Origin of the sequence: Devosia sp. 67-54 (assembly GCF_001899075.1) — a bacterium.
In the GTDB taxonomy this organism is placed as follows: Bacteria; Pseudomonadota; Alphaproteobacteria; order Rhizobiales; family Devosiaceae; genus Devosia_A.
Genome location: NZ_MKVA01000011.1, coordinates 555,412 through 669,422, shown reverse-complemented (window position 1 = coordinate 669,422; position 114,011 = coordinate 555,412). Strand labels below are relative to the sequence as shown.

Genomic DNA, 114,011 nt, shown 5'->3' with positions numbered 1-114,011 from the left:
TCGGTGCCCAGGATCAGCCCGTCGCCATCGGTGTCGGCGGCGCCGCCGAGCGCATCGACGACGGCGGCGGCGAACGGGTTGTCGACATCGGGCACGGTCTGGCTGGCGTTGCCGGCGGTGAGCACCAGGCGGGCATTGTGGGCGAGGAGGTCGCGCGTCCAGGCCGCGGTCTCCGGGCTCAGCGCCAGCACCGGCTTGGACGCCAGCATGGTGTCGTTGGCGCGGGTCGGCTCGGGCAGCATGGCGCCCGAAAAGCACGAATCGAAGAACAGGAACACGTGCTGGGCGGCGATGGAGGTGAGCGCGGCGCTGAGCTCGTGCACCGAATAGCCGTTGGGCAGCGTGCCGTTGCTGGGCACGCCGGCGTCGGAGGCGACGAGGAAGCCGTCGGCGTCGGGGCGCGACGGATCGGAATAGCCGTGCGTTGCGACATAGACCACGAGCCGGTCCTCGGCGCGCCGGCCGTAGGTCGAAAAGAAGCGCTCGATCGCCGCCTTGAGCGTGGCGTGGTCCATGCGGCCGCTGTGGCTTTCGGGGACGATGGTGAAGCCCTGCGCGGTGAGCGCGGCGCCCACCTTCTCGATCTCGGGGCCGACGCCGCTCAGATCGTGCCAGCCGGCATTGTCGAACTCGGAGATGCCGATGAGCAGCGCGTAGGAATGGCTGGGGCCGAGCTGCTGCACGATCTGCTGGCGCACGGCGGCGCGCGCGGCGTCGGCGGCGACCGGGGTGATGGCGGCGGCGGAGCCGGCGGCGAGCAGCGCCGCGGCGAGCACCAGGGCAGCCAGAAGATCACGCAGACGCACCGATCGCTCCCTTGTCGTTGGCGGCCTCGGACGCGCGCGCGGCGAGCGCAGCGGCAGCGGGGCCGGAGGCCACATGGATGCGCCAGGCGCGCCGCAGCACCGCGGCGAGACCCGGCACGGCATAGTCGGCGCCGGCGCCCAGCACCGCCTCGATGGCGATGCCGTCGGCCAGCAGCGCGGCCGCCATCTCCACCATGGCGGCCGTGTCGAGCGGTAGGACGGCGACCGGCACCTGATCCTTGGGCGTGGCGCGCAGATGGGCGGCGAGGGTTGCGAGGGCGGCGGGCGCGAGCGGCCGCGGAACGGCCACGCGGCGTTCGCGGCGCAGCGCCTCGCCGGCGAGCTGGGCGAGGCGCGGCAGGCTCGCCACCTCGTCGCGGTCCTTCTGCTTCACCGGCTCGCCGAGCCGGTCGTAGGGCTGCATGTCGGGATGGAGCTGGGCGCGATCGTCGCGCTTCGGACCATAGCGCCAGCCGCCCAGCGCCTTCGATGCCCACCAGCGGGCGTGGGCGATGCGGGCGAGCCGCTCGGTTTCGTCCGGCGTCGGCGCCACGCCGCCGGCGCCGGGCGCGGCGAGCATGAAGATGCTGGCGAGCTTGAAATCCATCTGGTCGGCGACGTTGCGGTTGTCGTCGCGGAACGGCTCGGGCAGGTGCGCCCAGTCGGCCTCGGCCGGGGCGCTGCCGAATTTGTCGCCGCGGGCCTCGCGCTGGGCGCGCAGGAATTCGGCATGCACGGCGACGGCACGCGCATCCATCAGCCGGGCCAGGGCGCGGGCCTCGGCGAGATCGGGGGCCACGGCGACGCGGATCATGCCGGTTGCGCCGAGCGGCCGGTCGGAAGCGCCGTAGGCGATGATCGGCGGCACCGGCTGGTGCAGCGCCAGCAGCACGCTCTCCCATTCGAGGGCGATGGCCTCGGCTTCCTCCGGCGTGGCGCCGAGGCAGTGGATGGCGAGCAGCGGCGGCGCGTCGAGCACGAGGCCGGTGATGGCGCGGTCGAGGCTGCCGGCCGAGGCGGCGATGGCGGTGGTGACCTGCACCTCGGCAGCTTCGCTCGACTGCAGGCGGTCGAGGGCGCCGGCGGCGAAATCGGCCATGCCGGTGCGCAGGATCGAGACCAGCGGCCGGTCGGTATCGAGCCCGAACCCCTGGCGCACCACTTCGAGCGTCGCCGCCTGCAAGCCCTCGCCGGTGCCGCAGAGCGCGATGTGGGGACGCGGCGCGCCGTCGAGCGTGTAGCGGCCGGACATGGCGGCGGCCATGCCGCGGCGGGTCTGCAGCGCGGTGCGCGAGACGATGGCGAGATCGCGCCCCTGCCGCTCGGCGCGCTGGCGCAGGCGGTGCGACGACAGCGCCCGCACCGAGGCCTGCTCCAGGCGCAGCAGGATTTCGGCGCGGCCCGGCCGGTCGAGCGCGGATTCGGCCAAAGCGACATTGGCGAGATCGTTGTGGGTGACGGCGGCGACCAGCCGCGCCGCCGGCGCGCCGAAGCGGGCGAGCTGGCGCGGCACGGCGCGGGCGGCGAGCGGCGCCGCTTCGGCGAAGGGATGGCGGCGGGCGAAGTCGGCCAGCGCGGTACGGTCGGGCGCGAGATAGACGGAGGCGGCGCGGTGGGCGTGGGCAAGGCCGGCCACGTCGTCGGCGGCGCCGGCGAGCAGCAGATGGCCGCCGCGGGCGCGGAACCAGGCGCGGCGCAGCTCGCGGCCGACCAGTTCCCACAGCACCATCAGCGCCAGAGCGACGAGCAGGATGCCGGCGATGCGGGCGCCGATCCACAAAGCGGCGCTGCCCGCCGGATCGGCGGTGAAGCAAGCGGCGGTGCCGAAGCGGGTCACGAGGCCGAACGCGGCGCCCAGTTGCTGCCGCCAGGTCCACAGCTCGTCGCCCGGCAGCGGCGGCGGCGCGCAGGCGACGAGGCCCCAGAGCGCAAGGCCGAGGCCGAGCAGCGCCAGCAGCACCAGCACGGCGATGTAGAGCGCGAGGCGGCGAGCGTTCACTGAATTTCCCCAATCCCGCAACAGCATGCCATGGTGCGCGCGCGGTTGTAAGGGAGCGACGGGTGGCACGGTTTACGGGCGGCGTGAGGGCGATGCTGTGGCTGCTCGTGGGGCTTTGCGGCAGCGCGGTGGCGGCGGGCGCGGACAATCCGTTCCTGCCGGCGCAGGACCCGGCGCCGATCCTCAGGGCGATCGCCAGAGAGCGGCCGGACTTCGTGCCGCCGGCGGGGGTGAGCGGCATCACCGTGCCGCACCATCTGCTGGCGGCGGAGCTGATCGCGCGCGGCTTCTGGGCGGCCTCGGCGGGGCACTATCGCCGCATCATCCTGATCTCGCCCGACCATTTCCGGAAGGTGCAGGCGCCGTTCGGCACAACGCGCGAGGCGCTGCGCTCGGTGCTGGGCGTCGTGCCCTCGGACGCGGCGGGGGTGGCGGCGCTGGCGGCCGACACCAGGCTGGTGCAGGTGCTGCCGGCGGTGGACTACGAGCACGGGCTGATGGCGGAGGCGCCGTTCATCGCGCTTTTCTTCCCCGGCGCCGAGGTGATTCCGGTGCTGGCCTCGATCAACGCCACGCCGGCCGACTGGCGGGCGATGGCGGCCCTGCTCAAGCCGCTGGCGACGGCCGATACGCTGATCGTGCAATCGACGGATTTTTCGCACTACCGGCCGCTGCCGGAAGCGATCGCACGCGACCAGGAATCGATCGCGGTGCTCGATGCCGGCGACCCCGAGGCGGTCGTGCCGCTGCTGCAGCCGGCGCACATGGACAGCAAGGCCGCGACCTATCTGCAGATGGCGCTGCAGCGCGACGTGTTCGGCGCCGCGCCGGTGGTGCTGGCCAACGGCAATTCGGCGACTTACGGCACCGGGCCGGACTCGACCACGAGCTATGTGGTGGCGGCGTGGCTCAAGGACGCGGCGGCTGGAACGGTGTTTTCCTACGCCGACACGACGCGGCTGTTCTTTGCCGGCGACGTGCTGCTGGGGCGGTATTTCCTGCCGCTGCTGCAGCAGCCGAAGTCGTGGACGGCGATCCGCGATGCGGTGCTGGCGGTGACGCGCGGGGCGCCGCTGGCGATCAATCTCGAGGGCGTACTGCTGGACGGGCCGGTGACCGGCGTCGGGCGCGACGCACATCTGATGACCACCGAGGACGCAGCGCCGATGCTGGCAGCGCTCAACGTCGTCGCCGCCGATCTCGCCAACAACCACGCCAACGACCTGGGGCCGGAGGGGCGGGCCGAAACGGTGGCGCAGCTCGGCCGGCTGGGAATCCGGCCGCTCGAGCACGGCACGGTGACCGACATGGGCGCGTTCCGCCTGCTGGCGCTGAATTTCGTCGGCGGCAGGCTGGTGGGCGACGCCATCGCCGATGCTCGCGACCTCGACTGGGTGTGCCGGCTCAGCGCGGCGCCGCCGCTGGTCGCGATGGTGCATTGGGGCGAGGAATACACCGCCGCCGCGACGGCCCGCGAGCGGGACATCGCGCAAAAGCTCATGCGCTGCGGCGTGTCGCTGGTGGTGGGCGGGCATTCGCACCAGGCCGCGCAAGCGGTGCAGCCGGTGGCGGGCGGCGCCGGGCAGATGGTGTTCTCGCTCGGCAATTTCCTGTTCGACCAGAGCTCGCCGCGCGGCTCGAGCGCGCTGCTGGAGGTGCGGGTGTTCAAGCAGGGCACGGTGGCGGCGCGGCTGCTGCCGATGCCCAATCTGTTCGAGCTGGGACGGGAGTAGGGCGTGCGGTATGCCGGCCGTCGGCAATCGGCAGTCGGGGAACGCAAAGCTAGTGGTTATGGCCCCCACCCCCGTCCCCTCCCCGCAAGGGGGAGGGGAGCCTGACTGAAACCTTTGAGAATGCGGTTCCAGCGCCTCCCTCCCCCTTGCGGGGAGGGACCGAGGGTGGGGGCCACAACCACCGGCGATACGGCCTTGGCTGATACCTACTTCGGAACGTCGTGCTTTGGCGGCATGAAGTAGGTGAGGTGGATGGGGCGGGAGGCGAGCTGGCGGCCGTCGCTCAGGAGCAGCACGATCTGGAAATCGTGGAGCGACGTTTCAGCAGCGCTGAGCTCGATGCGCCAGCGCGAGGTGAAGCCGGGCGCGACGTCGCCGGCGAAGGGCAGCGACATGCGGTAGTTCTGCTGGTCGAGGTGGAACTGGAACGGATCGTGGCGCACCGGGATGATCTCGCCGCCCTCGCCGCATTCGGCATCGTTGGCCACCGAGGCGATGGGGATGGTGACCGAGAATGGCGAGCTCTTGTGGCTGACGGCGCCGTCGGAGGTGGTCCAGTCATAGTCGATGCTGCCGAGGACGGCGGTGACCACGGTGCTGTAGTCGAGCGAGATGTAGTCGGCGAGCTTGCCGAAGCGGCCCGACTGCCTGAGCTCGGCGAGGCAGAGACGCTCGTCGTTGGGGTCGGTGCAGCGCAGCTTGTTGGCCGACAGGAAGCCGGTGTCGAGGCCCAGCGCCGTCATCTGCGCGGCGACGTTGGCCTCGGCGGTGGTGGTGATGGCGGGCAGCGGCACGCTGAGCGGCGTGCCCTCACTGCGGCCGTCGATGGAGCCGGCGGTGATCTCGAGCGAGGCGTTCTCCATCGCCGACCAGCCGAAATTGTCGATGAAGAATTTGGGCAGGAAATCGACGGCGCCCGAGCACGGATCGCGCGGGAACGGCCGCACCTGCACCGCCGGCTCGCCGTCGCGACGGCTGTTGCCGACATCGAGGAAGCCGCCGACCACCGAGACGGTCTCGGTGGAGCTGTTTTCGAGCTCGAACACCAGCGACAGCGGATCGAAGCGCTCATAGGCGCCGAGGAAGCTCGGGGTGGTGGAGGGATCGTCGAAGGCGGCGATCTCGGCGTCGGTCATGGTGATGGGCACGGCGCCGTGCCAGACGTCGAGCAGGCGCTGGTCGTCGGGCAGGATGTCGAGCGCGTCGCCATCTGCCTTGCTGGTGTAGCTCATCGGATCGAAGCCGAGGTCGTAATTGTGCGGGCGGCGCTCGGTGACGACGCCGATGCGCAGGTCGGCATAGACGGGATAGGTGCCGGCGGTGCGCTGCAGGGTGACGCCGTCGGCCTCGGCGCCGTTGACGAAGCGGCCGGTGAAGATCTGGCCGGTGGCGTCGGTGAACACGCCCTTGCCGTCGCGGCGGCCGGCCTTGAAGGCGCCGACATATTCGTCGCCATTGGCGGCGACGAGGCGGCCCTCGCCCTCCATCAGGCCCAGATGCCAGCCGCCGGCATAGGAGAAGCCGGAGCGGTCGAGGAATTCGCCGAAGCCTTCGGCGCGGCCGTCGCGCAGGGTGCCGCGATATTGCGCCAGGGTGGCGGCGGCATCGTAGGAGGCGGCGCCGGGCTTCCGGAAGCTGAGCGTGCCGCGGCCGTCGAGTGGGCCGGCGCGGTTGCCGGCGGGATCGTCGGGGAGCCATTGCAGCTCGAGGCCGAGCGAGGGGATGGGGTCCCAGGCGGTGAAGCTCAACCGCTCGAGGCGGCGGGTGGCGGGATTCCAGACGAGCTGCACCCAGGTGCGGAAGGCGCCCGCTTCGGCGCCGGGCACGGCGAGGGGGGCGGCAGGCGCCGTCGGCAGCGCCTCGACGGTGGCGGCGAAAGCCGGCGCGAGAGGCGCACAAAGGCTGGTCGACAGCGCCAGGGCCAGCAGCCATGCCGAATATGGTCGTCGTCGATGCACCGTCCCCTCCCCCAGGGTTTGTAACGACACTATTGAGTGACGCTCAGGGTGTCCACACGGGCACGCCACGCCGCGGGGTCGAGGTTGACGGCGTTCACCGTGCCGGCGGTGGTGGCGACCAGCAGCGTGTGCTCGTCCTGCCAGGCGAGCCACGAGGTGGTGCGGGCGGTGCCGGCGGCGATCGCCTCGGGCGAGTTGTCGGGCACCGCCGGAGCGCCGAGGATGGTGGCGGTGTCGGGGTGCGCCAGGTCGAAGACGTAGAGCCGGTCGGTGGCGCTGAGGATGGCAAGCTGCGTGCCGGCGGGCGATAAGGCCACGGTCTTACTGTCGGGGGCGGCGAGCGCCAGGCAGAGCGGCTGCGCCGGATCGGCGAGATTGTGGACGATGACGCGGTCGTCGCTGCGGGTCGCCACCAGCCATTTGCCGTCGGCGCTGACGTCGAGGCTCTTGGCGCCGTTGTTGTCGGTGGTCGGGGGCGCGCCGCAGAGCGAGGTCTTGGCATCGAAGATGGTGGTGCCGGCGCCGCCGGCGCCGAGGTCGCGGCGGCGGATGCTGCCGTCGGAATAGGAGACGAAGGCGGCATTGGCGGCGGGCGCCGCAGTAAGCCCCCATTGGTCGAGGCCGATATCGTCGGCGGGGATGCGGGCGTCGCGCAGATCGGGGCCGGAGAGGACGAGGATGGTCTTGTCGCTGAGCGGCACGGCGGCGCGGATGTCGCCGCTGAGCGCGGCGACACGCGAGAAGCTGAGATTGTCGAGCGTCAGCAGCTTGTCGGGCGCCGGCTTGCCGGGAGTCCAGACGGCGACGGCGCGGTTCTCGTAGACGGCGGCGAGGCGGCCGTCGCCGAGCCAGGCCACGGACGTGACCTTGCGCTGCAGGTCGGGGACAACGAGCTTGCCCGGTGTCGGCCCGTCGCCGGTCCACAGCCAGAGCGCGCCGGTTTCGTCGCCGGCAGCGACGCGGCCGCCGGCCCGCTCGACGGCGAGCGCGGTGAGCGCCGTCCAGGCTTCGGTGGTGCGGGGGGCGGTGATTTGCGGATCGGCATCGAGCGACCACAGGCGCACCGGATCGCCGGGGGCGACCGAGACCAGCTCGCTGCCGTCGGCGCTCCAGCGCAAGGCGCCGATCTTGCCGGTGTGGCCGGCGAAGGTCGCGACGCGCGCGCCGCTGGGGCGGTAGAGGCAGACGGAGATGTTGTCGCAGACCAGCGCCAGCAGCGGCGCGGCAGGCGACCAGGCGAGCGCCGGGGTCAGCGTGCCGCCTTCGATGACGACGGGCGCGGCGGCGCCGGCCGGATCGAGCAGCACCACCTTGCCGGCATCGGTGTTGAGGGCGATGCGGTCGCCGCCCCAATCCATGCCGGTGGCGACGCCGTTGGTCGACACGCCCTGGGGCAGCGGCAGCAAATCGGGCGGCGCCTGGGCGTCGGCATAGAGGGCGATAAAGCCCGGCCACCAATTGACGGCGAAGCCGGCACCGTCGGGGCGCACGGCCAGGGCGCCGGCCAGCGCCGCGGCGCCGCCGGCCGCGTCGGGCGCGGCCAGCCGGGCATCGACGCAGGGCAATGAGCGGCAGTCGCGGACGAGCACGTCGCCGGCAAGCCCGATCATGGCGACGAGCTTGCCGTCGGCGCTGGTCCGGGCGGTGCCGGCGCGCGCCGCGAAGGCATCGTCGGCGGCCGGCGCGACGTTACGGATTTCGCCGTCGCGGTCGGTGCCGAAGCGCGGCGCGGCGGCGATCACCGTGCCGTCGAGCGCGCCGATGCTGCCGTCGGCGTAGATGATTTCGGCCTCGCCGGCGCCGCGCGGCGCCAGCGCGATGGGCATCGGCCCCGTGGGCAGGCTGGCCGGCGCAGCGAGCTTGCGCATGCCGAGATCGACGGCGGTGACGGTGCCGGCGGCATTGAGCAGCAGCAGATGATCGGGATCGAGCCAGAGCGTGTCGGCGACGCGGCCGGCGACCGGCACGGTGGCGATGGTGTTGGGCGACACCGCCATGGCGGCGGTGAGCGCGGCGGTGCGGGTGGCGGTCGAGGGCGCGATGTCGAGCGCGGTGAGCGCCGCCTTGGCCGCATCCTCGGGGCGGCCGGCGCGGAGGGCGGCTTCGGCCTGCGCGGTGGCGAAGCTCGCGGCGGCGTCGCGCCTGGCCGCCTCGCCGGCGGTGTAGATGAAATATCCGGCGGTGAGGCCGGCGACGAGCACCACGCCGGCGATGGCGGCGGCGACGGTCAGCCGGGTGCGGAGCGCGCGGGCCCGGCGCTTCGCGGCATCCTCGGCGGCGCGGGCGGCGTCGAGATAGGCGCGGTCGACGGAGGTGAGATAGGCGGCGAATGTGTCGCCGGACGCCGCCTCGCCGGCAGCAGCGAGGCGGGCGCCGGTGTGGACCAGATATTCGGGACCGCGGGCGTTGGCGTCCCAGTCGGTGGCGGCGCGGCGCAGCGCCTCGATGGTGGCGAGAGCGGCGGAATCCTCGACCAGCCAGCCGTCGAGCGCGCCCCATTGGCGCAGCAGCGCCTCGTGCGCCGGCTCGATGGTGCGCTCGCCGGTGGGCTTGTCGATGTCGGTTGCGAGCAGGCGCTGGCTGACCATCAGCTCGATCAGCGGGCGCGCCTCGGCGGGCACCTCGCTGAGGCGGGCGACGCGGCGGCGCGGCGTGCCGGTTTCGGGATCGATGCCGGCGAGCCAGGGGATGAGCCCGCGGCGCAGCAGCGCGAGGCGCGCGGCGCGGTCGCGCGGGATGGCGGGATTGCCGTCGGCGGCAGCCAGCGCCTGCTCGACCGCCGCCTCGATGGCGCCGCGGATGCGGCCGAGTTTTTCGTATTCGCCGAGCTGGAGATCGCCATCGGCACCGTAGTCGGTGTAAAGCCGTTCCAGCGTGAAGGCGAGGAGCGGCAGCGCGTCCTTGGTGCCGCCCTGCTCGATGTCGGCGAGCAGCGCATCGACCAGCGTTTCCTCGACCAGCAGCTTGCGGCCGGCGGCGCTCATGCGGCGGGCGGGACCGCGGATGATGTCGCCATAGGAGCCGGCGGGCACCGGCGGCAGGTCGACGAGGTGATGCGGCTGCGTGCCGGCGAGCTCGGGCCGCGACTGCAAGGACTCGAAACTGTCGGAGCGCACGGTGAAGATGACGAGCACGGCCGGATCGTCGGAGCGCGCGAGATCGGCGAGCAGCGTGAGGAACGGGCCGGCCTCGGCGGTGTCGGCGCCAAGCAGCTCCTCGGCCTGGTCGACGGCGATGACGAGGGTGGGCGGGGTGGCGGGCGCGGCGCCGTCGCCGCTGTCGAGCGGGACGGCGAGCGTGGCCAGCAGCGGGCGCACCGCAGCGGCGCCGGCGGTGACGGCGGCGCGGATGTCGGCGCGGTTGCGGGTGATGCCGCGCGCCTTGAGCGCGGCCTCGAACATGGCGGCAAAGCCATGCTCGCCGCTGAGCGCGGCGCGCTCGGGGCGGATGATCGGCAGCACGGCGAAATGCCGGCTGTCGCGCTGGAGGCGCGGCAGCAGGCCGGCGCGCAGGAACGACGATTTACCGGCGCCCGAGGCGCCCAGAATGGTCAGCATGCGCGGCGGCGCCGCGGCCTCGAGCCCGCGCAGCGCATCGAGGGTGAGGACGATAGCGCCGTCGCGGCCGAAGAAGATGCCGGCATCGTCGGCATCGAGCGGCTTGAGGCCGCGATACGGGGCGCGCTGCGGGTCGCTGTCGGGCGGCCAGTTGAAATTGGTGGCGTCGAGGCCGGCCTTTTCGAGCCCGGCGGCGAGGCGCGCAAGGCCGGTGCCGGAGAATTTGACCGTGGTTTCGGGCTCGTAGCGCGGCGGCGAGATGGTGGTGGACCAGCCCGGATCGGGGGCGCTCAGATCGACGAGCTGCCATTCGGCGGTGAGCTCGACCGGCAGTTCGGCGATGGGGGTCGGCTTCGCCACCACGCCGAGGATCTGCTTGTTCATCTGCTTGGCGAGCAGGAATTCGGCGAGGCACCATTTCGAGCGGGCCCATTCCGGGCTGACGACGATGAGGATCAGCTCGCATTGTTCGGCGGCGGCCTTGAGGGCGGCCTGCCAGCGGTCGCCGGCGACGAGGCCGCGGCGCGGATCGAGATCGAGGAAGACGTCGCCCCAGCCGTTCTCGGCCAGCCAGTCGTGGATGGCCAGCGCCTCGGCATTGTTGGCCGACGAATGCGAAATGAAGATCTTGCCCAACGACCGCGTAGCCCCAAACCGCCGCGGACCATAAGCTGAAAAGCGCGGCGCAAAAAGGGCTTAGGGGTGACGGAGTCGGTGCGCCGCGCCGGCGGCGACGTGGCGGCGGCAAGGCGTCGGCTGCACCGGCCGGCGCCGGGCGGCGACGTTGAATTGGCCGGCGTCCTGTGAAAGAGATGCCGCCGATGAGCGAGCCACCGAGCGAGAAATCCGGCAAAGCGGGTCCCGCGCGCGCCACGCTGCGGACGATTTCCGAATTGACCGGGCTCAGCCCGTCGACGGTGTCGCTGGCGCTGCGCGGCGGCGAGCGGCTGAAGCCCGAGACCTACCGGCGGGTGACGGAAGCGGCGGCACAGCTCGGCTACGTGCCGGACCGCGCCGGGGTGCGGCTGAGGACCGGCAAGACCAACGTCATCGCCCTGGTGCTGGAGCGCACCGACGAGACCATCGATTTCGCGCGCTACCTGATCCAGGGAATCGGCCATGCCATCCAGGGCACGCGCTACCACCTCAACGTGACGCCCGAATTCGGGCCCGAGGCGACGCTCGAGGCCATCCGCACCATCGTCGCCAACCGCACCGCCGACGGCGTGATCATCACCCACACCATGGCCCGCGACGCGCGGGTGCAATTGCTGATGGATGCGGGCTTTCCGTTCGTCACGCACGGGCGAACCGAGTTCCACGCGCCGCATCCCTACAACGACTACCATTCGGAGGAGTTCATCCGGCTGGCGGTCGCGCGGCTGGCGCAGATGGGGCGGCGCCGGCTGCTGCTGGTGGTGGCCCGCGAGCAGACCTACAACCACCACACGATCGTCACCACTTACCGCGAGGCGGCGGCGCGGCACGGCCTGCAGGCGCAGGTGCTGAGCCCGGCGATCGCCGAGCCGGCCTCGGCGGAGACGCGCGCCTTCGGGCGCGAGATCGCCCGCATGGCGCCGCGGCCGGACGGCATCATCTGCGACAGCGAGCTGCGCTCGCTGTTCATCATCGCCGGACTGCAGGACGAGAGCGTGGCGCTGGGGCGCGACGTGCACTTCATCTGCAAGCAGACCTCGGAGCTGCTGCCGACGCTCTATCCCGAGCTCGACACGATCGAGGAGGACGTGCTGGCGGCCGGCATGGAGCTGGCGCGGCTGCTGATCCGGCGCATCGAGGGCGAGCCGGCCGAGACGCTGCGGACGCTGGGCGAGCCCAGGGTGCACTGGCGGGGCTAGACGGCGCGCCCTGCCCTCCCCGGCGCGGGGGAGGGCTTCGCCGGCGCGACGGCGGCTACGGCTTCACCGGATTCAGCTTGCGCCAGGCCTCGTATTCGCCCTGCGCGTCGGGATGCAGCGGATAGTAGCGGCGCAGGTCGGCGCCCTGCTGCAGCTTCTCGCGACTGAATACTTCCCAGTCGGCGTGCTTGCGCGACTCCTCGATGACCTGCTCGGCCATCGAGGGCGGCAGCACGATGACGCCGTCGTCGTCGGCCATGATGATGTCGCCGGGGATGACGGTGACGCCGCCGCAGGCGATCGGCACGTTGACCGCCGAGGGAAAGATGGAAACCTGCACGTGATAGTTCGGCGTCCAGCCGCGCAGCCACAGCGCCAGATCGAGCTTTTCGACATTGGGCCGGTCGCGCATGACGCCGTCGATGACGATGCCGGCGCCGCCGCGGCCCTTGAAATAGGTCGACATCATGTCGCCGAAGACGCCCGAGCTCATGTCGCCGCGGGCATCGACCACGACCACATCGCCTTCCTCGACCTGGTAGAGGACGTGGCGGTGCAGTTGCGTCTCGGGATCGGCGTATTCGCCCTCGCTGAACAAATCCGGCCGCTGCGGCAGGAATTGCAGGGTCAGCGCCGGGCCGACGATCGACTTGCCGGGGCGCTGGCTGACCGGGCCCAGCATATGCGGGTTGCGGAAGCCGGCATGGCCGAGCGTGCCGGCGACGGTCGCCGTGCCGATGTCCCTGAGGGCATCGATGATGTGCCTGGGTGGCCGCTTGATTGTTGGAATGTCCACTCGTTCCTCCAGTTTCGCCGCCGGGCTGGCCCGCGGCCGTTTCGTGCGCAGCATAGCGATCCCAGCCGGCCTGTCTCGCCTCGATGTGCGAAAGCGGGCCCGCCGATCCCCAGAAAGTGAGAGGCGGCGGCTGTTTTGGCATTGGCAGCGGGCGGCGGGGGGCTGTCGCTCATGCGGTTGGGCCGGCTGGCGTCAGGAAAGGCCGCCTCCCCCAGCTTCGCAGCGTCGCTACGCTCCAAGCTCCGCCACCCGCTCCCCGGAGGGGCGAGGGGACTGACTGCGACGCTCTGCCGGTGCGGCGGCGAGGCGGATGCGGAACACGGCGCCGCCGGCGGGGGCGTCCTCGATCCAGATGCGGCCGCCGTGCTGGGCGACGATGCGCTGGCTGATGGCGAGGCCGAGGCCGACGCCTTCGGGCTTGTCGCCGAGGGCGTCGCCGAGCTGGCGGAAACGGTCGAACACCACGTCGCGGGCGGCGGGCGGGATGCCCGGGCCGTTGTCGGCGACGGCGAGCTCGATCTCGCTTCCGGCGGCGCGCAGCGACAGCGTGGCGCGGCCGGTCCGGCGCGGCGAGAATTTGGCGGCGTTGCCGAGCAGATTGATCAGCACCTGCACCAGCCGGTCGTGGTCGCCGACGATGCGGGCGTCGTCGCAGGCGATGTCGATGTCGAGCGCGACGCCGGCGCCGGCGAAGACCTGGCGCATGGCGGCGGCGGATTCGCGCACCACCGCGGCGAGGTCGACGAGCTCGGCGCGGGCCGGCATGGTGCCGGTCGCCTCGATCTTGCTCAGATGCAGCAGCTGGCCGATGAGGCGGGTCAGCCGCTCGGATTCGGCGATGACGATGGCGAGGAATTCGAGGCGCTCGGCATCGCCGAGCTGCGGGTGGTCGCGCAGGATTTCGGAGAAGGCGCGGATCGAGGCGAGCGGCGTTCTGAGCTCGTGGTTGACGGTGGCGACGAAATCGTCCTTCAGCCGGTCGAGCTCCTTGAGGCGGGTGTTGGCGGCCTGCAGCTCGGCGGTGGCGGTTTCGAGCGCCAGCGATTTTTCCTCGAGCCGGCGATTGGCCTCGAGCACGCGCTGCGTCTCGTCGAGGATGCGCATGACGTCGTCGACGCCGAGCTGCTCCTCCTCGACGATGGCGCCGACCAGCACCCGGGCCGAGGCGGCGCCGATGACGCTGGCGAGCAGCCGCTCGTAGAACAGCACGGTCTCGGCGTCGGCGGTGACGGTGGTCGCCGGATCGAGGCCGCGGCCGGCGGCCCAGGTGGCGAAGGCGTCGTCGGCGCGGTCGCGGCCGAGAAAGCGCGAGGCGAGCGAGTGCAGGTCGGGGATCAGCGCGGTGCGGCGCCAGATCTGCGCCGCGTCGCGCGGATTGTCGGCATCGACGAACAGCGCCGCATGGGCGCGGTCGATCGGGCGCTGGCGGCCGAGCATGGAGACGCCGAGCAGGGCGCCGACATTGGCGAGCAGCGACCAGAAGGTCGAATGCGTCACCGGATCGAGGCCGGCGAGGCCGAACAGCGCATAGGGCCGCAGCGGGCCGAGATTGAACGGGCCATAGGCGACGAAATTGGCGATCGGCGGGGCGATGAAGCTGGGCAGCAGCAGCGTGTAGCACCAGACGACGAAGCCGGCGGAGATGCCGGCGAAGGCGCCGGCCTTGGTAGCGCCGCGCCAGAACAGGCCGAGGATCAGCGCCGGGGCGAACTGCGCCACGGCGACGAACGACATGAGGCCGATCGACACCAGCGCCACCTGGGCGCTGTCGTGGCGCATGTAGAGATAGCCCAGCGCCATCACCACCACCATGACGCCGCGCCGCACCCAGAGCAGCAGCCGGGTGAGGTCGGAGCGGCGGGCGAGGCCGAGCGGGGGAACGCGCAGCAGCGCCGGCATCACCACGTCGTTGCACACCATGATGGAGAGCGCCGTGGTCTCGACCACCACCATGCTGGCGGCGGCGGAGACGCCGCCGAGAAAGGCGATGAGGGCGATGACCGGCTGGCCGCCGACCAGCGGCAGCGCGAGGACGAGGTTGTCGGGGTTGCCGACGCCCGGCAGCAGCAGGCGGCCGGCCACCGCGATGGGCAGCACGAACAGGTTGATGAGCAGCAGATAGAGCGGGAACTGCCAGATGGCGCGGTCGAGATGGCGCTCGTCGACGTTCTCGACCACGGTCACCTGGAACTGGCGCGGCAGGCAGAAGGTCGCGAGCATGGCGAGCAGCGTCATCGCCACCCAGGAGAAGCCGTAGCGGTCGGGCGTGCGCTTGAACAGCGCGGCGAAATCGGGCAGCGCCGCGGCCTGGCCGAACAGATCGCCGAAGCCGTTGAACAGGCCATAGACCACGAACAGGCCGATGATGGTGAGGCTGACCAGCTTGAGGATCGATTCGGCGGCGATGGCGACCACCATGCCCGGGTGGTGCTCGCCCGGATGGATGGAGCGGCTGCCGAACAGCATGGCGAAGACGGTGAGGATGGCGGCGGCCCACAGCGCGCCGTCGAGCAGCGGCGGCTGGTCGGCCGGATCGGGCGAGGTCAGCGTCAGGACGGCAAAGCCCTGGGCGATCGATTTGAGCTGCAGCGCGATATAGGGGATGAGGCCGATCACGGCGATGACGGTGACCAGCGCCGCGAGCCCGGCGGAGCGGCCGAAGCGGGCGCCGATCAGGTCGGCGATGGAGGTGATGTTGTTGGCCTTGCTGACGCGCAGCATGCGGCGGATGAGGATGGGGCCGAGGATGAAGGCGAGCGTGGGCCCCAGATAGATGGGCAGGAAGTCGAAGCCGTTGATGGCGGCGCGGCCGACGCCGCCATTGAAGGTCCAGGAGCTGCAATAGACGGCGAGCGACAGGGTATAGACCAGGCTCGAGCCGGTCAGCCGGCCGAGGCGGCCGGTGCCGCGTTCGACCATGAAGGCGATGGCGAACAGCGCCAGCAGATAGGCGATGGCGATGCCGAGGACGAGCTCGCGGCTCATGGCAGGCGGTCGTCGCGATCGTCGCCCGCGGCGCGGTGGCGCTCGGCCACCAGAGCGACGCCGGCGATGATCAGCGCCCAGGCGCTGAACAGGTAGATGTAAAGGCCGGGCCAGCCGAAGAAATTGCCGCCGAACAGGTTGAGCAGCGGCGGGTTGAACAGCAGCAGCGCCAGGATGAACAGGCCGATCAGGCGGTCGCGGCGGGCGGTGCGGCGAAGCATGGCTCAGGCTCCTCCGGCGGGGCGCGGCCGCGCCAGCACGGCGGCGACGCAATCGATCACTTCGGCGATGGCGAAGGGCTTGGTGACATAGGCGTCGGCGCCAAGCGCGAGGCCGGTGTGCTGGTCGGCATCGCCGCCGCGGGCGGTGAGCATGATGATGCGAACGGCGTCGTAGTCGGGCGAGGCGCGCAGCGCGCGGCACACCTCGTAGCCATTGCCGCGCGGCATCATCAGGTCGAGCAGCAGCACGTCGGGAACGGCGTCGGCGACGGCAGCCAGCGCCTGCTGGCCGTCGGTGGCGGTGCGCACCTCGTGTCCCTCGCGCTGCATCAGGAAGGTCAAGGCACGCAGGATGTTGGGGTCGTCGTCGGCGATCAGAATCGAGGCCGGAATGGCTTTCTCCCTCGCGGCACGGCTCTGCCTTTGCCCGCCAAAAGACCCTAGACCCCTTGTGTTTGAGCGACAAGCCTCACACAATCGGCCGCGTCGGCATACGAGGAGGAGTGTGACGATGACGCTGGATTACGGCCACGCGGAGGGGTTCGCGGCGGCCAGCAGGGAGCATCTCGAGCCGATCGCGGCGCAGGCGCGCATCCTGGTGGTCGAGGACGACGACAATATCGCGGCGCTGCTCGGACGCGAGCTCAGGGGGCTGGGCCACACCGTCGACACGGTGCGCTATGCCGAGGATGCGCTGTTCGCGGCGCGGGCCAACGACTACACGCTGATGATCGTCGATCTCGGGCTGCCGGACGGCGACGGGCTCGACCTGGTGCGCGAAATGCGGCGGCGCACGGTCGAGGCGCCGATCCTGATGCTGACGGCGCGGCGGCGGGTGGAGGACCGGGTGATGGGGCTCACCAGCGGCGCCGACGACTATCTGGTGAAGCCGTTCGCGGTGCCGGAGATGCGGGCGCGGGTCACCGCCCTGCTGCGCCGGCCGTCGCGGCTGCGGGGCCACCGCATCGCCATCGCCAACATGGTGGTCGACGCCGACGCGCTGGAGGCGATCGTCGACGGGGTGAGCCTGGCGCTGCCGCGCAAGCAGTTCCAGCTGCTCGAGCTGCTGGCGCGGCGCAAGAACCACATGACGCCCAAGCGCATGGTCGAGGAAGCGCTCTACGGCTTCGACGACGACGTGACCGCCAATTCGATCGAGGCGCAGATCTCCAAGCTGAGGCGGGCGCTGAAGGCGGCGGGCGCCGGGGTGGCGCTCGAGACCCGGCGCGGCATCGGCTACCGGCTGGTGGGAGCGGGCGGCGCGCCCAATTGATGCGGACGCCGCGGCCGACCGGGCAGGACCTGAAGCTGCTCGATCCGGACGGCTCGTTCCGGGCCCGGCTCGACGCCGACCGGCAGGCCATCGCGCAGCTCAGCGACAGCGGCAGGCTCGAGGACCTGGCGCGCATCGTGCACGGGCTCGCGGGCGCCGCCGGCACCTTCGGCTATGCCGAAGTGGGCAATATCGCGATCGAGCTCGACGACCGCTTCGTCGCCGGCGAGCCGGTGCGGGCCGCCGACGTCGCCCGGCTGCTGGCGGCGCTGGAGCAGGCGCTCGGGCTGCCGGGAAAGTCAGCTTGAGGTCAGTTCCGGGTCAGGCTTTCATCAGCTTGCTCGATTCTACTCCGTCCCGGGAGTTGGCAGGAGGAGGCCAATGGCCCGGGCCCGATACGCCTCGACAGAAGGCGCCGGCCCCGCACGCCAGGAGCCGGTCTCCTGCCAAGCATGACTGCCCGCGCCGGCACCGGCCGGTGTGCAGCTTGGGAGGACCAAATGAAGGACCATGATCTTTTCAGCGGCGGCATCAGCCGCCGTACAATGCTTCTGGCTACGGGCGCCGCCGCGGGTGCAAGCCTGCTGCCCAGCTTCGCCTTCGCCGAAGACCAGCCGCCGCTCGGCACCTGGCCGGCCGGATCGTCGGGCGATTCGGTATCGATCGGCGTCGCCGTGCCGCGCACCGGCACCTATGCGGTGCAGGGCGAGGACGAGCTGAAGGGCTGGGAGCTCGCGGTCGAGCACATGAACACCGGCCACGATCTGATGAAGCAGTTCGTGCCGAGCCTCACCAAGGGCCTGCTGGGCAAGGAAGTGAAGCTGCTGGTGGCCGATTCCGCCGCCAAGCCGAACGACGCCGTGCAGGCGGAGCAGCGCTTCATCGCCGACAACAAGATCGTGCTGATGACGGGCTCGACCTCGAGCGCCGTCGCGGTGGCGCTCAACCACCTCGCCGACCGCGAGAAGGTGCTGTACCTCGCGGGCATTTCCGGCTCCAACGACACCACCGGCAAGGACTGCGTGCGCTACGGCTTCCGCCAGAACTTCTTCGGCCAGACGGCCGCGGCGGCGATCGGGCCGGTGCTGGTCAAGGCCTTCGGCAAGAACCGCAAGGCGGCGTTCATGACGCCCGACTACACCTACGGGCACACGGTGACCAAATCGGTCAACGACTACCTGACGCAGAATGCGGGCTGGACGCAGGTGACCGACCAGGTCTCGCCGCTCGGCACGCAGGACTTCAGCCAGTACCTCACCAACATCGCCAATTCCGGCGCCGAGTTCCTGATCAACGTGAACTGGGGCCGCGACGCGGTGCTCAGCACGCAGCAGGCCAAGCAGTTCGGGCTGCTGCCGACGATGAACCTGGTGATCCCGTACCAGATCCCGTTCCTGTCCAAGGAAGTGGGCGCCGACGTGATGGAAGGCGTCTATGCGGCCACCGATTTCTGGTGGACGCAGGAGGACCAGTATCCGCTGGCCAAGATGTTCGTCGAGGCGTTCTTCAAGAAGTACGGCTACCGGCCGGAATGGGGCGCCGAGAACTCCTATGTCAGCTTCGCCCACTGGGCGCGGGTGGTCACCGAGGCCGGCACCTTCTACCCGCCGGACGTGATCAAGACGTGGGAAAAGGGCGAGACCATGCCCTCGCTGCTCGGCGACGTGCATTATCGTCCCGAGGATCACCAGTGCGTGCGCCCGGTGGTCATCGTGCGCGGCAAGAAGCCCAGCGACATGAAGAACGACGAGGACTTCTGGGAAGTGCTGGAAGTGGTGCCGGGCGAAGGCCTGATGCAGGCGCCCGACGCCTTCGGCTGCCAGCTGGGCTCGTACACCTGATCGTCTGAAACCCCGGTCGCCGCCGCCGCGGCGGCGACCCATCATGCGCGAGGTCGAGCGTGGTCAACTGGGCAAACTTCCTGTCGCAGATGTTCAACGGGCTGGTGCTGGGAGCGCTGCTGGCGCTGATCTCGTCCGGCCTCACCATCATCTACGGCACGCTCGGCGTGCTCAACCTGGCGCATGGCGCCATGTTCATGCTCGGCGGCTACGCCGGCTACGTCGCCTTCAGCTACACCGGCTCGTTCCCGCTGGCCGTGGTGGTCGGAACGCTGTTCGTGATGCTGGTCGGCGTGCTGATGGAACGCGGCATCATCCGCTATTTCTACAACCGCCCGGCGGAGGACCAGATCCTGGTGACGTTCGGGCTGGGGATCGTGTTCGTCGAGGCGGTGCGCTTCTTCTTCGGCAGCCTGTCCAAATCGGTGCCGCCGCCGCCCGGCCTCGTCGGCATCACCAATCTCGGCTTCATGGTCTATCCCACCTACCGGCTGGCGCTGTTCGGCATCGTCGCGGTGGCGCTGCTGGTGCTGTATCTCGTGCTCTACCGCACCAAGCTCGGCATGATCGTCAGGGCCGGGATCGAAGATCCGGTGATGGTGGGCTCGCTCGGCATCAACGTCTATCGCGTGTTCATGCTGGTGTTCGGCATCGGCGCGGCGGCGGCGGGGTTTGCCGGCATCGTCAACGCGCCGGTGGTGTCGCTCGCGCCCGATGTGGGCGAGCCGATCCTGGTGCAGACCTTCGTGGTGGTGGTGATCGGCGGCGTCGGCTCGTTCCCCGGCGCGGTGCTGGGCGGGCTGATCGCCGGCGAGATCATCAGCATCACCTCCATGTTCAATCCGGGCTACGCCTACGTCATGCTGTTCGTCGCCATGACGCTGGTGCTGGTCCTCAGACCGTACGGGCTGCTCGGCTCGGCGAGCCGCGAATAGGCGACCAGCACCGATGCTCAGACACCATCCGTTCCTCGTCGAACTGCTGACCCTCGTCGGACTGGTGCTCGCGCCGTTCGTGCTGGGCTGGATCGGCGCCTCGCCCGACACCGTCAACCGCGTGCTGGTGTGGGGGCTGTTCGGCATCGGCTTCGACATCCTGTTCGGCTTCACCGGCCTGCTGTCGTTCGGCCAGTCGGCGTTCTTCGGCACCGGCGGCTTCTTCGCCGCCTACATCCTGACCCGGCTGGGCTTCCCCAGCGTGGTGCTGGCGCTGGTGCTGGGCATGGTGGTGGCGGCCGTCGTCGGCTACCTCATCGGCCTCATCGCGCTGAGGCGCACCGGCATCTATTTCGCCATGATCACGGTGGCGATCGCCGAAGTGTTCTACTTCGTCGAGTTCAACCCGCTGGCCGAGTGGACCGGCGGCGAAAACGGCCTGCCGGGCGTGCCGACGCCGCATTTCCACCTCGGCTCGCTCGACCTCGATTTCAGCACCGGCTGGTCGCTCTACCAGTTCTTCGCCGTCTGCTATTTCATCGGCATCGTGGTGGCGCTGAGGATCGTGCGCTCGCCGGTGGGCGCCATCTTCCGGGCGATCCGCGAGAACCCGCTGCGCGCCTCGGCCGTCGGCCACAACATCCACGGCTACAAGCTCACCGCCTTCGTGGTGGCGGCCGCCTATGCCGGGTTCGCCGGCGGCATGCTGGGCGTGCTGCAGGCGTTCATGCCGCCCGACGCCTTCACCTTCGGCACCTCCGGGCAATTGGTGATGCAGGCGGCGATCGGCGGCACCGGCACGCTGTTCGGGCCGCTGCTGGGCGCGGCGGTGTGGCTGTTCCTGCAGGACTTCCTGCAATCGTCCACCGGCCTCGGCGCCGCCTGGAAGCTGGTGCTCGGCATCATCTTCGTGGTGCTGGTGTGCGGCCTGAGGCGCGGCCTCATCGGTGGCCTCGACGACCTTTGGGGGCTGCTCACCGGCTGCAAGGCGAAGCGCGCAGCGGCGGCGGCGCAGGCCGCAGCGGCGCCGCCGGCGGCGGCGGTTCCCGTCGCAACAACACCGGCGGCGGTCGCGGCAACGCCGCGGGCGCCGGCGCCGCAGGAGCCGGCCGGCATCATCCTCGAGGCGTCGGGGCTCTCCAAGCGCTATGGCGGCATCGTCGCCAACAGCGACATCGACTTCTCGGTGCGCCAGGGCGAGCTGCGCGGCATCATCGGGCCGAACGGGGCGGGCAAGAGCACGTTCTTCAAGATGCTGACCTGCGAGGTGAAGCCGAGCTCGGGCAAGATCGTGTTCGACGGCCGCGACATCACCGGCATGGCGGTGGCCGATGTGTGCCAGCTCGGGCTCACCAAGAGCTACCAGATCAATCAGCTGTTCAACCGGCTGACGGTGCGCGAGAACCTGACCATCGCGGCGCTGGCGGCGCTGCGCGGCCGCTTCCGACTCGATTTGTTCCGCAGCCTCAAGCGCATTCCCGGGCTCACCGAGCAGGTCGACCACACGCTCGAGCTGGTGAACCTGACGCAGCGGCCGGACACGCCGGTGGCCGAGCTCGCCTATGGCGAAAAGCGGCGGCTGGAAGTGGGGCTGGCGCTGGCGACACGGCCGAGCCTGCTGCTGCTCGACGAGCCGCTGGCCGGCATGAGCCCCACCGAGCGGGCGGAGACGGTGCAATTGCTGAAATCGATCGGCCAGGGGCGCACCCTGGTGGTCATCGACCACGACATGGATTCGCTGTTCGAGCTGGCGGGGCAGGTGACGGTGCTGCAGGAGGGCAAGGTGCTGGTCGAGGGCACGCCCGAACAGATCAAGAGCAATACGCTGGTTCAGGACGCCTATCTGGGGGGCGTGCACGGCACGCTGGCACACGCATGAGCCTGCTCGAAGTCGAAGGGCTCAACACCTATTACGCCGACTCGCACATCCTGTTCGATGTGGCGCTCAAGGTGGAGCGCAACGAGGTGGTGGCGCTGCTCGGGCGCAACGGCGCCGGCAAGAGCACGACGCTCAAGAGCCTGATGGGCGTGGTGACGCCGCGCACCGGCTCGGTGCGGCTCGACGGCCAGGAGCTGGCCGGGCGCAAGAGCCACACCATCGCGCTGGCCGACATGCAATTGGTGCACGAGGAGCGGCGCATCTTCGGCAGCCTCAACGTCGAAGAGAACATCGTTCTGGCGGGGCTGACGGCGAAATCGGCCTGGCCGCTCGAGCGCATCTATCAGATGTTCCCGCGGCTCAAGGAGCGGCGGATGAGCCGCGGCACCGATCTGAGCGGCGGCGAGCAGCAGATGCTGGCGATCGCCCGGGCGCTGACGCGCAGCCCGAAAGTGCTGCTGCTCGACGAGCCGTTCGAGGGCCTGGCGCCGATCATCGTGCGCGACCTGCTGGCGGTGTGCGAGCGGCTGGCGGCGGACGGGCAGACGATCATCATCGTCGAGCAGAACATCGCCGCGGCGCTGTCGATCGCCAGCCGCGCCTACATCCTCAACAACGGCCACGTGGCGTTCGACGGCAGCAGCACCGAGCTCAAGGCCTCGCCGGAGATCCTGGCGCGGTATGTCGGGGTGTAGACACTCCGTTGCGTGTCATCCCCGCGAAAGCGGGGACCCACCTGGCCGCTTGCGCAAGGTGAAGGCTGGGTCCCCGCTTTCGCGGGGATGACACCCGGTCGGTGCGGAGGGGACGTGCCCTACCCTACCAGTGGAACTCGTCGACATTCTCCCTCGCCCCCAGCAGGAAGGCGTCGGCGACCAGCCGCAGGGGGGCGTCGGAGACGTCCGATTTGCGCTTCTTCAGCAGCTTGGCGAAGTGGGCGTAGATCTGCTCGTATTCGTTGTCGGGGTTCTCGATGGTGGTGGCGCCGTTGACCACGAGCTTGCGGCCGCCGTTTTCGAGCTTCAGCTCGTCGCCGCGGCCGGTGACGATGCGGATGGTCCAGATCTCGCCCGATTCCTCGAGCCAGTTGAAGCCGGCCGACATCTCGGGCTGGTTCGGCTCCGACGACTTGAACTTGATCTCGACGTCGACCGGGGTCTGCCGGTTGGACGGAAAGCGCAGGCTGGCGCTGTCGACGAACACCGGGAACGGCAGCACCTTGGTGAAGATCGACAGCGCGTTGATGCCCGGATCGCAGACGCCGAAGCCGCCGGGCTGCCACACCCAGTCCTGGCCCGGGTGCCATTTGCGCACGCTCTCGCGCCAGTCGATGCGCACCGATTTCACGCCGTCGCGCTTGACGATCTTCCTGGTGGCGTCGACCGCTTCGTTGTAGCGGCTGTGCCAGGTCTGGAAGAGCACGCGCTTTTTCTTCTTGGCGTAGGCGACGAGGTCGTCGAGCTCGGAGATGGTCGGGGTCGGTGGCTTTTCCATCAGCACGTCCTTGCCGGCGTCGAGCGCCTCGCGGACATAGGCATGCCGCACGCCCGGCGGGGTGCAGATGGCGACCAGGTCGATTTCGGGCAGCGCCCTGTAGAGCTCGGCCGCGGTCTTGAACACCGGCAGGCCGTTGTGGGCGACGAGGCGGCCCGACACGGTGGCGGCGAGCTTGAAGTCGTCCGAGCGGTCGATCACCGGCAGATGCTGGTCGACGGCGATCTTGCCCACGCCGATGACGGCGATCCTGCGCTTGCCCATAACACTCTCCACATTCACGGGTCGGCGGGTTGTGTCACGGCTTTGCGTTCATGATCAAGCACCCGCCGGCGTGTCAGACAGCTACTCGGCGGCGACGCGGCCCGGGGCGATGCGGGCCCATTCGGGCAGCCACCGGTCGTGGGCGACCAGCAGATCGTCGACGAGCTGCCAGATCTGGTCGAGGTCGAGCTCGGCCGCCGTGTGCGGGTCGAGCATGGCGGCGTGGTAGATGTGCTCGCGGTTCTCGGTCATGAGCGCGGCGACGGTCAGCTCCTGCACGTTGACATTGGTGCGGATCAGCGCGGTGAGCTGCGGCGGCAGCGCCCCGATATGGGTGGGCTGGATGCCGCTCTGGTCGACAAGGCACGGCACCTCGACGGCGCAGCCCTCGGGCAGCGAGGTGACAAGGCCGGTGTTGCGCACGTTGCCGTAGATCACCGAGGGCTGGCCGGTCCAGCGCGAGTTCATGATCTCGGAGGCGTATTCGTGGCTGGTCTTCACCTCCACGGTGTTGGCGGTCTTGTAGCGTTCGGCCTCGCGCTTCCAGCGGGCGATCTGCTCAACGCAGCGTTTGGGATATTCGTCGAGCGGAATGCCGTATTTCTCGATCAAATCGTCGCGGCCCTCCTTGATGAACCACGGCACGTATTCCGCGAAATGCTCGGAGCTCTCGGTGACGAAATAGCCGAGCCGGGTCAGCATCTCGTAGCGCACCTTGTTGGGGCAGCGGGCGTTCCAGCTGTTGGGCTTGGGCGCCCGGCCCTCGCGATAGGCGCGCAGCAGGTCGGGATAGAGGTTGCGGTAGCTGCCGTCGGGCTGGCGCTGCTCGAATTCGAGGTAGAATGCCATGTGGTTGATGCCGGCGGCACGATAGCGCAGCGTCGCCGGATCGATGTCGAGATCGCGCGCCAGCTCGTGCGCGGTGCCCTGCACCGAATGGCAGAGGCCCACCTGCCTGATGGCCGGGTATTTCGCGGCGATGGCCCAGGTGTTGATGGCCATCGGGTTGACGTATTGCAGCATGATCGCCTCGGGGCAGACCGCGAGCATGTCCTCGCAGATCTTCCACAGATGCGGCACGGTGCGGATGCCGCGCATGATGCCGCCGAGGCCCAGCGTGTCGGCGATGGTCTGGCGCAGGCCGAGGCGTTTGGGCACCTCGAAATCGGTGATGGTGCAGGGATCGTAGCCGCCGATCTGGAAGCAGACGACGACGAAATCGGCGCCCTCGAGGGCGCGGCGCTGGTCGGCGAAGGTCTCGACCGTGGCTTTGGTGCCGAGCGTCTGCACCAGCTTGCCGGCGATCACCGCGCTCTCCTCGAGCCGCTCGGGATTGATGTCCATCAGCGCGATGCGGGCGTCGCGCAGGGCGTCGCGCTGCAGCACGTCGCCGACGATGTTCTTCATGAACACGGTCGAGCCGGCGCCGATGAAGGTGATCTTGGGGCTGGGCATGGGTGTTTCCTCTGCCGGCGCTGCGCCGGACGTGGCGCGACCCTAGCTCTTGCCGCCTGCCCCGCAATCCGGCATCCTAAGCGAGTTTTCCGGTTTTTCTCGAAATGCCCGCCCCGTCCGCCGCCAGCCCGAAACGCCCCGTCGCGCCGGCCCCCGTGCCGCGTCCCGACCGCAAATTCTACGCGCAGAACCCGGCCTTCGGCCGCTTCGGCATCCGCTGGTTCGATCCGGTGGTGATGGCACGCGAGCATTTCCACGGCCATATCGAGCTCAACTGGCTGACCGACGGGGCCATGCGCTACGTCATCGACGGACGCGACGTGCTGGCGCCGTCGCGGCGGCTGGTGATGTTCTGGGCCGGCATCCCGCACCGCACGGTGGCGGTGGATCGCGGGCCGGCGGGCGACAGCCGGCAGTGCAACGTCTACCTGCCGCTCGATGCGTTCCTGCACATGCCCAATCTCGGCAAGCTCACCGACACGATGATGGGCGGCGGGGTGATCGCGCTTGCGGCGGACGCCATCGGCAGCGACACGCTGCACCGCTGGTACGACGACTACCGGCGCGGCGACGCCGAGCGCGGCGACATCCTGCGCGCCGAGATCGCGCTGATGCTGCGCCGCGCCGCGGTGACCGGCTGGGACGAGATCCTGCCGCCCTGGATCGAGGCGGTGACGCCCAGCACCAAGGCGGCGACGCCGCTGCGCTATGTGGTGGCGATGGTCAAGCACGTGCTCGAGCATCTGGGCGAACCGCTGCGCTCGGAGGATTTGGCCGACGTGGTGGGGCTGCATCCCAATTATGCGCTCAGCCTGTTCAGCTCGGTGATGAACGTGTCGCTGCACAAATTCGTGGTGCGCATGCGGCTGATCCGGGCGCGGGCGCTGCTGTTCGAGGGCGAGCTGTCGATCGAGAACGTGGCCTATGCCAGCGGCTTCAACTCGCTGAGCCAGTTCTACGACCAGTTCCGCACCGCCTATGGCGTGACGCCGCGCGAAATGCGCGCCACCTATCTGCACCAGGGCTGAGCGGGCTGCGCTGGACCGGCATTCCGGTCCGCCTCGCAATGGCTGACAGGAAGGCTGACAACTACATGCGGCCGTGCGCCCACGCGACTCGAGTCAACCCCTTGTTTGCGAAAGGCTCCCCGGCGGCATTGGGGGCCTTTCAACACGGTCTCGGGCGCCTATTTCACATCGACGGGATGCGCCTTGCATCTCCGGCGGGGCTAAGAGAGCATCTTTTCCGGAACATTCTGCGCCCGCGCCGGTTTTGAGCATGGGGCCGTTCCGCTCCGCCAACGTCCAAGCGTCCGGCCCTTGAGCCGGGACATCAAGGGAGACCAACCATGCGTTTTCTGACAAAGCTCGCTGCTGCCGGCCTCGCCGTCGTCCTTACGGCCGGCATGGCCAATGCCCAGGTGGTGGTATCGTCCAAGATCGACACCGAAGGTGGCCTGTTGGGCAACATCATCTCGCAGGTGCTGCAGGCGAACAACGTTCCGGTGACCGAAAAGATCCAGCTCGGCGCCACTTCGGTGGTGCGTTCGGCGATCATTGCCGGGCAGATCGACATCTATCCCGAATATACCGGCAACGGCGCCTTCTTCTTCAACAAGGCGGACGATCCGGAATGGAACGACGCGCAGAAGGCGTATGACGCGGTCAAAAAGCTCGACTACGACGCCAACAAGATCGTCTGGCTCGCTCCGGCGCCGGCCAACAACACCTGGGCGATCGCGCTGCGCAAGGACGTCGCCGAGCAGAACAAGCTGGTGACCTTCTCCGATTTCGGCAAATGGGTCGCCGGCGGCGGCCAGGTGAAGCTCGCCGCCTCGGCGGAGTTCGTGAGCTCGCCGGCGGCGCTGCCGAAGTTCGAGCAGGTGTACGGCTTCACGCTGAAGCCCGAGCAATTGGTGACGCTGTCGGGCGGCGACACCGCGGCGACGATCGCGGCGGCGGCCAACCAGACCGACGGGGTCAACGCCGCGATGGTCTATGGCACCGATGGCGGCATCGCGCCGTCCGGCCTCGTGGTGCTCGAAGACGACAAGGGCGTGCAGCCGGTGTACCAGCCGGCGCCGATCATCCGCGAGGCGGTGCTGCAGCAATACCCGCAGATCAAGGATTTGCTGGCGCCGGTGTTCGCCAAGCTCGACCTGACCACGCTGCAGACGCTCAACGGCCGCATCCAGGTGGGCGGCGAAGGCGCCAAGGCCGTGGCCTTCGACTGGCTGAAGCAGAACGGCTTCCTCAAGTAACATCGCACTGGACGAGACGGGCGGTTTCATGCCCGTCTCCCTCCCCATGGCCCTCGCCGCAGCAGCGTCACCCGCGCGATCCCGCCTCCCGTTCGACCGGCTCGGCCTCGTGGTCGCGGTGCTGGCGGTCGCCGGCGCGCTGACGCCGTTCGCCGGCTTTCGCGCCAACCGCATCGTGCCGGGCACCGGCGTGGGGCTGCCCGATGCCCTGCCCGGCTGGGAGCTGGCGCTGGTCGGCAGCGTGCTGGCGGCCGCGGCGGCGATGGCGCTGATGCGGCTGGCGCCGCGCTTCCGGCTGCTGATCAGCCTCGCGGCGCTGCTGGCGCTGGCCATCGCCATCGGCGATGCGGCGCGTTTTCTTACGCCCGCCGGCGACAAGATTTCGCGCACCTCGCCGGCCACCGGCTTCTGGCTGCTGACGCTGGCCTATGCGCTGATGGCGTCGGACGCGGTGGCACGGCTGAAGCTCAAGCCGTGGACGCGCATCGGCCTGCTCGCGGCCATCGCCGCCGTGATCGCGGCGATCCTGTGGTCGGGCCTGTGGAACGATCTTTCAGTCCTGCGCGAATACGCCAACCGCGCCGACAGCTTCTGGCGCGAGGCGGGAACGCATCTGGTGCTGGCGCTGGGCTCGCTGCTGGCGGCGATCGTGGTGGGCATCCCGCTCGGCATCGTCTGCGACCGCGTGCTGCCGCTGCGAGCGGTCATCCTCAACGTGCTCAACGCGGTGCAGACCATTCCCTCCATCGCGCTGTTCGGCCTGCTGATCGCGCCGCTCGCCTGGATCGCGGCGAGCGTGCCGGGGGCGGCGGCGCTGGGCATCGCCGGCATCGGCATCGCCCCGGCGATGCTGGCACTGTTCCTCTATTCGCTGCTGCCGGTGGTGGCCAACACCGTGGCCGGGCTCGACGGCGTGCCGCCCGAAACCGAGGAGGCGGCGCGTGGCATGGGCATGACCGGCAGGCAGCGGCTGCTGCAGATCGAGCTGCCGCTCGCCTTTCCGGTGATCCTCACCGGCATCCGCATCGTTCTGGTGCAGAACATCGGGCTCGCGACGGTGGCGGCGCTGATCGGCGGCGGCGGCTTCGGCGTGTTCGTGTTCCAGGGCGTCGGGCAGACGGCGATGGATCTGGTGCTCCTGGGCGCGGTGCCGACGGTGGCGCTGGCCTTCGCCGCCGGCGCCATCCTCGATGCGGTGGTGGAGATGGTGTCGCGCAGGGAACAAGCCGCATGATCGAGATCGAGCATCTGAGCAAGAGCTTCGAGGGCGGCCGCGTGGTCGACGACGTGTCGCTGAGCGTCGGCGACGGCGAGATCGTGGCGGTGGTCGGCACCTCCGGCTCGGGCAAGACCACGCTGCTCCGGATGATCAACCGGCTGATCGAGCCCGACAGCGGCCGCGTGCTGATCGACGGGCGCGACACGCATGCGGGGCCAGCCTATGTGCTGCGCCGGCAGATCGGCTACGCCATCCAGGGGCACGGGCTGTTCCCGCACCGCACGGTGGGGCAGAACATCGCCACGGTGCCCGGGCTGCTGGGCTGGAACCGGGCGAAGATCGGCGCGCGCGTCGACGAATTGCTGACGCTGTTCCAGCTCGATCCGGCGACCTATCGTGACCGCCTGCCGGGGGCGCTGTCGGGCGGGCAGCAGCAGCGCGTGGGCGTGGCGCGGGCGCTGGCGGCGGCGCCGAAGGTGCTGCTGATGGACGAGCCGTTCGGGGCGCTCGATCCGATCATCCGCGCCAAGGCGCAGAGCGATCTGCGCGCCATCCAGCGGCGGCTCGGGACCACCATCGTGCTGGTGACGCACGACATGAACGAAGCGATGCAGCTCGGCGACCGCATCGCGGTGATGGAGGGCGGGCGGCTGCTGCAATATGCGCGGCCCGACGAACTGGTGGTGCATCCGGCGACGGCGTTCGTCGGCGAATTGCTGGGCAGCGGCGAGCGGCCGTTCCGGCTGCTGTCGTTCCGGCCGGTGCGCGATTTCGTCGAGCCCGGCCCGGCCAGCGGCGCGCCCATCGCCGACAGCACCTCGCTGCGCGACGTGCTGGAGGAAACGCTGTGGACCGGACGCGACGCGCTGCCGGTCGCCAACGACAAGGGCGAGGTGATCGGGCGGGTCACGCTGCAGACCGTGATCGCACAGGCGGCCCGGCACAGATGAAGCCCGGGATCGCCGTCCGCATCGTGGTGCTGGTGCTGCTGGTGGCGTTCCTCGTGACGCCGCAGAGCTTCGCCTTCGTCTTCGCGCCGCTGACGCAGAACGGGCAGCCGCCCATCTACACGCAGAACTCGCTGCTGAATTTGACGCTCAACCATCTGCTGATCGTTCTGATCGCGACGCTGGCGGCGAGCATCGTGGCGGTGGGGCTCGCCATCGTGGTGACGCGACCGGCCGGCGCCGAATTCCTGCCGCTGTCGCGCATGCTGAGCAATACCGGGCAGACGTTTCCGCCGGTGGCGGTGCTGGCGCTCGCCGTGCCGGTGCTCGGCTTCGGCACCGCGCCGACGCTGGTGGCGCTGTTCCTCTACGGGCTCCTGCCGATCTTCGAGAATGCGCTCACCGGCCTCACCACCATTCCGCCCGACATCGAGGAGGCGGCGCGCGGCACCGGCATGACCGAGTGGCAGCGGCTGGTGCAGATCGAATTGCCGCTGGCGCTGCCGCTGATCCTGGCCGGCCTCCGGCTGTCGGTGACCATCTCGATCGGCACCGCCACCATCGGCTCGACGGTGGCGGCGAGCACGCTGGGCGAGGCGATCATCGCCGGGCTGATCAACAGCAACCTCGCCTTCGTGGCGCAGGGCGGGCTGGTGGTCGGCATCCTGGCGATCCTGATCTACGATGGGCTGCGGGCGCTGGAGCGGCAGCTCGCGGCGCGCAGCGGCCTGCGGGTGCGCTGAAGGAGAGCAGCGATGAGCGACAGCAACGCGACGGCCGACGCCCCGTTCGTACCGGACGGCAAGCGCATCTTCGTGCTGGTGGCGGCGATCCTCGCCTCGGCGATGGGGTTCATCGACGGCTCGGTGACCTCGATCGCAACGCCTGCCATCCGCGCCAGCATCGATGCCTCGCTGGCCGACGCGCAATGGGTGTCGAACGCCTACCTCCTGACGCTGTCGTCGCTGCTGCTGCTCGGCGGCGCGGCGGGCGACCGCTACGGCTTGCGCAACGTGTTCGTCGCCGGCATCTCGGTGTTCGTCGTCGCCTCGATCGGCTCGGCGCTGGCGCCCAATCCGCCGCTGCTGATCGCGGCGCGCGCCATCCAGGGCGCCGGCGCGGCGTTCATGGTGCCGGGCAGCCTCGCCATCATCGCCAAGGCCTACCCCAAGGACGCGCGCGGCGGCGCCATCGGCATCTGGGCCGCCGCCTCGTCGCTGACGACGCTGCTCGGCCCGGTGATCGGCGGGTTCCTGCTCACCTGGCTGGGCGACTGGAGCTGGCGGCTGATCTTTGCGCTCAACCTGCCGCTGGGCGGCGCGGCGATCGCCCTGCTGCTGGCGCAGGTCCCGGCCGACCAGCCCGAAAGCGGACGCCGCCTCGACGTGCTGGGCGCGGTGACGGTGACGGTGGCGCTGCTGCTGATCTCGCTGGCCTTCATCGACAGCGAGGGCGGGCGGTTCTGGCCCTACCTCGTGGGCGGCCTCGCGGTGCTCGCGCTGTTCCTTTACTGGGAGAGGCGCAGCAAGGCGCCGATGCTGCCGCTGTCGCTGTTTGCCGACAAGGGCTTTTCCGGCGCGCAGGGGCTGACGCTCGGGCTGTATTTCGGCCTTGCTGCAATCTCGTTCTACCTGCCGATGACGATGATCGCCGGCTGGGCGGTGTCGCCGGCGGTGGTGTCGCTGGTGATGCTGCCGGTCGGCATCTGCCTGTCGCTGCTGTCGCCCTTCGCCGGACGGATGACCGATCGCTTCGGCCCCGCGCCGGTGCTGACCTTCGGCGCGGTGGTGATCGGCATCGCCTTTGCCGGCCTCGGGCTCACGGCGGGGCTGCACAGCGCCTGGTTCGCGGTGCTGCCGCTGATGGTGGTGTTCGGCTTCGGGCTGAGCTTCGTCGCCGGGCCGGTGTCGACCGCGGTGATGACCTCGGTCGCCGACCGCGACACCGGCACCGCCTCGGCCATCAACAACGCCGTGGCGCGCGTCGCCGGGCTGTTCGCGGTGGCGATGATGGGGGCGCTCGCCGCCTGGGTGTTCGCCGGGGCCGGCAATTTGCCGGCCGGCAGCAGCTTCGGGCTGGCGCCGCCGCAGCCGCTGCCCGCCGACGCCGAGACGGCGCGGGTGGCCGCGACCGACCGGGCCTTCGCCACCATCGCCTATGTGACGGCAGGCCTCGCGGCGCTGTCGGCGGCGGTCGCCTGGACCACGCAGGCGCACAAAGGCAAGTCGCACGGCAAGGCGGGCGGCAAAGCCGACAGCGCGGCCGGCTGACCTGCCCATCTGGGCGGCTTTCGGGCGGCCCGGCGGGCGCGCACCTTCACGGGGCCTTGAACCAAAAGGGCCTTGCGCCATGTCCCTGCTCGCCGACCTGTCCACCGCCGCGTCGTCGCTCGCCGCCGATATCGGGCACCGCATCGTCGCCATCCGCGGCGGCGGCCGCGCCCTCAGCGGCTTCATCTGGCGGCGGGGGCTCGTGGTCACCTCCGAGGAGGGGCTCGACGGCGAGGACGAGGTCGAGGTGCTGTTCGACGGCGGCTCCAGCGCCAAGGCGGCGATCGCCGGCCGCGACCCCTCCACCGACGTGGCGCTGCTCAAGCTCGACACCCCCGATGTCGCCGACTGGACGGCGGCGGGCGCGGTGCTGCCGGCATCGCTGGCGCTGCTCGCGGGGCGCGGCGAGGGCTCGCTGCTCGCGAGCCTCACCTCGGTCAGCGAGGTCGGCCCGGCCTGGCGGAGCCTGCGCGGCGGCGACATCGACGCGCGCCTGCATCTGGCGCTGCGGCTCGGCGCGCGCAGCGAAGGCGCCGCGGTGGTGGCGCCGGACGGCGCGCTGATCGGCATGGCGGTGTCGGGGCCGCGGCGTCGCACACTTGTGATTCCCACCTCGACGATCGCCCGCGCTGTCGCCACATTGTCGGAGAAAGGCTATGTGCCGCGCGGCTGGCTGGGCGTGATGCTGCATGCGGTCGGGCAAGGCGCCATCGTGCTGGGCGTCGAAGACGGCAGTCCGGCGGCGAAAGCCGGGTTGCTGGTCGGCGATGTGATCACCACATGGAACGGCGAGGCGGTCAGCTCGGTGGGCGGCATCGCCAGCCGGCTGGCGTCGGGCAGCGTCAACGCCAATGTGAAACTGGGAGTGCTTCGTGGCGGCAATGCAAGCGACATCGACGTCATCCTCGTCGAACGGCCGCGCGGCTAGCCCCGCCGGCGCGCTGCTGGCGGCTGCCGATCCGGCCGTCGCCGACGCCATCGCGCTGCTGCTCGAGGCCGGCTACACGGTGCTGCCGCCGACCGACCACGGCGAGCGGCCGCGGCTCAGCGCACGCGAGCAGCAGGTCGCGGCGCTGCTGCTCGAAGGCGCCTCGAACAAGCTCATCGCCCGGGCGCTCGACATTTCGGTGCACACCGCGAAATTCCACGTCACCGCCGTGCTGGACAAGGTCGGCGCCCGCAACCGCGCCGACGCCGTGGCGATCATCCTGCGCGAAGGGCTGATCGCCCTCTGACGCCGGGAGGCGTATGCTCGGGCCATGAATTTTCATCCGCCTGCGCCGCAGCCGCATCGCCGGCCGCTCAATGCGGTCGAATTCGTGTGGACGATGGCGCGCAATCCGCTCGCCATCTGGTCGGAGGCGGCGTTCGAGCAGCCGGTGATCAGGAGCGAATGGCTGGGCGTGCCGACCTTCATCGTCAGCGACCCGGCCGCCATCCGGCACGTGATGGTGGACAATGCCAGGACCTACGGCATGCAGCCGCTGCGGCAGCGGGTGCTGCGGCCGATCCTGCGCGACGGGCTGCTGACGGCCGAGGGCGAATTGTGGAAGCGGACGCGGCGGTCGCTGGCGCCGGTGTTTTCGCCGCGCAACACGGCCAGCCTCGCCGGCACCATCCTGCAGCGGTCGCAGCGCTTCGCGGTGGGCCTTACCGACAGCGCCGGCGAGACCGTCGACATCGCGCGGCAGATGACGCTTTTGACCTTCAACGTGCTGCAGGCGACGCTGTTCACCGGCGACATCGCCGGCGATCCCGAGGCGTTCGCGCGCGCCACCGCCAGGCTGCTGCGCACCATGGGCCGGGTGGACCCGATGGACGTGCTCGACGCGCCGGCCTATGTGCCGCGCGTGATGCGGCTGCTGGGGCAGCGCTCGCTCGGCTATTTCCGCGACCTCATCGCCGCGACGATCGAGCGGCGGCAGGCGCTGCTGCGGCGCGACAAGGCGGCGGCGCCGCGCGACCTGCTGACGCTGCTGCTCGGGGCCGAGGGGCTGAGCCGCGCCGAGATCGAGGACAACATCATCACCTTCATCGGCGCCGGGCACGAGACCACGGCGCGGGCGCTGGGCTGGACGCTGTACCTGCTCAGCCAGGCGCCGGAGGAGCGGACGAGGGTCGAGGCCGAGCTCGACGCGCACGATTTCGCCGACCCCGAGCCCCATGGCTGGACGGACAGGCTCCCCTACACCCGCGCGGCGTTCGAGGAGGCGATGCGGCTCTATCCGCCGGCGCCCTCGCTCAACCGCGCGGCGCTCGCCGACGATGTGGTGGGCGAGCACCGGGTTCCCAGGGGTGCCTCGGTGCTGGTGATGCCGTGGATCGTGCACCGGCATAGGCGGCTCTGGTCGCGCCCGACCGAATTCGTGCCGTCGCGCTTTCTGCCCGACAAGCGCGGGGCGCTGCAGCGCTACCAGTACATACCGTTCGGGCTCGGGCCGCGCGTCTGCATCGGACAGTCTTTCGCCATGCAGGAAGGCGTCATCGCGCTCGCGGCGCTGATGCGGCACCTGCGCTTCGACTATGCCGGCGAGCGGGCGCCGGAGCCGGTGCAGAAGATCACCGTGCAGCCGGCGCACGCGATGCCGATGCGGATCAGCCGCCGCGGCTGAACTCAGCCCGGCGCCGGCGATGCCGACCTTCCGCTTGTGCGTGGCGCTTTCAGGGACTGACGGTGAAGCCCGCCGCTTCGACCATGCGGCGGAGGTTGGTGTAGCCCATCGTGGCGTAGGTCAGCGGATGCGCCGTGGCCGGATCCTGCTCGGCTTCGACCACCAGCCAGCCGGCATAGCCGGCATCGGCAAGCCGCCGCAGCAGCGGCGGATAATCGATCGAGCCGTCGCCGGGGACGGTGAAGATGCCCGCCAGCACCGCGCCCATGAAGCTCATGTCCTCAGCCCAGGCGCGCTCCAGCACGGGGCGGCGGATGTCCTTGCAGTGCACGTGGTTGACGCGGCCGATATGACGGGCGAGCAGCGCCGCCGGGTCGCCCTTGGCGAAGACGCAATGACCGGTGTCGAACAGCAGCCCGACGCTCTGGCCGGTGTGGGCCATCAACTGGTCGATCTCGTGATCGGTCTCGATGATGGTCTGCATGTGGTGGTGCACCGCCATGCGCACGCCGAAGGCGGCGAATTTGTCGGCGAGCGCGGTGAGCTTGCGGCCATAGGCGGGCCAGTCGGTGTCGTTGAGGCGCGGCCGCTGCGACACGGGAAAGCGGCTGATGCCGTCGCGGTCGCCGGAGGTGTCGGCATAGACCACGACGGTGCTGCCGAGGTCGCGCAGCAGCGTCAGATGCGGCAGCGCCGCCGCGTATTCGGCCTCGACCTCCTGCTCGAGGCATTTGCCGCTGTACCAGCCCGAGACCAGCGCCAGCCGGTGCTGGGCGAGGATGGGGCCGAGCGTTGCGGCGGCGCGCGGATATTTGTTGCCGAGCTCGGTGCCGGCAAAGCCGGCTTCATGCATCTCGGTGAGGATGGTGTCGAGCGTCGTGGCGGCGCCCAGGCTCGGATCGCCATCATTGACCCAGCCGATCGGGTTGATGCCGATGCGCACGCTCATGTCATGTCGCTTTTCCGGGCTTGTCGTCGATCGGCGGCAGGTCCTGGAGCTGGTCGAGCAGGAAGGCGTGCGTCGCCCGGTTGGCGACGATGACGATGCCGGTCTTTTCGTAGAACTCCGGTCCACGGCCCCACCAGTCGGTGACGATGCCGCCCGCCTCCTGCACCAGCAGCACGCCGACGGCCCAGTCGACGAGACCGGATTCCTCGTAATAGCCGGTGAGGCGGCCGCAGGCGACATAGGCGCAGGAATTGGCGGAGCTGCCGACGGTGCGCACGCCGCCCACCTGCTCGGCGATGGCCGCGAGATGGTCGTAGAAGCCGGGCCAGGTGGCGCGCTGGCTGGTCGGAATGCTGGTGCCGATGGCCATCAGGCCGACATCGGTCTTCTCGCTGACTTCGAGGCGCCGGCCGTTGAGGAAGGCGCCGCGGCCCTTGATGGCGGTGAACATCTCGTCGGCGACGGGGTTGTAGAGCGCGCCGCACACCGTCTCGTTGCCGCGGCGCAGCGCGATCGAGATGGTGTAGTGCTGGCCGTTGATGAAATTGGTGGTGCCGTCGATGGGATCGACCAGCCAGCGGTGCTCGCGGTCGGCGCCGTCGACGGGCGGGAACTCCTCGCCGGTGAAGCTCCAGTCGGGATAGCGCGAGAACAGATATTTGCGGATGAGCTGCTCGGACTCGCGGTCGGCGTCGGAGACGAAATCGGCCGGCCCCTTGATGCCGATCTCGAGCTCGCGGAAGCGCTGGAAATGCGCGAGAGTGAGGGCGCCGGCCTCACGCGCCACGGCCACCATGTCGGCGAGGATCGGGTCGTAGTTTTCAGCCATCGGTCGCTCCGAGCAGCACGGCGAGCCCTTCGGGATCGTCGGTGGTGATCTGGTCGACGCCCAGCCCGATGAGACGCTCGGCGATCGCACCGGTCGCCGCGTCGCTGGTCCTGAGGGTATAGGCGTCGATGCGGCGGTGGGCGCCGTGGAAGGCGCCGACGATGTCGAAGCCGGCGTCGTCGGCCGCAAGGACGACCTCGTAGGCGAGGTAGATCATCTCGGCGTTCGGCGAGTCCTCGAGCGCGGCCTCGACGAAGCCGACGAAGTCGCCGGTGACCTGCAGATGGTCGAGCGCCTCGCCATGGCACGGATCGTAGCCGATGTGGAGGCCGGGGGTGGCGTCGGCCAGCAGCCGCACCGAATCGGCCTCGCCGGAGGAGACGATCATGTTGCGCGCCACCGGCCCGACGCTGCGCGCAAAGGCGGCGACCACCTCGAGCGGCAGGGGGCCCTGCCCCTCCTTGTAGTCGAGCTGCAGCAGCGCCTCGGGATGCGGCGGCGTTTGGGCCAGCAGGGCGCAGAGGTCCTCGAGCAGCATCACGTGGTCGGCGATGGGGGCGCCGTCATTGCCGCGCAGATGCAGGGCGCGCAACTCGGCCGCGCCATGGGCGATGGACGGGCCGCTGCCGGTGGTCTCGCGCTCGATCGACAGATGATCGTGCAGCACCGCCAGGCCGTTGTCGCGATGGCGCACGAGGTCGACCTCGACGCTGGCCCCCAGCGCCATGCCCTCGAGGATGCGGCGGCCGGTGAACACCGGGTCGCTGCCGCGCCGGCGGGCGCGGTGCCATTTGAAGAAGGTGCGGTGGCCGTTGCGGGTCACCGAGACGGGATCGCTCATGATGCGGTGCTGGAGCGGTAGGCGACGGCATTGTCCCGATAGGCGGCGAAGGCGCGCGGCGCCAGCGTCACCGGCTGGCCGGCTTTCCAGTCGCGGGCTTCGGACACCATGGCCTTGTGCCGCGTGCCGTCGGGCAGCTCGAGATCGACGAGGCCGTGCGTGCCGTAGTCGGTGACGCGGTGGATCCTGGCGGCTCCCTCGCCGGTCGCCGGGGCGATGGCGAGCGCCTCGGGGCGCACGGCGAAGATCGCCGGGCCGTCGGCGATGGGCAGCGGATGGCTGAAGCTCGCACGCACGAATTTGCCGCCCTTCACCTCGCCCTCGATCAGATTCATGGTGCCGATGAAGCCGGCCACGAACGGCGTCGCCGGCTCGCGGTAGAGCATGTCGGGGGCCGCCACCTGCTCGATGCGGCCGTCGCGCATGACGACGATGCGGTCGGCCATGGACAGCGCCTCGTCCTGCCCGTGGGTGACGAACAGCGTGGTGATGCCCATGCGCTGCTGGATGTCGCGGACCTCTTCGCGCAGGCGCTCGCGCAGGTGCTGGTCGAGGCTGGCGAAGGGCTCGTCGAGCAGCAGGATCTTGGGCTCGAGCACCAGCGAGCGGGCGAGCGCCACGCGCTGCTGCTGGCCGCCGGACAATTGGTGCGTCTGGCGCGTGCCGTAGCCGGTGAGACCGACCAGCTTCAGCACGTCCTCGACCTTGCGCCTGATCTCGTCGGCCGGCAGGCGGCGCAGCTTCAGGCCGAAGGCGAGGTTCTTGAACACGTTCATGTGCGTCCACAGCGCATGGCTCTGGAACACCATTCCGGTGGGACGGCGCTCGGGCGGCAGGTGGATCACCTCGTCGCCGTCGATGGTGATGGAGCCGGCGCTGGGCGTCTCGAAGCCGCCGATCATACGCAGCAGCGTCGATTTGCCCGAGCCCGAGGGGCCGAGCAGGCACACCAGTTCGCCATTGCCGACGGTCAGATCGAAATCGTCGACCGCCCGCACCGCGCTGCCGAAGAACTTGCTGACGCCCTTGATGTCGAGAACTGCCATTGCTGCCTTTCCGGAGCTGAAACGCGGCGCCTAGGCGCCGAAGCCGCGCGCGAACGAGCCGCCGCTGATGACGCGGCGCGCGAACAGCAGCGCGAAGAAGGACGGGATCCACAGCAGCACGGACAGCACCGCGCCGTACTGGATGACCGGCTGGTTGTTGATGAACGAGATCATCAGCACCGGCATGGTGCGGATGGCGGGGGCGCCGATCAGCCAGGCGCCCTCGGTCTCGTAGAAGGTGTTGACGAAGGTGAGCAGCACCGCCGCGCCGATGGTCGGGCCGGCCTGCGGCAGGGTGATCGACCAGAAGACGCGCAGCGGGCTGGCGCCCACGTCGCGCGCCGCCTCCTCCATGCGGCGGTCGACGCCTTGGAAGGCGGCGACCGGGATCCAGATCATGAACAGCAGCGTGCCGACGAGCTGGATCAGCACCACGCCCCAGAAATTGCCGATGAGGTTGAGCTGCAGGAAGATGCCGGCGATGGCGACGAGCAGGCCGAATTTCGGAAAGGCCTGGCCGGCGAGGAAGGAAAAGAACAGGATCGAGCGGCCGGGGAATTGCAGGCGGGCGAAGGCGAACGCCGCCGGCAGGCAGATGATCGCCGAAATCAGGGTGACCACCACCGCCAGCGAGATCGAGGTGGTGATGGCGGTCCACACATCGGCACGCGCCAGGGTGGCGTTCCAGTAGCGCAGGCCGAATTCCTGCGGCAGCACCGAGGGGTAGCGCCAGACATTGGCGAAGGCCCAGGTGCCGACGACGAGCAGCGGGAGGATGATGCACAGGGTAAGCACCACGGCAAAGCCGATGCCGGCCCAGTCGACGCGGCGAGGCTCGCGATAGGTCGTCGCGGCGGCCATCAGCGGGCCCTCTGGTTGCGCACGACGGAGCGCACGTAGAACAGGCCGAACACGATGCAGAAGCCGAACGAGACCACCGCCTGGGTGATGGCGTTGGGCGGATCGTAGAGGTCGCGGAAGGTGCGCTGCATGAACGGGCCCATCATTTCCGGCGCGGCCGGGCCGAGCACATAGGGCAGCGTGAAGGCCGAGAAGATGCCGAGCACGGCGAAGGAGGCGGCAACCAGGATGGAGTTCGAGATGCGCGGCAGGATGATGTACCACAGCCGCGTCACCGGCCCTGCGCCGACGTCCTTGGCAGCCTCGATGGAGGCGTCGGAGACCGAGCCGAGACCGGCCATGAGGATCAGCACGGTGAGTGGGATATGGTCCCAGACGAGGCCGATCACCGGCCCCCAGGGGGTGAGATAGGGCGAACGGATCTTGGGCAGATGCGCGGCGTTGAGCAGGATGTCGAGCATGCCGTTCGGCCCGAGCACGCGGATGAAGGCGTAGCTCAGAATGATGGAAGGCACGAACAGCGGGAAGATGGCCAGCCCCTGCACATAGACGGCGAGCCGGCCGGTGGCGAAGCGCAGATAGAGCGCGATCGGCAGGCAGACGACAAGCAGGATGATCGCGCACACCACCGTGGTCCATAGCGTCAGGCCGAGGTTGGCGAGGCTGTAGCCATCGGTGAAGAAGAAGCGGTAGGTTTGGGTGGAGAAGACATAGGCGCCGGCGTCGTTGCGCAGCCACAGCGTGGTGATCACCGCGGCGATGATGGGATAGATGATCATCCAGCCAATCAGCAGCACCGGCACAGCAACGAGCAGGAGGCCGATCAGCCCCCCGCTCTTTTTCGATGCGCCGACGATATCGCTCGTCGGGCTTAGACTCACTTGCTGCGGTCCACGTTCGGCGCGACGTTGCGATACCAGCCGTCGTTGATGTTCTTCTCCCAGTCACCCGACGGGAACACCGGGATCGAGGCGGGAATCACATCCTTGTACTTGTCGTGGAGCTCCTTGCTCACATAGTCCCACGACACGCCGGGGAAGCCGCCGAGCTCGGTGATCACCGCCGACTGGATCTCCTCGGTGAGAACGAAATCGCACAGCTTCAGCGCGAGGTCCTTGTTCACGCCATTGGTGAACACGCCGATCTTGGTGAAGCCGCCGGCCAGCGCCAGGTCGGTGAGCTGCACGAGCCCGGTGGTCTCGGGCAGAACGCCGGTGGAGATGGCCTGCAGAGCCTGATCCGACCAGGCCGGAACCATGGTGACGGCCCCCTGGCTCAGGAGCTGGATCGACTGGGTGTTGCCCGAGGTGTAGGCCCCCTGATCCATCATCGAGGGAGCCAGCGATTTGAGCAGCTCCCAGGCAGGCGGCAGGGCTTTGTCGCCGAACTCCTTGTAGTTGTCGATGGTGAACTTGCTGGGATCGCGCCCGTTCACTTCCCAGATGGCGCGACGCACGAAATTGCCGCCGGCGCCGCCCTTGTCCGGGCGGTTGTAGATGAACTGGCCGGGATTGGCCTTGATCCAGGCGACGAGGGCGTCCCAGGTCTTGGGGGCGTCTTCCGGCTTCAGCTTGGTGGTGTCGTAGGCGAGCAGCACCTAGCTGCCGCGATACGGCAGGCTGGTGGGCACGTCGAAGGCAAGCGGGTTGATCTTGCCGTAGTTGGACAGCCCGGCCTTGCTGAAATCGACCCACAGCCCGGCCGCGATGCCGCCGTCGGGCAGGCGGGTGTCGAAGCCCTCGACCATGTCGGCCTGCGGATCGGATTTGGACGCCAGCGCCGCCTGGGCGCGCTGGGCGATGGCCAGCACGCCGGCATTGTCGCCGCCATCGACGAGGTTGATCGTGGCGCCGGGATTGGCCGCCTCGAATTTGGGCTTCACGATATTGGTCCAGAAATCGAGGATGTTCTGGTCCGAGCTCGTGTACCAGTCGATCCTGTTGGCCTCGGCGAAGGCCGCCTTCGGCAGCAGGGTCGCACCTGCGGCCATGGCGCCTGCCGAGATGATGAAGTCGCGACGTTTCATGTTTCACTCCCTTGGCTGCCGGATTGTCCGGACCGATCGATCCTTGCCGACCTTGACGGGACAGTAACCCCCGCTCAGCCGCTGGCAAGGGGAAAATGGATGGAAAATTCCATTATGACCCCTCGATGCGCGTTTTGTTCCGCGCAGCGAGCGCCCCGGTTAGACGGCAAGCCTGTGACAGCGGTGTGAAGGCCGGCGACGCAACCGGGGATTTCAGCGGCGGGCGAGCAGCGCCTCGACTTCGGCGAGGGTCGGCATCGAGGGCGCGGTGCCCGGCCGGGTGACGGAAAGGCCGGCGACGGCGCAGCCGAAGCGGGCCGCCGCCTCGGGCGCATCGCCGCGCGCCAGCGCCGCCGCGAAGCCGCCATTGAAGGCATCGCCGGCGCCGGCGGTTTCGACCACCGGGCCGGCGGCGAAGGCGGGCACGTGCAGCGAGGCGGCCTTGCCGTGCAATAATACGCCGTTCTCGCCCAGGGTGATGAGCGCGGTGCCGACACCCTTGCGCAGGAACACGTCGCCGGCGCGGCGCGCGTCGTCGAGCGTGGTCACGGCGACGCCGGTGAGCAGCGCCGCCTCGGTCTCGTTCGGGGTGACGTAGTCGCAGAGCGGATAGAGCGCGTCGGGCACCGGCTCGGCCGGCGCCGGGTTGAACACGGACACGACGCCCGCGGCCCGCGCGATCTCGAGGCCGCGCAGCGCCGCGTCGACCGGCTGCTCGAGCTGGGTGACGAAGACGGCGGCGTTGCGGATGGCGTCCGCGGCGGCATCGACGTCGGCCGGAGTGATGGCCATGGCGGCGCCGGGCACGACGATGATGGCGTTTTCGCCGGTGCGGTCGTTGACGTAGATGAAGGCGGCGCCGGTGGGGGCGCCGTCGCTGTCGAGCACCGCGTCGACGATGCCCTCCTGCCGCCAGGTGGCGCGCGCCACGCGGCCGAAATCGTCGCGCCCGACCTTGCTGATGAAAGTCACCCGCGCGCCGGCGCGGGCGGCGGCGACCGCCTGGTTCGAGCCCTTGCCGCCGGGCCCGAGCTTGAAACCGGAGCCGATCATGGTCTCGCCCAGCGCCGGCAGGCGGGGGGCGCGGAAGGCGAGGTCGGCAACGAAGCTGCCGAGGATGGCGACACCCGATTTCGGCATGGTCAGGCGAGCCTCCTCCGCGCGCGAACGATGACAACGCTAGCAATGGCACGGTGCGGCTGGCAAGGCGGCGCAGCGGCCATCGCTATTGCCTTTCGTCCACTATTTGGGTGATGACGGCGCCGCCGTCCCGTCGTATCAGTCGCCCACTGCGGTCCCGGGCCCGGGCCGCCGTTTCGATCGCGGATGGAGAGTTGGGGGAGAGCTGTCCGGCCATGTCGTCTTCCGAAAACAGTGCCGCCTTGTGCACGGTCCCGCATGCCTCGCGCCCGACCGATGTCGTGGCGGCGTCCGCCGCCTGGGAGAGCGTGCGCGTCGAGATGCTGATGGTGTCGGTGTATTGCGCCTGGGAGGCAGCCACGTGCGAAGAGGCGTCGCTGGCCCTGCGCTGGGCGCGGCAATTGCTCGGCCACACGCGGCAGCATGCGGTGCGCGACGTCGACGAGACGACCTATGTGCTGGGCGGGCAGTATCTGCAGGCGATGATCTGCGACCGCCGCCGCACCACGGCCCGCGACTGAGGCAGCGAAAAGGCTCCGCGCCGATCAAGGCCGCGGAGCCGCTTTCGGGCGCCAGGTCGCGCCGGCTCTGCATCGAGCCGCGGGGTCAACCTCGCAGCGCCCATCCGGTTCCCGGAATTTTCCCGCCTACAGCAGCGCCTGTTCGTTGCGGCCCATGAAGCGGAAGGCGATATAGACCGCAAGGCCGCTCAGCAGCAGCAGGATGGACGACATCGCCGCGGCGGTGCCGAAATCGCCGTCGAGCACCAGGAGATAGATGCGCACCGGCATGGTCATGGTGCTGCCGACATAGAGCACCAGCGACGAGCTCAGCTCGTTGATGGCGGTGACGAAGCTCAGCATGCCGCCGGCGATGATGCCGGGCACGATGAGTGGAACGGTGATCTTGAGGAAGGAACGGAACGGGCTGTAGCCCAGCGACACTGCTGCTTCCTCGAGGCTGGGGGCGATCTGGCGGAGCGCCGTGGCGGTGGTGCGCACGGTGTAGGGCAGCCGGCGAATGAAGATCGACAGGATGATGATCGCGGCGGTGCCGGTGAGCACGACCGGGCCGGTGTTGAACGCGGCGATATAGGCGATGCCGATGACGATGCCGGGCATGACGTAGGGGATCATGAAGGCGGCGTCGAGCAGCGAGGTGTTGAGGCTGGTGCGGCGGGCGACGAGCACGCCGACGATGGTGCCGGCGGCGACGATCAGCAGCACGGCGACCAGCGAGAAGGTCAGCGAATTGGTGACCACGTCGGCGAGGTTGAACAGGATGCGCTCGTAGCTCTGCAGCGCGAAGCCGTCCTGGAACACCGGGCCGTTGGTCTTGCGGAAGGAATAATAGACCGAAACGATGACCGGCATGGCGCCGCACAGGCCGATGGCGTAGACGACCACATGCGCCAGCACGTTGCGCCAGCCCTTGAGGCGGATGCGCGTCGGCTTGTTGATGAGATTGCCGTGATAGACGTTGCGGCGCGACATGTAGCGCTGCAGCGCGACGAAGACGAGCGACACGAAGATCAGCACGACGCTGATGGTGGTGCCCATGGAGAAATTGCTGCCGATTTCGGCGGAATAGGCGGCGAAGGCTTCGGTGGCGAGCACCGAATAGCCGCGGCCGAGCAGGCGCGGCGTGCCGAAATCGGCGATGGCGAGGACGAACACTAAAAGCGCGCTGGCCGAGATCGCCGGAAACACCATGGGCAGCGAGATCTTGAACACGCGCTGCCACGGGGTGAGGCCGAGGCCTTCGGCCGCCTCCTCGAGCGAGCGGTTGACGTTGCCCAGGGCGCCCGAGACCATCAGGTACACATAGGGGTAGAACTTCAGGGCAAAGACCATGAGGATGCCGCCCAGCCCGTAGATCGGCGGCATGTTGATGCCGAAATCGCGCAGGGCGCCGCGGACCACGCCGCCGGCGCCGAACAGCACGATCCACGAATAGGCGCCGATGAAGGGCGGCGACACCAGCGCCAGGATCGACAGCAGCGACAGGAAGCGCGAGCCGGCGATGGTAAAGCGCGACACGCAGAAGGCCATGGTGCAGCCGAGCACCAGCGCGCCCGCCAGCGCGCCGAAGCCGACCACCAGGGTGTTGAAGAACGATTGGGCGAAGCGCCACTGGCTGAAGAAGGTGCCGTAATTGGCGAGGGTGAAATTCCCGTCCTTGTCGAACAGGCTGGTGATCAGCACCGAGCCCACCGGCTCGAACAGCAGCACCGCCAGCAGCCCCCAGGTGAGGATGGCGACGATGGTCCAGAAATTGAGCCGCAGCCTCATGGCTCGGCCCCGATGCGCTTGCCGTCGGCGTCGAAGGCCAGCAGCGACGCCGGGTCGAGCCTGAGCGTCACGGCGTCGCCGACGGCGCTGACCGCCGCCATGCCGGGGTTGGCGACCTGCACGGCGAGATTGCCCACCGCGGTCTCGACATGCACATGCGCCTCGCGGCCGAGATAGGTGTAGCGGGTGACGGTGCCGGCGACGCCCGCCTCGCCCGGCGCGGCGAGCGCCAGGCGCTCGGGGCGGATGGCCCAGAGCGCGGCGTTTTTGACGCCGAGGCCGGCGACCAGCGTATCGGTGGCGGCGCCCGGCGCCAGGCGGTTGAGGGTGCCGACGAATTCGGCGACGAAGCGCGTCTGCGGGTTGCCGTAAATCTGCTGCGGCGTGCCGATTTGCTCGATATGGCCGGCGCTCATCACGCAGATGCGGTCGGAGATGGCCAGCGCCTCCTCCTGGTCGTGCGTGACGTAGATGGTGGCGATGCCCACCTGCTTCTGGATATCGCGGATTTCCTCGCGCAATTCGATGCGCAGCTTGGCGTCGAGGTTGCTGAGCGGCTCGTCCATCAGCAGCAGGCGCGGGTTGATGACCATGGCGCGGGCGAGGCCGATGCGCTGCTGCTGTCCACCGGACATGGCGGCCGGCAGGCGGTCGGCCAGCTTTTCGAGATGCACCGCGGCGAGCGCGGCGGCGACGCGGGTCCTGATCTCGGCCGCCGGCACCTTGCGCGGCTTCAGCCCGAAGGCGACGTTGTCGAACACGCTCAGATGCGGAAACACCGCGTAATCCTGGAACACCATGCCGATGTCGCGCTGGTGCGGCGGCACCCGCCGCAGATCGGCGCCGTCGACGGTGATGTCGCCCGAGGTCAGATCGTTGAAGCCGGCGATGGCCCGGAGCAGCGTGGTCTTGCCGCAGCCGGACGGCCCGAGCAGCGTGAAGAACTCGCCGCGCTCGACCGACACGTCGACGCCGTTGAGCGCCGTGAAATTGCCGAAGCTCTTCGTCGCGCCCTTGATCTCGAGATAGGCCAAGTGTCTCCCCCCGCTCGCTTGCCGGACTCATGGTAAGCATAAGTTTCGTATTGCAACAACATCGCGGGCTTGCCACACTCAAATTCGATCATCGAACGATCGAATTCGAAAGGGAGGACACTATGAAAGTTCGCAAACGGACATTGCTGGCCATGGCCGGCGTGCTGGCGGCCTCGACCCTGCTGGGCGGCACCGCGTTCGCCGACGACAAGGTGGTGACGGTCTACACCGCCCACATCTCGGCCATCGTCGACAAGCTGATCCCGATGTTCGAGAAGGAAACCGGGCTCAAGGCCGAAGTGGTCAAGATGGGCTCGGGCGACGTCGCCAAGCGCGCCAAGGCGGAAGCCGGCAAGCCGGCGGCCGACGTCATCTGGTCGATCTCGGGCAGCGCGCTGACCGAGCTGGCCGACATCCTCGAGCCGTACCAGCCCAAGGATTTCGACAAGATCAACCAGAAGCTGATCGGCAGCCCGGCCTGGACGCCCTACACCGGCGTCGTCTACGTGCTGGCGGTCAACACCAGCCTGTTGCCGCTCGACCAGGCGCCCAAGAGCTGGGCCGAGCTGGCCGATCCGAAATGGCAGGGCAAGATCGCCTCGGCCCGCGCCGACAATTCCGGCTCGGCCATGCAGCAATTGCAGGGCGTGCTGACCATCTTCGGCGACAAGGGCTGGGACGAGTACGGCAAGATCGCCAAGAACTTCGTCCTGACCGACAGCTCGGGCGCCGTGCCGCGCTACGTCGCCGACGGCGAGACCCCGATGGGCCTGACGCTCGAGGATAACGCGCTGCAATATGTGCAGGGCGGCTCGCCGATGTCGATCGTGCACCTGACCGACGGCACCATCGCCACGCCCGACGGCATCGCGCTGATCAAGGGCGGTCCGAATCCGGAAGGCGGCAAGAAGTTCATCGACTGGGCGCTGTCGAAGTCGACGCAGGAAACGCTGGTCAAGGAAATCGGCCGCCGCTCGGTGCGCACCGACGTTTCCGGCCCGGCCGGCCTGCCCGACCTCGCCGACCTCAACGTGGTGCAGATCAAGTCGCTGGCCGACCTCGGCGGCACCGACGCGATCCTGGCCAAGTGGCGGACGGCCACCGGCCAGTAAGCGGCCGCGCGCCTGCAACCGGATGCGGCGGGGTTCGCCTCGCCGCATCGACACAGTCGAGGCCGGCGCCGTCGCGGGCGGCGCGGCAGTATTGGACAGTTCGATGAAGCAGCTCGAGGCCTTCACGCTGGGCAAGAAGGTCGGCCAGCCCGAGGCCAATGAGGACAGCCTGGTGATCATGCCGGGCCGCGGCTATGCGGTGATCGACGGCGTGACGGCCCGCAACGAGACGCGCTACGGCGCGATGCTGCCCGGCCAGTTCGCCTCGCGCACGGTGCAGAAGGCGACCGAGCGCTACATCCTCGCGCAATCCGACGTGGCGCAGCCGGCGCTGCATTATCGCGGCGCGGTGCCCTTCATCTCCTATCTCACCCAGGCGATGCGCGACGCCTATGCGGCGCATGGCCGGCTCGACGCGGTGACTGCCGACTGGAAGCTGAGGGGCGGCTGCACCATCATGGCGGCGCTGATGGTGGGCGACCGGCTCGAGATCGCGGCGGTCGGCGACAGCGGCATCCGCATCAACGGCCGCGACACGCTGCAGGTGCTGAAGCCGCTCGACGACGTGACCTCGATCCTGCGGCGCGAGGCGTGGCAGGTGTTCGCGGCGCGCGGCGAGCCCGAGGAGGTCTGCGACCGCCTGGCCGGGCTGCTGACCTGGCAGGGGACGCGCAACCAGCCGGCCGGCAGCGCCACCGCCGATCCGGCGGCGATCGCCAACATCGAGGCCCGGGCGCTGCAGGCGGCGCGGGCGCACCTGCCGAAGGCGCCGCAGGACGAGGTGCTGCTGCTGATTCGCGACGGCATCGCCAACGGGCAGGGCAAGTTCCAGAACGTGGTGGAGCCGTATTTCGGCTATGGCGGCATCGACGGCTTCCCCATCCCCGAGCGGCATGTGGAGAGCCGCAGCTACGCGCTGGCCGAGATCGAGACGATCGAGCTATTCTCCGATGGCTATTTCAAGCTCGGGGACGGCTTCGGCGTGGCGGCGTGGGAAGCCGCCTTCGCCGAGGTGGAGGCCGAGGATCCGCACAAGATCGGCCGCTACATGAGCACCAAGGGCACGACGCCGACCATCCTCACCGACGACCGCAGCTATCTGGGCATCCGGCTCAAATGAGCGGCGCCGGCGCGCCGGGCGCTGCTGCCATCGAGCGGCCGGCCGACGCGGTGCGGGTGCCCGACCGGCAGGCGGCGATCCTCGAGGCGGTGCGGCTCAACGGCGCGGCCTCGGTGGCGGAGCTGGCGGCGCGCTTTTCCGTCACGCACCAGACCATCCGGCGCGATCTGCGGGCGCTCGAAACGCGCGGGCTGCTGCAGAAGGCGTTCGGCGGCGCCTTCGCCTCGCCGGGGGTGGCGGCGCACGGCTATGACGAGCGGCACGGCACGCTGACCGGGGTGAAGCGCCGGCTGATGCTGGCGCTCGAGGAGTTCCTGACGCCGCGGGCGACGCTGTTCGTCGGGCTTGGAACGACGTTCGATTCGCTGCACGAGGTGCTGGCGCGGCATCCGGGGGTGCTGATCGCGACGCCGAACCTCGAAGTGGCGCATTCGTGCGCGCTGAAGACCGACGCCACGGTCTACATCTATGCCGGCTATGTGCGGAACAAGGATTCGGCGGTGCTGACCATCGCCGACGACAGCCGCCGGCGCTTCAAATTCGACGCGGCGGTGATCGGCGCCAGCGCCATCGACCGCGACGGCGCGGTGCTGGAGTTCGACCCGATGGAGGTCGACCTCGTGCATTCGGTGCTGGAGCAGTCGCGGCAGGTGATCCTCGTGGCGCATGACGGAAAATTCGGCCAGCGCGCGCCGCATGTGGTGACGCGGATGTCGCGCATCGACGTGCTGATCACCAACGGCGACCCGCGCTTGCGCTTCGACGACCCGGCGACGCTGGCGGGCGTGCGGGTGATCTCGGTGGCGTAGCCCGGCGGCGGAACCGGCTGCAGGACTGCAAGTTTTGAGCAGTGATAGACCTCCTGCCCGCAACCTTCCATGCCTTACGATTTTGGTCCGCTCATCGACGCTGCCGGCATCCGCTTTCGGCTCTGGGCTCCGTCGCAACCGCACGTCGAGCTGCTGCTGCCCGACCGCCCGCCGATCGCCATGCAGCGGAGCGATAGCGGCTTCCGGGAAATCCATGTCGACGGCGTCGGCGCGGGGACGCGCTACCGGTTCCGGGCGAACGGCCAGGACGTCCCCGATCCCGCCTCGCGCCTGCAGGACGGCGACGTCGGGGGCTGGAGCGTGGTCTGGCCGGGGTTCGGCCGGCCGCCGCGGCCGGCGGCGCTGCGCCCCTGGCACGAGACGGTGCTGTGCGAGGTGCATGTGGGGACGGCCTCGCCCGAGGGCACGTTTTCCGGGCTCGCCGAGCGGCTCGAGCATTTTCGCGACGCCGGCTACACCGCGCTCGAGCTGATGCCGATCGGCGATTTTCCCGGGCAGCGCGGCTGGGGCTATGACGGGGTGCTGCCGTTCGCCCCCGATGCCGCCTACGGCACGCCGGAGGCGCTGCGGGCGCTGGTCGAGCGGGCGCACGAGCTCGGGCTCGGCATGATCCTCGACGTGGTCTACAACCATTTCGGCAAGGTCGGGAACGCCATTCCAGACTATGCGCCGGAATGGTTCGCCGCGGACGCCGAGACCCCGTGGGGACCCGGCATCGACTTCCGGCACGCAGCGGTGCGGCGCTTCTATTGCGAGAACGCGCAATGGTGGCTGGGCGAATACGATTTCGACGGCCTGCGCTTCGATTCGGTGCACGAGATGCGCACCGAGGCGCGCGACCTGTTCCTGGGCGAGCTGGCGCGCGCCTGCCGCGCCGTCAAGCCGGACGCGGCGCTGGTGGTCGAGAACGTCAGGAACCAGATGCACTGGCTGACGCGCACCGGTGACGCGCGGCCGGTCGATTTCACGGCGCAGTGGAACGACGATTTCCACCACGTGCTGCAGTTCCTGGTGACCGACGAACGGATCAACGGCTACGAGGACACGGCGCGCGACGCGGTGGCCGATTTCGAGAAGTCGCTGCGCGACGGCTTCGTGCATGACGGCGATGCGGCGGGCGCGAGCGACGGGCGGACGCGCGGCGAGCCGGCAAGCCTCTTGCCGATGCAGGCCTTCGTGTCGTTCCTGCACAATCACGACCAGATCGGCAACCGGCCGGACGGCGCGCGCATCGTCGAGCGCGTCGACGCCGAGCGGCTCGATTTCGCGCATTTCGTGCTGCTGCTGTCGCCGCAGATCCCGCTGTTCTTCATGGGCGAGGAAGCGCATCTGCGCTGCCCGTTCCTGTTCTTCTTCGACCTGCCCGAACCGGTGCGGTCAGAGCTGCGCGACAACCGCTACTGGCAGATGGAGAACGTGTTCCACACCAAGGTGCTTCCCGGCAGCCTGCCCGATCCGCAGGATAAGGCGACGTTCGAGCGCTCGCGGCTCGCCTGGGACGACTATGGCCAAGAGCAGCACCGCGCGGCGCTCGCCCGCTTCCGCGAGCTGGTCGAGCTGCGGCGCGATTTGGTGTGGCCGCTGGCCTCCACCCGCTGCCTCGAGGCGCGCTCGGCCCGGCAGGGCGACGGCGTGATCGTCACCTGGCAGTACGAGGCCGGCACCTACACGATGCTGCTCAACCCGACGGGCGACACCGCGATGATGCAGGTGCAGCTCAACCAGCCGGTGGCGTCCACCGGCCGGCTCGAATTCCACGACGGCCGGATCAAGGCCGGGCCGTGGTCGGCGATGGTGTGGCGGAGCTGACGGTGGCCGCCGGCACCGCAAAGACCGCGCCGGAGCACGCATGGCGCCCCGGCGCGCGAGATGGTGTCAGGCCGCGGCCTTCCGGTTGGCATCGGTCATCGCGACCTGGCTCAGGGTCTTGTCGGCGGCGATCTCTTCCTTCTCGGTGGCTTCGAGCAGCTTGACCACGTCGGCGCGGCCCATCTGCCTGGCCCAGGTCTTGAGCGTGCCGTAGCGGGCGATCTCGTAGTGCTCGACCGCCTGTGCGGCGGAGACCAGGCCGGCATCGAGCGCCGGGGTGTCCTTGAACTCCTCCATGATCGACTTGCCTTCCTCGATGATGCCGAGGATGGCCTCGCAGGTCTTGCCGCGGGCCGGGGCGCCGATGATGTCGAAGATCTGCTCGAGCCGCTCGACGTGGCCCTCGGTTTCCTCGAGATGCTTTTCGAAGCCGGCCTTCAATTCGGACGATTGCGCCGCCTTGGCCAGCTTGGGCAGCGTCTTCACGATCTGCTTTTCGGCGTAATAGATGTCCTTGAGGGTGTCGAGGAACAGATCGTCGAGGGTTTTTGCTTCGGCCATGACAAATTCTCCGGGTAAGGGGGTGCGGAGGCAGTTCCGCCTCGACTCCCTAATGTCACGCATCGGCGGCGGTTCCCCGCCGGCGCGCGCGGTTGGTGCCGGGCCGGGGCGGTGCTAAGCACTGCGCAAGCTTCAGGACCCCGCATGATCACCGAACTCACCCTCCGCCGCCCCGACGACTGGCACCTGCATCTGCGCGACGGCGCCATGCTGGCCGCCGTGCTGCCCGCCTCCGCCCGCGATTTCGCGCGGGCCATCGTGATGCCCAATCTGGTGCCGCCGGTGGTGACCGGGACGCAGGCCGCGGCCTATCGCGACCGCATCGTCGCGGCGCTGCCCGCCGGCGCGAGCTTCCGGCCGCTGATGACGCTCTATCTCACCGAAGCGACCGACCCCGAGGACGTGGCGCAGGCGGCCGCCGGCGGGCTGGTGCATGCGGTGAAACTCTATCCGGCCGGCGCCACCACCAATTCGCAATCGGGGGTGCGCGATTTCGGCAAGGTCGACGCGGTGCTGGCGCGCATGGCCGAGATCGGCCTGCCGCTGTGCGTCCATGGCGAGGTGACCGATCCGGCGGTCGACATCTTCGACCGCGAGGCGGTGTTCATCGACCGCGTGCTGGAACCGCTGCGGCGGCGCCACCCGGCCCTGCGCGTGGTGATGGAGCACGTGACGACGCGCGACGGCATCGCCTATGTGCGCGGCGGCGGCGACAATATCGGCGCGACGCTGACGGTCCACCATTTGATCATCAACCGCAACAGCCTGCTCGTCGGCGGCATCCGGCCGCATTATTACTGCCTGCCGATCGCCAAGCGCGAGGATCACCGGCTGGCGCTGCTCGAGGCCGCAACCTCGGGCGATGCCAAATTCTTCCTCGGCACCGATTCGGCGCCGCATCCCGACCACGACAAGGAATGCGCCTGTGGCTGCGCCGGCTGCTACACGGCGCCGGTGGCGCTCGCCTGCCTCGCCGAGATGTTCGAGCGGGAGGGCGCCCTGCCCCGGCTCGAGGCCTTCACCTCGCGCCATGGCGCGGATTTCTACCGGCTGCCGCACAATGACGGGACGGTGACGCTGCAAAGGCGGGACAAACCCGTCACGTTCTCACCCAAGCTCGAGGTCGCGGGGGCCAGCGTGACGGTGTTCGATCCGGGCTTCCCGCTCCACTGGCAGGTCGTCTGACGGCGCGGGTTTCCGGACCAGAAGCGGCCGAAACCGGATGTGCAAACGTTTAAAATCGCGATAATCGAGGGGCAGGGAGAGTTTCCATGCCACCTCTTGCACTGCTGCTGACCGGGCCGCGGACGCTGTCGTTCGAGCCGCTCGACCTGCCCCCGCCCGGTCCCCGCGAGGTGCGGCTGCGCACCCTGTTTTCCGGCATCAGCGCCGGCACCGAGCTCACGCAATATCGCGGCACGTCGGCCTATATGAACCGGCGCTGGGACGAAAAGCTGCGGCTTTTCAAGGAGTCCGACACGCCGAGCTGGACCTACCCGATCCCCAATCTGGGCTATGAGGAGGTCGGCGAGATCGTCGAGCTGGGGGCCGAGGTGGAGGGGCTGCGGCTCGGCGAGCGGGTGTTCGGCACCTGGTGGCACCGCACGCACCACACGATGAGCGCCGCCGATGCGCTGGCGCGGCGGCTGCCGGAGGGCGCCGACCCGCGCATCGGCATCTTCTCGCATATCGGCGCGGTGGCGCTGAACGGCGTGCACGACGCGCGCATCCGCATGGGCGATCTGGTGGTGGTGTTCGGGCTGGGCGTGCCCGGGCAGATCGTGGCGCAGATGGCGCGCGCCTCGGGCGCCACGGTGATCGGCGTCGACCCGGTGCCGGCGCGGCGGGCGATGGCGGCGCGGCTGGGCGCCGCGCGCACGCTCGACCCCAACGCCGGCTCGGTGGCCGAGATCGTCAAGCGCGAGACCGGCGGCCGCGGCGCCGATATCTGCATCGAAGTGTCGGGCGCCGCCCCGGCGCTGGCCGAGGCCATGCGCACGGTGGCCTATGCCAGCCGCGTGGTGTCGATGGGCGCGTTCCAGGGCGAGGCGCGCGGGCTGTTCCTCGGCGACGAGTTTCACCACAACCGCATCGAGCTGATCTCGAGCCAGATTTCGGGCGTGGCGCCCGACGGCAGCCATCGCTGGACGCGGCTCAGGCTGTGGCAGACGGCGATCGCGCTGCAGCATGAAGGGCGGATCGACCTGCTGCCGCTGATCACCGATACCGTGCCGTTCGCCGAGGCGCCGGCGATGCTTGCGCGGCTCGACGCGGGCGATCCCGCAATCCTGCAGGCGGTGCTGGATTTCGGCGGCAGCGCATGAGCCGGCGCGTCGGAGTGCTCGGCTGCGGCGGCATCGGCGCCCGGCACGCCGGCGCGATACAGCAGGTGCCGGAGCTGACGCTCGTCGCCTGTTGCGGGCGCGACGCGGAACGTACCGCAGCCTTCGCCGCGAAATTCGGCGGCGTGGCCTACACCGATTTCGCGCGCATGCTGGACGAGGCGGCGCTCGACCTGCTGGTGGTGGCGCTGCCGCCTTACGCGCATGCGGGCGAGGTGGAGCGGGCGGCGGCGCGGGGCATCAACGTCCTCGTGGAAAAGCCGATCGCGCTGCAGCTCGAGCGGGCGCAAAGCATGGTCGCGGCCACGCAGGGCGTCGTCGCGGCGTGCGGCTTCATGTACCGGTTCGGCGCGGCGGTGGAGCGCTGGAACGCCCTTTCAGCGGCCGGCGAGACGGGCGCGGTCGGACACTTCTCCGGCTCGTTCCACAGCAACGCGCTGCACGCGCCATGGTGGCGCGAGCGCGACAGATCCGGCGGGCAGATGGTGGAACAACTGATCCACATCGTCGACCTGGCGCGGCAGAATCTCGGCATGCCGCAGGCGGTCTATGCCCGTGCCGGCAATGTGTTTCACCACGATGTGCCGGGCTATACGGCGGACGACGCGAGCGCGCTGGTGCTCGGCTATGACGACGGGCGTGTCGGCGTGCTGCACGCCTCGAACGGCGCCGTTCCCGGCCGCTGGATGAAGGGCTGGCAGATCGTCGCCGAACGGGCCACGGGGATGTTCGCCGACTGGAACCATGCCGAGATCGTCCATGCCGCCGGCGCGGTGCAGAGCGAAACCATCGCCGGCACGGCCGATCCGTTCGTCGCGCAGCTCACCGATCTGCGCGACGCCATCGCCGAAAGGCGGGCGCCGCGCGTGCCGCTGGCGGATGGGCTCGCGACGCTTCGCATCGTGCTGGCGGCGCGGCGCTCGGCCGAGACGCATGCCGAAATGGCGCCGTAGCGCTCAGCGCTGGCGCGCGAGGAACTCCACCACCATCGCCGCCGTCCAGGTGAAGCGGCCGCCGCCGCAGGGCTCGCCGGTCAGCGGGTCGTAATATTCGGCGAAGCCGGAGCGGGTGATGAGCTCGAGGCTCGAGCGCACGATGTGGTCGGCGACCGCCGTTTCGCCCGCGGCGCCCAGGCCATCGGCGATCATGTAGTTCATCACCAGCCAGGCCGGGCCGCGCCAGTAGCGCTTGGGCTCGAAGCGCGGATCGGCCGGGTCGTGCGAGGCGACGATGAACCGCAGCCTTTCGGCGCGGCGCTCAATGGTGCGGGCGATGTCGTGGGCGCGCGTCGGCGGAATGGCGGCGAACACCGGCAGCAGGCCGCCGATCGAGGCGCTGTCGATCAGCCCGCCGGTGGTGCGGTCATGGCACAGATACTGGCCATGCGCGTCGCTCCACAGCGCCTCGAGCGCGCCGAGGCCGCGCTGGGCGCGGGCACGATTGGCCTCGGCGATGGCGGGGACGCCGAGAGTGTCGGCGAGATCGGCGAGGTCGAGGCAGGAGCGGATGAGGATGGCGTTGAAGCCGGGATCGACCACGCGGAAGGGCGAGGCGTCGTGCAGCCGGCTGTTGTCCCAGCCCAGCGCGCGGAAATGCTGCACCAGCCAGAGGTAGCGGTCGTACTGCGCCTTGGTCGGGCGGTGCGCCGGGTCGGCGTGCTGGGTATCGCGCCGGGTGTAGGCGCCCACCCCCTCGGTCGGCACGCGCTCGAAGGCGTCGTCCCAGTCGATGGAATTGTCGCGCCCCGATTCCCAGGGATGGAGGATGGCGACGAGGCCGTCGCCGTGCGGGTCGCGCATCTGGTAGAACCAGCGATGCCAGGCGTCGATCCGGGGCAGCAGCGCGGTGGCGCGGGCGCGGGCCAGCGCCTTGTCCTTTGCCGCATCGAACAGGCGCTTGACGGCAAAGCCCGCGACCGGCGGCTGGGTGATGCCCGAGGTCGGCGTCGGCCGGTTGGTGGCCCACACGTCGGGGCCGGGGAAATAGCCGTCGGACTGCACGTGAAAGACGATGTGCGGCACCATGCCGTCGGGCCATTGGTGCTGGAACAGCGTTTCGATCTCGGTCCAGGCGCGGGCCTCGTCGAAATGCCGCTGGCCGAGCGCGGTGAGGCAGGAATCCCAGTTCCACTGGAAGGGGTAGAGGCCCTTGGTGGGCACGGTGTAGCTGCCGCGGTCGTTTTCGCGCAGCACCTCGGCGGCAAGCTGGTAGAGATCGGCGGGATCGGACTTGGTCATGGGAGAACTCTGCTGGTCAGGTCGGGGGAAGCCGTGTGGCCTCCGCAAAGGTCGCGGCGATGACGGCGTGGCCGTCGGCATTGGGGTGCACGTGGTCGGGCAGGATCAGCGACTCGAGGTCGGCCGCGCCGAGGCGCTCGTTGACCGGCGCGTAGTAGGTGCCCGCCGCCCGGGCGACGGATTTCACCGCCTCGGCATAGCGCTGGAATTCGGCACGGCTCTGGCCGGCGAAACCGTCCGCGGCGCCGACGGCGAAGCCGGCATCGGGCAGCGGCGGCGGGCTGCCGACGACGATGGCGTCAGCGGCGTAGCCGGCGGCAAACAGGCCGGCGAGCATGTCGCGATAGTCGCGCATGAAATTGCCGAGGCTGAAGCTTCGCGGCGCGGCGGTATAGCGCGCATCGTTGCTGCCGTAGAGGATGGCGATGACGTCGGCCCGCTCGCCGCCGAGCAGGTCGGCGGCATAGCGCTGCCGGCCGTTGCCGGGGCGCGGCTGCCCGCTCGCATCGGGCGAGGCCTGCAGCACGGTGCCGCTGCGGCCGCGATTGTCGAGGCGAGCGCCGAGCAGTTGCGCCAGCCGGTGGGGCCAGCGCGTTCCGGGATCGGCGATGTGCAGCGCCTGGGTGATGGAATCGCCGAAGGCGGCGAGCGAGCCGGCACGGCCGCGCCAGTGCTCGACGAAGCTGGTCATCTGGCGGGCTCGACGAATTCGAGCACGATGGCGGCGGTCCAGCTGAAGCGGCCGCCGCCGAGCGGCGCGCCGTCGGTCGGATCGTAATATTCGGCAAAGCCGCTGCGTTCGATCAGGGCCAGGCTGTCGGCGACGATGCGGTCGGCGAGGCCGGTCATGCCGGCGCGCCGCAGGCCGTCGACGATCAGATAGTTGCAGACGTGCCAGACGGGGCCGCGCCAATAGCGCCGGACGTCGAAATTGCGGTCGCGCGGATCGTGGCTGGGGACGAGGTAGCGCACCTTGTCGCCGATGGCGCCGAGGGTATCGCCCAGCGTCGCGGCGCGGGCCGCGGGAATGGGCGCGAACAGCGGGATCAGGCCGCCCAGCGAAGGGCTCTGCACCTGCCGGCCGGCGATGCGGTCGAGCGGCAGGTACTGGCCGGCGGCATCGCTCCAGCAGGCCTCGAGGCCGGCAAGGCCGCGTGCCGCCCAGCCCCGGTTGCGCGCGGCGATGGCGGGCTCGCCCAGCGCCTCGGCCAGGTCGGCCGTCTCGAGGCAGGAGCGGATGAGGATGGCGTTGACGCCGGGGTCGACGATCTGGAACGGCGAGGCGTCGTGGGTGCGCGCCGAGTCCCAGCCGAGCCCGCGGAAATGCTGCACCAGCCAGAGGTAGCGGTCGTACTGCTCCTTGGTCGGGCGCGTCGCAGGGTCGGCGTGCTTGGTGTCGTTGCGGACATAGGGGGCGACGCCGTCCGTGGGCACGCGCGCAAAACCCTCGTCCCAGTCGACGGAATTGTCGCGCGATTCCCACGGATGGATGATGGCGACCAGCCCCTCGCCGTGCGGATCGCGGGTGCGGTAGAACCAGTCGTGATAGCGGTCGAGCCTGGGCAGCAGCGCTCGGGCGCGCTCGGCGTCGCCGCTGCGGCGATAGAGCTGGTGCACGGCAAAGCCGGCGATCGGCGGCTGGGTGATGCCCGAGGTCGGCGGCGTGCGGCCGGTGCCCCAGACGTCCGGGCCGGGGAAATAGCCGGGCGCCGCCTCGTGGAACACCATGTGCGGCAGCATGCCGTCGGCCCATTGCTGCTGGAACAGCGTTTCGATCTCGGTCCAGGCACGGCCCATGTCGTAGTGGCTGATGCCGAGCGCGGTGAAGCAGGAATCCCAGTTCCACTGGAAGGGGTAGAGCCCCTTGGTGGGCACGGTGTAGCTGCCGCGGTCGTTGTCGCGCAGCACCGCGATGGCGGCGTCGGCCTCGGGCGAACGGGTGGCGGGCGTGGTCATGCGGCGAGACTCGTTTCGGGATCGAACCAGCGGATGCGGTCGGGCTTGGGCACGAGGCTCAGGCGGTCGCCGGGGTTGATGCGCACGTCGGAATCGAGCACCGCCCGGAACAGCGCGCCATCGATTTCGGTGGTGACGAGCGTGTGGGCGCCGAGCGGCTCGACGACGCGGGCGACGGCATCGAAGCCGCCGGCGGCGACGGTGAGATCCTCGGGGCGGATGGCGAATTCGAGCTTGCCCGACGCCGCCGCCGGGCCGCCGAGCGTGATGCCGGCGACCGACCAGCGGCCGTCGGGCGTGCGCGTCGCCGGCAGGAAGTTCATCGGCGGGTTGCCGATGAAGCTGCCGACAAAGCGCGCCGCCGGGTTGCGATAGATTTCGACCGGCGAGGCGGCCTGCACGATGCGGCCGGCGTTCATCACCGAGATGCGGTCGGCGAGGCTCATCGCCTCCACCTGGTCGTGCGTCACGTAGATGGTGGTGGTCTTGCTGCCGGCGAGCACGCCCTTGAGCTCGGCGCGCATTTCGAGGCGGAGCAGCGCGTCGAGGTTGGACAGCGGCTCGTCCATCAGGATGACGTCGGGCTCCATGGCGAGCGCACGGGCAACGGCGACGCGCTGGCGCTGGCCGCCCGAAAGCTGGCCGGAATAGCGGGCCAGCAATTGCTCGATATGCATGAGCTCGGCGGTGCGCGTGACGCGCCGGTCGATCTCGGGCTGCGGCAGCTTCTTCATGCGCAGGCCGAAGGCGATGTTCTCCAACACGGTCAGATGCGGGAACACCGCGTAGTTCTGGAACACCATGGCGATGCCGCGCTCGCGCGGCGGCAGGCGGTCGACGCGGCGGCCGCCGATCCACACCTCGCCCTGGGTCGGGGTCTCGAGCCCGGCGATGATGCGCAACAGCGTGGTCTTGCCGCAGCCCGAGGCGCCGAGCAGCACCATGAATTCCTGGTCGGCGATGGTCAGATCGATCGAATGCAGGGCCTTGAAGGCGCCGAAGCTCTTGGCGATGCCCTTGATCTGGATTTCAGCCATGCCGGGTGTCCTTTCGAAGGGCCGCAGTCGGGTTTCCCTCGCCCTTGCGGGGAGCCGGATCGTGCGCGTTGCCGCTTTGCGTGCTCATCGGTTGGCGATGCCCCACATTGCAAACATGTATTTGCGAACGGCGAAGATGAAGACGAGCGCCGGGATCACCAGCGCGGCGCCGCCGGCGAAGCGCAGATGCAGCGGCGAGACGTTGAGGCTCTGCAGCAGGAAGGCGGTCAGCGTGCGGTTCTGCACGGTGAGCACGGCGGCGGCGAACACCTCGTTCCACGAGATGGTGAAGGCGAAGATGGCCGAGGCGGTGATGCCGGGCAGCACCAGCGGCAGCACCACCTTGCGGAAGGCCTGCCAGCGGTTGCAGCCGAGCGTCCAGGCTGCCTCCTCGAGCTCCACCGGCACGCCGGCGAAGATCGAGAAGGTGATGAGCACGGCGAACGGAATGGCGAGCGTGGTGTGGACGAGGGCGAGGCCGAGCTGGGTGTCGTCGAGACCGACGCGGATGAACATCACGGCGATGGGCAGCGCCAGCAGCGGCAGCGGAAAGGCGCGGGTCATCAGCACCAGCAGGCGGAACGCGTCCTTGCCCCAGAAGTCGAAGCGCGACAGCGCGTAGCCGGCGGGGGCGCCGAAGCCGATCGAGAGGATCATCGTCAGCACGGCGACGATCACCGAATTCATCAGCGCCTTCAGCACGCCGCCGAAGCTCAGGAAGAACTGCAGCGAGCCCATGTCGAAGGACGGCACCCAGTGCTTGGGAAAGCTCGTCACCTCCGCCGGCGAAGAGAGCGCGTTGCTGAGCAGGAAGTAGATGGGCACCAGCACCCAGGCGCACAGCAGCACGATGCCGGCCCAGTACAGCACCTTGCCGGCGCTGGTGACCTCCGAGACCGGGCGCGGCACGTCGGCGAGAGCGGCGTCGGTCATAGCGTGGCTCCCTTGGGCGTGCGCAGCACGCGCAGGAAGAACACCGTGCAGGCGATCGAGATGGCGAGGATCACCAGCGCCATGGCGGCGGCGACGCCGGTCTGCTGCTGGTTGAACTGCCAGTCATAGGTCTGGCCGACCAGCACCGGCAGCGTGGTGCCGCCCAGCGCCTGCACCACCGAGAACACCTCGAAGGCGGCGATGGTGCGCAGGATCAGCGCGGTCTGCAGGCTGGGCTTCAGCATCGGCAGCGTGACCTTGAGGAAGCGCTTCCACGGCCCGGCGCCGAACACTTCGGCGGCCTCGTAATATTCCTTGGGGATCAGCCCCATGCCGGCGACGAGGATGACCATGACGATGGCGGTGGCGCGCCACAGCTCGGCCAGCAGCACGGCGACGAAGATCACCCAGCTGTTCTGGTAGCTCAAAAACAGGATCGGCTTGTCGACGACGCCGAGCGATACCAGCATGGAGTTGAGGAAGCCCGACTGCTCGAAGATGGCGAGCCAGATGATGCCGGCGGCAAGGTCGGACAGGCCCAGCGGGATGGTGAAGATGTAAAGGATGGTGTTGCGCGCCGATTTGAGGTTGGCGACGATCGAGGCCATCACCAGCGCCATCACCAATTGCAGCGGCACGACGATGGCGGCCAGCAGAACGGTGTTCCGCACCGACGGCCAGAAGCGGAAGTTCTTCACCATGGTCTGGACGTTGTCGGTGGTGAAGCCGGCGGGGCCGACGAAGGCCTGCACCGCCACCTGCACGAACGGGTATACGAAGAACACCAGCAGGAACAGCGTGGCCGGCAGCAGCAGCAGATAGGGCAGCGCCCTGGTGTTCATGGTGACCGGTCTCCGGCAAGGGAGCCGCCCGGCACACCGCGGTGCGCCGGGCGGCGGGAGGAACGCTTACTCCACCGGGCAGGGCTGGCCGTTCGAATCGGCGTCGGGCAGCCAGCATGGCGCCTTGGTGTCGATCATGATCTGGCGCAGCGTATCGGCCTCGGAATCGAGCACGGTCTTGATGTCCTCGTTGTTGAGGACGATGCGCTCGAAGGTGTCGATATAGACCTGGTTGAACTGGCCGCCCTTGTCGCCGAGGCCGACCGGCAGCAGCGCCGGCAGGGCATCGGGCGAGCTGGTCTGGGCGGTCACCGCCGGGCCGAGGGCGCGCGCGGCGGCCGGCAGATCGGCGGGCAGCGCGGCGTCGGTCACCGGGAAGAAGGTGGTCGCGAGCAGGGTCGCCACCTGCTGCTCGGGCTGCATCATGTACTTGACCAGTTCCTTGGCCTTGGCGACGTCGGGTGCCCATTTGGGGATCGCCAGGCCGGCGAGCACCGGCATGAACGCCCTGCCCTTCGGCCCCTTGGGCGCCGGGAAGGCGACGAAGTCGTCGGGCTTCTGGTTGAAGGCGGTGCCGAGGCGGGCGATGTGGTCGAACGCCACCCAGACGTCGCCGGTGAGCAGCGGCTCCTGCATGAAGTCGTAATTGGTCGAGGCCGGGTTGGTGTACTGCCACAGCTCCTTGAACTTGCCCCAGGCGGTGGCGGCGTCGGCCGAGCGGAACTTGCTGACCTCCGAGCCGGTATAGGCGGGCAGCAGGAAGCCCTGGAAGAAGCGGTGCTTCAGCCCCTTGGGGCCGGCGGGAAAGCCGAATTTCGGCGAGCCGGTCTTTTCGGCCATGGCCTTGGCCCAGTCGATCAGCTGGTCATAGGTCAGGTCGTTGATGTCGGCGCCCTGCGGCAGATATTGCAGCGCCTGCTTGTTGGCCACCATGACGTAATTGGCCTGCATCCAGGGCAGGTATTTCTGCTCGCTGGTGCCGAGCTTGCCCAATTGCATGAAGGCCGGGCTCGGCTTGACGGCGCCGAGGTCGATGTCGCTCAGATCGATCCAGTCCTTGGTGAAGCTGGCCAGGTCGCCATGCAGGGCGCCGACGACGCCGATGGTGCCCGAGCCGGCCTGCTCCTCGGCCTGGATGCGGGTGATGAACGGGCCCGGATCCTGCGGCTGGAAGTCGGCGCCGCCGGGGAAGTTCTTGAGCACGTTGTCGCGCATCTTCTGCGCTTCCTCGACGGGAACCGCCTGGTTGGCCCAGAACAGCACCTGCGCCTCGACGGCATTGGTCGCCATGACCAGTGCCAGGGCAGCGCCGGCAAGCGCCACGAGATTTCGTCTCATCGTCTATCCTCCCTTTGGTTGTCGTCAGAACTTGGTTGTCGGCGGTGGCGCCGGGCCGTGGCTGGCGCGCGGCACGAATTGCGGCCGGATCAGCCGGGTCGCCGGGCCGGCCGAGCGCTTTTCGATGACGTCGACCAGCATGCCGGCGATCTCGCGCGCCGAGTCGCGGGTGCGCGCCTCGAAGGTGGTGAGGCCGGGCGGCGCGTAGGCGGCCGCGGTGATGTTGTCGAAGCCGACCACCGACAGATCGCGCGGGATGGAGAGGCCGGCGCGCGCCGCCTCCTCCATCACCGTCAGCGCCAGTTCGTCGAACAGGCCGAGGATGGCGGTCGGGCGGTGCTCGCGGTGGATCAGGCCGTTGATGGCGGCCACGGTGGCGCCGCGGTCGAAGCGCGGGGCGCTCGCCACCTCCAGCGTCACATTGGGGTCGCCGCGCCGCGCCATGGCCTCGCGCAGGCCGCGCTCGCGCATGTGGCGGAAGGTCATGGCGTCGGAGATGGAGACGAGGCCGAAATGCCGGTGGCCGAGATCGTAGAGCAGGTCGAAGGCTTCGCCGAAGGCGACGACGCTGTCGGAATCGAGCCAGTTGTAGGGCACCGAGGCGTCGAGCAGCCGGCCATGGGCGACGAAGGGGAAGTTGCGCTCGAGCAGGTATTGCAGGCGTTCGTCGGTCTCGCCGATGCGGGGCACGACGACGCCGTCGGCGCGGCCGGATTCGACCACGTGGCGCAGCACCGACAGCTCCGAGCGGCCGGCCTGCACGGTGGCGATGAACAGGTCGATGCCGTGCTCGACCAGCCCCTCCCCCAGCCCGGCGACGAATTCGCCGAGATAGGAATCGATGAAATTGGGGCCGCGCACCGGCATGACGAAGCCGATGAAGCCGGAGCGGCCGGAAACCAGCTGGCGCGCCGCGACGTTGGGGACGTAGCCGAAGCGCCGGGCGGCCTCGGCGACGCGCTCGCGCGTCTTGAGGGCGATGGCCTGGTCGCCCGCCAGTGCGCGCGACACCGTGGCCACCGAGACGTCCAGCTTGCCTGCGAGTTCGCGCAGCGTCAGACCGGCCACGTTCCACCCCTCCCTATCGCGGACTTTAAACGTTTGCAGACCAATTGCAAACGTTTAAAATTCCGAAAGATCAGGTCGCGACGGCCAGCACGCGATCGGCGATCATCTCGCCGATCGGCAGCGCCGAGGTGGCGGCAGGCGACGGGGCGTTGCAGACATGGACGCTGCGCGCCGTATCGAGAGGCCGACGTTGGGCTCGAGCCGGCGCAGCGCCGTCGCATCGAGGCGGCCGCAGGCGATGTCGTTCTGCCGCACACGTTCGGCGAGCGCCTCGAGGCGCGCCTCGGCGCTGATGGTCGAGCACATCAGTTCGGCGCAGACCTACCTCTACGGCAATCTCGGGCTGTCGTTCCGCAGCGAGTCCGATCCCGCCGCCGGATAGGCGATCGTGCCGTCGGGCCCGACGAGGGCGCCCGGGGTCAGGCGCGCCGGCTCGAGGCGGCCCTGCCCCATGATGTGGATCACCGTTTCACCGCGGGCGAGCAGATAGTCGGCGACGATGCGGCGATGGCAGCGCCACCACACCGCCTCCGAGCACATGATGGCGCAGCGGCGCGCCCGTCCCGCTGCGAGCAGATGGCTCAGCCCGGTCTGGAATGCCGCCGTCGCCGCCGCGTAGTCGGCATAGTTGCGGAAGCTGGCATTGGTCCAGAAATCGTTGCCGCCCGCCGGCGCTTCCGGCGTGTGGCCGCGGCGGCCGCCGAGCGCCGCCATGGGCTCGTAGCCGATGCCGTAGCCGGCGAGCGCGGCGGGCAGCGTGTCGGTGTTGAACTGCGGGTTGGTGCGCGAGCGCGGGATGCGCCGGATGTCGGCGACGAGCCCGGCCTCTACCGCCTGCAGCAGCGCCACGAACTCGCCGAGCGGGCGGGTGGAATGGCCGATGGTGTAGAACGGCAGCGGCACGCCGGCGCCCGGGTCAGTCGCGCTCGAGCGCGCTGCCCTTGTGCGCCGCGATGTGGTCGGTCCTGTCGCTCCTGATCTCGTATTGCGGATCGTCGGCGGTGGCGTGGTGCGTGTACCCCTTGTAGTCGAAGTCGCGCATATGCACGGCGATGATGGTGCCCGAGACGCGGCCCGCTTCGGAATTCCAGCGCACATGGTCGCCCACTGCGAATTTGCCGGCCATGCGCCGCCCCTCCGCCCGATCTGCCGCCGCCGATGCTACTCGCTTTTTTCCCAATTGGCGAAGCCGGTCTCGGAGCGGCGCCGCCAGGCGTCGGCGTCGGCGTCCGGCAATTGCCGGCTGGCGGCGCGGGCCAGCGTCTGCGACAGGCGCGCGGCAACCAGCTCGGCCTGCCCCGGATGCAGGTTGCACGGGTCGAGCTGCAGGATGCCGTGATCGGCGCGATGGTCGCGCACGATGACGGCCGGATCTTCGGCGGCGAGGTCGAGGGCGATGGCCAGCGCGCTGGCGCCGGCGGTCGCGGCATCGATCTGCAGCTCGAGCCGGTCGAGCGGATTGTCGGTGGGGTCGGGCACGATGCGCGCCTCGACGCCCGGATGGCCGGCGGCGGCGCCGAGCCAGAGCTCGAGCGCGGCGCGCTCGCGGGCCCGGATGCCGGCGGCGTCGCGCTGCCCCCACGCCTTCAGCGCCGCCATGGCGCCGGCGATCGATTCCTTGCCGACCTTCATGCCGCGGCCGATGCCGGCATTCTGCATGTAGCAGGCGCGCACCAGGTCGCGCTTGCCGGCGACGATGCCGGCCGTCGGCCCGCCGAGGAATTTGTGCGCCGAGTAGATGACCAGGTCGGCGCCGGCGGCGAGAAAGCCCCTGAGGTCGTATTCGGACGCCGCATCGACGATCACCGGCACGCCGCGCTCGTGGCAGATCTCGGCAAAGCGCCGGAGCGGCACCTGGCCGTAGTCGACCACGTGATGCGAGACCACGAACAGCGCCGCGGCGGTCATGTCGGTGATGGCGCCGGCGATGTTGTGCTCGTTCACCAGCGTCGCGGTGCCGACGAGATCGACCCGGGCGCCGGAGAGGCGGATGCCCTGCGTCACCGGCGCGCCGTAGTGGCAGGAATGGCCGGCCTGCAGGATCACGCGGTTCTTCATGCCCTCGGTGTCGGGCAACTGCTCGACGCGGCTCAGATCGGTGCCGGTCATGGCGGCGGCGACGGCGATGGTGATGCCGGCGCTGGCCGAGGCGGTGATGAAGCCGGCCTCGGCGCCGGTGGCCTCGGCGATGGCGCGGCTGGCACGGGCGTGCAGCTCGCTCATCACCGCAAAGCGCGGCAGGATGGCCGCCGCGGCCGCGATGGCCTCGGGCACGGCGATCGAGGCGCCGAGCGAGGTCATGGTGCCCGAGACATTGACCACGGGTCTCAGCCCCGATGCGCCATAGAATGCATCCCAATTGCTCGACACTTCAGAGGTTTCCTTTCCGATCAGACGCCTGTCGTCTTGTGTTGGCCGATGTTCCATAGTACTGGAACATCGTATGAATGAATTGTCCCCGATCGCCGACAAGCCGGCAGCCGCCGCGCGCCGCAGCCGCACCAGCGGCATCGACCGCAGCCTGCAGATTCTCGACTTCCTCAGCGCCCGCGGCCGGCCGGCCAGCGCCTACGAGATCGCCAAGGCGATCGCGGCGCCGCTGTCGACGGTCTATACGCTGGTCGACGAGCTCAGCGAGCGGGGCATGCTGTCCCGGCCGCAGGACCGGCTGGTGTGGCTGGGGCCGCGGGTGATGCGCTACGGCCTCGCCTATGAGAGCCGGATGGACACCCTGGCCGAGGCCAAGCACGAGATGGCGCGGCTGTCGCGGCTGGTCGGGGAGACGGTGCAGATCTGCTACCGCGACGAGGATCTGATGGTGGTGGCCGCGATGAACGACGGCGAAGGCCATTTCCGCGTGTCGTCCGACGTCGGCACGCGCGTGCCGCTCAACTGGACGGCCTCGGGGCGGCTGCTGGTGGGGCATCTGCCCGACCGCGAGCGGCTGGAGATGTTCCGCAGCATCGCGCGGCCATCGCCGACCGGGCTCGCCGAGACCGATCCGGCGCTGCTCGCCGAGCAGGCGGGGGCCGATTTCCGCAACCGGCTGGCGGTGCAGATGGGGGCGTCGGACTTCGCGGTGGCCTGCATCGCGGCGCCGATCCGCAACCAGGCCGGCGAATGCACCATGACGATCTCCATCGTCCTCGCCGAGCAGAAGGCGCGGGCCAACCTCAAACGCTACGGCGACGCCGTGCGCGCCGCCGCGGACGCAATCGAGCGGGCGCTGGGCGTCGAGGCCGCCTGAGCCGGGATTTCCTGCGTCCGAGTGGACGCTCCTCTGGTGGCCGTGGCCCCCACCCCCGGCCCCTCCCCGCAAGGGGGAGGGGAGCCCGACCGCACCACTGTGCTCGCGGCTCCTGCGCCTCCCTCCCCCTTGCGGGGAGGGGCCGGGGGTGGGGGCCACATCCACTGCCGACTCCGCCCTGTCGCGAGCCCGGTCAATCATCGGCGATCTCGAAGATCGCCTCGATCTCGACGGTGATGTTGTTGGGCAGCGAGCCCATGCCGACCGAGGAGCGGGCATGCACGCCCGCGGGGCCGAACACTTCGGTGAGCAGGTCCGAGCAGCCGTTGATGACCTTGGGATGGTCGGCGAAATCGGGCACGGCATTGACCATGCCGAAGAGCTTGACCACGCGCCGGATGGAGGACAGGCCGCCGACCTGCTGGCGCGCCACCGCGAGCAGGTTGAGCCCGGCCAGGCGCGCATGCTCGTAGGCCTCGGCGACGCCGACGTCGCCGCCGACCTTGCCGGTCATCGAGCGGCCGTCGGCCGTCACCGGCCCCTGCCCCGACACGAACAGCATCGAGCCGATGCGGGTGGCGTTGGCGAAATTGCCGACCGGCACCGGCGGCAGGTCGGGCAGCGCGAAGCCGAGCTGGCCGAGCCGCTCTTCCGGGGACGACGAACGGGGCTCGCGACTGGCAGGCGGTATCACTCAAATCTCTCCAATTCTCAGGCAGGCAGCATCGTGCCGCGGACCCAGATCGAGCAGCGGCGGCAGGATTTCGGCGCATCTGTCGATGGCGTAACGACAGCGGGTGCGGAACACGCAACCGGACGGCGGATCGAGCGGGCTCGGGATGTCGCCCTTGAGGATTTCGCGGGCCCGCCGCGCCTCGGGGTTGGGCACCGGCGCCGCCGACAGCAGCGCCCGCGTATAGGGATGGGCCGGCGCGCCATAGACCGCACGGCCGGCGCCGCGCTCGGCGACACGCCCGAGATAGAGCACCACCACCTCCTCGCACAGATATTCGACCACGCTCAGGTCGTGGGCGATGAACAGGATGGTGAGGCCGCGCCGGTCGCGCAGGTCCTGCATGAGGTTGAGGATCTGCGCCTGCACCGACACGTCGAGCGCCGAGACGGATTCGTCGGCGACGATGAACTCCGGCTCCACCGCCAGCGCCCGGGCGATGCCGATGCGCTGGCGCTGGCCGCCGGAGAATTCGTGCGGGAAGCGGCTCATCTGGTCGGGCTTGAGCCCGACCTCCTCGAGCAGCGCCGCCACCCGGTCGCGGCGGTCGCCGCCGGAGCGGCCGATGCCGTGCGTCAGCAGCGCCTCGCCGATGATGTCGCGCACGCGCATGCGCGGATTGAGGCTCGAATAGGGGTCCTGGAAGATGATCTGCATGCGCTTGCGCATGGCCTTCATCGCGGCGGCGTCGAGGCCGAGGATTTCGCTGCCGCCGAAGCGCACCGAGCCGGAGGTGGGCTCGACGAGGCGCAGGATGCAGCGGCCCAGCGTGGTCTTGCCGGAACCGGATTCGCCGACGAGGCCGACCACCGCGCCGCGCGGAATGTCGAAGCTCACCGCATCGAGCGCGTGCACGTCGCCGCGCGGCGTCACGAACGTCTTGGTGAGGCCGGCGATGCTGACCAGCGGCTCGCTCATGCCGGCACCCCCAGCTTCCAGCAGCGCGTCAGATGCGCCGGGCCGGCCTCGATCAGCGTCACCGGCTCGCGGCAGCGCGCCTCGGCGAGGGCGCAGCGTGGCTCGAACGGGCAGCCCGGCGGCAGCGCATAGATCGAGGGCACCAGCCCCGGGATCGGGGTCAGGCGCGGCCGCGCGCCGCCGCCGGCAAGCTCGGCGCTCGAATCGGGGATCGAGGCCAAGAGCCCCGACGTGTAGGGATGGCGCGGCGCGGCGAACAGCGAACGCACCGGCGCCTGCTCCAGCACTTCGCCGGCATACATCACCGCCACCTCGTCGGCGATCTCGGCGACGACGCCCATATTGTGCGTGATGAACAGGATGGACATGCCGAACTCGGCCTGCAGCCGCTTCAGCAGATCGAGGATCTGCGCCTGGATGGTGACGTCGAGCGCCGTGGTCGGCTCGTCGGCGATCAGCAATGCCGGACGGCAGACCAGTGCCATGGCGATCATCACGCGCTGGCGCATGCCGCCCGACATCTGGTGCGGATAGTCGTCGAGCCGCCGCGCCGCCGCCGGGATCTCGACGTGCTGCAGCACCTCGAGCGCCTGCGCCCGCGCCTCGGCGGGGCTCGCGTGCCGGTGCAGCCGCACCATCTCGCCGATCTGGTCGCCGACGGTCATCAGCGGGTTGAGCGAGCTCATCGGCTCCTGGAAGATCATCGCGATTTCGCGGCCGCGGATGCGGCGCATGGCGCGGCCGTCGAGCTGCGCCAGGTCGAGCACCGGGCCGGCGGCGGTGCGATAGAGGATGCGGCCGTCGACGATGCGGCCGGGATGGCCGAGCAGCTGCAGGATGGCGAGCGAGGTCACCGACTTGCCCGAGCCGGATTCGCCCACCAGCGCCAGGGTCTTGCCCTTGCGCAGCGAGAAGGTCACGTCGCGCACGGCGCGGGCGGTGCGCGTGCGATAGACGAAGGCCGCGCTCAGGTGCTCGACCGCCAGCACCATGTCGCCGGCCAGCTCCGGCGCGGCGGCAGACGCTCCTGTCCTGTCGAGCGCGGCGGCGGTCACGCTGGCCTCGCCTCCGGCAGCACGCGGCTGGCGGCGACGCGGTGCGTGCCGAGGATGGCGAGGCGCGGCTCGAACAGGCGGGTCAGGCGCATGCTGTCGCCGCCGCTGTCGCGGACGGTCTCGTCGCCGTCGACGAGGTCGAACAGGGTGAAGTCGGCGCGGGCGCCCGGCGTCGCCACGCTCGCGAGCTTGAGGAAGGCGCGCGGATGCGTGCTGATGGCGCGCACGCAATCGTCGAAGCCGAGGCCGGAGCCCAGCACCTTGGAGACAGTGGTGGCGAGGTCGTACACCGGCCCGTGCACATTGCGCAGATGCAGGTCGGTCGAAATGGAATAGGGTTTCAGCCCTTCGGCGATGGCGCGGCGGGCGACGCGGAAGCTGAAGGACGCGGCGCCATGGCCGATGTCCATCAGCACGCCGGCCCTGGCGAGGCTCTGCGCCATTTCCATCAGCGCCGGCGTATCGACGATCGAGCCGCCGGGCTTGCCGTTGAAGCAATGGGTGACGACGTCGCCGGGGGTCAGCACCGCCAGCACCTCGTCCAGCGCCGGCGGCATCTCGCCGACATGCACCATCAGCGGCAGGCCGGCGATCTCGGCGACACGCTTGCCGATCTTGAGCGGGGTGATACCCCAGGCGCCGACGATGACGCCGCTGGCGCGCACCTTGATGCCGCAGATCACGTCGCGGTTGGCCTCGATCACCGCCAGCGTGCGGTCGACGTCGATCGAGCGCATGTCGATCAGTTCCGACACGCGGTTGCCGGCGACAAGACCGATCGAACCGATATTGAGGAAGGCGCGGATGGTCTCGGGCTGGCGCTCCAGCACATATTCGCGCAGGCCGTGGAAATTGGCCTCGCCGGCGGAGCCCGCGTCGGCCATGGCGGTGACGCCGTGGCACAGCCCGCCCTGGTCGGCCCGCACCGAAATGTCGGTGCCGCCGTGCCAGATATGGACGTGCAGATCGGCCCAGCCAGGCGACAGCCAGCGCCCCTGGCAGTCGAGCGGCTGGGCCCCCGCTTCGGCAGCCGACCGCAACAGGCCGTCGCCGCCGATGTGCAGGACTGCCGGCATGGGATGGTCGAAGCCGACCGGCTTGAAGTTGGTGAGCGTGACGCCCGTCATGTCAGAGTTCCTTGGACAAACGTGGATCGAGCGCGTCGCGCAGCCCGTCGCCGGCAACCTGCAGCGACAGCACGCACAACGTGATGGCAATGCCGGGGAAAACGATGATCCAGTCGGCGCGCCCGACATACTGGCTGCCTTCGTTGATCATCGTGCCCCAGGTGGGGGTCGAGGCATCGACGCCGACCCCGAGATAGGACAGGCCCGCCTCGGCCAGCATGGCGTAGGCGAACACGAACGTCGCCTGCACGATGATCGGCGAGGCGACGTTGCGCAGGATGTGGTTGACGAGGATGCGCCAGGTGGAGACGCCCAGCGCCCGCGCCGCCTCGACATAGGTCAGCTCGCGGATCACCAGCGTCGCGGCGCGGATGACGCGGGCGATGCGCGGCGCGTAGACGATCGACAGCGCCAGCACGACGTTGACGATGGAGGCGCCGAGCGCCGCCACCAGCGCGATGGCGAGCAGGATGTCGGGGAACGCCATCATGGCGTCGATGACGCGCGACACCGGCGTGTCGAGCCGGCGGAAGAAGCCGCCAACGAGGCCCAGCGCCACGCCGAACAGCGAGGCCAGCACGGCGACGCCGAAGCCCACCGACAGCGAGACGCGGCCGGCGAACAACACGCGGCTGAAGATGTCGCGGCCGAATCCGTCGGTGCCGAAATAGTTGACGCCCGACGGCGGCTGCAGCCGGTGGGCGATCGACAGCTTGTTGGGATCGTGCGGGGCGAGCCACGGCGCGAACAGCGCCGACAGCACCAGGATGGCGAAGATCGCAAGGCCGATGGCCACGGATTGGCCTGGTTGTAGAGCTCGACGCCGGCGTCGTTGCGCCAGGCCACAATTGCGTAATAACATACGCACGAATGGAATAATTGATGAAGACGCGAATGCTGTCAAGCGAGCGCGATGGAGCCGCCTGCGGCGGCGGCCGGACGGGCGTCGGTGCAAAACGGTGGGATCAGCGGTTGCTCAGCCGGCCCTCGATCCGGTCGAGCACGGCGGCGGCGGCCTCGAGCACGTTGGTGCCAGGCCCGAAGATTTCGGCCACGCCGGCGTCGCGCAGGAACGGATAGTCCTCGGGCGGGATGACGCCGCCGACGATGACGGTGACGTCACCGAGGCCACGCGCCGCGAGCTCGGCGATCAGCTCGGGCACCAGCGTCTTGTGGCCGGCGGCGAGCGAGCTGACGCCGACGGCGTCGACCCCGAGCTCGGCGACGTGCGTTGCGACCTCGGGCGCCGTCTCGAACAGATCGCCCATGTGCACGGTGAAGCCGAGGTCGGCGAAGGCGCTGGCGATCACCTTGGCGCCGCGGTCGTGGCCGTCCTGGCCCATCTTGGCGATGAACAGCGCGGGCGGCCGCTGCTGCCGGGCGGCGAAGGCGGCGAGGCGCCGCTGCATCTGGTCGTATTGCGGATCGCCCCGGTAGCTCTCGCCATAGACGCCGGAGATGACGCGGGTGATGGCCGCGTGGCGGCCGAAGACGGCCTCGAGCGCCGCCGAGATCTCGCCCAGCGTGGCGCGGGCGCGGGCGGCGTCGATGGAGGCGAGCAGCAGGTTGCCGTCGCCGCGCGCCGCGGCGGCGAGCGCGCCGAGCGCCGCCTCGACGCGACCGGCGTCGCGGCTGCGGCGCAGCTCGGCGAGACGGGCCATCTGCTCGTCGCGGACGCGGGCGTTGTCGACCTCGCGCACCGGGATCGGCTGTTCCGCCTCGAGGCGGTAGCGGTTGACGCCGACGATCACGTCCTCGCCGCGGTCGACGCGCGCCTGGCGCAGCGCCGCGGCCTTCTCGATCTCGGCCTTGGGGCCGCCCGACTGCACCGCGCGCGTCATGCCGCCCTCGGCGTCGACGTCGGCGAGCAGCGCGCGGGCATGCGCCACCAGGTCGGCGGTCAGCGCCTCGATGTAGTAGGAGCCGCCGAGCGGATCGACCACGTCGGTGACGTGGCTTTCGTGCTGCAGGATGAGCTGGGTGTTGCGGGCGATGCGGGCCGAAAATTCGGTGGGCAGCGCGATGGCCTCGTCGAAGCTGTTGGTGTGCAGCGATTGCGTGCCGCCCAGCACCGCCGCCAGCGCCTCGATGGTGGTGCGCACGATGTTGTTGTGCGGGTCCTGCTCGGTAAGGCTGACGCCCGAGGTCTGGCAATGCGTACGCAGCATTTTCGAGCGCGGGTCTTTGGCGCCGAGCCCGGTCATGATCTCGCTCCACAGCGTGCGCGCGGCGCGCAGCTTGGCCACTTCGAGGAAGACATTCATGCCGATGCCGAAAAAGAAGCTCAGCCGGCCGGCGAAGGCGTCGATGTCGAGGCCGCGCGCCATGGCGGCGCGCACATAGTCGCGGCCGTCGGCGAGGGTATAGCCGAGCTCCTGCACGGCGGTCGCCCCGGCCTCGTGCATGTGATAGCCCGAAATCGAGATGGAGTTGAATTTCGGCATGTGTTCGGCGGTGTAGGCGATGATGTCGCCGACGATGCGCATGCTCGGCTCGGGCGGATAGATATAGGTATTGCGCACCATGAATTCTTTCAGAATGTCGTTCTGAATGGTGCCTTCGAGCGCCGCCTGCCGCACCCCCTGCTCTTCGGCGGCGACGACGAACATGGCGAGCACCGGCAGCACGGCGCCGTTCATGGTCATCGATACGCTCATCCGGTCGAGCGGAATGCCGTCGAACAACAGCTTCATGTCCTCGACGGAATCGATGGCGACGCCGGCCATGCCGACATCGCCCGTGACGCGCGGATGGTCGCTGTCGTAGCCGCGATGCGTCGCGAGGTCGAAGGCGACGGAGAGCCCCTTCTGCCCGGCGGCGAGGTTCTTGCGGTAGAAATCGTTGCTCTCGCGCGCGGTGGAAAAGCCGGCATATTGCCGGATGGTCCAGGGGCGGTTGGCATACATGGTGGCGCGCACGCCGCGGGTGTAGGGCGCCACGCCCGGCAGCCCGGGGTCCGGCGCATCGCCCGGCAGATAAAGCGGCCGCACCGCGAGCCCGCCATAGTCGCGGTTCAGCGCCTCGACCGGCGTGTCCCTGAGTTCGCGCGCGGCGAGTTTCGCCCAGTCGGCAAAGGTGGGGCTATCGGCCATCGGACGGCTCCTCGCCCGCCTTGCTGTCGCAAGGCACCCTCTCCCCAAAGGAGAGAGGGGAGCGACGATCGAAGCAGCGGCTCCATCCTCCCCTCTCCCCAATGGGAAGAGGGTGGCCGCGCAGCGGCCGGGTGAGGGGCCGTCCGATCCCCGTCATACCGCCTCGAACTCCAGGATCACCTCGTCCACCGCCAGCACGGCGCCGGGGGCGACGCGCAGTTTCGTCACGCGGGCGCGGCGTTCGGCCTTGAGCACGTTCTCCATCTTCATGGCCTCGACGATGGCGAGCGGCTGGCCGGATTCGACCACATCGCCCTCCCTGACGTCGATGCGTACCACCTGCCCCGGCATCGGGCAGAGCAGGAATCTGCTGAGGTCGGGCGGCACCTTCACCGGCATCAGCGGCATCAAATCGGCAACCGCCGGCAGCAGCACGCGGGCGACGAGGTCGGCGCCGCGCCAGCGCAGGCGAAAACCGCCGGTGACGCGGCTGAGCTTGACGTGGTGCAGTTCGCCGTCGACGCGGGCGCTGGCGAGCGTCATCCCCGGCTTCCAGCCGGTCTCGACGAGCAGCTTGGTGCCGCCTGGCTCGCTCAGCCAGTATTCGATGCCGTCGGCGTGGATGGCGAAATCCCAGCGGCGGTCGCCGATCAGCACGGCGCGGGTTTTCGCCGCGCCGTTGCCGGGCGACAGGCGCTCGCCGTCGACCGGGCGGGTGTCGAGCGCATAGGCGGAGCAGCAGGCGAGCGCCGCGAGCCGCCGCAGCGCCGTGTCGTCGAGCGTCACGCCGGTGAAGCCGTCGGGGAATTCCTCGGCGATATAGCCGGTGGTGAGCCGGCCGGCGCGGAACCGCTCCTGCCCCATCACGGCGCTGAGGAAGGGGATGTTGTTGCCCACGCCCTCCACCTCGAACTGGTCGAGCGCCATCTGCATGGCGTCGATCGCGGCGCCGCGCGTCGGCGCCCAGGTGCATAGCTTGGCGATCATCGGATCGTAGAAGGTCGAGATCTCGCCGCCCTCATACACCCCGGTGTCGTTGCGCAGGCTGAAGCTGTGCGGCGGGCTCGCCAGCTCGCGCGGCGGGCTGTACTGCGTCAGCCGGCCGGTCGAGGGCAGGAAATTGCGGTACGGGTCCTCGGCGTAGAGCCGGCTCTCGATGGCCCAGCCGTTGAGCTTCACGTCCTTTTGGGCCAGCGGCAGCTTTTCGCCGGCGGCGACGCGCAGCATCAGCTCGACGAGGTCTAGGCCGGTGATGAGCTCGGTCACCGGATGCTCGACCTGCAGCCGGGTGTTCATCTCGAGAAAATAGAAATTGCGGTCCTTGTCGACGATGAACTCGACCGTGCCGGCGGAGAAATAGCCGACCGCCTTGGCCAGCGCCACCGCCTGCTCGCCCATGGCCTTGCGGGTCCTGCCGTCGAGGAAGGGCGAGGGCGCCTCCTCGATCACCTTCTGGTTGCGGCGCTGGATCGAGCATTCGCGCTCGTTGAGCCAGAGCACGTTGCCGTGCTGGTCGCCCAAGAGCTGGATTTCGATGTGGCGCGGCTCGGTGACGAATTTTTCGATGAAGATGCGGTCGTCGCCGAAGGACGAGGCGGCCTCGGACTTGCTGCGCTCGAAACCCTCCTTGGCCTCGGCGTCGGTCCAGGCGATGCGCATGCCCTTGCCGCCGCCGCCGGCGGAGGCCTTGATCATCACCGGATAGCCGACCTGCCGGGCGATCTGCACCGCCTCGGCGGCATCGGCGATCAGCCCCATATGGCCGGGCACGGTGGACACCCCCGCCGCCGCCGCGAGCTTCTTGGAGGTGATCTTGTCGCCCATCGCCTCGACGGCGCCGGCCGGCGGGCCGACGAAGATAATGCCGTTCTGGTCGAGCGCGGCGGCGAAGTCGGCGTTCTCGCTGAGAAAGCCGTAGCCCGGGTGCACCGCCTCGGCGCCCGTCGCCTTGCAGGCGGCGACGATCTTCTCGATCGACAGGTACGAGTCGCGCGCCGCCGAGCCGCCGATGTGCACGGCCTCGTCCGCCAGCTTCACATGCAGCGCCTCGCGATCGGCGTCGGAATAGACCGCGATGGTGCGGATGCCCATTCTCTTGGCGGTCCTGATGACCCGGCAGGCGATCTCGCCGCGATTGGCGATGAGAAGGGAGGTGAACATCAGCCGAGCGTTCCCCGAAGCACGACAACCACCAGCACGTGGATGGCCATATAGATCACGGCGAGCGAGCCGAAGGTGTAGAAGGTGGAGCGCACCTCGTGGCTTTGCGCCGTGGCGTAGGCCCAGGTGTGGAGGGCGCGCGCCAGCACGAAGCCGTACATCACGATCTGCGCCAGCAGCAGCGGCGGCTCGACCAGCACGAACAACAGCCCCGCGGCCAGAAAGCCGGGGATGTTCTCGAGGTCGTTGCGGTGCATGCGGCGCGAGCGGTCGACATATTCGTCGACGTCGGTCTGGCCGGGCCGCGGCCGCGGATTGAGGAGGCCCTTGTTGGCATCCTCGGGCGAGGCATAGCCGCCGCCGACCTTCATCAGCCGATAGACCGTCATCCACCCCTGCCCCATGAGCTTGAGCACGGCCAGCGCCGCGCACAGCGCGTAGGTGGCAAAGACGGGATTGCTGAGGCTGAGGAGGGTCATGACTGCCTACTCCGCGGCGACGGCGGGGGGTTGAGCGTTGGGGTACCGCAGTCCCTTCAGCATGCCTTCGATGCTCAAATCCTCGTCGAGCTCCGGCCAGTGCACGCCATAGGGCGACAGCTCGATCCGATTGCGCTGCTCCGGCGTCGCAGCAAGCAGCGGTGGATACCACCACAACGGCGTTACCAGGAGCGCGCCGTCTGCGAGTTCGACGACCAGCGACGTATCGGTGCAATGCGCTCGCGTCGGCTCGAGCAGATCGCGATCAATTTCCAAAGTGTTCATTCCACCTCTCCAGGAACTCCTGCTGGTGCAACCTTACCACGTCGAGAAGCTCGTTCAGCTCTTTGTCCGTGCAGCGCTTGTTGCGCGCGATTGCCATGCTCTCCAGCCAGACCTTGGTTTCCTTCCTGTCTTTTCGAATGTGAATGTGTGGCGGTTCGGCGCTATCGAGGCTGTAGAACACAAATCGCCACCCCTTCCACTCGAAGACCGTCGGCATGCATCCTCACAGGGGAATGTTTCCGTGCTTTTTCGCCGGCACGCTCGCCTTCTTGTGGCGCAGCGTCTCGAAGGCGCGGGCCACGCGCTTTCTCGTCGAATGCGGCATGATCACGTCGTCGATGAAGCCGCGCTCGGCGGCGACGAACGGGTTGGCGAAGCGGGCTTCGTAGTCGGCGGTGCGGCGGGCGATCCTGTCCTTGTCGCCCAGTTCGGCGCGATAGAGGATTTCGGTGGCGCCCCTGGCGCCCATCACGGCGATCTCGGCGCTCGGCCAGGCATAGTTGACGTCGGCGCGGATGTGCTTGGACGCCATCACGTCATAGGCGCCGCCATAGGCCTTGCGGGTGATCACGGTGACCTTGGGCACGGTGGCCTCGGCATAGGCGAAGAGGAGCTTGGCGCCGTGCTTGATGATGCCGCCATATTCCTGCGCCGTGCCGGGCAGGAAGCCGGGCACGTCGACCAGCGTCAGGATGGGAATGGAAAAGCAGTCGCAGAAACGGATGAAGCGCGCCGCCTTCTTGCTCGAATTGATGTCGAGGCAGCCGGCCAGCACCAGCGGCTGGTTGGCGACGACGCCGATGGTGTCGCCGTTGAGGCGGATGAAGCCGGTCAGGATGTTGCCGGCATGCTCCTGCTGCAGCTCGAGGAAGTCGCCCTCGTCGGCGATGCGCAGCACCACCTCGCGCATGTCGTAGGGCTTGTTGGCGCTGTCGGGGATCAGCGTGTCGAGCGCCGGCTCGCTGCGCTCGAGCGTGTCGAAGCTGTGCACGCGCGGCGGCTTCGCATTGGCGTTGAGCGGCAGGAAGTCGACGAGGCGGCGCACCTCGAGCAGCGTGTCGATGTCGTTGTCGAAGGCGGCGTCGGCGACCGAGCTGACCCTGGTGTGGGTGCCCGCCCCGCCCAGCTCCTCATGCGTCACGATCTCGGAGGTGACGGTCTTCACCACGTCGGGGCCGGTGACGTACATGAAGGAGGTGTCCTTCACCATGTAGATGAAGTCGGTCATGGCCGGCGAATACACGGCGCCGCCGGCCGTCGGCCCCATGATCACCGAGATCTGCGGCACGGCGCCCGAGGCCTGGACGTTGCGCCAGAACACTTCGGCATAGCCGCCCAGCGCCGCCACGCCCTCCTGGATGCGGGCGCCGCCCGAATCGTTGAGGCCGATCACCGGGGCGCCGTTCTGCACCGCGAGGTCCATGATCTTGCAGATCTTCTGCGCATGCGTCTCGCTGAGCGAGCCGCCGAAGACGGTGAAATCCTGGCTGAACACATAAACCATGCGGCCGTTGACGGTGCCCCAGCCGGTCACCACGCCGTCGCCGGGGATCACCGTCTCGGCCATGCCGAACTCCACCGCGCGGTGGGTCACGAACATGTCGTATTCCTCGAACGAGCCGGGATCGAGCAGCACGTCGAGCCGTTCGCGGGCGGTGAGCTTGCCCTTGTTGTGCTGTGCCTCGATGCGGCGCTGGCCGCCGCCGAGGCGGGCCTCGGCGCGGCGCTGGTCGAGCGCTTCGATGATCTTGTGCATGCCGGTCTCTTTTTGCGCCAAGCCTAGTGGACGCGCCGCCGCGGCCCAAGACAGGAAAGCGCAAGGCTGTTACAATTCACAAGAGGCAAGTTGCAAATCGGTGGAGTTGTGAAGATGGCCGGACGCAAGGTGTTTGCCGGGGCGCGGCTACGGGCGCTGCGCGAGCAGCACAGGCTCACCCAGGCCGAACTGGCGGCGCGGCTCGACATCTCGCCCTCCTACGTCAACCAGCTCGAATCCAACCAGCGGCCGCTGACCGCGGCGGTGATGGTGGCGCTGACCGGGGCGTTCAACCTCGATCTCGCCAGCCTCACCGCCGATTCCTCCGACCGGCTGCTGGCCGATCTGCGCGAGGTGCTGGCCGATCCGGTGTTCGGCGAGACGGTGCCCAACCTCTCCGAGCTCAAGGCGGCGGCGCTCAACGCGCCCGACATCAGCCGCGCGCTGCTGCAGCTCTACGAAAGCTACCGCAAGGCCAGCGAGCGGCTCGCCAGCGCCGACGCGGCGCTGCTGCGCGACCCCTCGGCCGGCATCCAGACCGCCTATGAGGAGGTGCGCGACTTCTTCCATTATGCCGACAATTACATCGATCCGCTCGACCGCCGCGCCGAGGTCCTGTCCGACCGGATCGGCCCGTTCACCCCCGACCGGCTGCAGCGGCTGGTGGCCTATTGCGCCGACACGCACGGGCTCAAGGTGGTGCTGGCGGCGCCGCAGCGCCCCGATCTGATGCGCGACTACGACCGCGCCAGCCGGACGCTGACGCTCAATTTGCGGCTCATGCCGGCGACGCAGTTCTTCCAGATCGCGGCGCACCTCGCCGCCATCGAGCAGGCGGCGGCCATCGCCGAGCTGGTCGAGGGCGCGGGGTTCAAAACCGCCGAGGCCCGCTCGATCTGCCGGCTCGGGCTCGCCAATTACTTCGCCGGAGCGCTGCAGATGCCGTACGGCGCCTTCCTCGCGGCGGCCGAGCAGCACCGCTACGACATCGAGGAGCTCGGGCAGCTGTTCGGCGCCAGCCTCGAGCAGGTGGCGCACCGGCTGTCGACGATGCAGCGGCCGCGGCAGCGTGGAATCCCGTTCTTCTTTGCCCGGGTCGACGCCGCCGGCACCATCACCAAGCGGCATTCGGCGACGGCGCTGCAATTCGCCCGCTTCGGCGGCGCCTGCCCGCTGTGGAACGTGCATCGCGCCTTCGAGGAGCATGGCCGGCTGATCCGGCAATTGGCGGAAACGCCGGACGGCAACCGCTATCTCTGCCTCGCCTGGTCGAGCGACAAGCGCTCGGGCGGCTGGCAGGCGCCGGCGCGGCGCTATGCCTATGCGCTGGGCTGCGAGATCGCGCATGCGGGACGGCTGGTCTATGGCGCCGACCTCGACCTCGGCAAGGCGGCGTTCGACCCGATCGGGGTGTCCTGCCGCATCTGCGAGCGGCGCTCGTGCACGCAGCGCTCGGTGCCGCCGCTGGCGAGCCCGATCTCGGTCAACGCCGACCGCCGCACGGTGGTGCCGTACGAGATCGGCTGACGCGCGTGTCCGGCCCAGGCCTCCGGCCGGGCTGGAGTAGAACGGCTTGTCGTCAGCCGCGTCTGCGTAGACCCGGTGCAAGCTTTCGCAAACGGGAGCTTGATTTGCGGCCGCTCCCGGGGCAGGCTTCCCGCCTGGTCGCGCAGGCGTCGGCGCGGTCGTGACGGTTTTTGTCATTTGGTCTGGAGCCGGGCTCCCGCCGGTTTCACGACATTCGAATCGAGTTGAATCGTTGAGCGCTTCGCAGGATTACTCGGAGCTCGTCCGGCGTTTCTACGACGCCGCCATCGACGACGAGGCATGGGCCGGCGCCGTGGGCGAGCTGAAGACCCAGCTCAACCTGACGAGGGTGGCGCTGGGCTGGTTCCGCTCGGCGCCGCCGCCGGGTGAGCTGGCGACGCAATTGCTGCATAGCGATTGCGACCTGTATTTCGAGCGGCTGTTCGCCGAGCTGGGCAGCGCAAACCTGTTCATTCCGCGCATGGGGCTGACGCGCCCCGGCGACCTGCTCAGCGACCGCATGCTGATGCGGCGCGACGAGTTCGTGCGCACCACGCTGTTCAACGAATGGTTCGCGCCGCAGGACGACCACTCGGCCGCGCTGATCAATATCGAGAGCGGCAGCACGGCGCAGGCGTTCCTGGTGGCGCAGCGCGGCGGCAGGCAGCCGCAGTTCACGCCGCGCGACGAGGCCGACATGCTGGTGCTGACGCCGGCGCTGATGCATGCCTTCGCCATCCGCCGGCGGCTCGGCACCGAGCGGCTGCACGGGCGCGGCCTCGCCTATGAGCGGCTGGGGATCGGCTTTGCCGTGACCGATGCCAACGGCAGGCTGCTGTTCTGCAACAGCCTGGCCGAACGCTATTTCAGCGCCGATCAAGGCCTGCTGCTGAGCCGCCGGCGGGTGATCACGGCGCAGCGCACCTCGCTGTCGCATCTGATCGCGGCCGCCTGCGCGCCCTCGGGTTTCATGCCCGGCGGCAGCGTCATCGTCACCCATGGCGAGGCGGCGACGCCGACCTTCGCGGTCTCGGTGTCGCCGGTGCGCGACGAGCGGTCCGGCGTCGAGCTGCCGGGGCCGCGCGGCGCCATGCTGCTGATCCAGCCCCTGGCGTCGCGCCTGCCCGACGCCTTCGAGAGCCGGGTGCAGGCGCTGTTCGGCCTCACCGCCAAGGAGGCGTCGCTGGCCACGGCGCTGTCGGCCGGCCTGTCGCTCGGGCAGGCCGCCGAGGAGCGCTTCATCTCGCTGGCCACGGCCCGCACGCAGCTCGCCAGCATCTTCCGCAAGACCGGCACGGCGCAGCAGAGCCAGCTGGTGGCGCTGCTGTTGCGTGCCGTTCCGGTCACACCCTAGCCGCAGCGCGCCGCGCCGCCGGCAAATTCATTCATTTGAATGATTTTCACCCCCCGCCGCTCGGGCACGCTTTGCGCACGAGTTTCGAGCTGGGGATTGCTATGCACAAGATGATCGTTGGCCCGCTGGCCGCCACGCTGCTCTGCGCCGGTGCGGCGCCGGCGCTGGCACAGTCGGCCGGAGACTGGGGCGGCACCTGGAGCGGCTTTTACGCCGGCATCTATGGCGGCTATGCGCTCGACACCGACGCCGCCAGCAGCCAGCATCTCGGGCCGTTCGGCAATGGCGACGTCACCTACCAGATGGACAGCTCGACGAGCCGCATCAGCACGCTCTTCGGCGGCGCCACGGCCGGCTACAATGCGCAGATCGGCAAGGTGGTGCTCGGCGTCGAATCGGATGTGAGCGTCGGCGGCTTCAGCAAGTCCTCGACGGGGACGCTGACCATGTCGGGGACGGCCGGGGATGACGACCACGCCGTCAGCATCTCGGTGGAGAGCGTCTCGTCCTACAGCCTCGGGCCGATGGCGAGCTTTCGCGGCCGGCTGGGCGTCGAGGCCCCGCAAGGCGTGCTGTTCTACCTGACCGGCGGCCTCGTCGTCGCCGACCGGACCGTAGCGTCGACCATGACGATCAGCACCACGGGCCTCGACGACGAGGACTCCTACCCGAGCGGAACCAGCACCTCATCGACGCAGCAACTCGTGATGGGACCGACCATCGGCGTGGGGGTCGAAAGCATGGTGGCCGAGCACATCTCGCTGGGCGCCGAATATGCCTATGTCGCGCTGCCCGAGGCAGCGGCAGCGGGTGGCGGCATCGACCTTTTCGGCCTGGGGTCGGACGACAGCCCGGCGAGTTTCGCTGGCGGCTTCCACAGCCTCAAGGCCGCGCTCAAATATCACTTCTGACCCGGCAATCGGATGCCGAACTGAAAGCCCGGCGTCACGCCGGGCTTTTTTGTCTGCACATCGATACGCGCCGCGGCCCCGGGGGGCAGCCGCGGCAGCGCGGCTACAGCAGATGCGACGAGCAGGTGAAGCCGTCGGCCGCCGCATTGCGCAGCAGGTCGTGGGCGTTGACGCTGGCCCCGACCTTGATGTCGCGCGGCAGGCGGATGGCGCCGTGCTGGCCGGTGGGCTTGACCGACCAGCGCACCTGCGAGCCCGCCGGGATCACGGCGCTGCCGACGTTGCGGAAGCGCAGATCCGTCTCGCCGTCCAGGGTGCGGCAGGCGATCAGCAGGTTGAGCTCGTCCTTGTCGTTGCCGCCGCCCTTGACGAGCAGGTCGTGGCTCTTGGGCAGCTTCGGAAGCTGGTCCTTGAGGACGCCGTCCGGACCGCCGCCATTGCCGCCACCGCCCGAGGGCTGGATCTTGATCTTCATGGGGGCGAGGTGCATGCCGGTGTTGCTGCCGTCGCCGCCACCCCCGCCATTGCCGCCACCACCATTGCCGCTCCCGCCGCCGGGAGTGTTGGTGGGCAGGCTGACGGTCGGGCCGGTATAGTGGTCGACCGGGCCCATCTGCGTGATGTGGAAATTGGTGCTGGAGCTGCCGCCGCCGGGATTGCAGAGGCTGGTCTGGATCTCGCACGCTGCTGCCGGCGCCGCCAGCAGCAGGCCGGCCGCCGCGGCGCCCGCGGCCGCCACGGCCACGCCCAGTATCGATCGGGAAATACGCATTTCGAGAACTCCTTGGATGTCGATGGCCCTGCCAGGGCCGGGTCATCCCCGCGTCTCGAGCGGTAGCACCGCCGCGGCCGCCGAAAATCATTCAGATGAATGAATTTCGGGCCGGCGCGTCGCGGCTCGTTTCCTCCGTCGGCGGCCAGCGCCGCGCCGTCAGCCCTCGGGATCGCTGACCATCAGCACCGAATCCGGACGCGCCAGCGCGAGGAGCGTCAGGCCGGCCTGCGCGGCGCGCTCGACGGCGAGCGTCGTGGGCGCGGAAATCGTCACCAGCACGGGGCAGCCGGCGCGCACGGTCTTTTCCACCAATTCGTAGCTGCAGCGGGCCGAGAGCAGCACGAAGCCCGTGGCCGGGTCCAGCCCGGCGCGCGCCAGAGCGCCGATCAGCTTGTCGAGCGCATTGTGCCGGCCGACATCCTCGCGCGCCAGCACGATCCTGCCGTCGGGCGTGCAGAAGGCGGCCGCGTGCACCGCGCCGGTGGCGCGGCCGAGCGGCTGGTGCGCGGCGAGCTCGGCGAGAGCCCGCGAGATCGCCTCGCGCCCGACCGAAAGCCGCGCGGCGACCGGCGGCAGCGGCCGCAGCACCTGGGCGATATTGTCGATGCCGCAGAGGCCGCAACTGCTCTCGGTGACGCGCCGCCGCGCCCGCTCCCGCGCCCGGCCGGCGCCCGCGGGCGGCAGGTTCAGGCGCACGATCCAGCCGCCCTCGACCTCGTGCGCCGCCAGATCGAGAATCTCGTTCTTGTCGCCGATCAGGCCCTCGCTCAGCGCAAAGCCGATGGCATAGTCGGTGAGATCGAACGGCGTCGCCATCATCACCGCATAGCCGATGCCGCAGATCTCTATCGCCACCGGCGCCTCGATCGGCACGCTGCGGGCGAGGCGCGCATCGCCCGCATCGGCCAGCCCCAGCCGGCGGACCTCGATGGTCGCCGCCTGCCGCGGATCGAGGCGCGGGGCCGGTTGGTGCGCGTTCATCGCCCGCCCGCCTATGCCGCCGCATTGGGCACGACGCGCACCGGCACCGATTTCGCCGCCGGCGTGCCGCTGATGCGGTCGTAATAGTCGAGCGGCAGCAGCGGGTTGAGCTCGGGATAATAGCCGGCCACGGCGCCGCGCGGCATCGGATAATCGAGGATGGTGAGGCCCGCGACGCGGCGCTGCACGCCGTCGTCGCTGATGGTTTCGAGCGTCACGCGCGTCCCCGCTTCGAGCCCGCGCGCCAGCCGGTCGGCCTCGTTCATGAACAGCACCATGCGGTCGTTGTAGACGCCGCGATAGCGGTCGGAATTGCTGTAGATGGTGGTGTTGAACTGGTCGTGCGAGCGCACCGTGGCGAGGCGCAGCATCGCCGGGTCGTCGACCGGCGTATTGGGGTGCAGCCCGGCGAAGACCAGGAAATTGGCCTTGCCGTCGGGCGTCGGCCATACGCGCCGGCGCGGCGGAATGTCGAGATGGAAGCCGTGCGGCGCCGTGATGCGTTCGGCGAAGCCGGCATAGAGCTCGGGATAGGTTTCGGCGATCTTGTCGCGGATGCGGCCGTAATCGTCGATATAGCTCGCCCAGTCCACCCTGCTGGCGGGCAGCGCCGCCATCGCCATGCGGCAGACGATCTCGACCTCCGGCAGCAGGTCGCCGCTCACCGGCTCGAGCACGCCGCGCGAGGCGGTGACGTTCGACATCGAATCCTCGATGGTGACGAACTGCTCGCCGGCCCGGGTGCGAATGTGCTCGGAGCGCGCCACCACCGGCAGGATCAGCGCGTCTTTGCCGTGCACCAGATGGCCGCGATTGAGCTTGGTGGCGATGCCCACGGTGAGCTCGAGCCGCCGCATCGCGGCATAGGCCTGCTCGGTGTCGGGCACGGCGCGCACGAAATTGCCGCCCAGCCCGATGAACACTTTCGCGGTGCCGGCCTTCATCGCCTCGACGGATTCCACCGTGTGGTGGCCGTGCCGGCGCGGCGGCTCGAAGCCGAACACCTCGCGCACACGGTCGAGATAGGCCGGCGTCGGCTTTTCGTCGATGCCCACGGTGCGGTCGCCCTGCACGTTGGAATGGCCGCGGATCGGCGAGATGCCGGCGCCGGGCTTGCCGAAATTGCCGCGCAGCAGCAGCAGATTGGCCACCTGCTGCACGAGGCGCGAGCCCTGCTGGTGCTGGGTGATGCCCATGCCGTAGCAGATGATGGTGGCGCCGGAGCGGATGTAGATTTCGGCGCAGCGCCGGATCTGCTCCTCGCTGATGCCCGAGACCTCGACGATCTCGGCCCAGTCCTCGCCCAGCACGTCGTCGCGCAGCGCCTCGACGCCGCTCGTATGCGCGGCGATGAAGTCGCGGTCGAGGATCGCCTCGCCCGCCGCCTCGCGCTCGAACATCACCTTCATCATGCCCTTGAGCAGGGCCAGGTCGCCGCCGATGCGGATATGTACGAACTCGCTGGCGATCGGGGTCGAGCCGAAGGTCGCCATCTGCACCACGTCCTGCGGCTCGGTGAAGCGGATCAGCGCCCGCTCCGGCATGGGATTGACGGCGACGATGGGCACGCCGCGTTTGCGCGCCTCGACCAGATTGGTCATCATCCGCGGCGAATTGGTGCCGGTGTTCTGGCCGATGACGAAGATGGCCTCGGCCTGGGCGAAATCCTCCAGCACCACCGTGCCCTTGCCGACGCCGATGGACGAGGGCAGGCCGCGGCTCGTCGGCTCGTGGCACATGTTGGAGCAATCGGGGAAATTGTTGGTGCCGAATTCGCGCACGAAGATCGCATAGAGGAACGCCGCCTCGTTGGGGGTGCGGCCCGAGGTGTAGAACTCCGCTTCATGCGGGCTGGCGAGCGCGCGCAGATGCCGGCCGATCAGCGCGAAGGCATCGTCCCAGCTGCACGGCACGTAGTGGTCGGTCGCCGCGTCGTAGCGCATCGGCTCGGTCAGCCGGCCCTGCATTTCGAGCCAGTAATCCGATTGCTCGAGCAGCTCGGCGACGCTGTGCTCGGCGAAGAAATCGCGCGTCACGCGCGAGCGCGTCGCCTCGTGCGCCAGCGCCTTGACGCCGTTCTCGCAGAATTCCAGCGTCTTGCGGTGGTCGGGGTCGGGAAAGGCGCAGCTCGGGCATTTGAAGCCGCCCGGCTGGTTCATCGACAGCAGCGCGCGCGAGCCCTTGGTCACCACGCTCTGCTCCAGCAGCACCTTGGCCGTGGCCGCCGCGGCGCCCCAGCCGCCCGCCGGCTGGGTATAGGTCTTGTAGTGCGGCTTGCCGTCAGCCATGCGCCGGCCTCCTCGAACGTCCTCGCAGGAAGGCGTCGCCGCCTCCCGCATCGCGGCCAGTGTGGCACGCATGCGCGGCAATTTCACCCTGATGTCGTGACTGTGTCCCTGGCTGCGAGGCCGGCGCTCAGTCCCAGGCCTGCAGCATCGCCTGGCGCACATAATCGAGGTGCTGCGCCATGGCGGCGCGCGCCGCCGGCGGATCGTGCCGTTCCACCGCGGCGACGATCGCGGTGTGGTCGGCGAGGATCTTCCAGCGCAGCGCGTCGAGGCTCGCGAGATGCTGGTGCAGGCGGGTGTCGAGCCCTTCCGAGCGCGCCATCCACAGGCTCGCCAGAAGCTCGCGCATCGTCTGGTTGCCGCATTGCCCGGCGATGGTCAGGTGCAATTGCTCGTCGGCCGCCTCCGACCAGCGGCCCTGCTCGGTGTCGGCCCGCATCGCCGCGACGATCCGGTTCAACCGGCCGATGGCCTCAGGCGTCGCGCCCTCCGCCGCAAGGCCCGCCACATGCGGCTCGATCAGCATGCGCGCATCGATGATCTCGAGCGGCGAATGGTTGTTGGCCGGCACGCTGGCGGCGGCCGCCGGCTCGTGCCGCACGAAGGCGCCCACGCCCATCCTGAGCTCGATGATGCCGGCCACTTCGAGCGCGATCAGCGCCTCGCGCACCGTCGGCCGGCTCACTCCGAGCTGCTCGGAAAGCTCGCGCTCGGGCGGCAATTGGTCGCCCGGCTTCAGCGTGCCGGCGGCGACCAGCCCCCGGATCTGATCGGCGATCTGCACATAGAGCTTTCTGCTGGCGACGACCTGAAGCTGCATTCCCACCTTCCCTCCGGGCTGGATAGCGCAGCCGACCGGACAAGACGAGTCCTTTGTCAGGTGGTCAGGACACTTGACAGCATGACCAAGGCTCGCCCATTGATAGCGGGCCGGCAGGAGCTCCGCCTGTTCCGTGCGCCAGGGAGATCACGCCACATGTCCGCAACCGAGGCCCGCCTGCCGTCCGAACTGTTCCTGTCCGAGGACAAGAAGGCCTGGTTCATCCACGACCGCTTCGGCATGTTCATCCATTGGGGGCTGTATTCGCTCGCGGCGCGGCACGAATGGGTGAAGAGCCGCGAGGAAATCCCCGACGCCGCCTACCAGAGATATTTCGAGCATTTCGACCCCGACCTCTACGATCCGAAGGCGTGGGCCCGCATGGCGCGCGAGGCCGGGATGAAATACGTGGTGCTCACCGCCAAGCACCACGAAGGCTTCTGCCTGTGGGACAGCAAGGTCACCGACTACAAGGTGACCAACACCCCGTGCGGGCGCGACCTCGTCGCCGACTATGTCGAGGCCTGCCGGGCCGAGGGACTGAAGGTCGGCTTCTACTATTCGCTGCTCGACTGGCACCACCCGGATTTCCCGACCGACATCTTCCACCCGCAGCGCAACCTGCCCGACACGGCGAGCTTCAATGCCGGCCGCGACATGACGCGCTACGCCGCCTACATGCGCGAGCAGGTCACCGAGCTGCTCAGCAATTACGGCAAGATCGACATCATCTGGTTCGACTTCAGCTACCCCGGCCGCGACTACAAGGGCATGCCCGGCAAGACCCGGCACGACTGGCAGAGCGCCGAGCTGCTGCAGCTGGTGCGGCGGCTGCAGCCCGACATCATCGTCAACAACCGGCTGGACGTCCTCGACATCGCCGACGCCATGCCCGACGTCACCACGCCCGAGCAGTACACGCCGCGCCAATGGCCGATGGTGAAGGGGCAGAAGGCGACGTGGGAGGTCTGCCACACCTTCTCGGGCTCGTGGGGCTACCACCGCGACGAGACCACCTGGAAGAGCCCCGAGCAGCTCGTGCAGATCCTCATCGACAGCGTCGCCATGGGCGGCAATCTGCTGATGAATGTCGGCCCCACGGCGCGCGGCACGCTCGACCAGCGCGCCGTCGACGCCCTCGCCGCCTATGGCCGCTGGATGGCGCTCAACGCCCGCAGCATCTATGGCTGCACCGCAGCGGAGTTCGCGGCGCCGCGCGATTGCCGGCTGACGCAGAACGGCAAGCGCCTCTACCTGCACATCGTCAACTGGCCGTTCCGCCACATCCATTTCGACGGCATGGCCGGCAGGATCGCCTATGCGCAGTTCCTGCACGACGCCAGCGAGGTGCAGGTTCTGGAACCCCGTTTCGATCCGCTCAACCACCTCACCGCGGTCAACGTCCCCGAAGGCACGGTGACGCTGGAGCTGCCGGTGCGCCGGCCGGACGTCGTCGTGCCGGTGATCGAGCTGTTCCTCAAATAATCCGGCGTACCGCGCGGCACGCCTGTCCCCGGCGAAAGCCGAGGCCGGGCAGGCGCTTGCGGCCCGCTTTGCGATCGTCGATCCCCGTCCTCCGGCGCCGGCATATACTGCGCGCACCGTCCACCGCATAGCCGCGGGGCTCTGACGAGGAGTCGGGTGGACGGGGCGGGCGGGACGGCGGTCGCGCTGTCCCGGGTCCAGCATTCGGGTCGCGGGGCGTCTCAAGGCGCCCTCCCGCCCGACTGTTCCCAAAACCCCGCCGCGGAGCCTGCGCTGGGTGCCTCGCACTCAGTCCAACCTTCCGGAGGCGCCCGGCGCACTCCGCCCGCGGCACCGCTTTGCGCCGCGGCAGAACAGCCCTCCAGCGCTCCGGCGCGTGGAGCCTTCGCGCACGCCCTCAGCGTGGCGTCACGTCGAAATCGCGCAGCGTCTCGGGCCGCATCTCGGCCGAATAGCCGGGCCGCTGCGGCGGCATGTAGGCGGCGTTGCGGATCACGCAGGGGTCGAGGAAATGCTGGTGCAGATGATCGACATATTCGATGCGCCGGTCGGCCATGCTGCCCGACACCACGAGGTAGTCGATCATCGCCAGGTGCTGCACATATTCGCACAATCCCACGCCGCCGGCATGCGGCCACACCGGCAGGCCGAATTTGGCCGCCAGCAGCAGCACCGCCAGCACCTCGTTGACGCCGCCCAGCCGGCAGGCGTCGATCTGCACCACGTCGATGGCGCCACGCTCGATGAACTGCTTGAACAATATTCTATTCTGGCACATCTCGCCGGTGGCGACGCGCACCGGGGCGACGGCGGCGCGGATCTTGCGGTGCCCCTCGACGTCGTCGGGGCTGGTCGGCTCCTCGATGAAATACGGGTCGAACCGCTTGAGCGCATTGACCCAGGCGATGGCCTCGTCCACCTCCCACACCTGGTTGGCGTCAAGCATCAGATAGCGGTCGGGACCGATGATCTCGCGCACGATGCCGAGGCGGCGGATGTCGTCGTCGAGGTCGCGGCCGACCTTCATCTTGATGTGGGTGAAGCCGGCGGCCACCGCCGCCTCCGCCAGCCGCGTCAGCTTCTCGTTGGAATAGCCGAGCCATCCCGCCGAGGTGGTGTAGCAGGGATAGCCCTCGGCCTCGAGCCGCGCCAGCCGTTCGGCCTTGCCCGCCGCGGCGCGCCGGAACAGCGCCAGCGCCTCGGCGGGCGTCACCACGTCGGTGAGGTAGCGGAAGTCGATGCAGGCGACGAGCTCCTCGGGCGACATGTCGGCCACCAGCCGCCACACCGGCTTGCCGGCGCGCTTGCCGAGCAGATCCCACACCGCATTGACCACCGCAGCGGTGGCGAGATGCATCGCGCCCTTGTCGGGGCCGATCCAGCGCAACTGGCTGTCGGCGGTCATGTGCCGCCAGAAGCGCCCCGGCTCGGCGGCGATCCAGTCGAGATCGAGGCCCACCACGCGCTCGGCCAACGCGGCGATGGCCATGCACACGATGTCGTTGCCGCGGCCGATGGTGAAGCTGAAGCCGTGCCCCGCATGGGGGCCGTCGGTGCCGAGCACCACATAGGCCGCCGAATAATCGGGGTCCGGATTCATCGCGTCCGAGCCGTCGAGCGCGCTCGAGGTCGGGAACCGCAGATCATGGGTCTTGAGGCTGGTAATACGCATGCGTCATCCAAAAGACGGGTCGGGCCCGGCCGCGGCCAGGCGGAGCTAAAGGGTGGTGTCGGAGCGCGACCGGCGCTCGGCGTCGACCTCGGCGAACCAGTCGTCCAGCATCCGCTGCAGGCGCGCCGTCCGCTCCGGGTCCGCGGCGGCGCAATCGTGCTGCTCGCCCGGGTCGGCCGCGATGCGGTAGAGCTCGGGCGGCGCCGGCGGCGGCACCTGCCGCGGCGGCTCGCCGCGACTGATGTCGGGGTGGCGCTCGGGGTGGTATTTGAGCTCCTCGTCGACCCGCAGATCCTCGGGCGTCACCCGCATCGCCGCGGGGATCGGCGGAAACACCAGCTTCCACTCGCCCTCGCGCACCGCGGCGTTGCAGCGGGCCACCGGCGTATAGCGGTTCCACTGCCAGAAGCGCGGCGCGGCCGCCGCCGCGCCGTCGCCCAGCGCCGCGAGCAGCGACTGCCCGTCGAACGGCCTGGCTTGGGGGTGCGGCGCGACGCCCGCGGCGGCGAGCAGCGTCGGCGCCACGTCGACGAAATGCAGCAGCCGCTCGATGTCGCGGCCCTCGGGCACACGCGCCGGCCAGTTCAAAACGAACGGCACGCGGATGCCGCCCTCATAGGCCAGCCCCTTGCGACCGCGCAGGTCGCGGTTGGGCCGGGCGCAGGCGCCCGACAGGTCCGGCCCGTTGTCGCTGGTGAACACGATGATGGTGTCGTCGCCGCGGCCGCTCGCCGCCACCGCCTCGCGCACCCGGCCGATGGCGCGGTCCATCGCCTCGACCATGGCGTAGATGGTCGCAACTTCGGTGGTGACGCCGAGCGTGCTGCGATAGCGTTCCACATCGGCCGCGGGCGCCTGCAGCGGATAATGCGGCGCATTGAAGGTGAGCAGCAGGTAGTACGGACTGTCGCCCGCCGCGGCGATGAAGCGCACCGCCTCCTCGCCCCATACGTCGGTGAGGTAGCGCCCGTCCGATTCGACCACCTCGTCGTTGCGGAAGATGCGCCAGTCGTAATAGTCCATCCAGCCGCCGCGGAAGCCGACGAAGCTGTCGAAGCCGCGCCGGTTGGGGTGATAGGCCGGATCGAGCGCGCCATTGTGCCACTTGCCGACGAGGCCGGTGCGATAGCCGCCGGCCTGGAGCGCATCGGCGAGGGTGCGCTCCTCCACCGACAGCCGGTCGAGCCCGCGCCCCTCGAGCGTGTCGATGCCGCCGGTCCGGTGCGGATAGCGCCCGGTGAGCAGCGCCGCCCGCGCCGGCGCGCAGACCGGCGAGGCCGAATAGGCCGGCTCGAAACGGGCCCCGGTCGCGAACAGGGCGTCGATGTTGGGCGTCTGCGTCTGCCCGCCGTTGAAGAAACCGAGGTCGCCGAAGCCGAGGTCGTCGGCGACGATCTGGATGATGTTCGGTCGCATGGCTCAGCGCCCTCCAAAACCGGACGAAAGGATCACGCCGCGGATAAACCAGCGTTGCGCCAGCAGATACACCGCGATGGTGGGCAGCGTCGCCACGATGGAGCCGGCCATCAGCGCGTCCCAATTGGTGAAGTACTGCCCCTGGAACTCGCGCAGCCCCAGCACCACCGTGCGCGTCGCGTCGGTGGTCGACATCACCAGCGGCCACAGCAGCGCGTTCCAGTGCGCGAGGAAGGCGAACAGCAGCAGCGTGGCGATCGCCGGGCCGGAGAGCGGCACGATGATCGACAGGAACACCCGCAGGCGGCTCGCGCCGTCGACGCGCGCCGCCTCCTCGAGCTCCCGCGGGATGCCGAGGAAGAACTGCCGCAGCAGGAAGATGCCGAAGGCGGTGAACGCCTGCGGGATGATCATGCCGTGATAGGTGTCGACCCAGCCGAGCCGGCTGGCAATGATGAATTGCGGGATCAGCGTCACCTGCGGCGGCACCATCAGCGTCATCAGGAAGATGGCGAACAGCACGTTCGAGCCGCGGAACGGGATGCGGGCGAAGGCATAGGCGGCCAGCGACGCGGTGACGGTCTGGATCAGCGCGATGCCGCCGGCCACCACCAGGCTGTTGAGGAGATAGCGGCCGATGGCGCTGTATTCGAACAGCGCCGCAAAGCCGTCGAGCGTCCACTGCCGCGGCAGCAGCGTGCGGTCGGGGCTGAGGATTTCGGCGTTCGACTTGAACGCCGACAGCACCATCCACACCACCGGCACGAGGGCGAAAAAGACCAAGAGCGCAATGACGAAGGCGCCGAGCGCGCCGAGGATGGCCTGCCGCTCGCGATAGCGCGAAACGCCCCGACCCGGGCGGACGTGTCCGGCCAGCGTGGCGTCAGTCATAGCTCACCCACCGGCGCTGCACCGCAAGCTGCGCCAGCGTCACCACCAGCACCACGGCGAACAGCGACAGCGCAATCGCCGAAGCGTAGCCGAAGTGGAAGGATTCGAAGCCGGCCTCGTAGATGTAGAGCACCAGCGTCGTCGTCGCCGTGCCCGGCCCGCCGCCGGTCATCACCAGTGCCGAGTCGAACACCTCGAAGGAGGAGATGATGGAAATCACGGTGATGAAGAACAGCACCGGCGAGAGCAGCGGCAGCGTCACGTGAACGAAGCGCTTGTAGCCCGTCGCGCCGTCGATCGCCGCTGCCTCGTACACCGAGGCCGGCACCGCCTGCAGGCCGGCGATGAACAGGATCATGTTGTAGCCGAAGGACTTCCACACCCCCATCAGGATCAGGGCGGGCATGGCCCAGACGCGGCTGCTCAGCCAGTTGGGGCCGGGGATGCCGAAGACGCCCAGCAGCGCATTCATCAGTCCGATTTCGGGCTGGTAGATCCAGCGCCAGACGATGGCCATCGCCACGGTGACGGTGACGTAGGGCATGGCCAGCAGCACGCGGGCGATGCCGATGCCGCGGATCGCCCGGTTGACGAGGATGGCAGCGAGGAGGCCGAGCGACACCGACAGCGTGACGACGCCGACGGTGTAGTAGGCGGTGTTCCACAGCGCCGCGAGGAACACCCGGTCCTTGAGCAGCGCGGCGAAATTCCTGAGCCCGATGAATTGCGGCGTGCCGACCAGGTCCCATTGGAAGAAGGCGATGGCGAAGGCCGCCAGCACCGGCAGGCAGACGAACAGCAGGAAGCCGCTCGTCGCCGGCAGCAGGAACAGCGCCGCGCTGAAGCCGTTGCTGCGATAGAACGGCTGGCGGTAGCGGGGCGATGGCCCGGACGTGCGCGTATCCGGCAGGCGTGGTGTCGCGTCGGAAGTCACGTCCGGGCCACCCGATCAGCCGCGATCGAGCAGCGACTGGACCTGCCCCTGCAGGTCGCCGAGGGCGGCGGCCGCGTCGCCGGATTCGGCAAACAGCGGGGTCAGGGTCTGGCGCGCCGCCTGCACGATCTCGGAATAGGCGGCAGGGGTTATCAGCGGCCGGGCCGCACCGATCTCGCCGTTCAGCACCTTGGCGACGACGCCGGCATTCTGCGGCGCGTCTCCAGTCTGCGTGCGCTTGGCGAAGGTCGATTTGCGCGCCGGGAAGACGCGGCCGGCATCGTAGAGGATCTTGAGCGAATCGGTGCTGGTCAGCTCGGCCAGCAATTCCCACGCCTTGTCGGGATTGCTGCTCTGGCTCGAAATGCCCCAGCCGGAGCCGGCCACCCACGGCACGCTGCCGGCCTGGCCGGCCGGGAACGGCACCACGTCCCAGTTGAACTTGGCGTTCTGGCGGATCGACACGAAGCGCCAGGGGCCGTCGAAATACATGCCGACCTTGCCGCCGACGAACGCCTCCGGCGCGAAATTGGCATTGGAGAGATCGGTCACCGGCAGCGCGACCTTGTGCTTGAACAGCAGGTCGAACAGGAACTGCACCGCGCCCACGGTTTCGGGGCTGTCGAGCTTGGCCGTCTTCATGTCGTCGCTGTAGACGAGGCCGCCGTTCGACCACAGCCAGGGCGTGCTGGAATCGAGATCGGGCGACAGCACGAGGCCGTAGGTGCCCTTGTCCGGATTGGTCAGCGCCTTGGCGGTGTCGACCAGCTGGTCCCAGCTCATCGGCTTTTCCGGATCCGGCAGCGGCACGCCGAGTTCCTTGAACAGGTCGACGTTGATGTAGGTGACGTAGGCGCCGATATCGAACGGCAGGATCTGGAGCTGGCCGTCATATTCGAAGGCCTGCCGGATGGTCGGGTAGAAGTCGTTCACGTCGAAGCCGGAATCGGCCGAGATGTAGCTGCCGAGCGGCTTCAGCACGCCGCGGCTGGCATATTGCGGAAAGCGCAGGCTCTGCATCTGCAGCAGGTCGGCGCTGCCGCCGCTGGCGAGTTGGGTCTGCAGCTTCGTCCAGTAGTCGTTGAACGGCGTGCCTTCGACCTGCGCCTTGATGTCCGGGTGCAACCCTTCGGCGCGGGTCGCGATCTGCTGCCACAGCGCCAGCGCCTCGGGCCCGAAGGCGATGGTCGACCAGCGCAGGGAGGCCTGCTGCGCCTGAGCGGCGCTCGCCCCCAGCAGCGGCGCCAGGGCGCCGGCGCCCATCAGTGCAGTGCTGCCCTTGAGAAAACTACGGCGCGACAGACCGGCGCGCAGGGCCGGGGCATTCCTTTTCATCAAGTCCTCCCATCCAAGAACGAAGCTAGACATCCGATGTCTGCGCAAGGAATTAACGCAGTCCGGAGGGGGCGGTCAATCAGGAATGCGTGTCGACATCGGATGTTTTTTGCTCCTGCCCGGCATGGCGCAACCATTGTTCGACGCCGCTGATATGGGCGGAAACGATTGTTCCGGCCAGCAGCGCGTCGCCCGCCGCGATCGCATCGACAAGCTGCTCGTGCTCGAACAGGGTCCGCTCCACCGAACCGTGCTGGGTCAGGCCGCGCCAGGTCCGGGCCCGCAAGGTGCGGCCGGACAGCGATTCGATCAGCGACGCCATATAGTCGTTGCCGCAGAACGAAATGATCAGCTGGTGGAACTCCATGTCGTGCTTCACCAGCGCATCGACGTCTTCGTGATCCTCGACCGAGGCGATGCTGGCCCGCAGCCGGGCGATGGTTTCCGGGCCGATATGCGGCACCGCCATGGTCACGGCATAGAATTCGAGCACCCGCCGGGTGCCCATGACCTGCAGCAGGAACTCGGCGTCGTGCACCTCGGTGGAAAAGCTCATCGCCTCGAGCAAAAGGCGCGGCTCCAGGCTGGTGACGAAAGTGCCGTCGCCGCGCCTGACCTCGAGGACGTTGATGATCTCCAGCGCCTTCACCGCCTCGCGCAGGGAATTGCGGGACAGGCCCAGAAGCGCCGCCAGCTCCTTTTCGGGCGGCAGGCGCTGGCCCGGACGCAATTCCCCCGAGGAGATCATATGTTTGATGGTGGAGATGGCTTTCTCGGTCAGGGCCATTTCGCGCGTCACCTTGCTCGACATCCGATGTCTTACGCCAAATACGTCTCTGGCCGGCCGATCGCAAGGCACCGGTCGATGGCGGTGCCGGTTCTGTCCCGGAGACGGCTCCGACAGAGTCAATTTTCAGTATTCACCATTAATACGACAGGTTTGGACGCAGACTGTGAAATAACCAGCACTGGGACTATTGCTCGTCTCAACGATCTAGTTGCGAGCCTGCGATGACCCCGCCAAAATCGTCAGCAAGCGTCAAGCCGCTGCTCCGCCGGAAGGCGCTGCCGCTGCCGGCATTCCGCCCGCCGCAATTGGCCACGCCGCAGCGCGACGTGCCGAGCGACGACAATTGGCTTTTCGAGCTGAAATACGACGGCTACCGGTGCCAGGCGGCGATTTCCGGCAAGCAGGTGGTGCTCTACGACCAGGCCGGCCGGGACCGCAGCGAGCACTTCGGGCACGTCGCGCCCGCCCTCGCGACGCTGACCAAGGGAACGCTGCTGCTGGACGGCGAGATCTGCGCCCTCGACGACGACGGGCGCGCCGATTTCCGGCTGCTGAAGAGCAGCCTCGGAGGAAAGGGGCCGCTCGTCTACTTCGCCTTCGACCTGCTCGAGCAGGACGGAGAGGACGTCGGCAGGCTGCCGCAGCTCGAACGCAAACGCCGGCTCGCCGCGCTGCTGGCCGAGCAGCCGACCGACTCGCCGCTGCTCTATTCGCAGCACGTCGCCGGCAACGGCCAGAAGGTGCTCGATGCGATCCGCGCCGGCGGCTATGGCGGCATCGTCGCCAAATGGCCCACCGCGCGCTACTACAGCGGCGGCCGCTCGACGGCCTGGCTCGGGATCGAAGCGTTCCGCCGCCAGGAGTTCGTGGTCATCGGCTGGAATCCGGCCGAATATCGGCGCGACGCCATCGACAGCCTGCTGCTGGGCACGTTCGAGAACCGCCGGCTGACCTATCGGGGGACGGTCCGCGCCGATCTGCCGCTCGAGCGGCGCGGCGACCTCGCCGACATGCTCGCCGCCATCGAGACGCGGAAGCGCCCGCGCGCGACGGGACTGTCCGGGGCAGACATGCGCACGGCGCGCTGGGTGCAGCCGCACCTGCTGGCGAAGGTCGAATTCATCGACGTGCTGCCCGACGGCCTGCTCCGCGGCGCAGCGCTCAAGGGCGTTCGGCAGGACCAGGACGACACGGCGGTCCACCTCGAGCTGGAAGGCGCCTACTAGCCACGCCGGCCAGTCGCCTGCGTCAGGTGGAGTCGAGTCCGTCGATACGATCGCCGTTCTAATCCCGCTCGTCAGCAGCGACGAACTGGTTGGCGTGTGGGGCGGGGATCATCGCGGCGGCGTAACCGGTGGCAAAGACGAAGCGGATGCCGCGCCAGCTCGTCGGCAAGCGCAAAGCTCATACGGCCCTTGAGGTTGATGTCGAGGATGGCAAGATCGACGCCGTCCTCGAGCAACGCATGCGCGGCTTCGACCGTTGAGGCAGAACCGACGATCGCGGCTCCGGCGCCGGCCAGCTGCCGCACCAAGTCGTCGGCGGCGAATATTCGCCTTCGATGACCAGACCCTTCCGGCCGCACAATGTGGGCAAGGAGTTTTCCCGGGACCATGTCATATTTGCTGGCGGTGCATGTCCGTCGCCGTATCAATGCAGGCTAAGGTGGCTTCGTTGCAGCCTCACGGCGATTCCGGCGCGGCGGAAACGCCGCTGCTCGACAAGCTCGGCCGGTTCGTGGTGCTGGCGGCAGCCGACCGCGAAATCATTGCGCGGGTGGCCAGCGAGCGGGTGCGCGGCTTTGCGGCGCACGAGGACGTGGTGCGCGAGGGCGACAGGCCGCAGCACATCAGCGTGATCCTGTCGGGCTGGGCGTGCCGCTACAAAGTGCTGGCGGACGGGCGGCGGCAGGTGGTGGCGTTCTTCCTGCCCGGAGACGTATGCGATCTCAACGTGTTGGTGCTGCGGCACATGGACCATTCGATCGGGGCGCTCACCCCGATCCTGGTGTCGGAGATTTCGCGGGCGGGGTTCGATACGCTGATGGGGGCGCATCTGCGGGTGGCGCAGGCGCTGTGGTGGGAGCAGTCGGTGGCCAATGCCATCCAGCGCGAATGGGCCGTCAATCTGGGGCTGCGGGATGCGACCGAACGGATGGCGCATCTGTTCTGCGAATTGTTCCTGCGGCTCAGCTTGGTAGGGCTGGTCAGCGGCCACAGCTGCGAGATGCCGGTGACGCAGGCGGATCTGGCGGAGGCGACGGGACTGTCGCCGGTGCATGTCAATCGCACGCTGCAGGAATTGCGGCGGCTGGGGCTGATCGTGCTCAAGGACAAGACGCTGACCATTCCCGACCTCGAGGCGCTTGCGGACACCGCCCAGTTCAACCCCAACTACCTGCATCTCGGGCAGGAAGGTCGCCATCTCGATGCAAATGACCGCTGACGATGACGACTGACAGCCGCCTGCGTCAGTTCGGCTCAGCACTCGAGATGGCGCTCGGGAGAGGTGCAGATGCCAAGCGATGGCACTGCTCTGCAAGCGTCGATAAGGTTCGCCGGATCAGCGCGAGACGATCCGGTACAGCTGCTCGAGGACGTAGCGCGAGCGCTTGTCTTCGGGGTCGGCGCGCATCTCGTTCATCGTGTAGGAGAATCCGGTGCGCTCCGTCGGCCAGGCGCCGTGGATGGATCCGCCGGCGCCGGAGTGTCCGAAGGCATCGGGGGCGGGGCCGAAGCGTCCTTGCGGAGTCTGCAGCGCCCAGATCGTGCCGAATGCCATGGCCTCGGCGATATAGGGGTCCACGAAGCGCGAAAGCTCGTTGCGGCCGAGTGCGACGGTTTGGGGCTCGAGCACGGTGACGCCGTCGAGTGTACCGCCCAGCGCCATGCACCCGTAGTAGCGCGCCATCGAGCGTGCGGTGGAAATGCCGCCGGCTCCGCCGATTTCCGCCGCATGCAAAGCGCGCGTGTTCCAGGCCATATCGTCGTCGGGAAACAGGGGCGGATTGCCCCAGATGGATTTGAGCACGGGATCGGAAAGCTGTTCGGCCGTCAGCGGCGCCATACCCTCGCCCAGCCGCATCTTGCCGACGCGCGGCTCGAATGCCTCGGGCAGGCCGATCCACGTTTCGAGCCCCAACGGCTCGGCAAACTCCTCGGCGAAAAAGCGGCCGAGCGTACGGCCATCGATACGGCGCACCAGCGCGCCGACGATCCAACCGATGGTGAGCGCATGATAGGCGTGGAACGCATTCGGATCCGAGGCCAGTGGTTGCGCCGCGAGCAGCTGCTCCATCTTCTCGTAGTCGGCCCAGTCGGCAGGAGTGAGGTCCGACATGATGCCGGGGAGACCTGCGCCATGCGACACCACGTGGCGCACCCGCACCGTGTCCTTGCCGTTCCGGGCGAACTCCGGCCAGTAGGCCGCGACCTTCTGGTTGAGATCGAGCCCGCCTCGTTCGATCAGCTTCAGCACGCAGGCGGCCAGCAGCCCCTTGGTGCCGGAATAGATGATCTGCAGCGTGTCCTCGCGCCACGGCACGTTCTTTGCCGCCTCGCCGCCCCAGAGGTCGACCACCATCCTGCCGTCATGCATCGCGGCAAAGCCGGCGCCGACATCATGGCGCTCGGTGAAATTGCGTTCGAACTCCTCGGCGACCGCCTCGAACCCGGGCGCGACAAACCCCTGCGCCGGCGCGCGGCGCGATGTCCAGTTGATCTCCATTCCGTCCCTCAGTCGCCGTGGTCGGCCGTTTCGAACTGCTCGCCGCCCGCCATCAAATTGAGCACTTCTTCGCGCGACTTCTCGCCACGCAGGAATTTCGCCGCGCTGCGGCCCTGGATCAGCACGGTGAAGCGGTCGCCGACCGACAACGCATGCGTGGCGTTGTGGGTGATGAACACCAGCGCGATGCCATCGTCGCGGGCCTTCTTGATGAGATCGATGACGACCTTGGACTCCTTGACGCCCAATGCCGCGGTGGGCTCGTCGAGGATCAGCAGCCTGGCGCCGAAGTACAGCGCGCGGGCGATGGCGAGGGCCTGGCGCTCGCCGCCGGACATGGTGCCCACCAACTGCTCCGCATCGGTGACGCGCCGAATGCCCATCGAGCGGATCTGTTCGAGCGCAATGCGGTTGGCGGTCTTGTGGTCGAGCCGGCGGAACGGTCCCCAACCCTTGGTCGGCTCGTTGCCGAGGAAGAAGTTGCGCGCCACCGAGATCAGCGGGATCGTGCCGACGTCCTGGTGCACCGTGCCGATGCCGTAGTGCTGTGCATCGCGCGGCGAGGAAAACGTCACCGGCTCGCCATTGAAGCGAATGGTGCCGAGCGTCGGCGTGATCACGCCCGACATGATCTTGATCAGCGTCGACTTGCCGGCACCATTGTCGCCGAGCAGGCAATGCACCTCGCCCGGATAGACGTCGATGCTCACCTGGTTGAGGGCGAGGTTGTTGCCGAAGCTGCGCGACACCGCCTCGAGCTGCATTAGCGGCGCGGTCATCTGGCGCTCTTGCCGCGGTTGAGAGCGACGTTGCGGATGAGGTTGTTGGTGAGCACCGCGATCACCAGCAAGGCGCCGATGAAGGTCTGCAGCCAGTCGGTGGGCCAGCCGGTGTAGAACAGGCCGAGGCCGACGATGCCGTAGATGATGCAGCCGAGCACGATGCCGGTGACGGTGCCGAAGCCGCCCTGCAGGAGCACCCCGCCGATGACCGCCGCAATGGCGGTCTGGAACACGTAGCCCTGGCCCTGCGCGGCGTTGCCCTGATTGTACATCACCGCCGACATGATGCCGACGAAGGAGGCGCTCAGCGCCGTCCAGATGAACAGGATGAGCTTGACGCGGCTGACCGGCACGCCGGCGCGACGAGCGGCGTCGGCGTTGCCGCCGGTGGCGAGGATCCAGTTGCCGAACCGTGTCTGCCGTAGCACCCAGGCGGCGATGAGAATGGCCAACAGCCACCAGAGGATCGAGACGTTGAAGAAATTCCACTTGCTCGAAAACAGCGGCTCCGCCCAGCCGGCGTCGCGGTAGGAGACATTGCTCGAGCCGGAAATCAGTCGCGACAGGCCGAGCGCCGAGCCCGCCAGAATGAAGTTCGAGGCGAGCGTGACGATGAAGCTGGGCAGCTTGGTGAAGTTGACAAGGAAGGCGTTGAACACGCCGACCAGCAGGCCGAGCGCCAGCGCCATTGCGATGGTCAGGGCAACTGGCAAACCGTAGAAGCCGCTGCCGAGCGCAACGATGATGGCGGAGGCTCCCACCACCGAGCCTGTCGACAGATCGAACTCGCCGGCAATCATCAGCAGTCCGATCGGCACCGCGATGATGCCGAGCTCGGCCGCGGTGTTAAGCCAGCCTGCCGTGCCCGCAACGCTCAGGAAGCCCGTGGCGCCACCAAAGATGCCGAAGAAGATGTAGATGACGATGGCCGCAATCGCGGGGCCCAGCCACGTGACCCTGAGCAGGCGCTCAACGAGCCCGAGCTTTCTGGGCCGAGCCGGCTCGAGAGTGGTTTCCATGGCAGCCATAGCAAGAGAACCCGATAGGCAAAGCTGAAGCCAAAGCCGGCGCGTTGCAAGCGGCTCGGCGAACGATGGGTGCGCCGTCCACCGCGGGACGGCGCACCCAAGGCAGGGTCAGTTGGCGCCGCGCGAGCCGGGCAGCGTCTTGTTCACCTCGAGGACCGCCTTGGCGTTGTCCTTGGTGACCATATAGGGGCCGACCCAGGTGATGCCCGACGGCGCCATCTTGTACTTGTTGTACATGTAGGGGATGACCACGCCATAATAGCCCTGCAGGAAGGGCTGCTGGTCGGAGGCGAAGCTCATGTCGCCGGCATCGATCGCCTCGAGCACGGTGTTGCCCAAATCCATGGTGCCGAGGTCGACCTTACGGCCGGTGGCGCGCACTGCCTTGACCGATTCGAGCGCGTCCACCGCCACCGCCACACCCAGCGTGATGACGCCGTCAATGGTCGGATCCTGCATCAGCATGGCGCTGACCGACGCCTGCACCTTCTGGCTGTTGCCGATGTCTTCGGAGGCGAGGATGACCATCTTGGCCTTGCCGCCGGCCTTGGTGACGGCGTCGATGTAGCCCTGGCAGCGCTTCTCGAGCACCGGGTTGGCAGCGATCTGATTGATGCAGAGGCCGTTCTTGACGCCGTTCTTCACGGCGACCTCGCCGCCCTGATAGCCCATCTGGTAGCTGTCTTCGCCGATGAAGCCGATGGCGCCGAGGTCCTTGTAGTGATCGCCGCCCGAATTGATGATGATCACCGGGATGCCCTGCGCCGCGGCCTGCTTGATCAGCGGCTCGGTCGGCTCGGGGAAGAAATTACCCACGGCGATGGCGGCCGGGTGGCGGGCGATCGCCGCCTCGAACATCTTGGTATAAACGGGCACGATGTCGTTGAAGTCGGCCGGAGCAGTCCATTGGCCCTTGACGCCCAGTTCCTTGACCGCGGCGTTGAAGCCCTGCTGCACCGCGCCCCAGAACGGGTCGGAACTGGGACCGCCCAGCATGATGATGGTCTGATCGTCCTGCGCGAGGGCCGCACCGACCGGGGCAGCCACCGCCATGACGGCTGCGAGCGCCGCGGCGCCCAGAAATTTGAAGCTCACGATATCCTCCCCTGAATGGCGCGTGCGTGCGCCGTCCTTCCCGGGCGGCTCCCAAGCGGAAATTCTCGCCCACGCCTATCGTTATTAGATCATAGGTATGATGTAAATGGGCTAGCGAGCGTTGCGCATGGCGAGGATGGCGGCAACCTCCCTGGCGAGCGCCATGCCGAGCACGTCATGCGCCGATTCATCGAGGTGGATACCGTCGATTCCCGCCCGAACGACCCTGTTGGCGTCGTAGTGAAAACAGCCGGTGCGGGTGGCGACCTGTCCGAGGTAGTGGGCGTGATCGGCGCAGCGCCGATGGCCGTCGCCCCAGATTGCCGGCTCGGCGGCCTCGCCGATGGCCGGCGGCGTGACGATCAACACCTCCGGGCCCCGCTCCACCAGAGCGAAATGGCCCTTGACCATCTGTATGAGGGTCAGCATGCCGCGCGCCGAATTGAAGGCGGTGATCGAGAACTGGTCTTTGAAGTCATTGGTGCCCAGCATGATGATCAGCAGATCCATCGGGGCATGGCTCTCGATCACCGGGATCAGGGTCCGCGAGCCGTTCTTGTGGATGCCCTCGATCGGATCGTCGAACACCGTGGTGCGGCCGCTCAGGCCTTCCTCGATGATCTGCACCGGCCCCGGCAGGGCCCGCCCCATGATTTGTGCCCAGCGGCGCTCATGCGGAATGCGGTCGGGCGTCTGCGCGATATTTGCGTAAGGCGGGCAGCCCCAGGTATTGGAGTCGCCAAAGCAGACGATCGTGGCCACCGGCATTGTCCCTCCGGCCGACAGCACTCAGTTGCAAATCGGCTTGTGGCTCCTGTATAGGTCTTACCTATTATCTAACTCAACGGCTTTGCATGCTCTCCGAAGGGCTTTCCCGGTGACTGTTTATCGGCGACCCGACCCGATCCCGCTGCACCGTGCGCGTCCGAGCACGGACGTAGCGCTGCATGCCGTACGTGGCGATCAGGAGGACCTCCACCGGCTGGTGTCGCGCCAGATCTTTGCCGCCATCGTTTCCGGCGCCTATCCCGAGGGCAGCATCCTGCCCAATGAGGAGGCGCTGAGCCATGAGCTGGGGGTCAGCCGCACGGCGCTGCGCGAATCCGTCAAGGGGCTCGTGGCCAAGGGCATCCTCGAGACCAAGCGGCGGCGCGGCACGCTGGTGCTGCCGCGGACGCTGTGGAACGTGTTCGACGCCGACGTCATCGCCTGGCTGCGCCGCGCCAACGGTCATTCGGTGACCAGTGAGCTGCTGGGCACCCTCGCTGTTGCCCTCCCCGGCGCAGCCGAAATGGCAGCGGCGCATCGCGCTGCGAAGAATCTGGCCCAAACGGCGCTCCATGCCGGCGACAGCAGCGTCGAGGCGCGGGCCAGGTTCCTGGTCGAACTCGGAGCCGCCACGAGCAATGCGTTCGTCGCCTCTCTCGTCGCCACCACCGTCCGCAGCCTGCTGGCGGATGCGGCGCCCGAACTCGATGCGTGGTCTGGATGGCTGACTCCCAGCCGCGCGCAGCGGCTGACCGGCCTCGTCAACGCCGGCGACCCCACTGCCGCCGCCCGCATCGCACGGCATGATGCAGCCCTGGAGCCGGCGAGCGTGTGAAGCGGCAATACGCCGCCGGAATTGCACCAGTCGCGCTCGCCTCATGCGCTAGAAAATACTTCTACCAGCGGAAATAAGCGTCTTGTTGCCCTGCCGAAAGCGACGTCTCAATCCTCCTCCGTCGCCGGGTCATTGGTAGTCATGCAGACCGCTGGAGCCATCCCCGGAGCAGCGCATTGACGGAAGCCGGATCCTCGATCGGCGAGCAGTGACTGCATTCGGCAATGAGGTGTAACTCGGATCCGACCACTCCCGAAGCGATCTCCCACGAGTAAATCGGCGGTGTCCAACGGTCATGCGTACCGCAGATGATGATCGTCGGACATGTAATGGAAGCCAGCACATCGCGGCGGTCGGGGCGCGACATGATCGCCTTCTGCTGGCTTTCATAGATGTCAGCGCCAAGTCGATCGTTCATGGCGGCAAGCTCGGCGACATAGTCGGGCGGCAGTTTGTCGGGGCGGTGAAAGACCTGTCCCAGCTTGTCACGCCAGGCGACCGCCGGCCCCTGCTCTCGCGCCACACGAATGGACTCGTAACGCGACTGCGCATTCTCCGGCGCGTCATTGCGCGCGGACGTGCTGACCAGGGCAAGCCGCGTCACCCGGCTCGCCGCCTTGCGCATGATCTCAAACGAGATGTAGCCGCCCATCGACCAGCCCACCAGCGCGAAGCGCTCCGGCAACACCTCGAGCAGATGATCCGCCATCGCCGCGATGGTCGGCTCGCGATAATGCTCGGTCGGCACGATCATCTCGTATCGATCCTCGAAATAGGCGATCTGCGCGCGCCAGGTGGTGCGATCGGCCAAGAGGCCCGGGACCAGGACGAGAGGAACGTCTTTGCTCATTGAACGACTCAATTGTTGCTGTCGGATACAAGGTGGCAGGCGATCTGCCGGCCGCCGGAAAGTGAGCGCAATGCTGGCACCTCGCTGCGACAGCGTTCGACCGCCAGCGGACAGCGCGGGTGGAAACGGCAACCACTGGGTGGGTTGACCGGGCTCGGCAGGTCGCCGGCCACGAGCGTTCGACGCCGGCGCAGCCGCGGATGGTGCACCGGCACCGCATCGAGCAGGGCCTGGGCATAAGGATGGCGCGGATTGTCGAGCACTGCCGCAGTGGGGCCGCTTTCGACGATGCGGCCCAGATACATCACTGCCACCCGCTCGCTCAGATGCGCAACGATGCCGATGTCGTGCGACACGAACAAAATGGCGAGCCGCTGCTCGGCCTGGATATCGGCAAGCAGATTGATCACCTGCGCCTGGATCGACACATCGAGCGCCGAAACCGGCTCGTCGGCGATCAGCACGCGCGGCCTCAGCGCCAAAGCCCGTGCGATGCCGAGCCGCTGCCGCTGGCCACCCGACAATTCGTGCGGATAGCGATTGGCGTAGTCGGGCGACAGCGCGACACGACGGATGAGCGACAGTGCCATCTCGTTGCGGTCCTGCCGCGCGCCGATGCCGTAGTTGTCGAGCGGCTCGCGCACGATCTCGACCGCACTCATGCGCGGATCGAGACTGGCATAGGGGTCCTGAAACACCATCTGCAGGCGCTGGCGATGCTCGCGCAAGGCCGCCGGCCGCAGCGCGGTGAGTTCCTTGCCCTCGAGCAGCACCTGACCGGAGGTCGGGCTTTCAAGGCACATCATCAACCGTGACAGCGTGGACTTGCCGCAGCCGCTTTCACCCACCAAAGCCAGCGTTTCGCCCTCGTGCAGCGTGAGCGAAACCCCATCTACCGCCTGCACGGTGCGGTTGCCCGCGACCTTGTAGTGCTGCACCAGGTCGCGCCCTTCGAGAATCGGAATCGTCTCAGCCATGCGCCAGATGCCCTGCTTCGGATTTGGCGCCGCGCACGATGGCGGCGCGGCGGCAGCGCGTCACATGCCCCGGTGCGATCTCGGCCATGTGCAACTCCATGGTGCGGCATTGCGGTTCGGCGAATGCACAGCGCGGCGCAAAGCTGCAGCCCATATCGGCGCCAAGGATGCGCGGCGTGCTGCCGGGAATTTCCGGCAGCCGCTGCGCATGACGGTTGGCGACGGCGAGCGTGCTCAACAGGCCATGCGTGTAGCCGTGCGCGGGATCGTCGAAGATCTGACTGACCTCGCCCTCCTCGACGATACGGCCGGCATACATCACCGCGACCCGGTCGGCGATTTCGGCGACGACGCCGAGATCATGGGTGATGAACAGCACTGCCGTGCCGAAGTCCGCCTTTAGGTCGCCGATGAGCTCAAGGATCTGCGCCTGTACCGTCACGTCGAGCGCGGTGGTCGGCTCGTCGGCGATCAGCACGCGCGGCCGGCACGCCAGCGCCATGGCGATCATCACCCGCTGCCGCATGCCGCCCGAAAGCTGGTGCGGATATTCGTCCAACCGCCGGGCCGCGTCTGGAATGCGTACCTTGTCGAGGATCGCGAGGGCGTCGCGCCGGGCCGCGGCTGCGGACACGGGACCGTGCAATCGCACCGCCTCGGCGAGCTGGTAGCCAACCGTCAGCGCCGGATTGAGCGAGCTCATCGGATCCTGGAAGATCATCGAGATGGCCTTGCCGCGGATATGCGACAGCTCGCGTTCGCCGAGCCCGAGCAGCGAGCGTCCCTCAAGCGCCAGCCGGCTGGCGCTGATGCGCGCCGACCGGGGCGGCAGCAGATTGAGCAGCGCCAGCGCCGTGACACTCTTGCCCGAGCCGCTTTCGCCCACGAGACACAGGGTCTCGCCGGCCGACAGCGAAAACGATACCTCGCGTACCGCGTGCAGCGCGTTGGGCTCCACTCCGAACGAGACGCCAAGGTTCTCGACCTGCAGCACCGGCGCCGTCACAGCGTCGCTCCGCGCCGCAGACGGGGATCGAGCATGTCGCGCAGCCCATCGCCGAGGATGTTGATGGTCAGCACCAGCACCGACAGGAAGACGCCCGGAAACAGGATCATCCACGGGCTTACCTGAAAATACGGCCGTCCATAGGCCATGATGCTGCCCCAGCTCGGCGAATCCGGCGTCGAGCCGATACCGAGGAAGCTGAGGATCGATTCGGTGATGATGGCAGAGGCGCAGACATAGGTCGCCTGCACCGTCAGCGCCCCAACCGCATTGGGCAGAATGTGCCGGAACAGGATCTTGGCCGGTCGCGTGCCGATCGAGATCGCCGCAAGCACGTAGGGCTGCTGCCTCAGCGCCAGCACCACCGAGCGCACGAGACGGACCATGCGGGGGATTTCGGGGACGGCGATAGCAATGATGACCGTGGTCAATCCCGCTCCGAGCAGCGACGCCAGCGCGATGGCCAGCAGCACGCTCGGCACGGCCATAAGCCCGTCCATGAGGCGCATGATCACCCATTCGCCGGTGCGGAAATAGCCGGCGACAAGCCCGATGCCGCCGCCGATCAGCGTCGCAAGCAACGCAACGCAGGCCCCCACCAGCAGCGAATTGCCGGTGCCTACCAGTGTGCGCTCGAAAATGCCGCGACCGAGCTGATCGGTGCCGAACCAGAAGGTCGCGCTGGGTGGCTTCAGGCGCGTGGCCGGATGCACGCTGATGTAGTCGCCCAGCACCAGCGGCGAAACAACGGCGAGCAGCACATACACCGCGACGATGCCAAGCGCGACATGGGTCGCGGCATTGCCGGGAAGCCGACGTCTCGTTGCTTCTGCATCGACGGGGCCGGTTGCGGAGACGAGAGCCATCGGGGTCAGTACCGGATACGCGGATCGAACAACGGATAGGTGAGGTCGACCACCAGATTGATAGCAACCAGCATCACCGCGAAGGTCAGGAGCATGCCCTGCACCAGGGGATAGTCGCGCCGCAATACCGCCTCGGCAGTAAGCCGCCCCAACCCCGGAATATTGAACACCGTTTCAGTTACCACGACACCACCGATGAGCGAGGCAAAGCCGATGCCAATTACGGTAACGATGGGAGGCCCGGCATTTTTCAGCGCGTGGATGCACAGCACCCGTAGCGTCAGCGCCCCTTTGGCTCGCGCCGTCCGGATGTAGTCCTCGTCCAGCACTTCGAGCATGGTGGCACGGGTCACGCGGGCGATGAGGCCGACATACAGCAGCGCCAGCGCGACGGTCGGCAGGACGAGGCTGCGCAATGTGCCGCCAAGGCCTTCGGCGAGCGGCTTGTAGCCCTGGACCGGTAGCCAATGGAGCTGCACCGCGAAGACAAAAATCAGGCAGTAGCCGATGACGAAGACCGGCACCGAATAGCCGGCGACGGCCAGCACGATGACACCGCGGTCGATGCCGGTGCGAGCCCGATAGGCAGCGATCACCCCGAGCGGCACCGCCAAGAGCACAGCAAGGATGGTGGTGGAGATCGCCAGCATCAGCGTCGGCTCGAAGCGCTGCGCGATGAGCTGCGTCACCGGCAGATTGGAGAATACCGATCGGCCGAGATCGAAATGCGCGAGATCGATGAGCCAGATCCAGAGCTGTGTGGACAGCGGTTCGTTGAGATGCAGTTGCGCCCGGATCGCCTCGACCTGCGCCGGCGTAGCGCTGTCGCCGGCGATCAGCGCGGCGGGGTCACCCGGCGCCAGATGCAGCAGGAAGAAGGCAAGCAACAGCACGAAGGCCAGTACCGGTATGGTCGAGAGCAGCCGCAGGCCGACATATCTGAGCATCTGGTGTTCCTGTATCGACGGCGCCGGGCCAAGGCCCGGCGCCGATCCCATGGGCTGACGCGATCAGTCGCTCTTGGAAACGTTCCAGAAAGTCGAGACAGCACCGTCGATGAGGCCGCTGAGCTTCTTGGACCGGCCCACCACGATGTAGTTCTGCCCCATCGGCACGAAGGAGATCACGTCGTAGATACGAGCCTGCAGCTTGATCGCGATGTCCTTCTGCTCTTCGGGCGTCGCGGCTTTGACATAGGCAGCCGAAAGCTGCTGCAACTGGTCGTCGCAGGCCCAGCCGAACCAGCCCTTGTCGCAGGCGCCTTTGGTGAACACGTTGGTGATCGGGTTCATCATGTCGATGCCACCCCAGCCGGTGGAGAACACGCTCCAGCCGCCATCGGCGATCGGCCCGTTGTTGGTCCGGCGCGAGAACATCGTTGCGGTGTCGGTGGCAAAATCTTCGACGTTGAAGCCGGCAGCACGCAGGTTCTGCACGGCGACGGTCATGTAGGCGTCGGCATCCTGGGCGTCGGTCGGATGGATCACCAGCACCGGCTCGTTGTTGTAGCCGGCCTCCTTGAGCAACGCCTTGGCGCCCTCGATATCCTGCTTCATCACATGTTCGGAGTTGATGTCGGTCTCGTAGGGCGCGCCGCAGAAGAACACCGCCGGGCAGAGCGTATAGAGCTTGTCGTTGTCGCCGAAATAGGCCTGCTGGATGTCCTTCATGCTGAGGGCCATCACCGCCGCCTGCCGGACCTTCTCGTTGTTGAAGGGGGGCTGCGCCCAGTTGAACACGACCTGCAGGCTCTTGCCGAGATGGTCGCGGATATACCACTCGGCCGTGTCGCTGGCCTCGATCGTGGGCAACAGGTCGGGCGGCACACCTTCCATATAGTCGATCTCGCCGGCGAGCAGCGCGTTCACGGCGCTGACGTCATCGGGGAAATCGATCCGTTCGATGCGATCGACCTTGGCGACTTTGCCACCGGCCAGGAAGCTCGCCGGCTCGTCGCGAGGCACGTAGTAGGGATTCTTGACGTAGACGACTTTGCTGCCGGGGGCGAACTCGTCCATCTTCATCATGTAGGGGCCTGAGCCGACATATTCGGTAATCGCCTTGTCGGCGGGCGTATCGGCGATGCGCTGGGGCATCATGAAGGGCACATAGGCGCCGGGCTTGCCGAGGGCCTGCAAGGTCATGCCCCATGGCTCTTTCAGCACCAGCTTGAAGGTGGTGTCGTCGACCGCTTCCATATGGTCGAGTTCGCCGGCGAGCAGCCGGCCGAAGCTGTCCTTGACCATCCAGCGCTTGAGCGAAGCGATACAGTCCGCCGGAGTGACGGGTGTCCCGTCGCTCCACTTCAGGCCATCGCGCAGGGTCAGTGTGTAGGTTTTTTGATCGTCGCTGATCGCATACTTGCCCACCATCTGCGGCTGGACCTTGTAGTCCGCATCGGTCGCGAAGAGCGTGTCCCAGACCAGATAGGCCATGTCACGCGTTGGCGTGGACGTGGTCAGTTCCGGATCGATGATGCCGAGCGATCCGGTCATCTTGATCCGTAGCGTATTGTCGGCCTGTGCCGGCAGCGCTGTGGCGAGCGCTGCCACGCTTGCAAGCATGCCGCCCAGCAGGGCAGCCCTGAATAGTCGACGGAACTTCACGATAGTCCTCCCAGTTTGGTGTGGCTGCGGCGTTCCGCTCCCTCGGGCGCCGCCTTTGCTCAGGACTTGCCCGTCCTGCGGGGTCGGTGCCGCTGTACCTTGTCGCCATCGTCGGCGATGCCGTTGCGCGGCGAAAAATGCTCGTAGATGGGCAGCACGGCGCTGCCGATGAGCGAGCCGTCGGACGCCAATTGACTGAGCCGGATGACCGGCACGGTGAGGCCGAACTGCTCGGCGCGCTTCAGCCGCTGCTCGAGCTTTTCGACGATCTCGAGCACCAGATAGGACGGCAGCAGACTTTCAATGATCACCGCCTCGACGTCGATCACGGCGAAGCAGGCGGTCAGTCCCTCGACCAGCGCCGCCACGCAATCTTCCAGCCAGTCCTGCACGATGCCGCGCGCCTGATCGATGGCGTCGGGCAAATCGGAAACGGCATGAATGGTGAAGCCGTGCAATTGCAGATGCCGCATCAGCCCCGACAGCGACGCGCGATCCCCGAGAAACTCGCCGGTCGGCACCCCGTCTGCATCGCGCGAGCGCGCCAGCCGACTTGGCCCCACCGGTATCGCGCCGAGCGAAGCGGCATTGCCGTGCGAGCCGGTCTCGAGATTGCCGCCCAGCACCAGCGCCCCCGAAATATGCGCACCGATCGACACCAGCAGAAAGTTCCGGAAGTCCTGCCCTACGCCGAGCAGATATTCGGCCACGGCAGCGACGCGCGTATCGTTCTCGACGAAGACCGGCAGGTCGAAGCGTGCCGCCATCTCCTTGGAGAGGCTGTGCGCATCCCAATCGGCCAGCACGTCCTGCGGCAGGGCATGACGTTCCGGCCGGTACCAGAGATCGTGCGACAGCGACACGCCGATCCCCGAAAACCGCTGCCGCGGGCTGTCAGCATCGGGAAACTCGACGAGCCCCCGGTCCACCAGCGCCATCACCTCGTCGAATTTGGGCAGATGCCCTTCGACCACGAGCCGCTTGGTGATCTGTCCGTTGAAATCGACCAGCGCCAGTTCCTGCCGCTGCCGCGTGACATGCAGGCCGAGACCGAACACGCCGTTGGGTGAGATGGCATAGACGATCGACGGTTGCCCCACCTGGCCCAGCCGCTTGCCGCGCCGATAGACGAGCTTGTCGGACTCCAGCAGGCCGATGGCATCCGCTGTCGTCTGCACAGGCAGGCCGGCCGCGGCCGCCAGCTCCTTTTTCGACGCCTCGCCCAGCCGCCGGAGATGGCTGAGCACCAGCCGTTCCTTGGCTTGCCTTACGCGGCTTGCACCGGTGTCGCGCGCCCGTCTGCCCATATGACCTGGCCCTCTCAGGAAATCTCTGCCGGAGCATAGAAACGGCAGCCGAGAGAAATTGCTTACTCCGTCCGTCGAATAAATCTCAACCCGCAGTCCAAGCAGGCCACAGGACAATTCCCGACCGCCGCCCACGAGGCCATAGCGATCGCTCGATCGTCTGTATCCATTTGTTTTATATTGATATTTATACCCAGCTGCTTGGCCTGGAGACGGGTAGCGCCGACGTCCTGGCGGACGAGGCGAGGCCCTCCGGCCACCAGCCTCCGCCACATGGCCTATCTGCCCTACCCGCCTCATCATCATGCAAAATTACTGGCACACTCTCCACAATTCGTCAATACTAACGATATCCGTTTTTATTTTTTTTGAAATACTCCTTTTTTAACAATAGGTTATGTGTCTAGCTTGGATCGAGGCAAAGAATGATGGCTTGTCCAACTCATTCTGAGGTAATGGCGATATGGCCAGCCGCTCGTCGCGCGCAGGCTCCGCATCTCAGTGCTGCGGGCCGGTCCAACGCACAACCATTGCAGTGACGCGACCTTATTGGCCTGCGGAAAGCCATGTATCCGCAAGCACAGGCGCTACTCATGGCGCCATCACCGGAATCGCGCCGTCGGCATAAATTCTCCCGACGTAGAGCTAACGCTACCCGGCCGCCTGCATCTCGTTCTTGATGATCCCGGCGAAGCCCTGGCGCCAGGAGGAATAGCGGGGCGACCAGCCGAGTTCGCGTTTGGCCTTGGCGTTCGAGCCGGCCCGTGACTGCGTCATCATGACGACCAAATGCTCTCCGGCGATGAGGCGGGCAAGCCATGCGGGCACGTGGAACGGGGGCTTGGCGCCGAGCATGGCAGCGAGCGCCGGGAGCCAGACATGCACGGGCGCCGGATCGTCGTCGACGATATTGTAGATGCCGGAGCCCCGTTCCACCGCGACCGCGGCCGCTGCCGCCGCATCGTCGATATGCAGGAACGACCACCAGGCGGTGCCACCGCCGATCAGCGGCATGCGGCGCTTGCGCACCTGCTCGAGCATGGACGGATCGAAGACGCCGGTGCCGGGGCCGTAGAAGCCACCATAGCGTAGCGCGACACCCGTGAACCCCGGCGTCGTCGTCACGGCGTTTTCGAGATAGCGGATGGCGTCGAGCGTGCCGCGGAATTCCTGTGGCGGGTTCGGGTCGAGCGGATCGTCCTCGGTCTTCACGTATCCGCCGTCGCGCGCGTAGGGCCAGCCGCAAAAGCTCTGCGCCACCACGCGCTGCACGCCACAATCGCGGGCAGCCGCAAGCAGGTAGTCGGTGCCGATGGTGCGCAGTTGATTGCTGCTCGCAAAGGCACGGTCGAACTGGCGCAGATCCAACACGCCTTTCAGATCCGTCAGTTGATGGATGATCGCGTCCGGACGCGCGGCAGCAACCGCAGCGTGGATGGCCTTTTCATCGAGCGCGTCGGCGACGACCGGCTCGGCACCGAGGTTGCGCAGGAGGTCGGCCTTTTTCGGTGTGCGCGTCAAACCGACGACGCTATGGCCCTTGCCGACCAGCAGCGGAACCAGGCTGCGTCCAACGGCGCCCGTCGCGCCTGCAACAAAAATACGCATAACATCACCTCGCGTCTTGATAACCTACTTTGCAGTAGGTTAATCTCGATGCCGATGAATTCAAGAGGACGCAAGCGACTTAGTGCCGGCGAACGGCGGGCGCAGATTATCGAGGCGGCCGTCGCGGCCTTCGCGCGCGACGGCTACGACGCCACCCGGATGGACGATATCGCGGTGCAGGCGGGGATCACCAAGCCGGTGCTCTACGATCATTTTTCCTCGAAGCGGGCGCTGTTCCTGGCGGTGCTGCAGACGATCCGCGACGATCTGGCCGCGAGAGGCAGGGCGATCGCGCAGGACGAGGGGAGCCCCGAGCAGAAATTCCGCCGCTCGGTCGATGCCTTTCTCGCATTCGTCGAGCAGGCTCCCGATGCAGCGCGGGTGCTGCTGACGGTACCAACAGGGGACCCGGTTGCGGCGAGCGTTTCCCGCGAGGTCCAGACCGGCGCGTCGGCCGGCATCGCCGCGCTGCTGGCGGAGTCGATGCCCGCTCGCACACCGTGGCACCTGCAGGCGACGGCGGCATTTCTGAAGGAGGGTTTGCATGCGGTGGCGGTATGGTGGCTCGACCATCCGGGGCCGAGCCGCGCGGCGGTCGCCGATATCGTGCTGGATGCCGCCTGGCGGGGGTTACAGCGGCAGATGCAGCAGGCGACGTGACCGGGCCGCGGCGCATTTTGTCCATGGAAGTCTGTCAGGTAATGGCGCGTGCTCGCCCGCCGCACCGCTTGACCGAGGGGCACCGGCAACAGGAAGATGGCCGGAGGGGCCCGAGGGGAGACAGTCTTGCCGTCCAGTGTGCCGCAATCGGTCGACGCGTCGCTGACGCGCGCCGCCATCTTTCTGGTCGTGACGATCAATCCGGGGGAAGCGAACGAGCGCGTCGTCAGGGACCTCTGTGCCGATCTGTCGAGCCTGGTGCGGGGGGTGGGATTCCGAAACCTGCATGGCTATCTGTCCTGCGTCACGGGCTTCGGATCGGCGGCGTGGGATCGGCTTTTCGGCGCTCCGAGGCCGAGGGACCTCCACCCGTTCCGCGAGATTCGCGGTGTGCATCTGGCCGTGGCGACGCCGGGCGACATGCTGTTTCACATCCGGGCCCGCAGCATGGATCTGTGCTTCGAGCTGGCGACGCACATCGCGTCACGGCTGGCCGGCGCCGTCACCACGGTCGATGAGGTGCACGGCTTCAACTATTTCGACGACCGCGATCTGATCGGCTTCGTCGACGGCACGGAAAACCCTGCCGGACAGGCGGCGCTCGATGCCACGCTCATCGGCAGCGAGGACCCGGCGTTTGCCGGCGGCAGCTACGTCGTGGTGCAGAAATACCTGCATGATCTGGCGGGCTGGAACGCCCTGCCCATCGAGGAGCAGGAAAACATCATCGGCAGGCACAAGCTTTCCGACATCGAGCAGCGGGATGCGCTGAAGAAGCCCTATGCCCACAATGTCCTGACCTCGATCGAGGAGGACGGCGAGCAGTTGCAGATCCTGCGGGACAACATGCCGTTCGGCGACGTGGGGAAAGGCGAGTTCGGCACGTACTTCATCGGCTACGCCAAGACGCCACGCCGGATCGAGAAGATGCTCGAGAACATGTTCATCGGCAATCCGCCCGGGACCTACGATCACCTTCTCGACTTCAGCCGCGCCGTCACGGGGACGCTCTTTTTCGTGCCCACGACGACCTTTCTTGACGATGTGACCAATCCGGCTCCGGCGCCGACCTCCACGGCGGCACCGAAGGCCGACTGACCCGGCGCAAGCCCGCGGCGCTCGCGTTCGACCGCAAGACCGGCTGCGCGATGCTCAGCAGCTCATGAGCGGCGTCGCCTCCGTCGAGGCGATCACGACCCTTCGCGATCAGCGTTGGCCACGATGGTTTTGTCGATCAGCTCTTCGTTGTGGCGAATGAACTCGTCGCGCGTCATGCCGGACGCATGCCATTTGGCATGGAGCGC

Annotated in this window: 102 protein-coding genes and 1 pseudogene (2 of these 103 only partly in view); 35 read left to right on the top strand and 68 right to left on the bottom strand. The window is 68.6% G+C overall.

The genetic code is table 11. The annotated features are described in order from the left end of the window. Positions 1-806 carry the 5' end (the start) of a formylglycine-generating enzyme family protein gene (locus tag BGO82_RS20110; RefSeq protein WP_291307403.1) on the bottom strand. Its footprint begins 940 nt before the window's first position, so the window shows 806 of its 1,746 coding nt (coding positions 1-806); it begins with the start codon at positions 804-806; the stop codon falls past the left edge of the window. Then, positions 793-2,805 carry a RyR domain-containing protein gene (locus tag BGO82_RS20105; RefSeq protein WP_291307402.1) on the bottom strand — a complete coding sequence of 671 codons (2,013 nt, stop codon included), beginning with the start codon at positions 2,803-2,805 and terminating at the stop codon, positions 793-795. The genes BGO82_RS20110 and BGO82_RS20105 overlap by 14 nt, the downstream gene beginning before the upstream one ends. A gap of 62 nt (positions 2,806-2,867) precedes the next feature. Between BGO82_RS20105 and amrB the strand changes: the two genes are divergently transcribed. After that, positions 2,868-4,538 (top strand): AmmeMemoRadiSam system protein B, encoded by a 1,671-nt coding sequence (gene amrB / locus BGO82_RS20100; RefSeq protein ID WP_291307401.1) that lies wholly within the window; start codon positions 2,868-2,870, stop codon positions 4,536-4,538. A 206-nt stretch (positions 4,539-4,744) separates the two neighbouring features. Here amrB and BGO82_RS20095 read toward each other — a convergent pair whose 3' ends face one another. Both BGO82_RS20095 and BGO82_RS20090 read right to left on the bottom strand, forming a co-directional pair. Continuing rightward, positions 4,745-6,496 (bottom strand): hypothetical protein, encoded by a 1,752-nt coding sequence (locus BGO82_RS20095; RefSeq protein WP_291307400.1) that lies wholly within the window; start codon positions 6,494-6,496, stop codon positions 4,745-4,747. 29 nt (positions 6,497-6,525) lie between these two features. Further along, positions 6,526-10,689, bottom strand: coding sequence for a TIR domain-containing protein (locus BGO82_RS20090; RefSeq protein ID WP_291307399.1), 4,164 nt, complete (start codon positions 10,687-10,689; stop codon positions 6,526-6,528). Positions 10,690-10,874: 185 nt separating this feature from the next. On the opposite strand from BGO82_RS20090, the gene BGO82_RS20085 reads away from it, so the two are divergent. Then, positions 10,875-11,909: a LacI family transcriptional regulator gene (locus tag BGO82_RS20085; protein WP_291307398.1), complete on the top strand. Its 1,035-nt coding sequence runs from the start codon at positions 10,875-10,877 to the stop codon at positions 11,907-11,909. A gap of 55 nt (positions 11,910-11,964) precedes the next feature. Here the strand turns inward: BGO82_RS20085 and BGO82_RS20080 are convergent, their stop codons facing one another. From BGO82_RS20080 to BGO82_RS20065, 4 genes are all read right to left on the bottom strand, one after another. Then, entirely contained in the window at positions 11,965-12,705 is a 741-nt protein-coding gene (locus tag BGO82_RS20080; protein WP_291307397.1) for a ribonuclease activity regulator RraA, read from the bottom strand. Between the two features lie 228 nt (positions 12,706-12,933). Then, entirely contained in the window at positions 12,934-15,690 is a 2,757-nt protein-coding gene (locus BGO82_RS20075; RefSeq protein WP_291307396.1) for an ATP-binding protein, read from the bottom strand. After that, positions 15,687-15,911: a hypothetical protein gene (locus tag BGO82_RS20070; protein ID WP_291307395.1), complete on the bottom strand. Its 225-nt coding sequence runs from the start codon at positions 15,909-15,911 to the stop codon at positions 15,687-15,689. Before BGO82_RS20070 ends, BGO82_RS20075 begins: the two co-directional genes overlap by 4 nt. A 3-nt stretch (positions 15,912-15,914) precedes the next feature. After that, on the bottom strand, positions 15,915-16,388 hold the full coding sequence (locus tag BGO82_RS20065) for a response regulator (protein ID WP_291307394.1): 474 nt from the start codon (positions 16,386-16,388) through the stop codon (positions 15,915-15,917). Positions 16,389-16,422: 34 nt separating this feature from the next. On the opposite strand from BGO82_RS20065, the gene BGO82_RS20060 reads away from it, so the two are divergent. The 6 genes from BGO82_RS20060 (at position 16,423) to BGO82_RS20035 (ending at position 22,534) form a co-directional block, all read left to right on the top strand. After that, positions 16,423-17,184 (top strand): response regulator transcription factor, encoded by a 762-nt coding sequence (locus tag BGO82_RS20060; RefSeq protein ID WP_291307393.1) that lies wholly within the window; start codon positions 16,423-16,425, stop codon positions 17,182-17,184. Next, positions 17,184-17,492, top strand: coding sequence for an Hpt domain-containing protein (locus tag BGO82_RS20055; RefSeq protein ID WP_291307586.1), 309 nt, complete (start codon positions 17,184-17,186; stop codon positions 17,490-17,492). The genes BGO82_RS20060 and BGO82_RS20055 overlap by 1 nt, the downstream gene beginning before the upstream one ends. 192 nt (positions 17,493-17,684) lie before the next feature. Next, a complete protein-coding gene (locus BGO82_RS20050; RefSeq protein ID WP_291307392.1) occupies positions 17,685-19,025 on the top strand; it encodes a substrate-binding protein in 1,341 nt (446 codons plus the stop codon). 59 nt (positions 19,026-19,084) lie between these two features. After that, positions 19,085-19,960, top strand: coding sequence for a branched-chain amino acid ABC transporter permease (locus BGO82_RS20045; protein ID WP_291307391.1), 876 nt, complete (start codon positions 19,085-19,087; stop codon positions 19,958-19,960). Positions 19,961-19,973: 13 nt separating this feature from the next. Then, complete coding sequence (locus tag BGO82_RS20040) at positions 19,974-21,839, top strand: branched-chain amino acid ABC transporter ATP-binding protein/permease (protein WP_291307390.1); 1,866 nt, start codon at positions 19,974-19,976, stop codon at positions 21,837-21,839. Then, a complete protein-coding gene (locus BGO82_RS20035; RefSeq protein ID WP_291307389.1) occupies positions 21,836-22,534 on the top strand; it encodes an ABC transporter ATP-binding protein in 699 nt (232 codons plus the stop codon). Before BGO82_RS20040 ends, BGO82_RS20035 begins: the two co-directional genes overlap by 4 nt. Before the next feature lie 124 nt (positions 22,535-22,658). On the opposite strand, the gene BGO82_RS20030 is transcribed toward BGO82_RS20035, so the two are convergent. Further along, complete coding sequence (locus BGO82_RS20030) at positions 22,659-23,597, bottom strand: Gfo/Idh/MocA family oxidoreductase (RefSeq protein ID WP_291307388.1); 939 nt, start codon at positions 23,595-23,597, stop codon at positions 22,659-22,661. An 81-nt stretch (positions 23,598-23,678) separates the two neighbouring features. Beyond that, entirely contained in the window at positions 23,679-25,052 is a 1,374-nt protein-coding gene (locus tag BGO82_RS20025; protein WP_291307387.1) for an alpha-glucosidase/alpha-galactosidase, read from the bottom strand. Between the two features lie 104 nt (positions 25,053-25,156). Between BGO82_RS20025 and BGO82_RS20020 the strand changes: the two genes are divergently transcribed. The 9 genes from BGO82_RS20020 (at position 25,157) to BGO82_RS19980 (ending at position 34,360) form a co-directional block, all read left to right on the top strand. Beyond that, positions 25,157-26,080 (top strand): helix-turn-helix domain-containing protein, encoded by a 924-nt coding sequence (locus BGO82_RS20020; protein WP_291307386.1) that lies wholly within the window; start codon positions 25,157-25,159, stop codon positions 26,078-26,080. Positions 26,081-26,400: 320 nt separating this feature from the next. Further along, the gene (locus BGO82_RS20015) at positions 26,401-27,312 is read left to right on the top strand and encodes an ABC transporter substrate-binding protein (protein ID WP_291307385.1); all 912 of its coding nucleotides are present in this window, start codon (positions 26,401-26,403) and stop codon (positions 27,310-27,312) included. Positions 27,313-27,358: 46 nt separating this feature from the next. Continuing rightward, entirely contained in the window at positions 27,359-28,546 is a 1,188-nt protein-coding gene (locus tag BGO82_RS20010; RefSeq protein ID WP_291307585.1) for an ABC transporter permease, read from the top strand. Continuing rightward, on the top strand, positions 28,543-29,481 hold the full coding sequence (locus BGO82_RS20005) for an ABC transporter ATP-binding protein (protein ID WP_291307384.1): 939 nt from the start codon (positions 28,543-28,545) through the stop codon (positions 29,479-29,481). The genes BGO82_RS20010 and BGO82_RS20005 overlap by 4 nt, the downstream gene beginning before the upstream one ends. Continuing rightward, complete coding sequence (locus BGO82_RS20000; RefSeq protein WP_291307383.1) at positions 29,478-30,221, top strand: ABC transporter permease; 744 nt, start codon at positions 29,478-29,480, stop codon at positions 30,219-30,221. Before BGO82_RS20005 ends, BGO82_RS20000 begins: the two co-directional genes overlap by 4 nt. Positions 30,222-30,233: 12 nt before the next feature. Then, the gene (locus tag BGO82_RS19995) at positions 30,234-31,748 is read left to right on the top strand and encodes an MFS transporter (RefSeq protein ID WP_291307382.1); all 1,515 of its coding nucleotides are present in this window, start codon (positions 30,234-30,236) and stop codon (positions 31,746-31,748) included. Positions 31,749-31,827: 79 nt separating this feature from the next. After that, a complete protein-coding gene (locus BGO82_RS19990) occupies positions 31,828-32,676 on the top strand; it encodes a S1C family serine protease (protein ID WP_291307381.1) in 849 nt (282 codons plus the stop codon). After that, on the top strand, positions 32,630-32,983 hold the full coding sequence (locus BGO82_RS19985) for a helix-turn-helix transcriptional regulator (protein WP_291307584.1): 354 nt from the start codon (positions 32,630-32,632) through the stop codon (positions 32,981-32,983). The genes BGO82_RS19990 and BGO82_RS19985 overlap by 47 nt, the downstream gene beginning before the upstream one ends. Before the next feature lie 24 nt (positions 32,984-33,007). Next, entirely contained in the window at positions 33,008-34,360 is a 1,353-nt protein-coding gene (locus tag BGO82_RS19980) for a cytochrome P450 (RefSeq protein ID WP_291307380.1), read from the top strand. 49 nt (positions 34,361-34,409) lie between these two features. On the opposite strand, the gene iolE is transcribed toward BGO82_RS19980, so the two are convergent. The 8 genes and pseudogenes from iolE to rbsK form a co-directional block, all read right to left on the bottom strand. Next, positions 34,410-35,309, bottom strand: coding sequence for a myo-inosose-2 dehydratase (gene iolE / locus BGO82_RS19975; RefSeq protein ID WP_291307379.1), 900 nt, complete (start codon positions 35,307-35,309; stop codon positions 34,410-34,412). Between the two features lies 1 nt (position 35,310). Then, positions 35,311-36,138 (bottom strand): inositol monophosphatase, encoded by an 828-nt coding sequence (locus BGO82_RS19970; RefSeq protein WP_291307378.1) that lies wholly within the window; start codon positions 36,136-36,138, stop codon positions 35,311-35,313. Then, positions 36,131-36,979 (bottom strand): glycerophosphodiester phosphodiesterase family protein, encoded by an 849-nt coding sequence (locus BGO82_RS19965; protein ID WP_291307377.1) that lies wholly within the window; start codon positions 36,977-36,979, stop codon positions 36,131-36,133. Before BGO82_RS19965 ends, BGO82_RS19970 begins: the two co-directional genes overlap by 8 nt. Then, positions 36,976-38,025 (bottom strand): ABC transporter ATP-binding protein, encoded by a 1,050-nt coding sequence (locus tag BGO82_RS19960; RefSeq protein ID WP_291307376.1) that lies wholly within the window; start codon positions 38,023-38,025, stop codon positions 36,976-36,978. Before BGO82_RS19960 ends, BGO82_RS19965 begins: the two co-directional genes overlap by 4 nt. A gap of 30 nt (positions 38,026-38,055) precedes the next feature. Further along, positions 38,056-38,886, bottom strand: a complete 831-nt coding sequence (locus tag BGO82_RS19955) for an ABC transporter permease subunit (RefSeq protein ID WP_291307375.1) — start codon at positions 38,884-38,886, stop codon at positions 38,056-38,058. Continuing rightward, positions 38,886-39,767 (bottom strand): ABC transporter permease subunit, encoded by an 882-nt coding sequence (locus BGO82_RS19950; RefSeq protein WP_291307374.1) that lies wholly within the window; start codon positions 39,765-39,767, stop codon positions 38,886-38,888. Before BGO82_RS19950 ends, BGO82_RS19955 begins: the two co-directional genes overlap by 1 nt. Then, positions 39,764-40,912: pseudogene (locus tag BGO82_RS19945) on the bottom strand (extracellular solute-binding protein). Before BGO82_RS19945 ends, BGO82_RS19950 begins: the two are co-directional and overlap by 4 nt. Positions 40,913-41,125: 213 nt before the next feature. After that, positions 41,126-42,052: a ribokinase gene (gene rbsK, locus BGO82_RS19940; RefSeq protein ID WP_291307373.1), complete on the bottom strand. Its 927-nt coding sequence runs from the start codon at positions 42,050-42,052 to the stop codon at positions 41,126-41,128. 215 nt (positions 42,053-42,267) lie between these two features. On the opposite strand from rbsK, the gene BGO82_RS19935 reads away from it, so the two are divergent. Continuing rightward, complete coding sequence (locus tag BGO82_RS19935) at positions 42,268-42,573, top strand: hypothetical protein (protein WP_291307372.1); 306 nt, start codon at positions 42,268-42,270, stop codon at positions 42,571-42,573. Positions 42,574-42,699: 126 nt separating this feature from the next. Here BGO82_RS19935 and BGO82_RS19930 read toward each other — a convergent pair whose 3' ends face one another. Beyond that, complete coding sequence (locus BGO82_RS19930) at positions 42,700-44,343, bottom strand: iron ABC transporter permease (protein WP_291307371.1); 1,644 nt, start codon at positions 44,341-44,343, stop codon at positions 42,700-42,702. Next, the gene (locus BGO82_RS19925; RefSeq protein ID WP_291307370.1) at positions 44,340-45,377 is read right to left on the bottom strand and encodes an ABC transporter ATP-binding protein; all 1,038 of its coding nucleotides are present in this window, start codon (positions 45,375-45,377) and stop codon (positions 44,340-44,342) included. Before BGO82_RS19925 ends, BGO82_RS19930 begins: the two co-directional genes overlap by 4 nt. A gap of 122 nt (positions 45,378-45,499) precedes the next feature. On the opposite strand from BGO82_RS19925, the gene BGO82_RS19920 reads away from it, so the two are divergent. The 4 genes from BGO82_RS19920 to BGO82_RS19905 all read left to right on the top strand — a co-directional run bounded on the left by BGO82_RS19920 (position 45,500) and on the right by BGO82_RS19905 (position 50,248). Beyond that, a complete protein-coding gene (locus tag BGO82_RS19920; RefSeq protein WP_291307369.1) occupies positions 45,500-46,489 on the top strand; it encodes an extracellular solute-binding protein in 990 nt (329 codons plus the stop codon). A 103-nt stretch (positions 46,490-46,592) separates the two neighbouring features. Then, positions 46,593-47,609, top strand: a complete 1,017-nt coding sequence (locus BGO82_RS19915) for a hypothetical protein (RefSeq protein WP_291307368.1) — start codon at positions 46,593-46,595, stop codon at positions 47,607-47,609. Next, positions 47,606-48,418 carry a DeoR/GlpR family DNA-binding transcription regulator gene (locus BGO82_RS19910; RefSeq protein ID WP_291307367.1) on the top strand — a complete coding sequence of 271 codons (813 nt, stop codon included), beginning with the start codon at positions 47,606-47,608 and terminating at the stop codon, positions 48,416-48,418. The genes BGO82_RS19915 and BGO82_RS19910 overlap by 4 nt, the downstream gene beginning before the upstream one ends. 69 nt (positions 48,419-48,487) lie before the next feature. After that, a complete protein-coding gene (locus tag BGO82_RS19905; RefSeq protein WP_291307366.1) occupies positions 48,488-50,248 on the top strand; it encodes an alpha-amylase family glycosyl hydrolase in 1,761 nt (586 codons plus the stop codon). Positions 50,249-50,314: 66 nt separating this feature from the next. On the opposite strand, the gene BGO82_RS19900 is transcribed toward BGO82_RS19905, so the two are convergent. Continuing rightward, the gene (locus BGO82_RS19900) at positions 50,315-50,809 is read right to left on the bottom strand and encodes a ferritin-like domain-containing protein (RefSeq protein ID WP_291307365.1); all 495 of its coding nucleotides are present in this window, start codon (positions 50,807-50,809) and stop codon (positions 50,315-50,317) included. Positions 50,810-50,956: 147 nt separating this feature from the next. On the opposite strand from BGO82_RS19900, the gene pyrC reads away from it, so the two are divergent. The 3 genes from pyrC (at position 50,957) to BGO82_RS19885 (ending at position 54,104) form a co-directional block, all read left to right on the top strand. Further along, positions 50,957-51,994, top strand: a complete 1,038-nt coding sequence (gene pyrC, locus BGO82_RS19895) for a dihydroorotase (protein WP_291307583.1) — start codon at positions 50,957-50,959, stop codon at positions 51,992-51,994. 86 nt (positions 51,995-52,080) lie between these two features. Then, a complete protein-coding gene (locus tag BGO82_RS19890) occupies positions 52,081-53,133 on the top strand; it encodes a zinc-binding alcohol dehydrogenase (RefSeq protein WP_291307364.1) in 1,053 nt (350 codons plus the stop codon). Next, positions 53,130-54,104 carry a Gfo/Idh/MocA family oxidoreductase gene (locus tag BGO82_RS19885; RefSeq protein ID WP_291307363.1) on the top strand — a complete coding sequence of 325 codons (975 nt, stop codon included), beginning with the start codon at positions 53,130-53,132 and terminating at the stop codon, positions 54,102-54,104. Before BGO82_RS19890 ends, BGO82_RS19885 begins: the two co-directional genes overlap by 4 nt. A gap of 3 nt (positions 54,105-54,107) precedes the next feature. Here BGO82_RS19885 and BGO82_RS19880 read toward each other — a convergent pair whose 3' ends face one another. From BGO82_RS19880 to BGO82_RS19830, 11 genes are all read right to left on the bottom strand, one after another. Beyond that, complete coding sequence (locus BGO82_RS19880) at positions 54,108-55,388, bottom strand: trehalase family glycosidase (protein WP_291307362.1); 1,281 nt, start codon at positions 55,386-55,388, stop codon at positions 54,108-54,110. Positions 55,389-55,404: 16 nt separating this feature from the next. Next, on the bottom strand, positions 55,405-56,079 hold the full coding sequence (locus BGO82_RS19875; protein WP_291307361.1) for an SGNH/GDSL hydrolase family protein: 675 nt from the start codon (positions 56,077-56,079) through the stop codon (positions 55,405-55,407). Beyond that, a complete protein-coding gene (locus BGO82_RS19870; protein ID WP_291307360.1) occupies positions 56,076-57,344 on the bottom strand; it encodes a trehalase family glycosidase in 1,269 nt (422 codons plus the stop codon). The genes BGO82_RS19875 and BGO82_RS19870 overlap by 4 nt, the downstream gene beginning before the upstream one ends. Further along, positions 57,341-58,381, bottom strand: coding sequence for an ABC transporter ATP-binding protein (locus BGO82_RS19865; RefSeq protein WP_291307359.1), 1,041 nt, complete (start codon positions 58,379-58,381; stop codon positions 57,341-57,343). Before BGO82_RS19865 ends, BGO82_RS19870 begins: the two co-directional genes overlap by 4 nt. A gap of 84 nt (positions 58,382-58,465) precedes the next feature. Further along, entirely contained in the window at positions 58,466-59,314 is an 849-nt protein-coding gene (locus tag BGO82_RS19860) for a carbohydrate ABC transporter permease (RefSeq protein ID WP_291307358.1), read from the bottom strand. Next, positions 59,311-60,156, bottom strand: coding sequence for a sugar ABC transporter permease (locus BGO82_RS19855; protein WP_291307357.1), 846 nt, complete (start codon positions 60,154-60,156; stop codon positions 59,311-59,313). Before BGO82_RS19855 ends, BGO82_RS19860 begins: the two co-directional genes overlap by 4 nt. Positions 60,157-60,222: 66 nt before the next feature. Next, positions 60,223-61,494 carry an ABC transporter substrate-binding protein gene (locus BGO82_RS19850; RefSeq protein ID WP_291307356.1) on the bottom strand — a complete coding sequence of 424 codons (1,272 nt, stop codon included), beginning with the start codon at positions 61,492-61,494 and terminating at the stop codon, positions 60,223-60,225. A 24-nt stretch (positions 61,495-61,518) separates the two neighbouring features. Further along, complete coding sequence (locus BGO82_RS19845; RefSeq protein WP_291307355.1) at positions 61,519-62,562, bottom strand: substrate-binding domain-containing protein; 1,044 nt, start codon at positions 62,560-62,562, stop codon at positions 61,519-61,521. Positions 62,563-62,889: 327 nt separating this feature from the next. Continuing rightward, a complete protein-coding gene (locus BGO82_RS19840; protein ID WP_291307354.1) occupies positions 62,890-63,465 on the bottom strand; it encodes a DUF488 domain-containing protein in 576 nt (191 codons plus the stop codon). Positions 63,466-63,478: 13 nt separating this feature from the next. Continuing rightward, complete coding sequence (locus tag BGO82_RS19835; RefSeq protein ID WP_291307353.1) at positions 63,479-63,688, bottom strand: DUF2945 domain-containing protein; 210 nt, start codon at positions 63,686-63,688, stop codon at positions 63,479-63,481. Positions 63,689-63,723: 35 nt separating this feature from the next. Beyond that, the gene (locus BGO82_RS19830; RefSeq protein ID WP_291307582.1) at positions 63,724-64,863 is read right to left on the bottom strand and encodes an aminotransferase class V-fold PLP-dependent enzyme; all 1,140 of its coding nucleotides are present in this window, start codon (positions 64,861-64,863) and stop codon (positions 63,724-63,726) included. A gap of 142 nt (positions 64,864-65,005) precedes the next feature. On the opposite strand from BGO82_RS19830, the gene BGO82_RS19825 reads away from it, so the two are divergent. Beyond that, complete coding sequence (locus tag BGO82_RS19825) at positions 65,006-65,809, top strand: IclR family transcriptional regulator (RefSeq protein ID WP_291307352.1); 804 nt, start codon at positions 65,006-65,008, stop codon at positions 65,807-65,809. A gap of 193 nt (positions 65,810-66,002) precedes the next feature. On the opposite strand, the gene BGO82_RS19820 is transcribed toward BGO82_RS19825, so the two are convergent. The 11 genes from BGO82_RS19820 to BGO82_RS19770 form a co-directional block, all read right to left on the bottom strand. Further along, a complete protein-coding gene (locus tag BGO82_RS19820) occupies positions 66,003-66,503 on the bottom strand; it encodes a RidA family protein (RefSeq protein WP_291307351.1) in 501 nt (166 codons plus the stop codon). Beyond that, the gene (locus BGO82_RS19815; RefSeq protein WP_291307350.1) at positions 66,504-67,460 is read right to left on the bottom strand and encodes an oligopeptide/dipeptide ABC transporter ATP-binding protein; all 957 of its coding nucleotides are present in this window, start codon (positions 67,458-67,460) and stop codon (positions 66,504-66,506) included. Beyond that, positions 67,457-68,452, bottom strand: a complete 996-nt coding sequence (locus tag BGO82_RS19810) for an ABC transporter ATP-binding protein (protein ID WP_291307581.1) — start codon at positions 68,450-68,452, stop codon at positions 67,457-67,459. The genes BGO82_RS19815 and BGO82_RS19810 overlap by 4 nt, the downstream gene beginning before the upstream one ends. Positions 68,453-68,511: 59 nt before the next feature. After that, positions 68,512-69,642, bottom strand: coding sequence for an amidohydrolase/deacetylase family metallohydrolase (locus BGO82_RS19805; protein WP_291307349.1), 1,131 nt, complete (start codon positions 69,640-69,642; stop codon positions 68,512-68,514). A gap of 1 nt (position 69,643) precedes the next feature. After that, the gene (locus BGO82_RS19800) at positions 69,644-70,504 is read right to left on the bottom strand and encodes an ABC transporter permease (RefSeq protein WP_291307580.1); all 861 of its coding nucleotides are present in this window, start codon (positions 70,502-70,504) and stop codon (positions 69,644-69,646) included. 103 nt (positions 70,505-70,607) lie between these two features. Then, entirely contained in the window at positions 70,608-72,734 is a 2,127-nt protein-coding gene (gene scpA, locus BGO82_RS19795; RefSeq protein WP_291307348.1) for a methylmalonyl-CoA mutase, read from the bottom strand. Between the two features lie 153 nt (positions 72,735-72,887). Continuing rightward, the gene (locus BGO82_RS19790; protein ID WP_291307347.1) at positions 72,888-74,894 is read right to left on the bottom strand and encodes an acetyl/propionyl/methylcrotonyl-CoA carboxylase subunit alpha; all 2,007 of its coding nucleotides are present in this window, start codon (positions 74,892-74,894) and stop codon (positions 72,888-72,890) included. Further along, the gene (locus BGO82_RS19785) at positions 74,894-75,373 is read right to left on the bottom strand and encodes an MAPEG family protein (protein ID WP_291307346.1); all 480 of its coding nucleotides are present in this window, start codon (positions 75,371-75,373) and stop codon (positions 74,894-74,896) included. The genes BGO82_RS19790 and BGO82_RS19785 overlap by 1 nt, the downstream gene beginning before the upstream one ends. 6 nt (positions 75,374-75,379) lie before the next feature. Beyond that, complete coding sequence (locus BGO82_RS19780) at positions 75,380-75,658, bottom strand: DUF2442 domain-containing protein (protein WP_291307345.1); 279 nt, start codon at positions 75,656-75,658, stop codon at positions 75,380-75,382. Continuing rightward, positions 75,639-75,875, bottom strand: a complete 237-nt coding sequence (locus BGO82_RS19775; RefSeq protein WP_291307344.1) for a DUF4160 domain-containing protein — start codon at positions 75,873-75,875, stop codon at positions 75,639-75,641. The genes BGO82_RS19780 and BGO82_RS19775 overlap by 20 nt, the downstream gene beginning before the upstream one ends. A gap of 6 nt (positions 75,876-75,881) precedes the next feature. Continuing rightward, positions 75,882-77,414: an acyl-CoA carboxylase subunit beta gene (locus BGO82_RS19770; protein WP_291307343.1), complete on the bottom strand. Its 1,533-nt coding sequence runs from the start codon at positions 77,412-77,414 to the stop codon at positions 75,882-75,884. Positions 77,415-77,528: 114 nt separating this feature from the next. Here BGO82_RS19770 and BGO82_RS19765 point away from each other — a divergent pair, with 114 nt between their 5' ends. From BGO82_RS19765 to BGO82_RS19755, 3 genes are all read left to right on the top strand, one after another. Further along, positions 77,529-78,941, top strand: coding sequence for a helix-turn-helix transcriptional regulator (locus BGO82_RS19765; protein WP_291307342.1), 1,413 nt, complete (start codon positions 77,529-77,531; stop codon positions 78,939-78,941). 232 nt (positions 78,942-79,173) lie between these two features. Then, positions 79,174-80,295, top strand: a complete 1,122-nt coding sequence (locus BGO82_RS19760) for a hypothetical protein (protein ID WP_291307341.1) — start codon at positions 79,174-79,176, stop codon at positions 80,293-80,295. A 101-nt stretch (positions 80,296-80,396) separates the two neighbouring features. Next, entirely contained in the window at positions 80,397-81,206 is an 810-nt protein-coding gene (locus BGO82_RS19755; RefSeq protein ID WP_291307340.1) for an outer membrane beta-barrel protein, read from the top strand. A 103-nt stretch (positions 81,207-81,309) separates the two neighbouring features. Here the strand turns inward: BGO82_RS19755 and BGO82_RS19750 are convergent, their stop codons facing one another. The 4 genes from BGO82_RS19750 to BGO82_RS19735 form a co-directional block, all read right to left on the bottom strand. Beyond that, entirely contained in the window at positions 81,310-81,978 is a 669-nt protein-coding gene (locus BGO82_RS19750) for a hypothetical protein (protein WP_291307339.1), read from the bottom strand. A 159-nt stretch (positions 81,979-82,137) separates the two neighbouring features. Next, complete coding sequence (gene fdhD / locus BGO82_RS19745) at positions 82,138-82,962, bottom strand: formate dehydrogenase accessory sulfurtransferase FdhD (RefSeq protein WP_291307338.1); 825 nt, start codon at positions 82,960-82,962, stop codon at positions 82,138-82,140. 11 nt (positions 82,963-82,973) lie between these two features. Further along, entirely contained in the window at positions 82,974-85,250 is a 2,277-nt protein-coding gene (locus tag BGO82_RS19740) for an FdhF/YdeP family oxidoreductase (RefSeq protein ID WP_291307337.1), read from the bottom strand. Positions 85,251-85,377: 127 nt separating this feature from the next. Continuing rightward, positions 85,378-86,070 (bottom strand): FadR/GntR family transcriptional regulator, encoded by a 693-nt coding sequence (locus BGO82_RS19735; protein ID WP_291307336.1) that lies wholly within the window; start codon positions 86,068-86,070, stop codon positions 85,378-85,380. A gap of 156 nt (positions 86,071-86,226) precedes the next feature. Here BGO82_RS19735 and BGO82_RS19730 point away from each other — a divergent pair, with 156 nt between their 5' ends. Next, on the top strand, positions 86,227-87,555 hold the full coding sequence (locus BGO82_RS19730; RefSeq protein WP_291307335.1) for an alpha-L-fucosidase: 1,329 nt from the start codon (positions 86,227-86,229) through the stop codon (positions 87,553-87,555). A gap of 397 nt (positions 87,556-87,952) precedes the next feature. On the opposite strand, the gene BGO82_RS19725 is transcribed toward BGO82_RS19730, so the two are convergent. From BGO82_RS19725 to BGO82_RS19700, 6 genes are all read right to left on the bottom strand, one after another. Continuing rightward, positions 87,953-89,227, bottom strand: coding sequence for an L-fuconate dehydratase (locus tag BGO82_RS19725; protein WP_291307334.1), 1,275 nt, complete (start codon positions 89,225-89,227; stop codon positions 87,953-87,955). A gap of 45 nt (positions 89,228-89,272) precedes the next feature. Then, entirely contained in the window at positions 89,273-90,643 is a 1,371-nt protein-coding gene (locus tag BGO82_RS19720; RefSeq protein ID WP_291307333.1) for a sulfatase-like hydrolase/transferase, read from the bottom strand. Positions 90,644-90,646: 3 nt separating this feature from the next. Further along, entirely contained in the window at positions 90,647-91,534 is an 888-nt protein-coding gene (locus tag BGO82_RS19715) for a carbohydrate ABC transporter permease (protein ID WP_291307332.1), read from the bottom strand. Further along, complete coding sequence (locus BGO82_RS19710) at positions 91,527-92,468, bottom strand: sugar ABC transporter permease (protein WP_291307331.1); 942 nt, start codon at positions 92,466-92,468, stop codon at positions 91,527-91,529. Before BGO82_RS19710 ends, BGO82_RS19715 begins: the two co-directional genes overlap by 8 nt. A gap of 15 nt (positions 92,469-92,483) precedes the next feature. Then, positions 92,484-93,803, bottom strand: coding sequence for an extracellular solute-binding protein (locus BGO82_RS19705; protein WP_291307330.1), 1,320 nt, complete (start codon positions 93,801-93,803; stop codon positions 92,484-92,486). A 79-nt stretch (positions 93,804-93,882) separates the two neighbouring features. Beyond that, entirely contained in the window at positions 93,883-94,590 is a 708-nt protein-coding gene (locus tag BGO82_RS19700; RefSeq protein WP_291307329.1) for a FadR/GntR family transcriptional regulator, read from the bottom strand. A gap of 224 nt (positions 94,591-94,814) precedes the next feature. Here BGO82_RS19700 and ligD point away from each other — a divergent pair, with 224 nt between their 5' ends. Further along, positions 94,815-95,819 carry a non-homologous end-joining DNA ligase gene (ligD, locus tag BGO82_RS19695; protein WP_291307328.1) on the top strand — a complete coding sequence of 335 codons (1,005 nt, stop codon included), beginning with the start codon at positions 94,815-94,817 and terminating at the stop codon, positions 95,817-95,819. Positions 95,820-95,890: 71 nt separating this feature from the next. On the opposite strand, the gene BGO82_RS19690 is transcribed toward ligD, so the two are convergent. Then, on the bottom strand, positions 95,891-96,208 hold the full coding sequence (locus BGO82_RS19690) for a hypothetical protein (RefSeq protein ID WP_291307327.1): 318 nt from the start codon (positions 96,206-96,208) through the stop codon (positions 95,891-95,893). A 50-nt stretch (positions 96,209-96,258) separates the two neighbouring features. On the opposite strand from BGO82_RS19690, the gene BGO82_RS19685 reads away from it, so the two are divergent. Continuing rightward, complete coding sequence (locus BGO82_RS19685; RefSeq protein WP_291307326.1) at positions 96,259-97,038, top strand: Crp/Fnr family transcriptional regulator; 780 nt, start codon at positions 96,259-96,261, stop codon at positions 97,036-97,038. Between the two features lie 117 nt (positions 97,039-97,155). On the opposite strand, the gene BGO82_RS19680 is transcribed toward BGO82_RS19685, so the two are convergent. The 5 genes from BGO82_RS19680 to BGO82_RS19660 all read right to left on the bottom strand — a co-directional run bounded on the left by BGO82_RS19680 (position 97,156) and on the right by BGO82_RS19660 (position 101,992). Then, a complete protein-coding gene (locus BGO82_RS19680) occupies positions 97,156-98,319 on the bottom strand; it encodes a serine hydrolase domain-containing protein (RefSeq protein WP_291307325.1) in 1,164 nt (387 codons plus the stop codon). Positions 98,320-98,327: 8 nt separating this feature from the next. Continuing rightward, positions 98,328-99,098 carry an ATP-binding cassette domain-containing protein gene (locus BGO82_RS19675; RefSeq protein ID WP_291307324.1) on the bottom strand — a complete coding sequence of 257 codons (771 nt, stop codon included), beginning with the start codon at positions 99,096-99,098 and terminating at the stop codon, positions 98,328-98,330. Then, positions 99,095-100,120 (bottom strand): ABC transporter permease, encoded by a 1,026-nt coding sequence (locus BGO82_RS19670; protein ID WP_291307323.1) that lies wholly within the window; start codon positions 100,118-100,120, stop codon positions 99,095-99,097. Before BGO82_RS19670 ends, BGO82_RS19675 begins: the two co-directional genes overlap by 4 nt. Before the next feature lie 117 nt (positions 100,121-100,237). Further along, a complete protein-coding gene (locus tag BGO82_RS19665; RefSeq protein ID WP_291307322.1) occupies positions 100,238-101,224 on the bottom strand; it encodes a substrate-binding domain-containing protein in 987 nt (328 codons plus the stop codon). Between the two features lie 111 nt (positions 101,225-101,335). Continuing rightward, a complete protein-coding gene (locus tag BGO82_RS19660; protein ID WP_291307321.1) occupies positions 101,336-101,992 on the bottom strand; it encodes a GDSL-type esterase/lipase family protein in 657 nt (218 codons plus the stop codon). A 109-nt stretch (positions 101,993-102,101) separates the two neighbouring features. Here BGO82_RS19660 and BGO82_RS19655 point away from each other — a divergent pair, with 109 nt between their 5' ends. Beyond that, positions 102,102-102,827 (top strand): GntR family transcriptional regulator, encoded by a 726-nt coding sequence (locus BGO82_RS19655; protein WP_291307320.1) that lies wholly within the window; start codon positions 102,102-102,104, stop codon positions 102,825-102,827. 139 nt (positions 102,828-102,966) lie between these two features. On the opposite strand, the gene BGO82_RS19650 is transcribed toward BGO82_RS19655, so the two are convergent. The 8 genes from BGO82_RS19650 to BGO82_RS19615 all read right to left on the bottom strand — a co-directional run bounded on the left by BGO82_RS19650 (position 102,967) and on the right by BGO82_RS19615 (position 112,047). Next, positions 102,967-103,677 carry an alpha/beta hydrolase gene (locus BGO82_RS19650; protein ID WP_291307319.1) on the bottom strand — a complete coding sequence of 237 codons (711 nt, stop codon included), beginning with the start codon at positions 103,675-103,677 and terminating at the stop codon, positions 102,967-102,969. A gap of 8 nt (positions 103,678-103,685) precedes the next feature. Continuing rightward, positions 103,686-104,654: an oligopeptide/dipeptide ABC transporter ATP-binding protein gene (locus BGO82_RS19645; RefSeq protein WP_291307318.1), complete on the bottom strand. Its 969-nt coding sequence runs from the start codon at positions 104,652-104,654 to the stop codon at positions 103,686-103,688. Then, positions 104,647-105,660, bottom strand: a complete 1,014-nt coding sequence (locus BGO82_RS19640; RefSeq protein ID WP_291307317.1) for an ABC transporter ATP-binding protein — start codon at positions 105,658-105,660, stop codon at positions 104,647-104,649. Before BGO82_RS19640 ends, BGO82_RS19645 begins: the two co-directional genes overlap by 8 nt. After that, positions 105,657-106,526: an ABC transporter permease gene (locus tag BGO82_RS19635; RefSeq protein WP_291307316.1), complete on the bottom strand. Its 870-nt coding sequence runs from the start codon at positions 106,524-106,526 to the stop codon at positions 105,657-105,659. The genes BGO82_RS19640 and BGO82_RS19635 overlap by 4 nt, the downstream gene beginning before the upstream one ends. A 5-nt stretch (positions 106,527-106,531) precedes the next feature. Beyond that, entirely contained in the window at positions 106,532-107,473 is a 942-nt protein-coding gene (locus tag BGO82_RS19630) for an ABC transporter permease (RefSeq protein WP_291307315.1), read from the bottom strand. A 63-nt stretch (positions 107,474-107,536) separates the two neighbouring features. After that, positions 107,537-109,132, bottom strand: coding sequence for an ABC transporter substrate-binding protein (locus BGO82_RS19625; RefSeq protein WP_291307314.1), 1,596 nt, complete (start codon positions 109,130-109,132; stop codon positions 107,537-107,539). Between the two features lie 59 nt (positions 109,133-109,191). Beyond that, a complete protein-coding gene (locus BGO82_RS19620; protein WP_291307313.1) occupies positions 109,192-110,379 on the bottom strand; it encodes an ROK family protein in 1,188 nt (395 codons plus the stop codon). A gap of 711 nt (positions 110,380-111,090) precedes the next feature. Beyond that, positions 111,091-112,047: an NAD(P)-dependent oxidoreductase gene (locus tag BGO82_RS19615; protein ID WP_291307312.1), complete on the bottom strand. Its 957-nt coding sequence runs from the start codon at positions 112,045-112,047 to the stop codon at positions 111,091-111,093. Here BGO82_RS19615 and BGO82_RS19610 point away from each other — a divergent pair. Together BGO82_RS19610 and BGO82_RS19605 are read left to right on the top strand one after the other, a co-directional pair. Further along, positions 111,973-112,707 (top strand): TetR/AcrR family transcriptional regulator, encoded by a 735-nt coding sequence (locus BGO82_RS19610; protein WP_298799756.1) that lies wholly within the window; start codon positions 111,973-111,975, stop codon positions 112,705-112,707. The genes BGO82_RS19615 and BGO82_RS19610 overlap by 75 nt on opposite strands. A gap of 96 nt (positions 112,708-112,803) precedes the next feature. Beyond that, complete coding sequence (locus BGO82_RS19605; RefSeq protein ID WP_291307311.1) at positions 112,804-113,805, top strand: Dyp-type peroxidase; 1,002 nt, start codon at positions 112,804-112,806, stop codon at positions 113,803-113,805. A gap of 92 nt (positions 113,806-113,897) precedes the next feature. On the opposite strand, the gene BGO82_RS19600 is transcribed toward BGO82_RS19605, so the two are convergent. Then, positions 113,898-114,011, bottom strand: partial view of a hypothetical protein gene (locus BGO82_RS19600; RefSeq protein ID WP_291307310.1) — the 3' portion only. Its footprint extends 93 nt past the window's final position; the window shows 114 of its 207 coding nt (coding positions 94-207); its start codon lies off the right edge, out of view; the stop codon is at positions 113,898-113,900.

What these genes read in the sequence shown, in the direction of transcription:
- BGO82_RS19735 (WP_291307336.1), bottom strand. Translation starts at nt 86,070, where the DNA reads ATGCAGCTTCAGGTCGTCGCCAGCAGAAAGCTCTATGTGCAGATCGCC.
- BGO82_RS19915 (WP_291307368.1), top strand. Translation starts at nt 46,593, where the DNA reads ATGAAGCAGCTCGAGGCCTTCACGCTGGGCAAGAAGGTCGGCCAGCCC.
- BGO82_RS19755 (WP_291307340.1), top strand. Translation starts at nt 80,397, where the DNA reads ATGCACAAGATGATCGTTGGCCCGCTGGCCGCCACGCTGCTCTGCGCC.
- BGO82_RS20050 (WP_291307392.1), top strand. Translation starts at nt 17,685, where the DNA reads ATGAAGGACCATGATCTTTTCAGCGGCGGCATCAGCCGCCGTACAATG.
- BGO82_RS19825 (WP_291307352.1), top strand. Translation starts at nt 65,006, where the DNA reads ATGAATGAATTGTCCCCGATCGCCGACAAGCCGGCAGCCGCCGCGCGC.
- BGO82_RS19965 (WP_291307377.1), bottom strand. Translation starts at nt 36,979, where the DNA reads ATGAGCGATCCCGTCTCGGTGACCCGCAACGGCCACCGCACCTTCTTC.
- BGO82_RS19815 (WP_291307350.1), bottom strand. Translation starts at nt 67,460, where the DNA reads ATGAGCGAGCCGCTGGTCAGCATCGCCGGCCTCACCAAGACGTTCGTG.
- BGO82_RS19935 (WP_291307372.1), top strand. Translation starts at nt 42,268, where the DNA reads ATGTCGTCTTCCGAAAACAGTGCCGCCTTGTGCACGGTCCCGCATGCC.
- BGO82_RS20070 (WP_291307395.1), bottom strand. Translation starts at nt 15,911, where the DNA reads ATGCTTCGCCGCACCGCCCGCCGCGACCGCCTGATCGGCCTGTTCATC.
- BGO82_RS19970 (WP_291307378.1), bottom strand. Translation starts at nt 36,138, where the DNA reads ATGGCTGAAAACTACGACCCGATCCTCGCCGACATGGTGGCCGTGGCG.
- BGO82_RS19645 (WP_291307318.1), bottom strand. Translation starts at nt 104,654, where the DNA reads ATGGCTGAGACGATTCCGATTCTCGAAGGGCGCGACCTGGTGCAGCAC.
- BGO82_RS19830 (WP_291307582.1), bottom strand. Translation starts at nt 64,863, where the DNA reads ATGACCTCGCTCGGCGCCTCGATCGCCGTGCCCGAGGCCATCGCGGCC.
- BGO82_RS19670 (WP_291307323.1), bottom strand. Translation starts at nt 100,120, where the DNA reads ATGGAAACCACTCTCGAGCCGGCTCGGCCCAGAAAGCTCGGGCTCGTT.
- BGO82_RS19920 (WP_291307369.1), top strand. Translation starts at nt 45,500, where the DNA reads ATGAAAGTTCGCAAACGGACATTGCTGGCCATGGCCGGCGTGCTGGCG.
- BGO82_RS19770 (WP_291307343.1), bottom strand. Translation starts at nt 77,414, where the DNA reads ATGCACAAGATCATCGAAGCGCTCGACCAGCGCCGCGCCGAGGCCCGC.
- iolE (WP_291307379.1), bottom strand. Translation starts at nt 35,309, where the DNA reads ATGAGCGTGCGCATCGGCATCAACCCGATCGGCTGGGTCAATGATGGC.
- BGO82_RS19810 (WP_291307581.1), bottom strand. Translation starts at nt 68,452, where the DNA reads ATGGTGCTGGCGGTCGAGCACCTGAGCGCGGCCTTCGTCTATCGCACG.
- BGO82_RS19855 (WP_291307357.1), bottom strand. Translation starts at nt 60,156, where the DNA reads ATGAACACCAGGGCGCTGCCCTATCTGCTGCTGCTGCCGGCCACGCTG.
- BGO82_RS19650 (WP_291307319.1), bottom strand. Translation starts at nt 103,677, where the DNA reads ATGAGCAAAGACGTTCCTCTCGTCCTGGTCCCGGGCCTCTTGGCCGAT.
- BGO82_RS20025 (WP_291307387.1), bottom strand. Translation starts at nt 25,052, where the DNA reads ATGCCCAGCCCCAAGATCACCTTCATCGGCGCCGGCTCGACCGTGTTC.
- BGO82_RS19835 (WP_291307353.1), bottom strand. Translation starts at nt 63,688, where the DNA reads ATGGCCGGCAAATTCGCAGTGGGCGACCATGTGCGCTGGAATTCCGAA.
- BGO82_RS20020 (WP_291307386.1), top strand. Translation starts at nt 25,157, where the DNA reads ATGCCCGCCCCGTCCGCCGCCAGCCCGAAACGCCCCGTCGCGCCGGCC.
- BGO82_RS19870 (WP_291307360.1), bottom strand. Translation starts at nt 57,344, where the DNA reads ATGACCACGCCCGCCACCCGTTCGCCCGAGGCCGACGCCGCCATCGCG.
- BGO82_RS19995 (WP_291307382.1), top strand. Translation starts at nt 30,234, where the DNA reads ATGAGCGACAGCAACGCGACGGCCGACGCCCCGTTCGTACCGGACGGC.
- BGO82_RS19800 (WP_291307580.1), bottom strand. Translation starts at nt 70,504, where the DNA reads ATGTTATTACGCAATTGTGGCCTGGCGCAACGACGCCGGCGTCGAGCT.
- BGO82_RS19865 (WP_291307359.1), bottom strand. Translation starts at nt 58,381, where the DNA reads ATGGCTGAAATCCAGATCAAGGGCATCGCCAAGAGCTTCGGCGCCTTC.
- fdhD (WP_291307338.1), bottom strand. Translation starts at nt 82,962, where the DNA reads ATGAACGCGCACCAACCGGCCCCGCGCCTCGATCCGCGGCAGGCGGCG.
- BGO82_RS19705 (WP_291307330.1), bottom strand. Translation starts at nt 93,803, where the DNA reads ATGAAAAGGAATGCCCCGGCCCTGCGCGCCGGTCTGTCGCGCCGTAGT.
- BGO82_RS19660 (WP_291307321.1), bottom strand. Translation starts at nt 101,992, where the DNA reads ATGCCGGTGGCCACGATCGTCTGCTTTGGCGACTCCAATACCTGGGGC.
- BGO82_RS19980 (WP_291307380.1), top strand. Translation starts at nt 33,008, where the DNA reads ATGAATTTTCATCCGCCTGCGCCGCAGCCGCATCGCCGGCCGCTCAAT.
- BGO82_RS19905 (WP_291307366.1), top strand. Translation starts at nt 48,488, where the DNA reads ATGCCTTACGATTTTGGTCCGCTCATCGACGCTGCCGGCATCCGCTTT.
- BGO82_RS19990 (WP_291307381.1), top strand. Translation starts at nt 31,828, where the DNA reads ATGTCCCTGCTCGCCGACCTGTCCACCGCCGCGTCGTCGCTCGCCGCC.
- BGO82_RS20075 (WP_291307396.1), bottom strand. Translation starts at nt 15,690, where the DNA reads ATGAGCCGCGAGCTCGTCCTCGGCATCGCCATCGCCTATCTGCTGGCG.
- BGO82_RS19880 (WP_291307362.1), bottom strand. Translation starts at nt 55,388, where the DNA reads ATGACCAAGTCCGATCCCGCCGATCTCTACCAGCTTGCCGCCGAGGTG.
- BGO82_RS19900 (WP_291307365.1), bottom strand. Translation starts at nt 50,809, where the DNA reads ATGGCCGAAGCAAAAACCCTCGACGATCTGTTCCTCGACACCCTCAAG.
- BGO82_RS20000 (WP_291307383.1), top strand. Translation starts at nt 29,478, where the DNA reads ATGAAGCCCGGGATCGCCGTCCGCATCGTGGTGCTGGTGCTGCTGGTG.
- BGO82_RS20030 (WP_291307388.1), bottom strand. Translation starts at nt 23,597, where the DNA reads ATGGGCAAGCGCAGGATCGCCGTCATCGGCGTGGGCAAGATCGCCGTC.
- BGO82_RS19740 (WP_291307337.1), bottom strand. Translation starts at nt 85,250, where the DNA reads ATGGCTGACGGCAAGCCGCACTACAAGACCTATACCCAGCCGGCGGGC.
- BGO82_RS19790 (WP_291307347.1), bottom strand. Translation starts at nt 74,894, where the DNA reads ATGTTCACCTCCCTTCTCATCGCCAATCGCGGCGAGATCGCCTGCCGG.
- BGO82_RS19615 (WP_291307312.1), bottom strand. Translation starts at nt 112,047, where the DNA reads ATGCGTATTTTTGTTGCAGGCGCGACGGGCGCCGTTGGACGCAGCCTG.
- BGO82_RS20005 (WP_291307384.1), top strand. Translation starts at nt 28,543, where the DNA reads ATGATCGAGATCGAGCATCTGAGCAAGAGCTTCGAGGGCGGCCGCGTG.
- BGO82_RS19780 (WP_291307345.1), bottom strand. Translation starts at nt 75,658, where the DNA reads ATGAACACTTTGGAAATTGATCGCGATCTGCTCGAGCCGACGCGAGCG.
- BGO82_RS19875 (WP_291307361.1), bottom strand. Translation starts at nt 56,079, where the DNA reads ATGACCAGCTTCGTCGAGCACTGGCGCGGCCGTGCCGGCTCGCTCGCC.
- BGO82_RS19730 (WP_291307335.1), top strand. Translation starts at nt 86,227, where the DNA reads ATGTCCGCAACCGAGGCCCGCCTGCCGTCCGAACTGTTCCTGTCCGAG.
- scpA (WP_291307348.1), bottom strand. Translation starts at nt 72,734, where the DNA reads ATGGCCGATAGCCCCACCTTTGCCGACTGGGCGAAACTCGCCGCGCGC.
- BGO82_RS19680 (WP_291307325.1), bottom strand. Translation starts at nt 98,319, where the DNA reads ATGGAGATCAACTGGACATCGCGCCGCGCGCCGGCGCAGGGGTTTGTC.
- BGO82_RS20060 (WP_291307393.1), top strand. Translation starts at nt 16,423, where the DNA reads ATGACGCTGGATTACGGCCACGCGGAGGGGTTCGCGGCGGCCAGCAGG.
- BGO82_RS19610 (WP_298799756.1), top strand. Translation starts at nt 111,973, where the DNA reads ATGGCCCTTGCCGACCAGCAGCGGAACCAGGCTGCGTCCAACGGCGCC.
- BGO82_RS19700 (WP_291307329.1), bottom strand. Translation starts at nt 94,590, where the DNA reads ATGGCCCTGACCGAGAAAGCCATCTCCACCATCAAACATATGATCTCC.
- BGO82_RS20010 (WP_291307585.1), top strand. Translation starts at nt 27,359, where the DNA reads ATGGCCCTCGCCGCAGCAGCGTCACCCGCGCGATCCCGCCTCCCGTTC.
- BGO82_RS19750 (WP_291307339.1), bottom strand. Translation starts at nt 81,978, where the DNA reads ATGCGTATTTCCCGATCGATACTGGGCGTGGCCGTGGCGGCCGCGGGC.
- ligD (WP_291307328.1), top strand. Translation starts at nt 94,815, where the DNA reads ATGACCCCGCCAAAATCGTCAGCAAGCGTCAAGCCGCTGCTCCGCCGG.
- BGO82_RS19910 (WP_291307367.1), top strand. Translation starts at nt 47,606, where the DNA reads ATGAGCGGCGCCGGCGCGCCGGGCGCTGCTGCCATCGAGCGGCCGGCC.
- BGO82_RS19690 (WP_291307327.1), bottom strand. Translation starts at nt 96,208, where the DNA reads ATGGTCCCGGGAAAACTCCTTGCCCACATTGTGCGGCCGGAAGGGTCT.
- BGO82_RS20035 (WP_291307389.1), top strand. Translation starts at nt 21,836, where the DNA reads ATGAGCCTGCTCGAAGTCGAAGGGCTCAACACCTATTACGCCGACTCG.
- BGO82_RS19885 (WP_291307363.1), top strand. Translation starts at nt 53,130, where the DNA reads ATGAGCCGGCGCGTCGGAGTGCTCGGCTGCGGCGGCATCGGCGCCCGG.
- BGO82_RS19985 (WP_291307584.1), top strand. Translation starts at nt 32,630, where the DNA reads ATGCAAGCGACATCGACGTCATCCTCGTCGAACGGCCGCGCGGCTAGC.
- BGO82_RS19850 (WP_291307356.1), bottom strand. Translation starts at nt 61,494, where the DNA reads ATGAGACGAAATCTCGTGGCGCTTGCCGGCGCTGCCCTGGCACTGGTC.
- BGO82_RS19605 (WP_291307311.1), top strand. Translation starts at nt 112,804, where the DNA reads ATGGCCGGAGGGGCCCGAGGGGAGACAGTCTTGCCGTCCAGTGTGCCG.
- BGO82_RS19860 (WP_291307358.1), bottom strand. Translation starts at nt 59,314, where the DNA reads ATGACCGACGCCGCTCTCGCCGACGTGCCGCGCCCGGTCTCGGAGGTC.
- BGO82_RS19955 (WP_291307375.1), bottom strand. Translation starts at nt 38,886, where the DNA reads ATGGCCGCCGCGACGACCTATCGCGAGCCTCGCCGCGTCGACTGGGCC.
- BGO82_RS20055 (WP_291307586.1), top strand. Translation starts at nt 17,184, where the DNA reads ATGCGGACGCCGCGGCCGACCGGGCAGGACCTGAAGCTGCTCGATCCG.
- BGO82_RS19960 (WP_291307376.1), bottom strand. Translation starts at nt 38,025, where the DNA reads ATGGCAGTTCTCGACATCAAGGGCGTCAGCAAGTTCTTCGGCAGCGCG.
- BGO82_RS19725 (WP_291307334.1), bottom strand. Translation starts at nt 89,227, where the DNA reads ATGCGTATTACCAGCCTCAAGACCCATGATCTGCGGTTCCCGACCTCG.
- BGO82_RS19890 (WP_291307364.1), top strand. Translation starts at nt 52,081, where the DNA reads ATGCCACCTCTTGCACTGCTGCTGACCGGGCCGCGGACGCTGTCGTTC.
- BGO82_RS19765 (WP_291307342.1), top strand. Translation starts at nt 77,529, where the DNA reads ATGGCCGGACGCAAGGTGTTTGCCGGGGCGCGGCTACGGGCGCTGCGC.
- rbsK (WP_291307373.1), bottom strand. Translation starts at nt 42,052, where the DNA reads ATGCCGAAATCGGGTGTCGCCATCCTCGGCAGCTTCGTTGCCGACCTC.
- BGO82_RS19930 (WP_291307371.1), bottom strand. Translation starts at nt 44,343, where the DNA reads ATGAGGCTGCGGCTCAATTTCTGGACCATCGTCGCCATCCTCACCTGG.
- BGO82_RS19775 (WP_291307344.1), bottom strand. Translation starts at nt 75,875, where the DNA reads ATGCCGACGGTCTTCGAGTGGAAGGGGTGGCGATTTGTGTTCTACAGC.
- BGO82_RS20085 (WP_291307398.1), top strand. Translation starts at nt 10,875, where the DNA reads ATGAGCGAGCCACCGAGCGAGAAATCCGGCAAAGCGGGTCCCGCGCGC.
- BGO82_RS19635 (WP_291307316.1), bottom strand. Translation starts at nt 106,526, where the DNA reads ATGGCTCTCGTCTCCGCAACCGGCCCCGTCGATGCAGAAGCAACGAGA.
- BGO82_RS19785 (WP_291307346.1), bottom strand. Translation starts at nt 75,373, where the DNA reads ATGACCCTCCTCAGCCTCAGCAATCCCGTCTTTGCCACCTACGCGCTG.
- BGO82_RS20015 (WP_291307385.1), top strand. Translation starts at nt 26,401, where the DNA reads ATGCGTTTTCTGACAAAGCTCGCTGCTGCCGGCCTCGCCGTCGTCCTT.
- BGO82_RS20040 (WP_291307390.1), top strand. Translation starts at nt 19,974, where the DNA reads ATGCTCAGACACCATCCGTTCCTCGTCGAACTGCTGACCCTCGTCGGA.
- BGO82_RS19715 (WP_291307332.1), bottom strand. Translation starts at nt 91,534, where the DNA reads ATGACTGACGCCACGCTGGCCGGACACGTCCGCCCGGGTCGGGGCGTT.
- BGO82_RS19675 (WP_291307324.1), bottom strand. Translation starts at nt 99,098, where the DNA reads ATGACCGCGCCGCTAATGCAGCTCGAGGCGGTGTCGCGCAGCTTCGGC.
- BGO82_RS19805 (WP_291307349.1), bottom strand. Translation starts at nt 69,642, where the DNA reads ATGACGGGCGTCACGCTCACCAACTTCAAGCCGGTCGGCTTCGACCAT.
- BGO82_RS19720 (WP_291307333.1), bottom strand. Translation starts at nt 90,643, where the DNA reads ATGCGACCGAACATCATCCAGATCGTCGCCGACGACCTCGGCTTCGGC.
- BGO82_RS19630 (WP_291307315.1), bottom strand. Translation starts at nt 107,473, where the DNA reads ATGCTCAGATATGTCGGCCTGCGGCTGCTCTCGACCATACCGGTACTG.